Annotated in this window: 119 protein-coding genes and 2 pseudogenes; 63 read left to right on the top strand and 58 right to left on the bottom strand. The window is 58.6% G+C overall.

The genetic code is table 11. The features are described 5' to 3' along the window. Positions 1–111: 111 nt before the first annotated feature. From B9Z39_RS15355 to B9Z39_RS15335, 5 genes and pseudogenes are all read right to left on the bottom strand, one after another. Positions 112–1,203 (bottom strand): annotated as a pseudogene (locus B9Z39_RS15355) (DUF2075 domain-containing protein). A gap of 123 nt (positions 1,204–1,326) precedes the next feature. Next, on the bottom strand, positions 1,327–1,887 hold the full coding sequence (locus tag B9Z39_RS16935) for a hypothetical protein (protein ID WP_146183347.1): 561 nt from the start codon (positions 1,885–1,887) through the stop codon (positions 1,327–1,329). A gap of 52 nt (positions 1,888–1,939) precedes the next feature. Further along, positions 1,940–2,347, bottom strand: coding sequence for a type II toxin-antitoxin system VapC family toxin (locus B9Z39_RS15345; RefSeq protein WP_108302339.1), 408 nt, complete (start codon positions 2,345–2,347; stop codon positions 1,940–1,942). An 8-nt stretch (positions 2,348–2,355) separates the two neighbouring features. Beyond that, positions 2,356–2,640, bottom strand: coding sequence for an antitoxin (locus B9Z39_RS15340; RefSeq protein ID WP_100145616.1), 285 nt, complete (start codon positions 2,638–2,640; stop codon positions 2,356–2,358). A 54-nt stretch (positions 2,641–2,694) separates the two neighbouring features. Further along, on the bottom strand, positions 2,695–3,186 hold the full coding sequence (locus tag B9Z39_RS15335; RefSeq protein ID WP_108302337.1) for a YqaA family protein: 492 nt from the start codon (positions 3,184–3,186) through the stop codon (positions 2,695–2,697). Between the two features lie 143 nt (positions 3,187–3,329). On the opposite strand from B9Z39_RS15335, the gene dusB reads away from it, so the two are divergent. The 4 genes from dusB to B9Z39_RS15315 are packed head-to-tail and all read left to right on the top strand — an operon-like array spanning position 3,330 to position 7,461. Then, positions 3,330–4,367 carry a tRNA dihydrouridine synthase DusB gene (gene dusB, locus B9Z39_RS15330; RefSeq protein WP_108302335.1) on the top strand — a complete coding sequence of 346 codons (1,038 nt, stop codon included), beginning with the start codon at positions 3,330–3,332 and terminating at the stop codon, positions 4,365–4,367. Further along, the gene (locus tag B9Z39_RS15325; protein WP_100145622.1) at positions 4,364–4,600 is read left to right on the top strand and encodes a helix-turn-helix domain-containing protein; all 237 of its coding nucleotides are present in this window, start codon (positions 4,364–4,366) and stop codon (positions 4,598–4,600) included. Before dusB ends, B9Z39_RS15325 begins: the two co-directional genes overlap by 4 nt. An 8-nt stretch (positions 4,601–4,608) precedes the next feature. Then, positions 4,609–6,180: a bifunctional phosphoribosylaminoimidazolecarboxamide formyltransferase/IMP cyclohydrolase gene (purH, locus tag B9Z39_RS15320; RefSeq protein WP_108302333.1), complete on the top strand. Its 1,572-nt coding sequence runs from the start codon at positions 4,609–4,611 to the stop codon at positions 6,178–6,180. A 9-nt stretch (positions 6,181–6,189) separates the two neighbouring features. Further along, positions 6,190–7,461, top strand: a complete 1,272-nt coding sequence (locus tag B9Z39_RS15315) for a DEAD/DEAH box helicase (RefSeq protein WP_108302331.1) — start codon at positions 6,190–6,192, stop codon at positions 7,459–7,461. A 29-nt stretch (positions 7,462–7,490) separates the two neighbouring features. On the opposite strand, the gene B9Z39_RS15310 is transcribed toward B9Z39_RS15315, so the two are convergent. From B9Z39_RS15310 to B9Z39_RS15270, 9 genes are all read right to left on the bottom strand, one after another. Then, positions 7,491–7,826, bottom strand: a complete 336-nt coding sequence (locus B9Z39_RS15310) for a DUF6172 family protein (protein WP_108302329.1) — start codon at positions 7,824–7,826, stop codon at positions 7,491–7,493. Between the two features lie 113 nt (positions 7,827–7,939). Beyond that, positions 7,940–9,055, bottom strand: a complete 1,116-nt coding sequence (locus B9Z39_RS15305; protein ID WP_199221227.1) for an amidohydrolase family protein — start codon at positions 9,053–9,055, stop codon at positions 7,940–7,942. Between the two features lie 33 nt (positions 9,056–9,088). Further along, positions 9,089–10,036: a VOC family protein gene (locus tag B9Z39_RS15300; RefSeq protein WP_100145630.1), complete on the bottom strand. Its 948-nt coding sequence runs from the start codon at positions 10,034–10,036 to the stop codon at positions 9,089–9,091. Positions 10,037–10,054: 18 nt separating this feature from the next. Further along, positions 10,055–10,783 carry an ABC transporter ATP-binding protein gene (locus B9Z39_RS15295; protein WP_199172936.1) on the bottom strand — a complete coding sequence of 243 codons (729 nt, stop codon included), beginning with the start codon at positions 10,781–10,783 and terminating at the stop codon, positions 10,055–10,057. Then, the gene (locus tag B9Z39_RS15290) at positions 10,776–12,506 is read right to left on the bottom strand and encodes an ATP-binding cassette domain-containing protein (protein ID WP_108302327.1); all 1,731 of its coding nucleotides are present in this window, start codon (positions 12,504–12,506) and stop codon (positions 10,776–10,778) included. The genes B9Z39_RS15295 and B9Z39_RS15290 overlap by 8 nt, the downstream gene beginning before the upstream one ends. Continuing rightward, positions 12,507–13,364, bottom strand: coding sequence for a branched-chain amino acid ABC transporter permease (locus tag B9Z39_RS15285; RefSeq protein WP_100145714.1), 858 nt, complete (start codon positions 13,362–13,364; stop codon positions 12,507–12,509). Positions 13,365–13,378: 14 nt separating this feature from the next. Then, positions 13,379–14,602, bottom strand: coding sequence for an amino acid ABC transporter substrate-binding protein (locus tag B9Z39_RS15280; RefSeq protein WP_100145716.1), 1,224 nt, complete (start codon positions 14,600–14,602; stop codon positions 13,379–13,381). 110 nt (positions 14,603–14,712) lie between these two features. Continuing rightward, positions 14,713–16,023: a glutamate-1-semialdehyde 2,1-aminomutase gene (hemL, locus tag B9Z39_RS15275; RefSeq protein ID WP_100145718.1), complete on the bottom strand. Its 1,311-nt coding sequence runs from the start codon at positions 16,021–16,023 to the stop codon at positions 14,713–14,715. Between the two features lie 14 nt (positions 16,024–16,037). After that, positions 16,038–16,973 (bottom strand): bifunctional hydroxymethylpyrimidine kinase/phosphomethylpyrimidine kinase, encoded by a 936-nt coding sequence (locus tag B9Z39_RS15270; protein ID WP_108302325.1) that lies wholly within the window; start codon positions 16,971–16,973, stop codon positions 16,038–16,040. 65 nt (positions 16,974–17,038) lie between these two features. Here B9Z39_RS15270 and B9Z39_RS15265 point away from each other — a divergent pair, with 65 nt between their 5' ends. The 7 genes from B9Z39_RS15265 (at position 17,039) to B9Z39_RS15240 (ending at position 21,126) form a co-directional block, all read left to right on the top strand. Continuing rightward, the gene (locus B9Z39_RS15265) at positions 17,039–17,191 is read left to right on the top strand and encodes a rubredoxin (protein ID WP_233202528.1); all 153 of its coding nucleotides are present in this window, start codon (positions 17,039–17,041) and stop codon (positions 17,189–17,191) included. A gap of 8 nt (positions 17,192–17,199) precedes the next feature. Further along, a complete protein-coding gene (locus tag B9Z39_RS15260; protein WP_108302323.1) occupies positions 17,200–17,847 on the top strand; it encodes a hypothetical protein in 648 nt (215 codons plus the stop codon). 364 nt (positions 17,848–18,211) lie between these two features. After that, entirely contained in the window at positions 18,212–19,018 is an 807-nt protein-coding gene (locus tag B9Z39_RS15255; RefSeq protein ID WP_199221226.1) for a hypothetical protein, read from the top strand. A gap of 104 nt (positions 19,019–19,122) precedes the next feature. Next, a complete protein-coding gene (locus tag B9Z39_RS15250; protein WP_108302319.1) occupies positions 19,123–19,905 on the top strand; it encodes a hypothetical protein in 783 nt (260 codons plus the stop codon). Positions 19,906–20,016: 111 nt separating this feature from the next. Next, positions 20,017–20,589, top strand: coding sequence for a hypothetical protein (locus B9Z39_RS15245; RefSeq protein ID WP_146183346.1), 573 nt, complete (start codon positions 20,017–20,019; stop codon positions 20,587–20,589). 89 nt (positions 20,590–20,678) lie between these two features. Next, positions 20,679–20,810 carry a hypothetical protein gene (locus B9Z39_RS17225; protein ID WP_255416830.1) on the top strand — a complete coding sequence of 44 codons (132 nt, stop codon included), beginning with the start codon at positions 20,679–20,681 and terminating at the stop codon, positions 20,808–20,810. Positions 20,811–20,871: 61 nt separating this feature from the next. Next, positions 20,872–21,126: a DUF1272 domain-containing protein gene (locus B9Z39_RS15240; protein WP_108302315.1), complete on the top strand. Its 255-nt coding sequence runs from the start codon at positions 20,872–20,874 to the stop codon at positions 21,124–21,126. Positions 21,127–21,173: 47 nt separating this feature from the next. On the opposite strand, the gene B9Z39_RS15235 is transcribed toward B9Z39_RS15240, so the two are convergent. Both B9Z39_RS15235 and B9Z39_RS15230 read right to left on the bottom strand, forming a co-directional pair. Then, complete coding sequence (locus tag B9Z39_RS15235; RefSeq protein ID WP_108302313.1) at positions 21,174–21,779, bottom strand: pyridoxamine 5'-phosphate oxidase family protein; 606 nt, start codon at positions 21,777–21,779, stop codon at positions 21,174–21,176. After that, a complete protein-coding gene (locus B9Z39_RS15230) occupies positions 21,776–23,263 on the bottom strand; it encodes a deoxyribodipyrimidine photo-lyase (protein ID WP_108302311.1) in 1,488 nt (495 codons plus the stop codon). The genes B9Z39_RS15235 and B9Z39_RS15230 overlap by 4 nt, the downstream gene beginning before the upstream one ends. Before the next feature lie 21 nt (positions 23,264–23,284). Between B9Z39_RS15230 and B9Z39_RS15225 the strand changes: the two genes are divergently transcribed. From B9Z39_RS15225 to B9Z39_RS15195, 7 genes are all read left to right on the top strand, one after another. Then, a complete protein-coding gene (locus tag B9Z39_RS15225) occupies positions 23,285–23,923 on the top strand; it encodes a YqgE/AlgH family protein (RefSeq protein WP_108302309.1) in 639 nt (212 codons plus the stop codon). Next, positions 23,920–24,339 (top strand): Holliday junction resolvase RuvX, encoded by a 420-nt coding sequence (ruvX, locus tag B9Z39_RS15220; RefSeq protein WP_100145732.1) that lies wholly within the window; start codon positions 23,920–23,922, stop codon positions 24,337–24,339. The genes B9Z39_RS15225 and ruvX overlap by 4 nt, the downstream gene beginning before the upstream one ends. Continuing rightward, complete coding sequence (gene pyrR / locus B9Z39_RS15215) at positions 24,336–24,833, top strand: bifunctional pyr operon transcriptional regulator/uracil phosphoribosyltransferase PyrR (RefSeq protein ID WP_100145734.1); 498 nt, start codon at positions 24,336–24,338, stop codon at positions 24,831–24,833. Before ruvX ends, pyrR begins: the two co-directional genes overlap by 4 nt. Before the next feature lie 8 nt (positions 24,834–24,841). Continuing rightward, a complete protein-coding gene (locus B9Z39_RS15210) occupies positions 24,842–25,804 on the top strand; it encodes an aspartate carbamoyltransferase catalytic subunit (RefSeq protein WP_108302375.1) in 963 nt (320 codons plus the stop codon). Beyond that, positions 25,801–27,114 carry a dihydroorotase gene (locus tag B9Z39_RS15205; protein WP_108302307.1) on the top strand — a complete coding sequence of 438 codons (1,314 nt, stop codon included), beginning with the start codon at positions 25,801–25,803 and terminating at the stop codon, positions 27,112–27,114. The genes B9Z39_RS15210 and B9Z39_RS15205 overlap by 4 nt, the downstream gene beginning before the upstream one ends. 12 nt (positions 27,115–27,126) lie before the next feature. Continuing rightward, complete coding sequence (locus B9Z39_RS15200) at positions 27,127–27,858, top strand: 1-acyl-sn-glycerol-3-phosphate acyltransferase (protein WP_108302305.1); 732 nt, start codon at positions 27,127–27,129, stop codon at positions 27,856–27,858. Between the two features lie 119 nt (positions 27,859–27,977). After that, positions 27,978–28,301 (top strand): metalloregulator ArsR/SmtB family transcription factor, encoded by a 324-nt coding sequence (locus B9Z39_RS15195; protein ID WP_100145818.1) that lies wholly within the window; start codon positions 27,978–27,980, stop codon positions 28,299–28,301. On the opposite strand, the gene B9Z39_RS17300 is transcribed toward B9Z39_RS15195, so the two are convergent. The 6 genes from B9Z39_RS17300 to B9Z39_RS15170 all read right to left on the bottom strand — a co-directional run bounded on the left by B9Z39_RS17300 (position 28,298) and on the right by B9Z39_RS15170 (position 32,423). Then, a complete protein-coding gene (locus B9Z39_RS17300; RefSeq protein WP_100145740.1) occupies positions 28,298–28,579 on the bottom strand; it encodes a DUF6036 family nucleotidyltransferase in 282 nt (93 codons plus the stop codon). The genes B9Z39_RS15195 and B9Z39_RS17300 overlap by 4 nt on opposite strands. Beyond that, positions 28,506–28,817, bottom strand: coding sequence for a DUF6036 family nucleotidyltransferase (locus tag B9Z39_RS16930; protein ID WP_143474154.1), 312 nt, complete (start codon positions 28,815–28,817; stop codon positions 28,506–28,508). Before B9Z39_RS16930 ends, B9Z39_RS17300 begins: the two co-directional genes overlap by 74 nt. Positions 28,818–29,215: 398 nt before the next feature. Continuing rightward, a complete protein-coding gene (locus B9Z39_RS15185; protein WP_233202530.1) occupies positions 29,216–29,578 on the bottom strand; it encodes a DsrE family protein in 363 nt (120 codons plus the stop codon). Positions 29,579–29,660: 82 nt separating this feature from the next. Further along, complete coding sequence (locus B9Z39_RS15180; RefSeq protein ID WP_108302303.1) at positions 29,661–30,947, bottom strand: NAD(P)/FAD-dependent oxidoreductase; 1,287 nt, start codon at positions 30,945–30,947, stop codon at positions 29,661–29,663. Between the two features lie 14 nt (positions 30,948–30,961). Continuing rightward, positions 30,962–31,294, bottom strand: a complete 333-nt coding sequence (locus B9Z39_RS15175; protein WP_108302301.1) for a c-type cytochrome — start codon at positions 31,292–31,294, stop codon at positions 30,962–30,964. Between the two features lie 52 nt (positions 31,295–31,346). Further along, complete coding sequence (locus tag B9Z39_RS15170; RefSeq protein WP_108302299.1) at positions 31,347–32,423, bottom strand: YeeE/YedE family protein; 1,077 nt, start codon at positions 32,421–32,423, stop codon at positions 31,347–31,349. A 106-nt stretch (positions 32,424–32,529) separates the two neighbouring features. Here B9Z39_RS15170 and B9Z39_RS15165 point away from each other — a divergent pair, with 106 nt between their 5' ends. From B9Z39_RS15165 to soxB, 11 genes are all read left to right on the top strand, one after another. After that, entirely contained in the window at positions 32,530–33,504 is a 975-nt protein-coding gene (locus B9Z39_RS15165) for an MBL fold metallo-hydrolase (RefSeq protein WP_233249034.1), read from the top strand. Continuing rightward, the gene (locus B9Z39_RS17195) at positions 33,501–34,001 is read left to right on the top strand and encodes a thioredoxin fold domain-containing protein (protein WP_233249033.1); all 501 of its coding nucleotides are present in this window, start codon (positions 33,501–33,503) and stop codon (positions 33,999–34,001) included. The genes B9Z39_RS15165 and B9Z39_RS17195 overlap by 4 nt, the downstream gene beginning before the upstream one ends. Further along, the gene (locus B9Z39_RS15155; protein ID WP_108302297.1) at positions 33,998–34,699 is read left to right on the top strand and encodes a Crp/Fnr family transcriptional regulator; all 702 of its coding nucleotides are present in this window, start codon (positions 33,998–34,000) and stop codon (positions 34,697–34,699) included. Before B9Z39_RS17195 ends, B9Z39_RS15155 begins: the two co-directional genes overlap by 4 nt. Positions 34,700–34,721: 22 nt before the next feature. Then, on the top strand, positions 34,722–35,042 hold the full coding sequence (locus B9Z39_RS15150; protein ID WP_108302295.1) for a hypothetical protein: 321 nt from the start codon (positions 34,722–34,724) through the stop codon (positions 35,040–35,042). A 96-nt stretch (positions 35,043–35,138) separates the two neighbouring features. After that, a complete protein-coding gene (soxC, locus tag B9Z39_RS15145; protein ID WP_233249032.1) occupies positions 35,139–36,506 on the top strand; it encodes a sulfite dehydrogenase in 1,368 nt (455 codons plus the stop codon). Continuing rightward, a complete protein-coding gene (locus tag B9Z39_RS15140; protein WP_108302293.1) occupies positions 36,490–37,578 on the top strand; it encodes a c-type cytochrome in 1,089 nt (362 codons plus the stop codon). Before soxC ends, B9Z39_RS15140 begins: the two co-directional genes overlap by 17 nt. Before the next feature lie 25 nt (positions 37,579–37,603). Continuing rightward, the gene (gene soxY, locus B9Z39_RS15135) at positions 37,604–38,059 is read left to right on the top strand and encodes a thiosulfate oxidation carrier protein SoxY (protein ID WP_108302291.1); all 456 of its coding nucleotides are present in this window, start codon (positions 37,604–37,606) and stop codon (positions 38,057–38,059) included. 26 nt (positions 38,060–38,085) lie between these two features. Then, positions 38,086–38,397: a thiosulfate oxidation carrier complex protein SoxZ gene (gene soxZ / locus B9Z39_RS15130; RefSeq protein ID WP_100145754.1), complete on the top strand. Its 312-nt coding sequence runs from the start codon at positions 38,086–38,088 to the stop codon at positions 38,395–38,397. A gap of 104 nt (positions 38,398–38,501) precedes the next feature. Beyond that, on the top strand, positions 38,502–39,245 hold the full coding sequence (gene soxA, locus B9Z39_RS15125; RefSeq protein ID WP_100145828.1) for a sulfur oxidation c-type cytochrome SoxA: 744 nt from the start codon (positions 38,502–38,504) through the stop codon (positions 39,243–39,245). A 9-nt stretch (positions 39,246–39,254) separates the two neighbouring features. Further along, positions 39,255–39,908: a sulfur oxidation c-type cytochrome SoxX gene (gene soxX, locus B9Z39_RS15120; protein WP_108302289.1), complete on the top strand. Its 654-nt coding sequence runs from the start codon at positions 39,255–39,257 to the stop codon at positions 39,906–39,908. Between the two features lie 71 nt (positions 39,909–39,979). Continuing rightward, positions 39,980–41,713 carry a thiosulfohydrolase SoxB gene (gene soxB / locus B9Z39_RS15115; RefSeq protein WP_108302287.1) on the top strand — a complete coding sequence of 578 codons (1,734 nt, stop codon included), beginning with the start codon at positions 39,980–39,982 and terminating at the stop codon, positions 41,711–41,713. 70 nt (positions 41,714–41,783) lie between these two features. On the opposite strand, the gene B9Z39_RS15110 is transcribed toward soxB, so the two are convergent. Then, positions 41,784–42,341, bottom strand: coding sequence for a class I SAM-dependent methyltransferase (locus B9Z39_RS15110; protein WP_108302285.1), 558 nt, complete (start codon positions 42,339–42,341; stop codon positions 41,784–41,786). A 227-nt stretch (positions 42,342–42,568) separates the two neighbouring features. On the opposite strand from B9Z39_RS15110, the pseudogene katG reads away from it, so the two are divergent. Then, a pseudogene (gene katG, locus B9Z39_RS15105) lies at positions 42,569–44,772 on the top strand (catalase/peroxidase HPI). Here katG and B9Z39_RS15100 read toward each other — a convergent pair. Continuing rightward, positions 44,763–45,335: a DNA-3-methyladenine glycosylase I gene (locus B9Z39_RS15100; protein WP_108302284.1), complete on the bottom strand. Its 573-nt coding sequence runs from the start codon at positions 45,333–45,335 to the stop codon at positions 44,763–44,765. The pseudogene katG and the gene B9Z39_RS15100 overlap by 10 nt on opposite strands. 121 nt (positions 45,336–45,456) lie before the next feature. Here B9Z39_RS15100 and B9Z39_RS15095 point away from each other — a divergent pair, with 121 nt between their 5' ends. From B9Z39_RS15095 to B9Z39_RS15080, 4 genes are read left to right on the top strand one after another with little or no spacing between them, the layout of a single operon-like run. Then, positions 45,457–45,792, top strand: coding sequence for a helix-turn-helix transcriptional regulator (locus B9Z39_RS15095; protein ID WP_233249031.1), 336 nt, complete (start codon positions 45,457–45,459; stop codon positions 45,790–45,792). After that, the gene (locus B9Z39_RS15090) at positions 45,786–46,871 is read left to right on the top strand and encodes an efflux RND transporter periplasmic adaptor subunit (RefSeq protein ID WP_108302283.1); all 1,086 of its coding nucleotides are present in this window, start codon (positions 45,786–45,788) and stop codon (positions 46,869–46,871) included. The genes B9Z39_RS15095 and B9Z39_RS15090 overlap by 7 nt, the downstream gene beginning before the upstream one ends. A 9-nt stretch (positions 46,872–46,880) precedes the next feature. Further along, entirely contained in the window at positions 46,881–50,189 is a 3,309-nt protein-coding gene (locus tag B9Z39_RS15085; protein WP_108302282.1) for an efflux RND transporter permease subunit, read from the top strand. A gap of 20 nt (positions 50,190–50,209) precedes the next feature. After that, positions 50,210–50,455, top strand: a complete 246-nt coding sequence (locus tag B9Z39_RS15080; RefSeq protein ID WP_108302281.1) for a DUF2892 domain-containing protein — start codon at positions 50,210–50,212, stop codon at positions 50,453–50,455. A 32-nt stretch (positions 50,456–50,487) separates the two neighbouring features. Here B9Z39_RS15080 and menA read toward each other — a convergent pair whose 3' ends face one another. After that, positions 50,488–51,411 (bottom strand): 1,4-dihydroxy-2-naphthoate octaprenyltransferase, encoded by a 924-nt coding sequence (menA, locus tag B9Z39_RS15075; protein WP_233249030.1) that lies wholly within the window; start codon positions 51,409–51,411, stop codon positions 50,488–50,490. A 112-nt stretch (positions 51,412–51,523) separates the two neighbouring features. Here menA and B9Z39_RS15070 point away from each other — a divergent pair, with 112 nt between their 5' ends. From B9Z39_RS15070 to B9Z39_RS15035, 8 genes are all read left to right on the top strand, one after another. Further along, a complete protein-coding gene (locus tag B9Z39_RS15070) occupies positions 51,524–52,552 on the top strand; it encodes a sulfate ABC transporter substrate-binding protein (RefSeq protein WP_108302363.1) in 1,029 nt (342 codons plus the stop codon). Positions 52,553–52,562: 10 nt separating this feature from the next. Continuing rightward, positions 52,563–53,153: an NADPH-dependent FMN reductase gene (ssuE, locus tag B9Z39_RS15065; RefSeq protein ID WP_108302361.1), complete on the top strand. Its 591-nt coding sequence runs from the start codon at positions 52,563–52,565 to the stop codon at positions 53,151–53,153. A 114-nt stretch (positions 53,154–53,267) separates the two neighbouring features. Beyond that, positions 53,268–54,233, top strand: coding sequence for a sulfonate ABC transporter substrate-binding protein (locus B9Z39_RS15060; protein ID WP_108302280.1), 966 nt, complete (start codon positions 53,268–53,270; stop codon positions 54,231–54,233). A 28-nt stretch (positions 54,234–54,261) separates the two neighbouring features. Beyond that, complete coding sequence (locus tag B9Z39_RS15055) at positions 54,262–55,269, top strand: sulfonate ABC transporter substrate-binding protein (protein WP_108302279.1); 1,008 nt, start codon at positions 54,262–54,264, stop codon at positions 55,267–55,269. An 82-nt stretch (positions 55,270–55,351) separates the two neighbouring features. Beyond that, a complete protein-coding gene (ssuD, locus tag B9Z39_RS15050; protein ID WP_108302278.1) occupies positions 55,352–56,509 on the top strand; it encodes an FMNH2-dependent alkanesulfonate monooxygenase in 1,158 nt (385 codons plus the stop codon). A gap of 53 nt (positions 56,510–56,562) precedes the next feature. Further along, positions 56,563–57,405, top strand: coding sequence for an aliphatic sulfonate ABC transporter permease SsuC (gene ssuC, locus B9Z39_RS15045; RefSeq protein WP_108302357.1), 843 nt, complete (start codon positions 56,563–56,565; stop codon positions 57,403–57,405). A gap of 14 nt (positions 57,406–57,419) precedes the next feature. Continuing rightward, positions 57,420–58,265 (top strand): ATP-binding cassette domain-containing protein, encoded by an 846-nt coding sequence (locus B9Z39_RS15040; RefSeq protein ID WP_108302359.1) that lies wholly within the window; start codon positions 57,420–57,422, stop codon positions 58,263–58,265. 34 nt (positions 58,266–58,299) lie between these two features. Further along, a complete protein-coding gene (locus B9Z39_RS15035; protein WP_100147904.1) occupies positions 58,300–58,515 on the top strand; it encodes a molybdopterin-binding protein in 216 nt (71 codons plus the stop codon). A 42-nt stretch (positions 58,516–58,557) separates the two neighbouring features. On the opposite strand, the gene B9Z39_RS15030 is transcribed toward B9Z39_RS15035, so the two are convergent. The 5 genes from B9Z39_RS15030 to B9Z39_RS15010 form a co-directional block, all read right to left on the bottom strand. Further along, positions 58,558–59,298, bottom strand: a complete 741-nt coding sequence (locus tag B9Z39_RS15030; RefSeq protein WP_108302355.1) for an amino acid ABC transporter ATP-binding protein — start codon at positions 59,296–59,298, stop codon at positions 58,558–58,560. A gap of 17 nt (positions 59,299–59,315) precedes the next feature. Then, a complete protein-coding gene (locus tag B9Z39_RS15025; protein WP_108302277.1) occupies positions 59,316–60,425 on the bottom strand; it encodes an amino acid ABC transporter permease in 1,110 nt (369 codons plus the stop codon). Beyond that, complete coding sequence (locus B9Z39_RS15020; RefSeq protein ID WP_369908144.1) at positions 60,425–61,450, bottom strand: amino acid ABC transporter permease; 1,026 nt, start codon at positions 61,448–61,450, stop codon at positions 60,425–60,427. Before B9Z39_RS15020 ends, B9Z39_RS15025 begins: the two co-directional genes overlap by 1 nt. Before the next feature lie 84 nt (positions 61,451–61,534). Next, positions 61,535–62,152 (bottom strand): heme-binding protein, encoded by a 618-nt coding sequence (locus tag B9Z39_RS15015; protein ID WP_158269515.1) that lies wholly within the window; start codon positions 62,150–62,152, stop codon positions 61,535–61,537. Positions 62,153–62,193: 41 nt separating this feature from the next. Continuing rightward, positions 62,194–62,955, bottom strand: coding sequence for an SDR family NAD(P)-dependent oxidoreductase (locus tag B9Z39_RS15010; RefSeq protein WP_233249028.1), 762 nt, complete (start codon positions 62,953–62,955; stop codon positions 62,194–62,196). Positions 62,956–63,061: 106 nt separating this feature from the next. Here B9Z39_RS15010 and B9Z39_RS15005 point away from each other — a divergent pair, with 106 nt between their 5' ends. Both B9Z39_RS15005 and B9Z39_RS15000 read left to right on the top strand, forming a co-directional pair. Further along, entirely contained in the window at positions 63,062–64,678 is a 1,617-nt protein-coding gene (locus tag B9Z39_RS15005; RefSeq protein ID WP_108302353.1) for an acyl CoA:acetate/3-ketoacid CoA transferase, read from the top strand. Further along, positions 64,675–65,412, top strand: a complete 738-nt coding sequence (locus B9Z39_RS15000; protein WP_108302273.1) for an acetoacetate decarboxylase — start codon at positions 64,675–64,677, stop codon at positions 65,410–65,412. The genes B9Z39_RS15005 and B9Z39_RS15000 overlap by 4 nt, the downstream gene beginning before the upstream one ends. Before the next feature lie 47 nt (positions 65,413–65,459). On the opposite strand, the gene B9Z39_RS14995 is transcribed toward B9Z39_RS15000, so the two are convergent. Then, complete coding sequence (locus tag B9Z39_RS14995; protein ID WP_108302272.1) at positions 65,460–66,500, bottom strand: amino acid ABC transporter substrate-binding protein; 1,041 nt, start codon at positions 66,498–66,500, stop codon at positions 65,460–65,462. Between the two features lie 96 nt (positions 66,501–66,596). Next, positions 66,597–67,454, bottom strand: coding sequence for a slipin family protein (locus B9Z39_RS14990; RefSeq protein ID WP_108302271.1), 858 nt, complete (start codon positions 67,452–67,454; stop codon positions 66,597–66,599). Between the two features lie 185 nt (positions 67,455–67,639). Between B9Z39_RS14990 and B9Z39_RS14985 the strand changes: the two genes are divergently transcribed. Further along, on the top strand, positions 67,640–68,035 hold the full coding sequence (locus B9Z39_RS14985) for a translational machinery protein (RefSeq protein ID WP_108302270.1): 396 nt from the start codon (positions 67,640–67,642) through the stop codon (positions 68,033–68,035). Positions 68,036–68,038: 3 nt separating this feature from the next. Here B9Z39_RS14985 and B9Z39_RS14980 read toward each other — a convergent pair whose 3' ends face one another. Beyond that, the gene (locus B9Z39_RS14980; protein WP_108302269.1) at positions 68,039–68,878 is read right to left on the bottom strand and encodes a carbon-nitrogen hydrolase family protein; all 840 of its coding nucleotides are present in this window, start codon (positions 68,876–68,878) and stop codon (positions 68,039–68,041) included. Between the two features lie 106 nt (positions 68,879–68,984). On the opposite strand from B9Z39_RS14980, the gene B9Z39_RS14975 reads away from it, so the two are divergent. Genes B9Z39_RS14975 through B9Z39_RS14955 form a run of 5 tightly spaced genes read left to right on the top strand, consistent with a single transcriptional unit; the run spans position 68,985 to position 73,451 of the window. Next, positions 68,985–69,581 (top strand): alpha/beta hydrolase, encoded by a 597-nt coding sequence (locus tag B9Z39_RS14975; protein ID WP_108302351.1) that lies wholly within the window; start codon positions 68,985–68,987, stop codon positions 69,579–69,581. After that, complete coding sequence (locus B9Z39_RS14970; protein ID WP_108302268.1) at positions 69,578–70,570, top strand: sulfate ABC transporter substrate-binding protein; 993 nt, start codon at positions 69,578–69,580, stop codon at positions 70,568–70,570. Before B9Z39_RS14975 ends, B9Z39_RS14970 begins: the two co-directional genes overlap by 4 nt. A gap of 6 nt (positions 70,571–70,576) precedes the next feature. Continuing rightward, a complete protein-coding gene (cysT, locus tag B9Z39_RS14965) occupies positions 70,577–71,431 on the top strand; it encodes a sulfate ABC transporter permease subunit CysT (protein ID WP_108302267.1) in 855 nt (284 codons plus the stop codon). Further along, on the top strand, positions 71,428–72,366 hold the full coding sequence (cysW, locus tag B9Z39_RS14960; RefSeq protein ID WP_108302266.1) for a sulfate ABC transporter permease subunit CysW: 939 nt from the start codon (positions 71,428–71,430) through the stop codon (positions 72,364–72,366). Before cysT ends, cysW begins: the two co-directional genes overlap by 4 nt. After that, positions 72,363–73,451: a sulfate/molybdate ABC transporter ATP-binding protein gene (locus tag B9Z39_RS14955; RefSeq protein ID WP_108302265.1), complete on the top strand. Its 1,089-nt coding sequence runs from the start codon at positions 72,363–72,365 to the stop codon at positions 73,449–73,451. Before cysW ends, B9Z39_RS14955 begins: the two co-directional genes overlap by 4 nt. 5 nt (positions 73,452–73,456) lie before the next feature. On the opposite strand, the gene B9Z39_RS14950 is transcribed toward B9Z39_RS14955, so the two are convergent. The 4 genes from B9Z39_RS14950 to B9Z39_RS14935 are packed head-to-tail and all read right to left on the bottom strand — an operon-like array spanning position 73,457 to position 75,573. Beyond that, complete coding sequence (locus tag B9Z39_RS14950) at positions 73,457–74,362, bottom strand: dienelactone hydrolase family protein (RefSeq protein WP_108302264.1); 906 nt, start codon at positions 74,360–74,362, stop codon at positions 73,457–73,459. Further along, a complete protein-coding gene (locus B9Z39_RS14945; RefSeq protein ID WP_108302263.1) occupies positions 74,359–74,802 on the bottom strand; it encodes a YeeE/YedE family protein in 444 nt (147 codons plus the stop codon). The genes B9Z39_RS14950 and B9Z39_RS14945 overlap by 4 nt, the downstream gene beginning before the upstream one ends. Before the next feature lie 10 nt (positions 74,803–74,812). Continuing rightward, the gene (locus B9Z39_RS14940; protein WP_108302262.1) at positions 74,813–75,250 is read right to left on the bottom strand and encodes a YeeE/YedE family protein; all 438 of its coding nucleotides are present in this window, start codon (positions 75,248–75,250) and stop codon (positions 74,813–74,815) included. A gap of 11 nt (positions 75,251–75,261) precedes the next feature. Further along, a complete protein-coding gene (locus B9Z39_RS14935; protein WP_100147886.1) occupies positions 75,262–75,573 on the bottom strand; it encodes a helix-turn-helix transcriptional regulator in 312 nt (103 codons plus the stop codon). 91 nt (positions 75,574–75,664) lie between these two features. Here B9Z39_RS14935 and B9Z39_RS14930 point away from each other — a divergent pair, with 91 nt between their 5' ends. Genes B9Z39_RS14930 through B9Z39_RS14915 form a run of 4 tightly spaced genes read left to right on the top strand, consistent with a single transcriptional unit; the run spans position 75,665 to position 78,761 of the window. Then, positions 75,665–76,540 (top strand): MBL fold metallo-hydrolase, encoded by an 876-nt coding sequence (locus tag B9Z39_RS14930; protein WP_233249027.1) that lies wholly within the window; start codon positions 75,665–75,667, stop codon positions 76,538–76,540. Positions 76,541–76,557: 17 nt separating this feature from the next. Then, the gene (locus B9Z39_RS14925) at positions 76,558–76,920 is read left to right on the top strand and encodes a carboxymuconolactone decarboxylase family protein (protein WP_108302260.1); all 363 of its coding nucleotides are present in this window, start codon (positions 76,558–76,560) and stop codon (positions 76,918–76,920) included. 1 nt (position 76,921) lies between these two features. After that, entirely contained in the window at positions 76,922–77,551 is a 630-nt protein-coding gene (locus B9Z39_RS14920) for a bifunctional 2-polyprenyl-6-hydroxyphenol methylase/3-demethylubiquinol 3-O-methyltransferase UbiG (RefSeq protein ID WP_108302259.1), read from the top strand. Between the two features lie 28 nt (positions 77,552–77,579). After that, complete coding sequence (locus B9Z39_RS14915) at positions 77,580–78,761, top strand: MFS transporter (protein ID WP_108302258.1); 1,182 nt, start codon at positions 77,580–77,582, stop codon at positions 78,759–78,761. Between the two features lie 37 nt (positions 78,762–78,798). Here B9Z39_RS14915 and B9Z39_RS14910 read toward each other — a convergent pair whose 3' ends face one another. Next, a complete protein-coding gene (locus B9Z39_RS14910) occupies positions 78,799–79,002 on the bottom strand; it encodes a DUF2892 domain-containing protein (RefSeq protein WP_108302349.1) in 204 nt (67 codons plus the stop codon). 199 nt (positions 79,003–79,201) lie between these two features. Between B9Z39_RS14910 and B9Z39_RS14905 the strand changes: the two genes are divergently transcribed. Next, a complete protein-coding gene (locus B9Z39_RS14905) occupies positions 79,202–80,275 on the top strand; it encodes an amidohydrolase family protein (protein ID WP_158269514.1) in 1,074 nt (357 codons plus the stop codon). A gap of 52 nt (positions 80,276–80,327) precedes the next feature. Here the strand turns inward: B9Z39_RS14905 and B9Z39_RS14900 are convergent, their stop codons facing one another. The 9 genes from B9Z39_RS14900 to B9Z39_RS14860 all read right to left on the bottom strand — a co-directional run bounded on the left by B9Z39_RS14900 (position 80,328) and on the right by B9Z39_RS14860 (position 87,940). Then, entirely contained in the window at positions 80,328–81,383 is a 1,056-nt protein-coding gene (locus B9Z39_RS14900) for an isocitrate/isopropylmalate dehydrogenase family protein (protein WP_108302256.1), read from the bottom strand. Between the two features lie 67 nt (positions 81,384–81,450). Further along, the gene (locus B9Z39_RS14895) at positions 81,451–82,449 is read right to left on the bottom strand and encodes a tripartite tricarboxylate transporter substrate binding protein (protein WP_108302255.1); all 999 of its coding nucleotides are present in this window, start codon (positions 82,447–82,449) and stop codon (positions 81,451–81,453) included. A gap of 27 nt (positions 82,450–82,476) precedes the next feature. Continuing rightward, positions 82,477–83,436 (bottom strand): tripartite tricarboxylate transporter substrate binding protein, encoded by a 960-nt coding sequence (locus B9Z39_RS14890; RefSeq protein WP_146183345.1) that lies wholly within the window; start codon positions 83,434–83,436, stop codon positions 82,477–82,479. 31 nt (positions 83,437–83,467) lie between these two features. Further along, a complete protein-coding gene (locus B9Z39_RS14885; RefSeq protein WP_108302253.1) occupies positions 83,468–84,058 on the bottom strand; it encodes a carboxymuconolactone decarboxylase family protein in 591 nt (196 codons plus the stop codon). Between the two features lie 9 nt (positions 84,059–84,067). Further along, the gene (locus B9Z39_RS14880; protein ID WP_108302252.1) at positions 84,068–84,679 is read right to left on the bottom strand and encodes a hypothetical protein; all 612 of its coding nucleotides are present in this window, start codon (positions 84,677–84,679) and stop codon (positions 84,068–84,070) included. A gap of 1 nt (position 84,680) precedes the next feature. Continuing rightward, the gene (locus B9Z39_RS14875) at positions 84,681–85,205 is read right to left on the bottom strand and encodes a carboxymuconolactone decarboxylase family protein (RefSeq protein ID WP_108302251.1); all 525 of its coding nucleotides are present in this window, start codon (positions 85,203–85,205) and stop codon (positions 84,681–84,683) included. 29 nt (positions 85,206–85,234) lie between these two features. Then, positions 85,235–86,203, bottom strand: coding sequence for a tripartite tricarboxylate transporter substrate binding protein (locus B9Z39_RS14870; protein WP_108302250.1), 969 nt, complete (start codon positions 86,201–86,203; stop codon positions 85,235–85,237). A gap of 17 nt (positions 86,204–86,220) precedes the next feature. Then, positions 86,221–87,033 (bottom strand): SDR family NAD(P)-dependent oxidoreductase, encoded by an 813-nt coding sequence (locus tag B9Z39_RS14865; RefSeq protein ID WP_108302249.1) that lies wholly within the window; start codon positions 87,031–87,033, stop codon positions 86,221–86,223. 16 nt (positions 87,034–87,049) lie between these two features. Next, complete coding sequence (locus tag B9Z39_RS14860) at positions 87,050–87,940, bottom strand: amidohydrolase (protein ID WP_108302248.1); 891 nt, start codon at positions 87,938–87,940, stop codon at positions 87,050–87,052. 111 nt (positions 87,941–88,051) lie between these two features. Here B9Z39_RS14860 and B9Z39_RS14855 point away from each other — a divergent pair, with 111 nt between their 5' ends. Continuing rightward, positions 88,052–88,942 (top strand): LysR substrate-binding domain-containing protein, encoded by an 891-nt coding sequence (locus B9Z39_RS14855; protein WP_108302247.1) that lies wholly within the window; start codon positions 88,052–88,054, stop codon positions 88,940–88,942. On the opposite strand, the gene B9Z39_RS14850 is transcribed toward B9Z39_RS14855, so the two are convergent. Both B9Z39_RS14850 and B9Z39_RS14845 read right to left on the bottom strand, forming a co-directional pair. After that, a complete protein-coding gene (locus B9Z39_RS14850) occupies positions 88,939–90,009 on the bottom strand; it encodes an aromatic ring-hydroxylating dioxygenase subunit alpha (protein ID WP_108302246.1) in 1,071 nt (356 codons plus the stop codon). The two genes, B9Z39_RS14855 and B9Z39_RS14850, sit on opposite strands and share 4 nt — an antisense overlap. Positions 90,010–90,026: 17 nt before the next feature. Further along, entirely contained in the window at positions 90,027–91,196 is a 1,170-nt protein-coding gene (locus B9Z39_RS14845) for an ABC transporter substrate-binding protein (protein WP_108302245.1), read from the bottom strand. 101 nt (positions 91,197–91,297) lie between these two features. Between B9Z39_RS14845 and B9Z39_RS14840 the strand changes: the two genes are divergently transcribed. Next, positions 91,298–91,819: a MarR family winged helix-turn-helix transcriptional regulator gene (locus B9Z39_RS14840; RefSeq protein ID WP_108302244.1), complete on the top strand. Its 522-nt coding sequence runs from the start codon at positions 91,298–91,300 to the stop codon at positions 91,817–91,819. A gap of 26 nt (positions 91,820–91,845) precedes the next feature. On the opposite strand, the gene B9Z39_RS14835 is transcribed toward B9Z39_RS14840, so the two are convergent. The 4 genes from B9Z39_RS14835 to B9Z39_RS14820 all read right to left on the bottom strand — a co-directional run bounded on the left by B9Z39_RS14835 (position 91,846) and on the right by B9Z39_RS14820 (position 96,879). Next, the gene (locus tag B9Z39_RS14835) at positions 91,846–92,835 is read right to left on the bottom strand and encodes a tripartite tricarboxylate transporter substrate binding protein (RefSeq protein ID WP_108302243.1); all 990 of its coding nucleotides are present in this window, start codon (positions 92,833–92,835) and stop codon (positions 91,846–91,848) included. A gap of 10 nt (positions 92,836–92,845) precedes the next feature. Beyond that, positions 92,846–93,409: a c-type cytochrome gene (locus B9Z39_RS14830; protein WP_158269513.1), complete on the bottom strand. Its 564-nt coding sequence runs from the start codon at positions 93,407–93,409 to the stop codon at positions 92,846–92,848. 32 nt (positions 93,410–93,441) lie between these two features. Continuing rightward, the gene (locus B9Z39_RS14825; RefSeq protein ID WP_233249026.1) at positions 93,442–94,683 is read right to left on the bottom strand and encodes a sorbosone dehydrogenase family protein; all 1,242 of its coding nucleotides are present in this window, start codon (positions 94,681–94,683) and stop codon (positions 93,442–93,444) included. Between the two features lie 105 nt (positions 94,684–94,788). Then, positions 94,789–96,879 carry a TonB-dependent receptor gene (locus B9Z39_RS14820; RefSeq protein WP_158269512.1) on the bottom strand — a complete coding sequence of 697 codons (2,091 nt, stop codon included), beginning with the start codon at positions 96,877–96,879 and terminating at the stop codon, positions 94,789–94,791. A gap of 143 nt (positions 96,880–97,022) precedes the next feature. On the opposite strand from B9Z39_RS14820, the gene B9Z39_RS14815 reads away from it, so the two are divergent. From B9Z39_RS14815 to B9Z39_RS14800, 4 genes are read left to right on the top strand one after another with little or no spacing between them, the layout of a single operon-like run. Continuing rightward, positions 97,023–98,087 carry an alpha/beta fold hydrolase gene (locus B9Z39_RS14815; RefSeq protein WP_108302240.1) on the top strand — a complete coding sequence of 355 codons (1,065 nt, stop codon included), beginning with the start codon at positions 97,023–97,025 and terminating at the stop codon, positions 98,085–98,087. A gap of 24 nt (positions 98,088–98,111) precedes the next feature. Continuing rightward, a complete protein-coding gene (locus B9Z39_RS14810) occupies positions 98,112–100,301 on the top strand; it encodes a SulP family inorganic anion transporter (protein ID WP_108302239.1) in 2,190 nt (729 codons plus the stop codon). Positions 100,302–100,328: 27 nt separating this feature from the next. Next, positions 100,329–100,829, top strand: a complete 501-nt coding sequence (locus tag B9Z39_RS14805) for a (2Fe-2S)-binding protein (RefSeq protein WP_108302238.1) — start codon at positions 100,329–100,331, stop codon at positions 100,827–100,829. A gap of 11 nt (positions 100,830–100,840) precedes the next feature. Beyond that, the gene (locus B9Z39_RS14800) at positions 100,841–103,051 is read left to right on the top strand and encodes a molybdopterin cofactor-binding domain-containing protein (protein WP_108302237.1); all 2,211 of its coding nucleotides are present in this window, start codon (positions 100,841–100,843) and stop codon (positions 103,049–103,051) included. Between the two features lie 61 nt (positions 103,052–103,112). On the opposite strand, the gene soxA (B9Z39_RS14795) is transcribed toward B9Z39_RS14800, so the two are convergent. From soxA (B9Z39_RS14795) to B9Z39_RS14775, 5 genes are read right to left on the bottom strand one after another with little or no spacing between them, the layout of a single operon-like run. After that, positions 103,113–103,886 (bottom strand): sulfur oxidation c-type cytochrome SoxA, encoded by a 774-nt coding sequence (soxA, locus tag B9Z39_RS14795; protein WP_108302236.1) that lies wholly within the window; start codon positions 103,884–103,886, stop codon positions 103,113–103,115. A gap of 7 nt (positions 103,887–103,893) precedes the next feature. Further along, positions 103,894–104,232, bottom strand: a complete 339-nt coding sequence (locus B9Z39_RS14790; RefSeq protein WP_108302235.1) for a thiosulfate oxidation carrier complex protein SoxZ — start codon at positions 104,230–104,232, stop codon at positions 103,894–103,896. A 5-nt stretch (positions 104,233–104,237) separates the two neighbouring features. Next, positions 104,238–104,690 (bottom strand): thiosulfate oxidation carrier protein SoxY, encoded by a 453-nt coding sequence (locus tag B9Z39_RS14785; RefSeq protein ID WP_108302234.1) that lies wholly within the window; start codon positions 104,688–104,690, stop codon positions 104,238–104,240. Positions 104,691–104,701: 11 nt separating this feature from the next. Next, the gene (gene soxX, locus B9Z39_RS14780; protein ID WP_108302233.1) at positions 104,702–105,106 is read right to left on the bottom strand and encodes a sulfur oxidation c-type cytochrome SoxX; all 405 of its coding nucleotides are present in this window, start codon (positions 105,104–105,106) and stop codon (positions 104,702–104,704) included. After that, the gene (locus B9Z39_RS14775) at positions 105,103–105,987 is read right to left on the bottom strand and encodes a DMT family transporter (protein ID WP_108302232.1); all 885 of its coding nucleotides are present in this window, start codon (positions 105,985–105,987) and stop codon (positions 105,103–105,105) included. Before B9Z39_RS14775 ends, soxX (B9Z39_RS14780) begins: the two co-directional genes overlap by 4 nt. A 175-nt stretch (positions 105,988–106,162) precedes the next feature. Between B9Z39_RS14775 and B9Z39_RS14770 the strand changes: the two genes are divergently transcribed. Both B9Z39_RS14770 and B9Z39_RS14765 read left to right on the top strand, forming a co-directional pair. Continuing rightward, complete coding sequence (locus B9Z39_RS14770; RefSeq protein WP_100147854.1) at positions 106,163–106,930, top strand: helix-turn-helix transcriptional regulator; 768 nt, start codon at positions 106,163–106,165, stop codon at positions 106,928–106,930. A gap of 301 nt (positions 106,931–107,231) precedes the next feature. Further along, positions 107,232–108,173: a hypothetical protein gene (locus B9Z39_RS14765; RefSeq protein ID WP_108302231.1), complete on the top strand. Its 942-nt coding sequence runs from the start codon at positions 107,232–107,234 to the stop codon at positions 108,171–108,173. Positions 108,174–108,382 lie beyond the last annotated feature (209 nt).

Here is a 108,382-nt window from a genome sequence, read left to right as displayed (position 1 = left end):
CCGTTGAACGCTTGTGACCACCTCAACCCGATTGGGCCTTGCTGAAGACATAGTCATATCCATAGTCGTATTCCTAGTTGTTAGTTTAAGGAATACCAACGGGACTGTTTTTCAGGGGGCTAACTCATCAGCATCCCAAACAACACAAGCCCAGTCAAGTTCTAGTCCTTGAACGTGAAATTCGGTAGCAACATCTTCAAGGTAGTAGGACGAGCGGATATCGTCTTTGTCGTCCAAGAACCAATGAATGGGGTCCATCGGAGACCTGACATCAATGGCATGTGGTTTCAAACGTTGCGCTTGTGAAGACACCACCATGCCAAACCGCTCTGTACCACGCGCTTTCTCTCGTAGTCAACGTTTAGCTTTGTTCAAGTCTCGTGTGATAACGATAGGGTAACGCGCTTGCACTTGTTGGAAAACAGCGCGTGCATTTTCATTCTGACGATCTAGGAGATGCTTCACAAAGGTTGAAACATGCTCAGCGCGAAATGAGCGCATGGAAACAGCAAGGTGCAGATCTTCATTGAAGTGGATGTTCTGCCTGTCTTTCAATATCTCAAGTGTGTCCTCGGCGCCATATTCAGAGTCTTGCAGATGTGGAGAAATATGAACTTCCCAGTCGGGATAATGATCATTGATCGCGCGCAGCCATTCACCAATGCCGGCCTCCCCCGTGTTGATTTCTTGACCGCCGCCCACAAGACACACCACGACTGACCAGTCTGGGTGACGATCTAAGCATGAAATCAAAAAATCAGGCTCAGAACGGTTGAAGTCCGGTCGTCCCTTTTTCCTAGCCATGAATTGTGTGGTTTGTTCCAAGGTCCATGCGCGTTGTGCTTCGTCAAAAATAACCACATGGTCTACTGGCGGTTGTTCATCGGAGAGGTAGGCATCGCGAAAATGATGCACGTTTTGGATAAATGCATCTACTGCTTTGCGCGCTTCACCTTTGCGAAGCTTTTGACCAATCACTTTCTTGCGAGCCACCTCGTCCCGGGTCAAAGCTTCTCTCAAAATAGAAACCAGAGGCCCATTGCCGGACAGGTAAACACTGTGCAAATCACTTCCAGCGTCCATATGCTTGGTAGCGACATCTAACCCAACCAATGTTTTTCCCGCGCCGGGAACGCCTGTTACAAAACAAATAGCTTTTTTACGATTGGCTTGAGCTTCAGTAATGAGATGACCAATTGCCACGGACGTTTTGGCCAAATTCTTTTCCCCAGCTTCGCTGCGCGACAGCTCGGCCACCGAATGGTTGCCGTAGAGCGCTGAAGCGGCTTCGATGATCGTGGGCGTAGGGCGGTAGCGTCCACTCTCTCATACCGATGCGTCAATTCCAACTCCTGTGCTAAGTTGTAAAACTGTGTTGATCGTGTCTTTTAAAAACTCAGGCGATGTGTTGATTGGCTCAAGAACGCCATCGTTGTGGTGGCTTACAGACACAACGCCATTCACGTTCCTGGTATTTGTCGCAACCAACAGCGGCGCGATCATGCAGTGGTGACTCGTTTCATGAAAGTTCTTCAGATCGAGTGCATAGTCCCACACTTGATCAATTGCAGAACGATTGAAAATACTTTCTCCGACTTTGAACTCGATCACAAAAATGACGTGATCGATCAAAGCTAAAACGTCAATGCGTTTGCCAAGTCGGGGAACAGAAAACTCAAAGAACACCCAACCTCTGCCAGTAAATGACAAAAGCTCGTGTTGAAGAATGGTGATTTGCGAGCGCCACGCATCTCGTTGCGTTGTTTCGATGGAGAAGCCACTATTTTCAGTAATGCGACCAAGCACTAAGTTGTGTTCCGAATGAACGAAGTCAGCAATGCTTGCCCCATAAAAGGCACGCGATAGTTTGGCTGGTGACGTGGTCAAGAAGATTACCTGATGGGTGCAAATGATCGTAAATGGGCGAATAAGGGAAAGGTTAGTTGTGACTTGTCCAGTCTTCCACCAATAGATCAGTGGCTTGAGCAAAAGCTCTGTCATTGCTAACCAATATTGCATTCAGATGCAACGCATGCGCCGCAATCTGCATATCCAGTGCAGCCAGGGGCGTGCCTTGGCTTTGCAGATGCGCGCGCAGTGTGCCGTAGGTTTGTGCCACGGCTTCGTCCCATGGCATTACTTCCACTCGACGCAAAAACTCGTCCACGGCCGCCTTCAGTGCCACAGCTTCAGGACGTTTTGCCAGACCAAACGCCAGCTCACCTGCCGTGATCGCTGATATGCACACCTGATGCATCGGAACAGCCAACAAGCGTTGCGTGACTTGCGGGTGGCGTTTGATGAGGTGACTGACCGTGTTGGTGTCTAACAAATAAAGCGCTGTCATACGTTGGCTCAATGGCCTAAGTTTTCTGGCACAGATGCAAATGGATCGCGCTCTGGTTTGTCGCTGTGGCCTTGTGTCAGCCGCTCAGCGGTGCTCAGGAAATCCTTTGGCACTTGGACGTTCTCTGTTGCTGCCAAAAAGCCGCTCCAATCCTTGGGTCGGCGCGAGAGGATGACATCCCCAGTCACTGGGTCTTTGCGAATGAAGACTTCGGGGGTGTCAAACCTGTAGGCGGCTGGCAGCCTTACCGCTTGACTGCGGCCATTGACGAAAAGTTTGGCGGTTTGGGACATGGTGGACCTCCATTGGAAATGGTAGATACCAAAGTATATGCTGGAAGCGTGTTTTTAGCCTACCGCCCAATGCTGTGGAAACACCCACAGCAGGCCAGCGGTCATCACCAGATAGCGAAAAAATTTGCCGACGGCCATGTAGCCCACGCACGGCCAAAACGGCAGTCGCAACCAGCCTGCTACCGCACACAGCGGGTCGCCCACACCGGGCACCCAACTCAGCAAGCAGGCTTTAGGACCCAGCTTTTGTAGCCAACGCAAGGCACGTGCATCGTGGGTGCTGCTGTTGGGTTTGAGCTTGTCACGCACCTTGTGCGCACCACGCCCCATCCACCAACTGATGCAGCCGCCCACAGTGTTGCCTGCGGTGGCCACCAACACAGCCGGCCAAAACAAATCTGGATTGAGTTTGACCAGCCCAAACACCACGGGCTCTGAACCCATGGGCAACAAGGTGGCCGAGACCAAGCAGACCACAAACACCGTGCTCAAGCCGAATTCGGGCAAGGCCAAGGCGGCCAGCAAAGAGTGCATCCAAACTTCCATCGCACCAAGTGTATAGAGCCCTGCAAGCGGCAAAAACCCTGACAAAAATTGACGCTAAACTTTCAGTTGCTGAAATTTCAGGCAGCTACAATCGTGCCTCCTTTTTCGGCAATCCCCCCCCCTTCTTTCCCCCTCCCTCGCAAATGCACATTGGCCCTTATCCATTGGCAAACAATCTGTTTGTCGCGCCGATGGCTGGCGTCACCGACCGGCCCTTTCGCATGCTGTGCAAGCAGTTGGGGGCGGGCTATGCGGTGAGCGAGATGGTGACGTCTCGCAAAGATCTTTGGAAGACGCTCAAGACCTCGCGTCGTGCTGACCACACAGGCGAGAGCGGGCCGATTGCTGTGCAAATTGCAGGCACTGACGCGGCCATGATGGCCGAGGCTGCGACCTACAACATTGAGCGCGGGGCGCAAATCATTGACATCAACATGGGTTGCCCGGCCAAGAAGGTGTGCAACAAGTGGGCGGGCTCGGCCTTGATGCAAGACGAGCCGCTGGCGCTCTCGATCGTCGAGGCGGTGGTGGCTGCGGCACTTCCCCATGGCGTACCCGTGACCTTGAAGATGCGCACCGGTTGGTGCCAACAACACAAGAATGCCGTCAACCTGGCACGTGCGGCCGAGGGCGCAGGTGTGCAAATGCTCACGGTGCACGGGCGTACCCGCGAGCAAGGCTACAAAGGCTTGGCCGAGTACGACACCATTGCCGCAGTCAAGCAAGCGGTACATATTCCGGTAGTCGCCAATGGCGACATTGACTCGCCCGAAAAGGCGCAAGAAGTTTTGAAACTCACCGGCGCGGATGCCTTGATGGTGGGGCGTGCCGCCCAAGGGCGTCCTTGGATATTCCGTGAAATTGCGCACTACCTGGCCACGGGCGAGTACTTGGCCCCGCCCTTGGTGGCCGAGGTGCGTCGCCTCTTGCTGGCGCATCTGGACGAACACTACGTCTTGTATGGCGAGTACACCGGCGTGCGAACCGCACGCAAACACATTGCCTGGTACCTGCGCAGTCTGCCGGGTGGTGAGGCGTTTCGCCAGCGCATGAACAGCTTGGAAGACAGCGCGTCCCAGCATCATGCTGTGGCCGATTTTTTGGACGATTTGGCCGAGCGTCATGAACGTTTGCCGCAAGCGATGACCGACTCTTTGCCCCTGTTAGAAAGCGTTGCATGAGCAAAAAACACATTGAAGAGGTGGTACGTGCCAGCCTCGAAACTTATTTCACAGACTTGCGTGGCACTGAGCCCGACAACCTGCACGACATGGTGGTGCGGGTGGTGGAAAAACCTTTGCTTGAAGTGGTGATGCACCACGCCGAGCACAACCAATCGCGTGCCGCTGAATGGCTGGGCCTGAACCGCAACACGCTGCGTAAAAAACTTCTCGATCACAAACTTCTCAAATAAGCCTTCTCATGCAAGCACTCATTTCCGTCTCAGACAAAACCGGCATCGTCGACCTCGCGCGTGCCTTGCACGATTTGGGCATTGGCCTGATCTCTACCGGTGGCACCGCCAAGTTGTTGGCCGAACAAGGCTTGCCTGTGACCGAGGTGGCAGAAGTCACCGGGTTCCCCGAAATGCTGGATGGCCGTGTCAAAACCCTGCACCCCAAAGTGCACGGTGGTTTGCTGGCACGCCGTGACACGCCCGAGCACATGGCGGCTTTGAAGGCACACCACATCGACACCATCGACTTGTTGGTGGTCAACCTGTACCCGTTTGAAGCCACCGTGGCCAAGCCCGGTTGCACGCTGGAAGATGCGATTGAAAACATCGACATCGGCGGGCCTGCCATGGTGCGCAGTGCCGCCAAGAACTGGAAAGATGTGGCCGTATTGACCGACGCGTCGCAATACCCTGCGGTGCTGGCCGAGTTGAAAGCTTCGAAAAAGTTGTCAGACGCCACGCGCTTTGCCTTGTCTGTTGCTGCGTTCAACCGCATCAGCAACTACGACGGGGCCATTAGCAACTACCTCTCCAGCATCAATTTCCAAGAAGGTGCCAGCGTCCCTGAGCGCAACGCATACCCCGCCCAAAGCAACAGCCAGTTCGTCAAGCTGCAAGACTTGCGCTACGGTGAGAACCCGCACCAAACCGCAGCCTTTTACCGTGACCTGCACCCTGCGGCGGGCTCTTTGGTCACGGCCAAACAACTGCAAGGCAAAGAGCTGAGCTACAACAACATCGCCGATGCCGATGCGGCGTGGGAATGCGTCAAGAGTTTTGACGCTCCGGCCTGCGTCATCGTCAAGCACGCCAACCCCTGCGGCGTGGCTGTTGGCAAAGATGCGCTAGAGGCCTATAGCAAGGCCTTCCAAACCGACCCCACCTCCGCGTTTGGCGGCATCATTGCCTTCAACCGTCCGGTGGACAAAGCAGCGGCTGAAGCCGTGAGCAAACAGTTTGTCGAAGTGCTCATGGCACCCGGCTACAGCGCCGAGGCCTTGGAGATTTTCAAAGCCAAGGCCAATGTGCGCGTATTGGAAATTCCTTTGGCAGGTACCGATGCAGGCCGCAACACGCAAGACATCAAACGCATTGGTTCAGGCTTGCTGATCCAAAGTGCCGACAACCACGAGCTGGCCTTGAGTGACTTGAAAGTGGTGACAAAGCTTCAGCCCACCCCCCAGCAACTGCAAGACTTATTGTTCGCCTGGAAGGTCGGCAAATACGTCAAGAGCAACGCCATCGTGTTTTGCGCCAATGGCATGACCATGGGCGTGGGTGCAGGCCAAATGAGCCGCCTTGACTCAGCCCGCATTGCCAGCATCAAGGCCGAGCATGCCGGCTTGTCGCTCAAGGGCACGGCCGTGGCGAGTGATGCTTTCTTCCCGTTCCGCGATGGCCTCGACGTGGTGGTGGATGCAGGTGCCACCTGCGTCATCCAGCCCGGTGGCTCCATGCGCGACCAAGAGGTGATTGACGCGGCCAACGAACGTGGCGTGGCCATGGTGTTCAGCGGCGTGCGCCACTTCCGCCATTGATCGCCGCCAGTGAGTTTTGAACCCCTCGGTCTGAACGCTACGCTGTGCCAAGCCACAGCGACACAGGGCTTTGACCAGCCCACACCCATCCAGGCCGAGGCCATCCCATGCGTGCTGCAAGGCCGCGATGTGTTGGCCCAAGCCCAAACAGGCTCTGGCAAAACATTGGCCTATGTGTTGCCCGTGTTGCAACTCCTCATGACCACCGCCGCGTCGCGTGATGAAGCGCCCCAAAAACGCATCACCCAAGTGTTGGTGCTGGTGCCCACACGCGAACTGGCCACGCAAGTCAGCGAGGTGCTGCGCGACATAGCGCGACCCCTCACACAGTCCATCAAAGTAGGCACGGTGTTTGGTGGGGTGTCCATCAACCCCCAAATGATGAGTTTGCGCAGCGGTGCTGATGTGGTGGTGGCCACCCCCGGACGTTTGCTTGATCTGGTGGACCACAACGCATTGCACTTGGGTCAAGTCAAGCATCTGGTGCTCGACGAAGCCGACCGCTTGCTCGACCTGGGCTTTGCAGACGAACTCCAACGCGTGTTGGCACTGCTGCCCTCCCAGCGACAAAACCTGTTGTTCTCTGCCACGTTTGCGCCCGACGTGCAAAGCTTGGCAGAGGCTTTGTTGCATCAGCCTGCGCGCATCACCATCGCCACTACCGAAGAACACGCGCCCGACATTGCGCAACGTGCCGTTGCCGTGAACGAGAAAAAACGCACGCCCTTGCTGCGTCACCTGATCAAAGAGCACAGCTGGAGCCGCGTGCTGGTGTTTGTGGCCACCCGCTATGCCTGTGAGCATGTGGCCAACAAGCTCTACCAAGCGGGTGTGTTTGCCAGCGCGCTGCATGGCGAGATGAGCCAAGGCGCACGCCAAGAGGTGTTGGCTGAGTTCAAAGAAGAGCGCTGGGAGGTGCTGGTCACCACCGACTTGGCCTCACGCGGCATCGACATTGCCAACTTGCCCGTGGTGGTGAATTACGACTTGCCGCGCTCCGCTACCGACTACACCCACCGCATTGGCCGCACCGGCCGTGCCGGGGCCAGCGGCGTGGCGGTGAGTTTTGTCACCGCGTCATCGTTGGCGCATTGGCAGCTGATTCAAAAACGTGAGCGTATTCAACTGCCGCTCGAACACATCGAAGGTTTTGAACCCACCGATGCGCCTGTGCCCGTGCCTGTGTTGATCGATGGCAATGGGGGCATCAAAGGCAAGCGACCGAGCAAGAAAGACAAGCTCAGAGCCGCCGCCAAACAGGCTGGGCCTTCTGACGCCTGACGCAAGCGCGAAGAGCGCGCGGCGGCGCGTCAGTCGTTGTCTTCTTCGTGGGGTGTGTGGGGGGCCGCTTCATCGCCCACAGCGCGCGGCTTGCGCACCCCGTGTTTGGCCAAAATTTCCACATAGCACTGCGTGCCTTGGGCAAGGGCCACTTCGTCCATGCGCACGGTGATGTCGTTGAGATGCACCACCTCGGCGGTCTCTTGGGTGGCGCCAAACTTGCAATCGAAATCCCAAAAATCCACACCCTCGGGCAAGTCACGGCGACGCTCGCGTTTGACGTATTTGCGAATCTCGTGCTTGATGGCTTCCAGCAAGCGCTCAGGGTGCTTGCCTTCCACATGGAGTTGGAATGTTTTTTTCATGGGGGAACTTCTTGATAGACCGCACCTGTCACGCATGCGTGGTGCATGCGTGGGTGCTCACCGGTCACAGCCGGTTGGCTGTGTGTGGGTGCCCCTATTCTAGTTGGGGCGCCTCAGGGCCGTTTGAGCAGTCGCTCAGCGTTGAGGTGCTGAATCTCTTGCAGCACTTTGGGCTCCAGCCCCAGTTGCGTGAGCGCAGTGGCCTGGGTGTCCATCGCCACGTAGGGGTAGTCGCTGCCGTACACCACCTGCGACGAGGGCACCAGCTTGAGCAAACTCGCCATCGATGAGGGGTGTGTCGCGTTGGCGGTGTCGTAGTAGAGGCGTTTGAGTTCGGCCTCGATGCCGTTGGGCGCCACATCGGCAATGTTTTTGGCATTGCGGTGGAAGAAGTTGATGCGCCCTGCCAGCATGGGGATGGTGCCGCCGCCGTGCGAGAACAACCACTGGATGTCGCGGAACTTCACAAAGCTGCCGCTCAACAGCAGGTTGACCACGGCACGTGTGGTGTCATGCGGCACCTCAATCACCGCAGGGAAAGTGCCTGTGTTCAAGCGCCCACAGCAGTTGGCGGCCAAGGGGTGGAAATACACCAAGGCTTTGCGGCGGTTGAGTTCTTGAAAGATCGGCGCAAAGTCGGGGTGACCCGGCCATTTGTCGCCGTAGTTGGTTTGAATGCCCACGCCATCGGCTTTGAGCACGTCAAACGCATAGGCAATTTCTTTCAGTGTGCTCTCCACGTCCACCATGGTGAGTGCGGCAAACAAACCAAAGCGACCTGGGAAATCCTTCACCATTTGAGCGCCGTAGTCGTTGACAGTGCGCACCATCTGGTTGATCTCAGCAAGCGGCAAATCAAACCACACGCCTGGGGTAGAGGCCATGGAGAGCATGGCTTTTTTCACGCCGGCTTTGTCCATGTCTGCCACCGCACCTTCGCGTGTCCATTTCTCTTGCTGGGAGAAGTGTGGGATGTTGCGTTTGTCTTCCCAGTCAAACCAGGCCTTTTGGTAGGCCGGAGGATAGAAGTGGTGGTGGGTGTCGATCAAGCCCATGCTGCTTTGCGCGGCCACAGGCGCACCGGCCAAACCCAAGGAGCCAAACAGCCCCAAGCCCCCTAGGCCTTTGAGCAATTGGCGGCGGTCAGCGGCGTGCGCGTTAGCGCTGTTGGGCTGGCAGGCCATGCACGACCAGGCAGCATGCGCGCAAGAAGTTTGAGGCTTGAACATGGGCAATCCTTTGTGTGGGTAAAACCAAAAAACTCAGGGAATCGCGTGGGTGATGAAGGCGTGTGGCACGGCTTCGCCCCATTGCGAGTTCAAGCCATCCTCGGCCGCATGGCTTTGCGTGGCGTAGCTGTTGTTGAGCACATCGCTGTCGGTCCAGTGCTCATGCACGCGACCCCAGGGGTCTTTCCAGTAGTCGTACACCTGGCTGCCCAACACGTGGCGGCCAATGCCCCATACGTGCTCGTATTTGTTGGCCTTCACCAAGTGCTGGTGACCCAGCATGATGTCGTCAATGTCTTGGGCTTCAAACGACAAATGGTTCAGGCCGGTGGTGGGGCCGTCGATCAACAAAAAGATGTGGTGGTCGACATAGGTTTCGCCTTTGTCCACTCGGTTGAACGAGGCAATGATGTTGTCTTTGCTGCCCGCATACACCTCGTCCGAGCAGACCAAGCCCAACACGTCGCGGTACCACTGAATTTTGGAATTGGCGTTCGGCGTCATCAGCACCGCGTGCGCCGCACGTTTGACATGTGACGGGCCAGCCGGCAAGCGCATCAATTTGCCAGCTCGGTTGTACTTGTTGTCGCCCGTGTTGAGGATGGCTTTGCGCACCGGCAGTGCGTCGAGTTGCTGCATGCCGCAGATCAACTCGATCTGATACCCCAAGGGGTCGGTGAGGCGCACGCGTTGGCCGCCACCGGGTTCGTCCACATGCTCAATACCCGTCGCGCCAGAAATCTTGGTGAATTTCTTCAGCTCATCGATGTTGTCGACCAAAAAGGACAGGCCAATGAATTTGGAAGGCCCCAAGTGCGTCACATGCAAGTGGTGGTTAGGGTCGGTGCCCCGCATGTACAAAGCGTCTTTGGTGCGTTCAGCCCGGTGCAACCCAAAATTGGTCAGAAACTCTTCGGCCTGATCCAGGCTGGGGGACTGCAAGCGGCCAAAGGCCAGATCACTCACTTTGCCAAACGACATAGGAATCTCCTTCGTGGTTTATACGCTCTCACCCAAATACGCTTGACGGATATGGGGCTGGGTCATCAGATCTTGCGGGTCACCCGTGCTCACAATGCGCCCACCTTCGAGCACATAGGCCCGTTGTGCGACATTGAGAGCGAGGACGGCGTTTTGTTCGATCAACAAAATCGACACGCCACTGCGGTGGATGTCGGCAATGGCTTCAAACACCTGTTGCACCACAAGGGGTGACAAGCCCAGCGAGGGCTCGTCAATCAGCAGCAATTTGGGGTGTGCCATCAAGGCCCGGCCAAAGGCCACCATCTGTTGTTGGCCCCCTGACAGCGTGCCTGCCAGTTGTGTGCGGCGTTCCTTGAGGATGGGGAACATGTCATACACACGCGCCATGGTGTCGGCGCGCAAGGGACGTGCATAGGGACGGTAGCAGCCCATGTCGAGGTTTTCTTCCACCGTCATGCCGCCAAACAACAAACGGCCCTCGGGCACGATGGACACATCGCGGTTGCACATCTGGCTGGCGGTCAAGCCCGTCACGTCTTCGCCGCGAAACACCAGCTTGCCAGAGCGCACGGGTTGCAAGCGCATCACCGTGTTCATCAAGGTGGTTTTGCCTGCCCCGTTGGGGCCGACGATGGAGACCAGCTCGCCTTCGTTGACATGAAAGTCGACACCCCACAACGCAGGGGCATCGCCATACGACACGTGCAGTGCCTCGGCTTGCAGGATGGGTTGTGTCTCAAGCATGGGCAGTTCCCAGGTAAGCGTTCACCACAGCAGGCTGGACCATCACGTCACGTGGCAGGCCATTGCCAATCACCTGACCTTGGTTGAGCACGATCAAGCGGTCGCACAACTCCACCACAGCGCGCATATTGTGTTCAATGAAGATGATGGTCGAGCCGCGTTCGCGGATCTCACGCACCAAGCTGATAGCGTGGTTGATCTCAGACGGTGTCAAACCGGCCAGCACCTCGTCGAGCAACACCAAGCGGGGTGACGACGACAACGCACGTGCCAACTCCAAAAATTTGCGCTGGTGCAAATTGAGCTCAGACGGCAGCGCGCGTGCGCGGTCGGCCAGTCCCACAAATTCGAGCCAGTACATGGCTTGTGCCGCCGCCGCTTTGCGTGGCAACTGAGGCCCACCAAACATGCCGGCCAAGGTGGCGTTCTCTAGCACCGTGAGGTTGGCGAAGGGGCGCGGAATTTGGTAGGTGCGTGCAATACCGGCATGGGCCGCGCGGTACGAGGGCAAGGGGATCAGGTCTTCGCCTTGAAACACAATGCGACCTGCTTCGGGTTTGAACAGGCCACTGATCACGTTGACCATGGTCGATTTGCCGGAACCATTGGGGCCCACCAAACCCAAAATCTCCCCGCGCTTGACCGTCAAACTCACATCGGACAAGGCATGGATGCCGCTGAACGATTTGCACACGCCTTCGATACGCAACAAGTCGTCCCCAGCGGCCCCGCGTACCTCAATCATCGAAGGGGCGACAGCTGCTGGCAGCGGTGCGGGTTTGCGCGCGCGTTTGAAGCGCTTCAAGATCTGCCCCAAGATGCCATCGGGCATGAACAAAATCACCACAATCAAAATCACACCAATGGCACCACGGCCCAAGATGGCGTAGTCGCCAGCGGTGAAGGCGTATAGCAATGCGGTGATGACCGTGGCCCCAACTGCCGGACCAAACCAGTGGCGAGAGCCACCCAACACGCTCATCAACACCACGTTCAGGGGCACCAAGATGTTGAACACTTCACCGGCGGTGACATACGACAAAAAGATGGCATGAATGCCCCCCGCCACACCAGCCAAAGCGCATGACAGGCCGAGAGCCAACAACTTGTAGCGCAGGGTGGGAATGCCCTGCACTTCGGCCACGTCTTCGTCGTCATGGATGGCAAACAAGCCCGAGCCCAGACGTGCATAAAACACATAGCAAGCGATCCACAGCGTCGCCATCATCAAGGCCAAAGCCAACAGGTAGAAGGTGGCAGAGGGTGAGGGCCCAATCTCAGGCACCGGCACTGCCGACAGATACACACCAGGTCCGCCGTCGATGGGGGTGTTCAAGATGATGGTTGCCAACACAAAGGTCACGGCCAGCGTGAGCAAGCCAAACAGCTCGCCGCGCAAGCGCCGCAACCTGAACACCACCGCGCCCAAGCCCACACCAAACAGCGCAGGCACCAGTGCTGCAAACGGCAAGGTGTAGAGGAAGGGCCAATCGAGTTTGCCGCTCAACACCGCGGTGGTGTAGATGCCCAAACCAAAAAAGGCCCCATGGCCAAACGAAAAATAGCCCGAGTAGCCCGACAAAATATTCCATGAGGTGGCCAAGACCACCCAGTGAAAAATCAGGTACAGAAACGATTCATAAAACGCGGGCAGCTTGAGCAACGGCAAGGCCGCCAAACCCAAACCCACCAGCACAAAAGTCCAGATCAGCCGCTTGTTCATTCAAATCTTTCCGGGACGCAACAAGAGCACCAAGATCAACAACGAGAAAGACACCAAAGGTGCCCACGCGGGTGCCGTGATGGCCATGGTGGCGGCTTCCGACATGCCAATCACAATGCCTGCGACCAAGGGCCCCAAGGGGTTGCCCAAGCCGCCAATCATCACGGCAGAAAACACCACGCCAATCCATGCATAAATTTGCGAAGGGGCCAAGGTGTAGCTCAAAGCCAAACACGCGCCCGCCACACCCGCAAAGGCCGATGCTGCACCAGACAGCAGCAAGGCCAGCATGGGTTCGTTGACGCCAAAGGCAGCGGCCATCTTGGGGTTCTCCGACATGGCACGCATCGCCTTGCCCACCGAGGTGTAGCGCAGCACTGCCCAGGTGGCCAAAGCCAGGGCGACCGAGATCAACAAGGTCAACAATTCAGGCAGGGGGATGTACATCACACCGACCTTGAACTTGATGTCTGCGTAATGCGACTCCAGCTTGCGGTAGTCGGCGGTCCACAGCCACTGAATCACGCTCTCAATCACCACCGTGATGCCAAAGGTCACCAACAGGGAGTTAAAGGGCGTGACCTTGAAGCGTGCAAACACCCAGTGCATGGCCATGCCGACCACAAAGAACCCCGGTGCCACGATGACCAAGGTCACCAAGGGGTCGATGCCAAAGCTCACCGAGAGCTGGTACGTCAGGTAAGCCCCAAAGAACGACAAGGCAAAGTGCGCCAGGTTGATTTGCTTGAGCATGCCCCAGGACAAGCTCAAGCCCAACCCTAACAAACCGTACAAACCGCCGATGAACAGGCCGGACAGCAGAGACTGTCCGAGTAACTCAAAACTAGGAAACTGCATGCAGGGTTCAAGCCTCAAGGAGCCAACATCTTGACGCCAGGCTTGGCATAGGCCTTGGGCCACACCACGACCCATTCGCCGTTTTGCACTTGTTTGATCTTGCTCACGTCATCGCCGTAGTTGTTCACGCCGTCAAAGCGCATCGGGCCTTCGATGGTGTTGACGGTGTTCTTCTTGAGCCAAATGGCCAAGGTGCGGTCATCCAAGCTCTTGGTGGCGGTGACTGCTGCTTCAAGCACTTGCCAGGCGGCAAACGATGCAGCGGCTTGGGTGTCCACAAAGGTGTCGGGTAAACCTGCTTTGGCAGCGCGTTCGTTGAAGATCTTCGCGAACTCTGCGGCCCCAGTGTTGCTGGTCATCGGTGCGTGTTGTTCAAAGATGGTCATGGCCAATGCGTTCTTGGCATCGGGTGTTTTCAGCATCGGGCCGGGTGAGGGCAGGAAGTGGAACATCTGTGGTGCGGGGTAGTCGATCTTCTTCATCGCATCCAGCAGCAACACGCCTTCCAGCGCAATCACGCCACCCCAAATGAAGTCGGGCTTGGCTTCTTTCAAACGGCTGGCAATGGCGCCGAAGTCACGGTTGCCAAAATCCCATTCGAGGTAGAGCACTTCGGTGAGGCCACGCTTCTTGGCGATTTCACGTGCGCCCACCGACATGAAGTGCACCGAAGGAAACTTCGATGTCACGATGGCAATCGTCTTGGGTGGCTTGGGGCCAGCGGCCAGCGCATCGAACACCAGGTTGGGACCCGTGGTGGCGGGGTCCACGCCCGTGGCCCAAGTGGGGAACTGCATGTCGTACTTGGCCAAGCTTGGAATACCAAACGTGTGGTGAATCAAAATTTTGTTGTAGCGCTGCGCCACACCCATGGCCGACAAAATGTTGGCGGTGGCATAAGGGCCAATCAACAAGTCGGCTTTATCGACCGTGACGATTTGTTCGTACAAGGTACGTGCCAGGTCGGGTTTGGATTGGTCATCCTTGAGGACCCATTCCACGGGACGACCGAGCAAACCATTCTTTTTATTGAGTTGCTCAATGTAGATCTCGCCCACCAGCTTGTGCACCATGGCCGTGGCCGACAAGGGACCGGTCAAGGCCAGTGTGCCGCCCACCTTGATGGGAGGGCCCGATGGTGCGGCTTGCGCAGGAGCGCTCAGCAATTGCAGGCCCAGCAGCAGGCTGAGCGTGGTGGTCAACAGCGAGGCGAGTGGTTGGATGGCAAATTTTTTCATCGGTACTCCATGGCTTAAGTGCTGTGCAATGTATGCCATGAAGTGGTCACTGACCATCCGCGTAAACCTTAGCTTATCTGTGTCGCCAAGGTGCCAAGACGATGTCCGTCTCAGCGTGTGACGGACCCCAATCGTTGGAAGACTGCCGCTGCAGCGGCTACCGTTTCTGCAATATCAGCCTGCGTGTGGGCGGCACTCACGAAGCCCGCTTCGTACAACGCGGGTGCGATGTAGACACCACGGTCCAGCAAACCATGGAACAGCTGGTTGAACCGTGGGCTGTCGCTGGTCATCACCTTGGCGTAGTTCTGGGGCAACTCGGGCAACAAGAAGAAGCCAAACATGCCGCCTTCGCAGTCGGCGCTGAAGGGAACGCCGGCTTGTGCGGCAGCAGCGCTCAAGCCATCAACCAAGCTGCGCGTGCGCGCACTCAATGCATCCCAGAAACCAGGTTTAGAAATTTCTTTCAGCGTGGCCAGACCGCAGGCCGTGGCCACGGGGTTGCCACTCAAGGTGCCCGCTTGGTACACCGGGCCGGTAGGGGCGAGTTGTTCCATGATGGCGCGTGGGCCACCAAACGCAGCCAGCGGCATGCCCCCGCCGATGACCTTGCCCAACACCGTGATGTCGGGCTTGAAGCCAGGAATGCTTTTGGCGTAAACGCTTTGGGCGCTGCCCAAGGCCACGCGAAAACCAGTCATCACTTCGTCAAACACCAACAGCGCGCCGTACTGAGTGCACAGTTCGCGGCAACGCTGCATGAAAGGCACCGAGGCCCGCACAAAGTTCATGTTGCCTGCGATGGGCTCAATCATCAAACACGCCAACTCTTTGCCATGCAAGGCAAACGCTTCTTCCAATTGCGGGATGTTGTTGTACTCCAGCACCAAGGTGTGCTGCACCACCTCGGGTGGCACACCGGCGCTGGTGGGGTTGCCAAAGGTGGCCAGGCCCGAACCCGCTTTGACCAGCAAGGCATCGGCATGGCCGTGGTAGCAGCCTTCGAACTTGATGATCTTGCTGCGGCCGGTGGCGCCACGCGCCAGACGCAAGGCACTCATGCCCGCTTCGGTGCCCGAGCTGACCAAGCGCACCATCTCCATCGATGGCACTTGCGCGAGGATGGCTTCTGCCAACTCAATCTCACGCTCGGTGGGCGCGCCAAACGAGAAACCATCCAACGCTGCTTTTTGCACCGCTTCCAGCACCACGGGGTTGCCGTGACCCAAGATCATGGGGCCCCAAGAGCCGATGTAGTCGATGTATTTTTTGCCGTTGGCATCCCAGAAATACGCGCCTTGTGCGCGCTGCACAAAACGGGGTGTGCCGCCCACGGCACGGAATGCGCGCACAGGCGAGTTCACACCACCGGGAATCACACGGGCAGCACGGTCAAACAATTCTTGGTTGCGATCAGTCATGGTCAATCTTGCTTTCAATGTTTGGTTTCAAAGCGTGGCAGCGAGAAATCTTCTGCCGTGGCGGGGCGTTCTTCACCGTCGTCGTTGTCTTCGTCGTCGACCTCGGCCCAAAACAAACGGTCTGGTAACACATGGCCCATGCCAGGTCGAAAACCACTGTTGAGGCTTTGGTCAAGAAAGTGCAGGGCTTCGTGGGTGGCCGCTTCCAGGTCGGTGCCTGTGGCCAGCAACGCCGCCAAGGTGATGCTCAAGGTGTCACCGGCACCGGCGAACACTGCGTCAAAGCGTTCAAAGCGTTCGCTCACCATCACGGTGTGTGCCGTGGCCAACGCGTTCTCCACTTGCTGGTCGGGGTGGTTGATGCCGGTCACCAACACATAGGGCACGCCCATGTCGGCTGCGGCGCGCGCCAAGTCACGCGGGCCGGGGCTGCGTGTTTGGTCCCAGTCGGGCAGCAGCCAGCGCCACAAGGTGTTGTGGTTGCCCACCAGCACCGTGGTCTGCGGCAGGATGAGTTCACGAAATGCGTCTAAGTAAGCGTCGATGTGTTCGTCTTCCCACCACGACAAATTGGGCATGTAGGCCACCACGGGCACCTCGGCGTAGTCGGTGGTGATTTCTGCAATCGCACTCAGATTTTCTGGGTTGCCGCAAAAGCCCACCTTGATGACCTGTACGCTCACATCTTCGAGCACGCTTCGCGCTTGCTCGGTCACAGCCTCTTCGTCAAAGGCGATGTGGTCAAAAATTTCAGCCGTGTCACGCATGTAGGCACCGGTGACTACGGGCAGTGCGTGTGCCCCCACGGAGGCACTGGCCAAAACGTCGGCACTGAGGCCGCCCGCACCACAGGGGTCGTTGGCATTGAACACCAACACACAAGGTGGTGCGGTGGCGACTTCGTCGGAGAGCGTGACGTCGTGGGAGAGGGGGGTGTTTTCTGGCGTCATGGGGCGTCGATACAATGCATTTCATTCTATGCGTTGACGAAAGAAATGCTGTGTCGAAAACTTGGATGTGTCTGATTTGTGGCTGGATTTACGACGAAGAGGCTGGTGCGCCTGACCATGGCATCGCCCCCGGCACGCCATGGGAGCAAGTGCCCATGAATTGGACGTGTCCCGAGTGCGGTGCGCGCAAAGAAGACTTTGAAATGGTCCAGTTTTAAGAGGTTTTATGCAAGTGCGCGCAGCCTTTGAGCGTCACTTGCTGGCTTTGTTGCGTCGTCGCCCTGCCATTGACTTGCCAGCCGTCTACCAACTGGAGCAGTTGTGCAAGCAACAGCTCAGCAGCGAAGCGCTGGCGGACTGGCGAACATTCTGGTCCTTGGTCATTCATTTTTTCACCGCCTTGCGTGTTGCGCCAGGGCGTGAATTCACCGAATCAGAAGCCTGTGCGGCCAACCAAGTGTTGAGTGGCGTGCTGTTGCGCGGGCAGTTTGATGTCCACGACGCGCCGAGCGCCGATGACTTGCAAGTCATCAGTCATTTGTTGTTTCTCGAACAAGCCGACATCATCTCGCAGCGCTTGGTGCACGACTTGCATCATTGGTCGCAAACGCCAGACGCCGACATGCCGCATGACGTGCAAGCCGATGCGCAACACATGGCGCAACTGGCGCGTGATGTGTCTTTGAATGGCGTGCACCAAGTGGCCGACACGCTGGCCATGCAACTGGCACGCTTGCGCACACAACGCGTGGTGGCCGATATTCATGCCAGTGTGCAAGGGGCACAAGAAGTCAGCCGTCTGTTGCAGCAATTTGCTGTTGGCAATGTGCGTGCCCCCCAAGAGAACGTACTGGCGGCCTTGCGAGGCGATTAGGCTTAAGCACTCACGCGTGGGGCATGACAACTTCGAATTGAGCCGCGCACCGCCTTTTTTTTTAAATATAAAAATACAAAATATTGAGTCGAATGTAGATATAACTTCTACTTTTCGAAGCTATAGTTAAAGGCAACGAATACGCTCGCGCACCCATCAAGCAGGCACTGAAGGGCCAAAGGCGGCGCGACGACTTTCATGGTTTTTTACGCCTGTACACGTGTGCAGTATTCAGGGATAAGCCAATGATGTTGGATGATTTTTTGCCTACCGTGCGTTCACGTTATCCAGAAGTAGCCAGCCATTTTGGCTGATTTGTCGTCTACATCAAAGTTAGCCCACAACTCATATGTCTGAGCCCATCTTGGAACTCGATTTCAGCAACAAACTAGAAATCACCATCAACAACAAGAAGCCGGTCGTGCTAACTGACCTGACGCTTTCTCTTCTTGGCGTGGCGCAGCAGTTCGAGAAATTCGTTGAGAATGAAACGAACGAACAACATCAGATCGGGGCCGAGTTGTTCATCAAGGATGTTAGGTCCGGCTCGATCATCGTCGAGCTTGTTGCTCAAGCTGCTCCGGTTGTACCGCTTCTTTGGCAAGGTGGCTCGCTGAAAGAATGGGCAGACTATGCAAGATCAGTTGTTGAGTGGTTAGGCGGAAAAATTAGCACTCCTCCGCAAGATTTAACAAAACAAGATCTAAAACAATGGAACAACATCTTGGAGCCAGTTGCTAAGGATGGCGGTTCGCAGATGAATTTCACTGTCTCAAAAGGCGGCACCGTCATTAATCAGGTGTTCATTAACTCTGAGCAAGCCAACGCTGCACAAAACGGCATTCGTCGTCAGCTAGAGAAACTGGACGAACCCGATGATCATATTCAGCGAAAGAGAGTAATGATCTGGAGCCAAACAAAATTTACTGATGGGACTAGCACCGGAGATAGAGCCATTATCGAAAGCATCAGCTCGACTCCGATCAAAGTCATTTTTGAGAACCATGCCGTCAAGAAGGCAATGCTGGCGGGGGATGCTCGCTTCTCTAAACAATGGCACGAGTTGGCATATATCGTCGATGTGAAAGTTCAAACTGTTCGCGGCACGCCCAAGGTTTACACCATCATCAACTACTATGACGAAGACACCTTTGATCCTGATGAGGGCTAATAATTCCGTTAAGAAGGACAGTCTGCAAACTGCGGTTGCACACCCTCAAATACTCTGCGCCGCTTGGTAACTACGGCCCCCCTTTACGTCAAACTTTAGAGCGTATGAATACCGACGCATTTGAAGCAATTAGAGCCGCGCACCAGAAGGTCGTGGCGGATCACGACGCCCTTCGTTCCTCTGAACCATTCGCAGCCCAGACCAAGCGGCTTTGGCGGCTCACGGAGGGTGTCGCATTGGGCGCTCACACCATATGGACGATGTCGAGGCGGTCGTCTATCTATGACGAGTTCATGTCCTTTCGGTTCTTAGACGATGCTCTGCAATCTGTCGTGGCCGTTTGGTCTCTCGCAAAAGAAGGTCAGCTGACGGCGGCGAAGCGCGAATTGCGGTATCTGCTTGAGTCCATCTCGAAGCATGTTTACGCCGACTTAAAGCTGATGGGAAAGCCGCTGGCCGAGAAAGTCACATTCCTGGCTAACGAAATCCCCAGATCCTCAGTGTCCTTTGTGAATGATTTTCGCCTCTACAGTTTTTCAGATTCCGAGAACAAGGCATTCATGGACGAGGTTAAGGATCGATACTCGTCCTTGTGCAGGTACGTCCATCGCTCACCCGAGCAAGTGGAAGAGTCGTTGCTACTGCTCGCCCAAGGGATCTCCCCCGGGTTCGAAACGCCGAAGCAGTTGGAGTCTTTCGTCCGTGAACTTGAGCGTGTGTACGACATGCTGCTCGTTCTCATGTTCAATGCGCTCGGTCTCAGCTTGGCAGGGGATGTCTTTGTTCATGTGTTAGACGATCACCGCGCTTGGCCGTACCACAAGACACGGTTTACCAAGCTGTTTTCGAAAGAGTTCGATTACAAGGCGGAGCGGCGTGCGCCCTAACAGTTCGCTTGACGCATACACGCAGCGGCTAAGCACCGCAAGCCGAGCGCGGGAGCATACGTCTCGCGGCGCCTTGCCGGTGCGCGCCGGTCTACCCCAAAGTTAGCAGTTATGAATGCCACTACTTCATCCCCTGAGGTGATGCATATAGACGAAGAAACCTTCCTGTTGCTTGGGCTGGCCTTATATTGCGCGCAAAAATTTGAGTTCGGTCTGTATGGCATTGCATCTCATATGACTCATTTGCCAGAAGCAAAGAAAGACAAGCGATTCGCAAACTTAACGCCTAACGACTTCCTGTCATCCCATCCAGAAAAGAAAGTGCTTAGAAAAGCAACGCTTGGTCAAATTTGCACTTTGTTTGGAGAGCGGCTACTACTTTCAAGCGAAGAGCTTGAGCAGCTTGTAACTGACAGAAATTTAATTGTTCATGATTTCTGGCGCGAGCTGCGCCCAATGAGGGGTGTAGTTGGTATTCCAAATCCAAACGATTTTCTGCGGGGTTTTATTACAAATGTGGAACGACTCAACGCGGCAATCAAAGGGCTACTTTCCTACTTGATGGAAGCAGCAGCTCAAAAGGAAGATAGGTCAACAGAGATCGCTATAACCAATGCTGATCTTGAGAACCGCAAGATATTTGAATCAATTGTGGCCGCACGGCTAGCAAATCATTCAACCTGACCTGAGTGAAAAACCGCGCAGGCCGGTGGATTCGAAAGTTAAACGTCAAAAGCCCTTTATCGAAATTCCGATTCCTAGTTCACACCTTCATGCACGCCACTACCATCGCAGAACTCGCCCAATTGACCCTTGATGGCACGCTGCTTTTCCCGGAGATCCTGGGGCGACATGGCGATCAGCATGTCGAGTGGTTTCCGGGCGCGGCGCCCGCTGATGCTTGAAGCTTTCTTCAAACCAAGGCGCTATACGTTTCACAAACATTGAACCAAGGAGCATCCTGTTATGTTGGAACTCAGACCTGGCTGCGAATGCTGCGACAAGGACTTGCCACCCGATTCCACAGACGCACGCATTTGTTCGTTTGAATGCACCTTTTGCGCGTCTTGCGCAGAAACAGTGCTTGGCGGCTCATGTCCCAACTGCGGCGGCGAATTGCTGGCACGCCCTCGGCGTCCGGCCAACAAGCTCGCCAACAACCCGCCCTCAACCCAGCGCATCCACAACCCCGCTGGCTGCAAGAAAGCTGCACAGCCGTGAGCGCCGACTCAAAAAAACGTACTAGCAGCCCTGCGCGGCGATTAGATTCACAGCATGCTTTGGTAGCGTTGAACCATGGCCTCTTGGGTTTCCGCAGGCTCGTCCAACTGGGCGTGGTCTTTGATCATCTGCCCCATGGTGGGCAGCACCGAGCGTTCCACCTGGCTGCTGGCTTGCCATAACTTGGCACGCATCATGGCTTTGGCGCAGTGCAAATAAGCCTCGCGTACCGTCACCTCAATCACAGCTTTCGGCGCACGTGCTTCGTGTGAAAACTTGGCAAGCAAAGCCGGTGATGTGCTGACCGTGGCGTGGCCATTGACGCGCAAAGTTTCGTCCACACCCGGAATCAAAAACAGCAAACCAATTTGCCCGGTGGCGATGATGTTCTCCAGCGTGTCGAGCCGGTTGTTGCCCGAAGCATCGGGCAGCCACAGCGTGGTGTCGTTGCCGACCTTCACAAAACCCGGCGCACCGCCGCGTGGCGAGGCATCCATTTGCTGCGTGGCACTGCTGCTGGAGACCACCACAAACGGTGACAGGGCAATGAAGCGCTGGATGTGTGCGTCCAGGTGTGCGAGTTGTTTTTTCACGGCCCGTTCACCGGGCTGGGCATACACACGGCGCAAGGCGTCGACAGATTGGATGTTCATTTCTCTTTTTTCACCACGGCGTAACGTTGCAGGGTCAAGGCGCGTGCTTCGGCATGGTCGACGATGGGGGCGGGGTAGTCCTTGCCCAATTGAAAACCTGCGGCTTGCAGCTCCATGGGTTTGGCCAGCCAGGGCGCGTGAATCGCTGCTGTGGAGAGCTTCGCCAAGGCCGGCACGTAGCGGCGAATGAATTTGCCCTCGGGGTCAAACTTCTCGCTTTGGCTGATGGGGTTGAAGATGCGAAAGTACGGTTGCGCATCGCAGCCGCTGGAGCTGGCCCATTGCCAGCCACCGTTGTTGGCAGCCAAGTCAAAGTCGTTGAGGTGTTGCGCAAAGTAGCGCTCGCCCCAGCGCCAGTCAATCCCTAAATCTTTCACCAAAAAACTCGCCACCACCATGCGCAGTCGGTTGTGCATGTAGCCGGTTTGGTTGATCTGTGCCATGGCCGCATCCACCAGCGGGTAGCCGGTGCGGCCTTCGCACCAAGCCGCAAACAGATCTTTGGCGTGCTTGTTGTGCTCCCACTTGATGGCGTCGTACTCGGGCTTGAACGATGCGTTCACCACCCGGGGGTGGTGGTGCAAGATCTGGTGGTAAAAATCGCGCCAGATTAGCTCCGATAACCAAACCTCTGCCCCCTTGGAGCCCGCCAGCATGCGCTGGTAACCCGTGGACGCGAGCTGACGGATGGACACCGTGCCAAAACGCAAGTGCACGCCCAGGTAGCTGGGGCCTTTGACGGCTGGAAAGTTGCGCGTCTCGTCATAACGGTCCATGCGGTCAAAAAAATCTTCAAACAAGGCCAGGCCGCCGGGGCTGCCGGTGGGCACATGCAGACTGCTCAGATTGGTGGGCTCAAAGCCCAGCTCGGCCAGTGTGGGAACGGGCACCTGGTAGGCCTTGGGTCTGGGGGCCAAGGCCTTGACGTACTTGCCCACCGGGTAAGAGCGCAAATAGAAGTCGTTGACTTTTTGTAGCCAGGCGTTTTTGTACGGCGTGAACACGCCATAGGGCTTGCCCATTTGGGTCAACACTTCGCTGCGCTCGAAAATCACATGGTCTTTGTAGGTTTGAAAGCCAATGCCCTTGTCCGCCAGCGCACCGCGTACCTTGGCGTCGCGCACCAATGCGTCAGGCTCGTCGTCGTGGTTGGCAAACACCTCTTGCACTCCCAGGGCTTGGGCCAACTGGGGCACCTCGTCGGCGGCCACGGCGTGGCGCACGATCAAGCCGGCTTTGGCGTCTCCCGCCACAGCGCGCAGTTCTGCGTCCAAGGTCACCAGCGACTCGCGGATGAACTCCACCCGTCGATCAAGACGAGGCAAGCTGTCCAAAATGGCACGGTCAAACACAAACACACAGTGCACTTGGCGGCAGCTTTTGAGCGCGTGGTACAGCGCTGCGTTGTCGTAGGCGCGCAGGTCGCGGCGAAACCACATCAGCCCCGCAGGGACATGCGAGGTGTGGCGTGAGGAGCTTGGCATGTTCACCCTTAAAATTGGTCCATGACTGCCGATTCTGCCCCCATCAACCTGACGCATCACTTTTTGATCGCTATGCCAGGGCTGGAGGACGCCACATTCGCCAAAAGTGTGGTCTATTTGTGCGAACACAGCGAGCGTGGCGCGCTGGGCCTGGTGATCAACAAGGCCAGCGACTTGAGCATGCAGGGTCTGTTTGAAAAAGTTGACTTGCCCCTGCTGCGTGCCGATCTCATCAACGCCCCGGTTTTGCAAGGTGGTCCCGTCCACACCGAACGTGGGTTTGTGCTGCACGAAGCCATGCTGGCAGCGCCTGAACAGACCGAGCAAGATGCTTTGGCGGCCATTCAAACCGACGCGCCGCCAGACTCGATTTATGCCTCGACCATGGTCATCCCCGGTGGTTTGGAGATGACCACTTCCAAAGACGTGCTCGAAGCCTTGTCCACCGGCGCGGGCCCACGACGTGTGCTGATTTCTCTGGGCTACTCCGCTTGGGGCCAAGGTCAGTTGGAGTCTGAGCTGGCCGAGAACAGCTGGCTCACGGTCGGGGCCGATATGTCGGTGATTTTTGACACGCCGCTGGAGCAGCGCTACGAACGAGCCATGGGTTTGTTGGGCCTGGCGTCTTGGATGTTGTCTTCCGAGATCGGCCACGCATGAGCAGCCTGCCCGCGCGCGACGTGCCTGCCAACCTGCAGTCTTTTTTGGCGTTTGACTTTGGCGTCAAACGCACCGGCGTGGCCTATGGCAGCCGATTCTTGCGCGAAGCTCAACCCCATGCCACGGTCAACGCCGAAGGCAATGCACGCTGGCCCCTGATTACCCAACGCATTGCCGAGTGGCAGCCCGACGCCTTGGTGGTGGGCGTACCGTTTCACCCCGATGGTGCCGCGCACGACAACACTGCCAAAGCGCGTCAATTTGCACGCCAGTTGCATGGCCGTTTCCAGTTGCCCGTGTTTGAGGTGGACGAGCGCTACAGCACCACCGAGGCCTTGAGCCAAGGGGCCAAAGACGCCGATGCCGCATCCGCTTGCATCATCTTGAACCAATTTTTTCGAGAGCTTGCCCCATGAACGGAAACCTACTTTTAGATGCTGAGAGCTTGTATGTCGAGCTGCTCAAAGGCGTGCGCAGCTTGCTCACGCCTGGCACCCGTTTGGTGGGCATCACCTCTGGCGGCGCCTGGCTGGCGGCGCGTTTGCAAAAAGACCTGGGCTTAGAGGGCGAGGCGGGCAGCATCTCGTCGGCCATGCACCGTGACGACTTTGCCCAGCGCGGCCTGGCCGACGGCGGTCAAACCAAGTTGCCCTTTGAAATCAACGGCGCGCACCTGATCGTACTCGACGATGTGCTCTACACCGGACGCACCATCCGTGCGGTGCTCAACGAGTTGTTTGATTACGGTCGCCCCGCCAGCGTCAAGTTGGCGGTATTGGTGGACCGTGGTGGCCGCGAGTTGCCGGTGCAGGCCGACTTTGCAGCGGCGCGCGTGGCCTTACCCGCCAGCCAATCGCTGGCCTTGGCCAAAACCGAAGCTGGCGAATTTAATTTTTCTGTGAAAGCTTGAGCCGCGACATGCTCTACAAACGCAACCCCCAACTCAACAAAAATGGTGAGCTCATCCACTTGCTCTCCACCGAAGGCTTGTCGCGTGACATCCTCACGCACATCCTCGACACGGCGGCCAAGTTTGTGTCGGTCAACGACCGCGAAGTCAAAAAAGTGCCTCTGCTGCGCGGCAAAAGCGTGTTCAACCTGTTCTTTGAAAACAGCACCCGCACCCGCACCACCTTTGAGATCGCTGCCAAGCGCTTGTCGGCGGACGTGTTCAACCTGGACATCGCACGCTCTTCGGCCAGCAAAGGCGAGTCCTTGCTCGACACCATTGCCAACCTGAGCGCCATGGCCGCCGACATTTTTGTGGTGCGCCACAGCGAGTCGGGCGCGCCCTACCTGATTGCCGAACACGTGGCGCCGCATGTGCATGTGGTCAACGCCGGTGACGGACGTCATGCCCACCCGACCCAAGGTCTATTGGACATGTACACCATCCGACACTACAAAAAAGACTTCACCAACCTCACCGTGGCCATCGTGGGCGACGTGCTGCACTCGCGCGTGGCACGCTCCGACATCCACGCACTCACCACCCTGGGCTGTGCCGAGGTGCGGGTGGTCGGCCCCAAGACCTTGGTGCCGGGCGACTTGGCGCAAATGGGCGTCAAGGTGTTCAACAACCTCGAAGACGGCATCCGTGGCTGCGATGTGGTGATCACCTTGCGCTTGCAAAACGAACGCATGAGCGGCGCCTTGCTGCCTTCCAGCCAAGAATATTTCAAAGCCTTTGGCCTCACGCCAGAGAAACTCCAACTGGCCAAACCCGACGCCATCGTCATGCACCCAGGCCCGATCAACCGCGGCGTCGAGATCGACTCGGCGGTGGTCGACGGCCCGCAAAGCGTGATCTTGTCGCAAGTGACGTTTGGCATTGCCGTGCGCATGGCGGTCATGTCTATCGTGGCGGGGAATGAAGCATGAACATCCTGATTCAACACGGTCGCGTGATCGACCCAGCCTCTGGCCTCGACCAAACCGCTGATGTGGCGGTGGCGGGCGGCCGCATCGTGGCCATCGTCCAAGCGGGCGAGTCCTTGCCTGTAGGCTTCTCGCCCGAGCAACGCATCGACGCCACAGGCTGCATCGTGGCGCCTGGCTTGGTGGATTTACAAGTGCGCTTGCGCGAGCCTGGCTATGAGCACGAGGGCATGCTCGACTCCGAACTCAACGCTGCCGTGGCTGGTGGTGTGACCAGCTTGGTCTGCCCACCCGACACCGACCCGGTGCTCGACGAGCCCGGCTTGGTGGAAATGCTCACCTTCCGTGCTGACAAACTGCACCGTGCCCGTGTGTTCCCGCTTGGCGCTTTGACCCGTGGCCTGCAAGGCGATGTGTTGACCGAGATGGTCGAACTCACGCAAGCCGGTTGCGTGGGATTCAGCCAGGCCGAGGTGGCCCTGGCCAATACCCAGGTGCTGCAACGCGCACTGCAATATGCCGCCACGTATGGCTACACCGTCTGGTTGCGGCCTCAAGAATTGCATTTGGGCAAAGGCGTGGCCGCCAGTGGCGCACTGGCCACCCGTCTGGGCTTGAGTGGCGTGCCGGTGGCGGCTGAAACCATTGCCTTGCACACCATCTTTGCCCTCATGCGTGCCACCAAAGCGCGCGTGCACCTCTGTCGCATCTCCAGTGCCGAAGGCGTTGAGCTGGTGCGTGCGGCGAAGCTGGAAGGCTTGCGCGTGACCGCAGACGTCAGCATCAACTCCTTGCATCTGACCGACCATGACATGGGTTACTTTGACAGCCGCGCCCGTGTGACGCCCCCGCTGCGTCAGCAACGTGACCGCGATGCTTTGCGTGCCGCCTTGGCTGACGGCACCCTGGATGCCCTGGTGTCTGACCACACCCCCGTGGACGTGGATGCCAAAGCCTTGCCCTTTGCAGAAGCTGAGCCGGGCGCCACCGGGCTGGAGTTGTTGTTGAGCCTGGCCCTCAAGTGGGCGCAAGACTCAGGCGTGAGCCTGCTGCGCGCTCTGGATGTGCTCACGGCACAACCCGCCCGCGTGCTGGGTGACAGTGTGGTGGGCCATCCCAGCTTGGGGCAGTTGCGGGTGGGTGGCGTGGCCGATGTGGTGGTGTTTGACCCCGAGGCGCAGTGGCGCGTCACGCCCGACGCACTGCGTAGCCAAGGCAAGCACACCCCGTTTGCGTTTGACATGAGCGGCATGGCCTTGCCTGCCCGCGTCAAAGCCACCTTGGTGGATGGGCTCATCGCCTACCAGGTCTGATCTGGCCCGACCATGCGTGCCTTGCAAGCGCTGTACAAATTTGCACGCGTGCTGGGTTGGGTGGTTTATGGCTACTGGCGTGTGCGCACTTTTTCCCCCAAACTCAGTGACACACAACAAGCTCGCGCCGTCGAGGTGTGGGCTCGCGGCATGTTGGCCATCATGGGCATTGAGGTACGTGTCAAAGGCCATCCAAGCCCGGGCCCAGTGTTGATGGCGGCCAACCACATCTCGTGGTTGGACATCTTGGTCATGCATGCTGCTTGTCATTGCCGATTTGTGGCCAAGTCGGAAATTCGCAACTGGCCCCTGTTGGGGGTACTCACCACCGGCGGTGGCTCGCTCTACATTGAACGTTCCTCCAGCCGGGACGCCATGCGCTTGGTGCACCACATGGCCGATGCCTTGCGCCAAGGCGATGTGCTGGCCGTGTTTCCAGAGGGCGGCACGGGCGACGGCGTCACCCTGTTGCCCTTTCACGCCAACTTGCTGCAAGCCGCCATTTCTGCCCAGGTGCCTGTGCAACCGGTGGCTTTGCAGTTTGTCGAAGCGGCGACCCACCAGCGTAGCCTGGCACCGTGTTACCACGCGCACGACACCTTGATCAGTTCGTTGTGGCGCACCTTGTGTGCGCCGCCTTTGTTGGCTGTGGTGCACTACGGCAGCACACAAAACACGCGGGATCGCCACCGGCGCGATTGCGCGCAAGACGTGCAAACGGCTGTCGCCGATTTGTTGAAGTGATATCCTCTGCGCCCATGGCCACTTCCAAGTCTTCACCATCCGCTGTCAAAGCCAAATCGGCGAAAAAAGTGTTGCCTCTGGCCAAAGTGAAAGCCAAAGCCAAACCTGCGGCGAAGGCCATGCCTCAAGCCACCGATGCTTTGACCGATGACGATGCGGTGTTCAACATGGCCGCCGAAACCTTTCGCGTCATGTCGGCACCCATGCGCTTGAAGATCATCAGCAGCTTGTGCAACCAAGAAAAAAATGTGGGTCAGCTGCTGGAAGAAATCGACACCACCCAGCCCAATATGTCACAGCACCTGAACACCTTGTTCAAGGCCAAAATCTTGGGCCGTCGCCGTGAAGGGGTGCAGATTTATTACCGCATCATCAACGAAAGCGTTGTCACGGTATGCCGTGCGGTGTGCATGCAAATCGCCATCGACGATGTGACGATTTAAGACGCTGGGTCTTCCTTGAGAGATTTCAGCCAACGACGATGACGCTTGATCAGGACTCTAGCAGCCTCCAACTCACCAGGTAGTGCTATTGCTGTATGTACGACTCTATCAATGATGTCTAGATCAAGAAGTCCAATTCTCAATCCAGCCTTGATCCACCTCACATCGCGTTCTTCGCCGCGTATATATTTAGAAACGGCAACATCATTCGGATTGACGAAGAAAGCGTTGATTTCCCCAACCTTCAGGGAACGACGGTAAGCTTGGTGATACGGCATCTAAATAATAGCCCTCTTCAATTTCAAAAATGGACCCTTGGCCAAGATTTGGATGCAACTCGCTGGTTCGGCCTGGGTCGTGTTTGATATAGAGGTCTACATCAATGGATCGGATCATTGCTGGTGGTGGGTTCTTTGTAGCGCCAAGAATAGCCAAAGACCCAACGATCACGTAATCCGTGTGACCACTTCGAGCTCGCGCTTGGATCAACAAGCGTTCAATTTCATCAAGCCCCATTTTTAGTCTCAGAAATGAGGAATGAGAAGGGAGTGTTTTGCATCAACCCTAGAGCGTGTTTTGAATTGGGGTCAAGTATCAAAGATTTGAATTTATCAGTGGATTGCGAAGACAAAACCGCGGTCCAATGTCGGATGAAGTAACTGCTACAAAGTTTTCTTGTTTCCCACAGTCTGATTCTCTCTTGTGCTTTTCGCAGCAACTCTTGTCTGCGCTCACTTTCTAAGAGTTCACACACTTTGGCGTGGAAGTCACGTAACGCAAGATCTTGCGCTTGCTTTTGGCGTCGTGCTTCAAGGTGTGTGTTGATGTCCATAAGAATCCTGAGCTGTCATGCTAACTGGGAGAGCTTCAATTGCCAATTTCAGTGCCCTAACGCAGATACTTAGAAGAGAACGTCAAGGCTTCAAATACACATAGCCTTCTTTGGCTTGCAGTCGGGCCACTTCGGCCACACCTGAGGGCACGATTTTGGCTTCCATCAACACTTTGGAGGCGTCGATTTTGCGAACCTCCAAGGTGTTGTTGCAGACCCGAAACTGCACACCTTTGCTCGCCAGGTCTCCCACCACACCGCTGAACTCGCGGCCTTTGCTGTCTTTGGCACCTTCGAGCAAAAAGTCAATGCCAGGACCGTGGGTGACCACGGTAATTTGCGCCGTGGCGTCGGCGTTGAGGTGGTTGCGCACGTTGTTCAAAATGGCTGCCGTGGTTTCGATGCCGGTGTTGACGTGGTAGACCACCTTGACCGCTTGGGCCATGGTCAGTGTGCTGGCAGACACCAGCAGCACAGCGGTGATGAGCGTTTTGAGGTGTTGTAAAAATTTCATGGTTGTCTCACATTCACATTAAAGAGTCGGCCCAAATATTTTGGGCCCAGTTCAAAGCGTACAGACCTTCGAGTTCGCTGGGTGCGGGCGAAAGGCCGCCCGAGCCAGGCACAGTTTTGTAGGTGTTTTCTTTGCTGTCGTATTGGTGCATCGAAGCCACGTGTACTGCCACCTTGTCGTCCACAAAGCTGTAGCAAGTGTTGCTCAAGAACGGGGCCGGGTTGACCGCCATGTCTGACAGTTGCGCCACAACAGCCGCTGCCGCAACCTTGCCGTGCGAGTTGGCCATGTGGCCCGACTTGGGCATCAGTGGCGCAATCATGATCGAGTCGCCAATGATGTGGATGTCTTTGGCCTGTGTCGATTCAAAGGTCAAAAAGTTCACGCCACACCAGCGGCCATTGGCATTGGCCAAATGCGTTTGCACCGCAATGCTGCCTGCGCGCATGTTGGGCAACACATTGAGCACGTCGGCTTTGAGGTCGTTTTGAATTTCAAACTGCAAGGTGCGGTTCTTGGCGTCCACCCCAATGACTTTTTGTTGTGGCACGTACTCGAGAATGCCTTTGTAGTTATCGGCCCAGAATTTTTTGAACAACGGCCCTTTGGAGGTGACGTCTTGGTTGGCATCCAAGATCAACACCTTCGATTTAGGTTTGTGCTGCTTGAAATAATGCGCCACCTGGCTGGCGCGCTCATACGGGCCGGGTGGGCAACGGTAGGGTGCTTCTGGCACGCTGATGGCAAACACACCGCCATCGGGCATGGCTTCGAGTTGCTTGCGCAAGGCCAGTGTTTCGGGGCCTGCTTTCCAGGCGTGCAAGATTTGCCCCGACGCATTGGCGGCTTGCAGACCTTCGATGCTGTTGAACATCAGCTCGATGCCGGGCGACATGATGAGCTTGTCGTAGCGGATGCTGGGGCCGCTGGCCAGAGTGACGGTCTTTTTCTCGGGGTCAACGCGGCTCACGTAATCGCGCACCACGTTGACACCATGGTTGCCTGAGAGCTTGTCATAAGGCGTGGTGATATCGGCCATGGTTTTGCTGCCACCAATGACCAGGTTGGAGATGGGGCACGACACAAATGCGGCATCGGGCTCGACCATCACCACATCGATTTTGTAGTTGGAGAGCAAGCGCACGTACTTGGCCGCAGTGGCACCGCCGTAGCCGCCACCAATGACCACCACACGGGCTTTTTCAGGAACGCGTCCTGTGCTGGCACAACCTGACAAATGGGCCAAGCTGCCCAGTGAACCGAGTGCCAAAGAGGCTTGAACAAAGCTGCGACGTTTCATGTGAGGCTCCTGAATCAGCGTGGCACGGCAGCGTAGTAGCTGGCGATGGTGTTGACTTGTGCATCGGTCAGGCCTTTGCTGAGCTGGTGCATCACCGTGGCAGGGCGGGTGCCTTCTTTGAACGCTTTCAATTGCAAGACCATGTAGTCCTTGGGCATGCCTGCCAGCGAGGGAATCTTGGAGCCTTCCACGGTTTTGCCTTCGGTGCCATGGCAGTTGGCACACATGGCCACCGTGGCACGGGTATGCAGTGTTTCAGCAGATGGTTGCGCCTGGGCTGCGGCACTCAAGCCGCCAGCCAAGACGCAGGCGATCAAGCGTAGGGGTTGGACAGAACGTGTTGTCATGTGGACCTCGGTTGAAGCAAGTTGAATCAGTCAGTCCGCGTACTTTAACGGCTCACGGCTGAACCAGCATCGGGGCTGAACGCGGTGGTGCATCCAGCCACCGGTCCATGATGCCTGCGCCCATCCACATGCCGGCCAACGCCAGCCAGGCAGTGAGCGCAAAGATGGCACCGCCCGTCACACCCGCACCCACTGCGCAGCCTCCGGCCAGCATGGCGCCAAAGCCCATCAGCACGGCACCGCCAATGTAGCGGCGCATGCTGTAGCCGTCTTTGAACCCTTCCAGCGTCAGCTCATGGCCCCACCAAGCCGAGACAAAGGCACCCAAGAACACGCCAGGCAGCAAACCAAAATCGAAATTCAAACCCGGCGGGTTGGGTGCAATCACCCGCATCAGCCAATCTGCGGAAGGCCCGCTGAAAGTGATGCCTTGCAAGGGCACCACCTCAAACGAGGCGTGTGCCACTTGAAATGACCACCACCACGCCAGCGCCACACTCAAGCCGGTGCCAATGCCGCCCAGCCACATCCAAGCCCGTTGTGTGGTGCGGGTGGTGAAGTACAGCGCGGCCAGCAACCACAGCACACCAATCCACAGTCCGGTGGTGTGCGTCCAACCCAACAGGGCCAACACATCGCGGCTTGGCCCTGCGTCCACGGTCCACAACGCACTCAGGCGTTCACGCCAGGGGGCCAGCGCACCTGAGAGCGATGACTGTGCCGTCACCGCAAAAATCAAACCCGACAAGAGGGCTCGCAAATTGCCGGTGGCCGACAGCACCAGCAAACGGCTGGCGCAGCCACGCGTCATCACCATGCCTGCGCCAAACAACAACCCACCCATCAATGCACCCGACAAGCTGCCACGTGTGGCCAGTTGGCGGGCGCTGGACACATCCAGTGCGCCCACCACGATCAGTGATTGAATGGCAATCACGGCTGTGGCAAAGGTCAGCAACCACACGGACAGCTTCTCGCCGAATTGGCGGTGCCAAAACTCAATCACCGCGGCACGCAGGCAAAAGCGTGAGCGTTGCGCAAAAAAGCCAAACAAGCAGCCCACCACGCCGCCGCCCATTGCCAGCACCACGCTTTCACCGTAGGTGTCGTTGAGAAAGGTAAAGTTCATTTAATTTAGTCCGCGCTTATATTTGCGCTATGCTAAGTCCAACCAGAGGCGATGCTTTTGATCCGCATCAAAGTTGAATACCTCGAGGTCTGAGGAGAATGAAGACATGAAAACCTTGTTGCATCGTTTGCTGTGGATGACCTGCCTGGCGCTGGGTCTAGGTGCCAGTGCTTGGGCCGCAGATGCCTCGCTAGACAAGCCGCAGTCCAAGCCCTTGATGCAAGTGCGTCGCGTGGCTCCCAATGTGTATTACGTCCAAGGTCTGTCAGAGATGGGCTCATCGGCCAACCAAAACTTCATCTCCAATGCAGGCTTTGTCGTGACACCCCAAGGCGTGGTGGTGATCGATGCCTTGGGCTCGCCTGAGTTGGCACGCCGCTTGGTGGCTGAAATTGCCAAGGTCACGCGTCAGCCCATCCACACCGTCATCGTCACGCACTACCACGCGGACCACATTTACGGTCTGCAAGTGTTCAAAGACTTGGGGGCACGCATCGTGGCGCACGAGGCCGCACGCGACTACCTGACCTCCGACACGGCGCAATTGCGTCTGCAAGCCTCCCGGCAAGACCTGTGGCCGTGGGTAGACGAGAAAACCCGACTCGTGCCTGCGGATGAATGGCTGCATGGTGCGCAAGAATTGGTGGTGGGCGGGATGCGCATGGTGTTGCAACCCGTGGGGCCCTCGCACACGGCAGAAGACCTGGTGGTCTATTTGCCAAAGCAGAAAGTGTTGTTTGCGGGGGACTTGGTGTTTCGCAACCGCATTCCCTATGTGGGCCAGGCCGACAGCCAACACTGGATGGCGGCCATCGCCAATTTACAAAAATTCGACACCCGCTGGATGGTGCCCGGGCATGGGCCCATCTCGCAAGATCCCCAAGCCGACATGCGCTTGACGCTGGATTATTTGCACTACCTGCGCGACAGCATGGCCCGCGCGGCACGTGACATGGAACCCTTTGACGAGGCCTACCAAAACACCGACTGGCGCCGGTTTGAGAAAATACCGCTTTTCAAATCTGCCAACCGCATGAACGCCTACAACACCTACCTGCTCATGGAGCACGAGGCCAAGTGACCCAAGCCCACACACGCCTCATCACACGTCGCCAAACCTTGCATCACTTGGCTTGGGGCTTGAGTGCCTGGGCCTTGAGCACGGGCGTGGTGCAGGCGGCAGAAACCAGTCTGCCTGTCACGTCATCGCTGCCCGAGTCTTTGCAACAGGCCTTGCAGCGCAAGCAGCCCTTGGTGGTCATGGTCAGCTTGCACGGTTGCCCGTTTTGCAAGGTGGTGCGAGAGAACTACCTCATGCCCTTGCAACGCGAAGGTTTGCCTGTGGTGCAACTCAACATGCGCAGCACGCAAGCCATCACCGACTTGGATGGCAGCGCACAAACCCAAGACGGCTTGATTCGCAAGTGGGGTATCCAGCTCGCGCCCACGGTGCTGTTCTTGGGCCCTCAAGGCAAGGAAGTCGCGAGCCGACTCAAAGGGGCTTATTTGGCCGACTTTTACGGTGCGTACCTCGACGAACAATTGGCCCAGGCGCGCCAGGCCACGGCACGCCCATGATTCCCATCCAAACCGAGTCGGCGTGGCGTGGCACCTCGGACTGTCGCAGCTGTGGTATTCGCGCCATGGTCTTGTTTGCTGACTTGAACGAGGAAGACTTCAAACACATCCACGCCCCGATCGATGATTTGCACTACCAAGCGGGCCAGGTGTTGTACGACGAAGCGCATACAGCCTTGGGTGTCTTCACCATTCGCCAGGGCATGGTCAAGCTGGTGCGCGTGACCTCTGATGGGCGTGAGCGCATCGTGCGTGTGTTGTTGCCCGGGGACGTGGCGGGTCTGGAGGCTTTGGCCACTGGCCACTACGACAGCCAAGCGGTGGCACTGGCCCCCGTGTCGGTCTGTCGTATTCCCTTGGACGTGATACAACAACTCGGGGGCACCAGTCCACGTCTGCACCTCAAGCTGATGGAGAAATGGCACAACGCCCTCAAACAAGCGGACGACTGGTTGGCCGAACTCAACTTTGGCAGCGCGCGTCAGCGGGTGCGTAACTTTGTGCGCAAAATGCAGGCAGTGTCCGAAGACGGCACGGCCACCTTGTTTGCTCGAGAAGACATGGGGGCCATGATGGATCTGAAACTGGAGACTGTCAGCCGTGAAGTCAGCACTCTGGTGCGTGATGCGGTGATGGAGCCGCTCGACAAAGTGGGGCGGCACTACCGGGTGTTAAACCTCCAGGGCTTGTGTGATTGACGGGGTCTTGAGGAGCAACACGATGTACAAACTTTGGTTGATGGTGCTGGTTGGCGTGCTGGGGATGGGCGCTGCATTTGCACAACAGCACCCCATGTTTCAAGATGCCGATGTGGCCCTGGGTGAAAAACTCATCGCCGACAACCAATGCAATGCTTGCCACATTCGACGTGTGGCAGGCGACGGCAGCGCCATCTACAACCCCAAAGGCCGCATCAACTCGCCGGGGGCTTTGCGCGGCATGGTGGAGTACTGCAACACCGAGCTGAACTTGGGCTTTTTCCCCGAAGACACCCACGCCGTAGCGGCAGCGCTGAACCTGCGCCATTACAAATTTCGTTGATCATCCGCAGGGCTAGGCGTAAACCCTGCGTTCTTTAAATCATGAATAGCTTATATTAGTAGTTGTTAATGTATTGATTGTCTGAAAGGACTGTCTGTGACGCAATCTGTGGATTTGGCATCAGGGCGCATCCAAAAAGCCCCTGAGAATTTTTTAAGCCGTGACGGCATACGCACGGTGTTGACCGAGAGTAAAAACGGCCGTCGCAACTTCATTCGCAGCGCATTTGCTGCGGCAGCAGCAGGTGCGGTCACGCCACTGGCCCTGGCGCAAGGCAACCCGGTGCCTACCGAGGGGGGTGACCCGAACATCTTGAACCTGCCGGCACACAGCACAGGCTTGGGTCAAGGCGTGGCCACCGATGGCTATGGCAAGCCCTCGCAATTCGAAACCAATGTGCAACGCCGCCAAAGCCCGGGCTTGACGCAAACCACCCAGGCCTCGGTGTCGTTCGCGCCCTTGCAATCGTTGTTTGGCATCGTCACGCCCAGTGGTCTGCATTTTGAGCGCCACCATCAGGGTTGGTGGGACATCGACCCCTCCAAGCACCGCTTCATGGTCAACGGCATGGTCAAGTCGGCCAAGGTGTTCACCATGGACGAGATCATGCGTTTGCCCTCGGTCTCGCGTTTTCACTTCATTGAATGCGGTGCCAACACCGCGGTGGAGTGGGGCAATGTGGCGGTGCCCACCGTGCAATACACCCATGGCATGTTGTCGTGCAGCGAATTCACAGGGGTACCACTCATCACCTTGCTGGAGATCGCCGGTGCCGATTTGAAGAACGGCAAGTTTGTGTTGGCCGAAGGCGCAGATGGGTCATCCATGACGCGCACCATTCCCATGAGCCTCATCACCTCGGGCGAAGTGCTGGTGGCCTATGGTCAAAACGGTGAAATGCTGCGCCCCGAAAACGGCTACCCCTTGCGTTTGGTGGTGCCGGGTGTGCAGGGCGTGAGTTGGGTGAAGTACCTGCGCCGTGTGGAAGTGGGCGACATGCCGTATGCCGCCAAAGACGAGGCCGTGCATTACATGGACCTCATGCCCAATGGCCAGCACCGCCAGTACACCAACATCCAAGAATGCAAGAGCGTGGTGACCACCCCTTCCGGTGGTCAGGTGCTGCTCGACCAAGGCTTCTACAACATCACCGGCCTAGCCTGGTCGGGCCGCGGCAAGATTCAAAAAGTCGATGTCTCGGTGGACGGCGGGCGCAACTGGCGTACAGCCCGCTTGGAAACGCCGGTGCTCAGCAAAGCTCTCACGCGCTTCAACATCGACTGGGTGTGGGACGGTAAACCGGCCATCATCCAAAGCCGCGCCACCGACGAGACTGGTTTTGTGCAGCCCACCTACAAGCATTTGCGTGCGGCCCGTGGTACGCGCTCGATTTATCACAACAACGCCATTCAATCGTGGTTGGTGCAAGAAAACGGCGAGGTGAAAAATGTCCAAGTTTCTTAAGACGTTGGGACGCACTGCCTGTGCTGTTGCCCTGGTCTGGGTGGCCGGCAGTGCCTTGGCGCAAACCACGTCTTATCCCCATGTCGGGCGCAACGCCACACCCAAAGAAGTGGCCGCGTGGGACATCGATGTGCGCCCCGATTTCAAAGGCCTGCCCGCAGGTTCGGGTTCGGTTGAAAAAGGCCAAGACGTCTGGGAGGCCAAGTGCGCCCAATGCCACGGTGTGTTTGGCGAGTCCAACGAAGTGTTCAGCCCTCTGGTGGGTGGCACCACGGCCGAAGACGTCAAGACCGGCCATGTGGCCAACCTGATGCGCCCTGACTTTCCCGGTCGCACCACGATGATGAAAGTGGCCACGGTCTCGACCTTGTGGGACTACATCTACCGTGCCATGCCTTGGACCAGCCCCAAATCACTCAAACCCGACGAGGTGTATGCCGTCACGGCCTACTTGCTGAATCTGGCCTACGTGGTGCCCGACAACTTCACTTTGTCCAACACCAACATCGCGGATGTGCAGCAACGCATGCCCAACCGCAACGGCATGACCACGCAACATGCCTTGTGGCCCGGCCAAGAGTTCAGAGGCGCAACCAAGCCCGACACCGCCAACGTGGCCTGCATGAAAGACTGTATTCCCGAAGCCAAGGTGGCCTCCATGTTGCCCGACTATGCGCGCAATGCCCACGGCAATTTGGCCGATCAAAACCGCAGCATTGGCCAGCAAAAAGGGGCGGACACCTCACGCCCTGAGAGCAAGGCCATGACCAGTACCAGCAGCCCGGCAGCGTCCAACTCGGCAGTCAAACCCGCTGCCAAAGCCGCAGATCCCGCACTCGCCTTGCTGCAAAAAAACAATTGCCTGGCTTGCCATGCACACGATCGCAAAGTGGTGGGACCGAGCTTGAATGACATTGCTAAAAAGCATTCAGGCAAGGTCGACTACTTGACGGCAAAAATCAAATCTGGCGGATCCGGCGTCTGGGGCAGCATTCCCATGCCTGCCCAATCAGCCCCCGATGGGGACATCAAGACCATCGCCAACTGGCTCGCAGCCGGTGCGGCAAAATAAACCCAAACCCAATCAGGAGAAGTTCATGCAAACTCGTCGCGAGACCCTCAAGCACAGCGCTGCTGTGGCTGGCCTCTTGGCCTCTACAGGCCTGTTCCCTCAGTACGCGCAAGCGTTTGAAAAAGCGGCCTTTGACGCCAAGTCGGTTGCCGAAGCTGTCAAAGCCATGGGTGGTGCAGCCCCCGTTGAGAGCAAAGACGTGACCATCACCGGTCCCGACATTGCCGAGAACGGTGCCGTGGTGCCCTTGGGCGTCAGCACCTCGCTGCCCAATGTGAAGCGTGTCTTGTTGTTGGTCGAAAAAAACCCGTCCACGTTGGTGGCCATGTTCAACATGTCGCCTGACATTGAGCCCAGCTTCTCCACCCGCTCCAAGATGGGCCAATCCTCGGACGTCTACGCCGTGGCCATCACCAACGACGGCAAAGCCTTCTTTGCCAAGAAAGAAGTCAAAGTCACCCTCGGCGGCTGCGGCGGCTGATTCACACAGAATTTAGGAGAACACACATGGCAGATCCAATGCGCATTCGCGCCCAAGCATCCGGCGGCAACGCCACCATCCGCGTGCTCATGAGCCACGAAATGGAATCCGGTCAACGCAAAGACGGCAATGGCAAAACCATTCCCGCCTGGCACATCCAAGACGTCAGCGCCAGCCTCAATGGCAAGCCTGTGATGACCGCCGAGTGGGGCCCCGCAGTGTCTAAAAACCCGTTCTTGCAGTTCACCATCAAAGGTGCCAAGGCCGGTGACAAAGTGGCCATCACCTGGAAAGACAACAAGGGCGATAGCCGCACCGACGAAGCCACGGTGTCTTGATACACAACCACAACGAGGAGACAGCCATGACCCACCCCTTCGGTGTGAACGGCAGCATCAAGTTGGCACTGGCGGCCAGTCTGCTGGTGCTGACAGGCTCTGCCATGGCGCAAAAGTCATCGGCTGACAGCATTGCCGAGTACCGTGCCATGTTGCAAGACGGCAACCCTGCCGATTTGTTTGAAGCCAAAGGCGAAGACCTGTGGAAGCAGAAGCGTGGACCTAAAAATGCTTCGCTGGAGCAATGCGATTTGGGCAAAGGCCCAGGCGTTGTCAAAGGCGCGTGGGTCGAGTTGCCACGCTACTTTGCCGACACCGGCCGGGTGCAAGACCTGGAGTCACGTTTGCTCACTTGCATGCAAACTTTGCAGGGCTTCAACGCCGAGACCATTGCCAAAACACCGTTTGGCAAAGACGAGCAAAACAATGTCACGGCCATCGCCACCTGGATTTCTGCCGAGTCCAAAGGCATGACGTTCAATCTGTCGCAAAGCCACGTCGAAGAACGCAAGATGTACGAAGTGGGCAAGCGCCTGTTCTTCATGCGCGGCGGTTCACACGACTTTGCCTGTGCCACCTGCCACTCGCAAGACGACAAACGCATCCGTTTGCAAGACCTGCCCAACCTCACCAAACAACCCGGTGCTGGCAATGGCTTTGGGGCTTGGCCCGCTTACCGTGTGTCCAACGGACAGATGTGGGGCATGCAGCTTCGTTTGAACGACTGCTACCGCCAGCAACGCTTTCCCTACCCCCTGTTTGGCAGCGAAGCCACCATTGCCCTGGGCGTCTTCATGGGCGTCAACGGCAAAGGCGGTGAAGCCACTGCACCTGCCATCAAGCGATAAGGACACGTCATGAACCGCACATACGCTCTCATCGGTGCCGCTGTGGCCACGGCCTTGCTCACCGCATGCACCACCTCCATGCCGACCAGCGCCGAGTTAGACAAACTCACGCAAGACATCATCGCCCGTTCCTTTCGCGCCGAAGGCCAAGCCAAACTCGATCGCTTGAGTCCTGACGAAGACAACCGCTTGTGCGCCGAGTCTGACCAGACGGGTGTGGCCTTGGACCCCAAGGTGGCGCAAGCCATTGAGGCGCGCAACTTGGCCACCATCCAGCCGCCCACGGATGGCAAATTTTTGGGAGACTGGAAACAAGGCGAAGCCATTGCACAAAGTGGCGCTGGCAAAACTTGGACCGACAAAGAAGGCTCTGTGAATGGCGGCAATTGCTACAACTGCCACCAGATCAGCAAAGAAGAGTTGTCTTACGGCACCCTGGGCCCCAGCCTTTACAACTACGGCAAGATCCGTGGCGTGGTCAACCCGACCAGTGCTGACTCAAAGCCCATCGTGGAATACACCTGGGGCAAATTGCAAAATGCACGCGCTTACAACGCCTGTTCCAACATGCCGCGCTTTGGCCACAAAGGCATCTTGACCGAGGCGCAAATCAAACACGTCATGGCCTTGTTGCTCGACCCCGCGTCACCCATCAACAAGTAAGCTTTGAGCACCCGCAGCACGCGCAAATCGGCTGCGGGTTTTTTCTTGATTATTTATAAGTAGTTGCTGATATGAACCTCACCAAACGCGAATTTATGCAGGTCTTGGGCGCTGGCAGTATGGCGGGCCTCAACATGCAGGCCTTTGCCCAAGCCGACGTTGGACGCGCGGCCGATGGCCTGTACAACATTCCTCAATTTGGCCAGGTCTCTTTTCTGCACATGACCGACTGCCACGCGCAGCTCAAACCGATTTACTTTCGCGAGCCCAGTGTCAACTTAGGGGTGGGCAGCATGAAGGGGCAACTGCCGCATTTGGTGGGCGAGCATTTGCTCAAGACAGCGGGCGTGCGTCCCGGCAGTGCCGAGGCCTATGGCATGAGTTACCTCCACTTTGAAACGGCGGCACGTCGTTACGGCAAAGTGGGCGGCTTTGCGCACTTGGCCACCTTGGTCAAACGTCTCAAAGCCACGCGTCCTGGTGCGTTGCTGCTCGACGGCGGAGACACCTGGCAGGGCAGTGCCACGTCGCTGTGGACAAAAGGCCAGGACATGGTCGACGCTTGCAAATTGCTGGGCGTGGACGTGATGACGGGCCACTGGGAATTCACCTACGGCATGGAACGCGTGCAAGAAATTGTCGAGAAAGACTTTGCGGGCAAGGTCGACTTTGTGGCGCAAAACATCAAGACCCAAGACTTTGGCGATCCGGTGTTCAAGCCCTATGTGATGCGGGAAATGAATGGTGTGCCGTGCGCCATCATCGGCCAAGCCTTTCCCTACACCCCGATTGCCAACCCACGTTACATGGTGGCCGACTGGGCCTTTGGCATCCAAGACGAGAACATGCAAAAGATGGTCGACGAAGCCCGTGCCAAAGGTGCGCAGGTGGTGGTGGTGCTGTCGCACAACGGCATGGACGTGGACTTGAAAATGGCCAGCCGCGTGAGCGGCATCGACGCCATTTTGGGTGGTCACACCCACGACGGCATGCCCGTGGCCACCTTGGTCGCCAACAAAGGCGGCAAGACCATCGTCACCAATGCGGGCTCGAATGGCAAGTTTTTGGGGGTCCTGGACTTGGAGGTCAAAAACAAACACGTCACCGACTTCCGCTACAAGCTGTTGCCCGTGTTTGCCAACATGCTGCCCGCCGACCCCGAGATGGACGCGCTCATCACGCGTGTGCGCGCACCTTTTGAGGCCAAGCTCAACGAAAAATTGGCCATCACCGAAGGCACGCTGTACCGCCGTGGCAACTTCAACGGCACGGGCGACCAGCTGTTGCTCGACGCCTTGATGGACGTGCAAGGGGCCGACATTGCGTTCTCACCGGGCTTTCGTTGGGGCACCTCGCTGTTGCCAGGCCAAGCCATCACGCGTGAATGGTTGATGGACATGACCGCCACCACCTACTCGTATGCCACCGTGACCGAAATGACGGGCGAGACCTTGAAGACCATCTTGGAAGACGTGTGTGACAACCTCTTCAACCCTGACCCCTATTACCAGCAAGGTGGCGACATGGTGCGCGTCGGCGGGCTGGAATATGTGTGCCGACCCACCGCAGGCATGGGCCAGCGCATTCACAACATGCGCCTCAAAGGCAAAGCCATTGAGGCCAACAAAAAATACAAAGTGGCGGGCTGGGCCCCCGTGGCCGAAGAAGCCAAGAGCCAAAACCTGAAAATGGTTTGGGACGTGGCCGAGCAGTGGCTCAAAGCGCGTGGCGGCAAGGTGAGTCCACGCAAGCTCAACACACCCACCCTGGAAGGGGTGTTGCCCAATCCTGGGGTGGCGCTTTAAGAGCGTGGCTACGGAGTATCAAGCGCCTGAAGTGAAGAATGCCAAGGCGTTCGTGGGCGTGCTGCTTTGTTTACAGCCGAACAGTTAGTACTTGATTGTCAACTTGTGCAATGTTTCCGGTGATCACTCTTTGCCCGAGTTTTTCATTGGTGCCGACAATCGATTTTCTAATAACAATCAATGAATTTCTAAACTCGATGGACTCTATCCATCCCTCTTTGATAAAAGAGGGAGTTTTACCTAGAGGGAAAAAAGTTCTTAAGTAGACGTCGATGCTAAGTTCACTGTTCCAGAACTGAACATTGATCACATCCACGATTTTTTTAAAAAAATTGTAGGCACTGAATTCATTCAGGATGCCCCCGCCCCAGTGACTCGAATAAAGGGTGTGCGTATCTTCTATGACGTAAATCCCACCAGGCTTTAATAAATCAAAGTACCTTATGAAGCTATTCAAAATGTCATTTGACTGGTGAGAGCCGTCATCAATTATCAGATCAAACTTATCGCAAATACTTTTTATACGATTCATGGTGCTTTGCTGATTGGCATCGCCAACGATGACGTGGACTCGTGGATCGTCGTACTGAAGTACGCTGCACCGTTGATCGATATCGCAGCCAATCAAGCATTGGGCATATGTGAAAAAAGTTTTCCAAGTTTCGGTAATCCCCCCGTAAAACCCTCGTTGTCTGAATTCCCCATTGCTGACATCCAGCTCAATGGTTTGTTTAGTTTGGCACTAATGCTTGCACTAAGTACTGCCAAAGGGGTAGTCTATGGAGCTGGGGGCCGTCTTCATTCAAGTTGTTGATCGGTCCATGAGATCAGTCAAAACCTTGTGAGGAATTCAGCATGTCCCACGAAGCCAAGTGCCCATTCGTCGGAGGCGCACGCACGCACGCCGGGGCTGGTGCCCCGAGCAACGCCAACTGGTGGCCGCATCAGCTGAACTTGAAAATCTTGCACCAACACTCGGCACTGTCCAATCCCATGGCGTCGACATTCAACTACGCCCAGGCGTTCAAGAGCCTTGATTTGAACGTGGTCATTCAAGACCTGCATGTGTTGATGACAGACTCTCAAGACTGGTGGCCAGCTGATTACGGCCACTATGGCCCGTTCTTCATCCGCATGGCGTGGCACAGCGCGGGCACTTACCGCATTGGCGATGGTCGTGGCGGTGCTGGCTCAGGTGCACAGCGGTTTGCGCCGCTCAACAGTTGGCCCGACAACGTGAGCTTGGACAAGGCGCGGCGTTTGCTGTGGCCCATCAAACAAACCTATGGCGCCAAGCTCTCCTGGGCTGACTTGATCATTCTGGCGGGCAACGTTGCCTTGGAGTCCATGGGCTTTAAGACGCTCGGTTTTGCGGGTGGACGCGCAGACATCTGGGAACCTGAGGAAGAGATCGACTGGGGGCCTGAGCGCGAATGGCTCGGCGATCAACGCTACAGCGGCGAGCGACAACTTGACAACCCCCTTGCCGCTGTTCAGATGGGTTTGATCTACGTGAACCCAGAAGGCCCCAACGGACAACCCGACCCCGTGGCTTCAGCACGCGATATCCGCGAGACCTTTGCGCGCATGGCCATGAACGACGAAGAAACCGTTGCGCTGGTTGCGGGTGGCCACACCTTCGGCAAGTGCCATGGAGCTGCGGACCCACGCCAGTATGTGGGTCCAGAACCCGAAGGCGCAGGCATTGAAGCGCAGGGCTTGGGTTGGAAAAACACCTTTGGCAGTGGCAAAGGTGTTCACACCATCTCCAGCGGCATTGAAGGCGCGTGGACCACCCATCCCACCCGGTGGGACAACGATTACCTTGACATCTTGTTCAAATACGACTGGGAGCTTACCCACAGCCCCGCAGGTGCCCACCAGTGGACCCCCAAGAACGCCTCTGCCGCAGGCACCGTGCCTGATGCGCATGACCCTGCGAAGCGCCATGCCCCGATCATGACCACCGCAGATCTGGCCTTGAGGATGGACCCCATCTACGAAAAAATTTGCCGTCGCTTCTTGTCCAACCCTCAGCAATTTGCCGATGCATTTGCCCATGCTTGGTTCAAACTCACGCACCGCGACATGGGGCCTGTCTCTCGCTACCTGGGCCCGCTCGTGCCCACACAAGCTCAGCTGTGGCAAGACCCGATTCCCGTGGTCAACCACGTATTGGTTGACGCGTCAGATGTGGCAACCCTCAAAACCCAGCTCCTGGGGTGTGGGCTCTCCATTTCCCAACTCGTCAGCACAGCCTGGGCATCCGCCGCTAGCTTTCGCGGCAGTGACAAACGCGGGGGTGCCAACGGTGCCCGCATTCGCCTGTCACCGCAAAAGGACTGGCAAGTCAACCAACCTGCTGCATTGGCCAAGGTGCTTCACACCTTGGAGGGTGTCCAGAAAGACTTCAACCAGGCGCAGTCCGGTGGCAAGCGAATCTCGCTGGCAGACTTGATTGTTCTAGGCGGATGTGCCGCTGTGGAGGCCGCGGCCAAACAGGCGGGGCACGCGGTGAAGGTCCCGTTCTCGCCCGGACGTATGGACGCCTCGCAGGCGCAGACCGATGTGGATTCGTTTGCGGTGCTGGAGCCAATCGCTGACGGTTTTCGCAACTACGTGCGCCCAGGCTATGAGAAATCAGCAACAGAGCTGCTGGTGGATCGCGCCAATCTGCTGACACTGACGGCGCCAGAGATGACCGTCTTGATCGGGGGCCTGCGTGTGCTCAATGCCAACGTGGGAAATTCTCCACACGGAGTGTTCACCCAACGCCCCGAAGTACTGAGTAACGATTTCTTCGTCAACCTGTTGGACATGCGCACCCAATGGCAAAAATCCACCACCTCAGACGGCGTGTTGGAAGGACGCGGCCGCTCAACCGGCGAACTCAAGTGGGTGGGTACCGTGGTAGATTCGTTTTTGGTTCCAACGCCCAACTTCGCGCGCTGGCCGAAGTCTATGCAAGCAGCGATGCCCAGCCCGCTTTTGTGCATGACTTCGCGGCAGCCTGGGGCAAAGTGATGGATCTCGATCGCTACGATTTGCATCAAGCCTGATGCGCTTTGACAGCAGCATGTCGGTGACAACTCACCAAGTGGTCATTGACCATGCCTGAGGCTTGCATGAAGGCATAGCAAATGGTGCTGCCAACAAATTTAAAACCCGCCTTCAGCAGGGCACGACTCATGGCGTCTGAGGCGGGGGTTTTGGCCGGTACCTCACTCAGGCTTTGGCGCTGGTTCTGAATCGGCTGACCGTCGACAAACTGCCACACAAAGTCGCTGAAGGTTTGGCCACTGGCTTGAAGGGCCAGGTAGGCTTTGGCATTGCCGATGGTGGCCGCCACCTTCAACCGGTTGCGGATGATGCCTGGGTTAGCCAGCAGCTCAGCCACTTTCTGTGCGTCGTAGCGCGCTATTTTTTCTGCATCAAAGTGGTCAAACGCGAGGCGGTAGTTCTCGCGTTTCTTGAGCACCGTGGACCACGACAGGCCTGCTTGCGCGCCCTCCAAGTTGATCAGTTCAAACAGAGCTGCGTCATTGCGCAGGGGCACGCCCCACTCTGTGTCGTGGTAGTGGCGGTAGAGGTCAAAGCCCTCGCACCAGGGACAGCGTTGCATACAACTCCTTTGCTTGTTCATAGTCTAGGCGCTCGCGCGAGCTTGGCTGCGCCAGCGCTTAATTGACCAATAAACAATATATATTGTGATATATTATTAGTTGATGATTTAAATGTGACCTATGTCAACTCCTGCCACCATCGATTTGAGTGCCATGCGCGTCTCGGCCAACCAGGCGTGCCGCTTGTTGAAAACCTTGTCCAACGCCGACCGCTTGATGCTGTTGTGCCAGCTGGCACAGGGTGAGCACTGCGTGAGTGAGCTGGAAGCCTTGTTGGGCATCGTGCAGCCGACCTTGTCGCAACAACTCGGTGTGTTGCGCGATGAACAGTTGGTCAGCACCCGCCGTGAAGGCAAAAACATTTATTACCAAATCAACAGTGACATCGCTTTGCATGTCATGCAGGTTCTGTACGCACAGTTTTGCGGCATCAACGCCAAGGAGATCACATGTTGAACCCCTCATGGACCCACCGATGGTTTGTCACGTTGAGCTTGGCTGGCGCCTTAGCAAATGCCTGGGCCGCAGACCCTGTGCGTGTGCCGGTGGTCACCGCAGGCCCAAAGTCGGTGGCAACCGGTGTTGAGATCGACGGTGTGGTGGAACCCATCAAGCAAAGTTTGGTGTCAGCGCAAGTGTCAGGCCGTGTGTCGGCCTTGGTGGTCAAGGCGGGCGACTATGTCAAAGCGGGGCAACTGTTGGCCACGGTGGACGACCGCGAAACCCAAACCGGCGTACAACGCAGCCAGGCCCAGTGGGTGCAAAGCGACTCGGAGTTGCGCAACGCGCAATTGAATGTGTCGCGCACCCGTGATTTGCAAGCCAAGGGCTTTGTCAGCCAAGCGGCACTCGACACCGCAGAATTGCAGCTCAAAGCCGCCCAAGCTGGGCGTGACCAAGCCAGTGCGGGGGCGCGTCAGTCGGCCTTGTCGCAAGAGTTCACCCGTGTCACCGCGCCTTACGACGGCTATGTGTCGGACACCCTGGTGCAAGCGGGTGATTTGGCCGTGCCTGGCAAGCCGCTGCTGAGCATGTATGCGCCCACGGCCTACCGCGTGGTGGTGCGTGTGGGCGTCTCGCAACTGGCCAGCACACGTGCGGCCACACAGGTCGAGGTGCAACAACCCACGTCAAGTGGGGGCGAATGGGTCCAACCCATCGCCCAGCAGTTGCTGCCCGCCGCCGACGCCTTGTCGCAAACCCTGCAATGGCGCTTGGATGTGCCCAACATGCCCGGCGCAGCTTGGGTGCCGGGTCAGCAAGTGCGCGTGCGCTTTGTGGGTGGCGCCAGCCAGCGCATCACGCTGCCTGCAACGGCTGTGATGCGCCGTGGCGAACTCACTGCGGTGTATGTGGCCGGCGGCTCTGGTTTTGTCATGCGTGTGGTGCGTTTGGGCAGCAACTTAGGGCAAGGTCAAGTCGAGGTGTTGGCGGGTTTGCTGCCGCAAGACCGCGTGGCCGTGGACCCTGTGCAAGCGGGCTTGCTGGGCGCACAACCCGAAGCTACGGCTCCTGCCTCTAGCTCTAACAAATAAGGCCAGGCCATGCACCCACAGCCATCAAACGCTCAAACCCTCGGTGTGTCGGGTCGTATTGCAGCGGCTTTTCAGGCCAATGCGCTCACGCCTTTGCTGGCCTTGGTGGCGCTCTTGCTTGGCCTGTTTGCCGTGCTCGTCACGCCGCGTGAAGAAGAGCCGCAAATCAACGTCACCATGGCCAATGTGCTGATTCCCTTCCCAGGGGCGAGCAGCGTCAATGTGCAGAACATGGTGGCCAAACCGGCAGAGCAAGTGCTGAGCCAAATTGCCGGCGTAGAACATACCTACGCGGTGTCGCGCCCCGGCGTGGCGGTGCTGACGGTGCAGTTCAAAGTGGGTGTGCCACGCACCGAGGCCTTGGTGCGTTTGTACGACGTGCTCAATGCCAACCAAGACTGGTTGCCACGCGACCTGGGTACCTTGCCCCCCATCGTCAAACCCAAAGGCATTGACGATGTACCGGTGTTGGCACTGACCCTCTGGAGCCCTGACAGCGCCCCGGCTGTGGACTTGGCGTTGGTCGCACAAAGCTTGGAGACCGAACTCAAAGCGGTGCCTGGCACGCGCGAGGTGCAAACCATCGGGGGTCCGGGCCGTGCCATCCATGTCTGGCTGGACCCGGTGCGCTTGCGCGACCGAGGCTTGGATGTGTTGAGTTTGCAAGCCACTTTGCGCGCTGCCAACCTGGCCATGCCAGCGGGCAGTGTGATTGACACCCGCTCGGGAAATGGGTCGGGCAACGAATCGGCCAATGGACACATGCTGACCGTGCAAGCCGGTGAGTTTTTACGCACGGCCGACGACGTGGCCGACCTCGTGGTGGGCACCTCCCAAGGCAAGCCCATCTATCTGCGCGAAGTCGCGCGGGTGGAGGCGGGTGCGCAACTGCCCCAGCGCTATGTGTGGTTCACCCCCGGTGCGGCTGCGTTGGCAGCCAGCGACAGCGCATCAACTGCGTCAACCCAGGCGGCCACTGGGCAGGTCTATCCCGCCGTGACCCTGAGCGTCACCAAAAAGCCCGGTGAAAACGCGGTTGATGTGGCGCGTGCGGTGCGTGCCCGTGTCGACGCCTTGCGCAACACCCTCATCCCCGATGGCGTGCAGGTGTCGGTCACGCGCGACTACGGCGAGACCGCCGCCGAAAAAGCCAACAAGCTCATCCAAAAGTTGGCCTTTGCCACCGGCTCGGTCATCTTGCTGGTGGGCTTGGCGCTCGGTCGCCGCGAAGCGGTGATTGTGGGCAGCGCTGTCATCCTCACCCTCACCGCGACCTTGTTTGCCAGCTGGGCCTGGGGCTTCACGCTCAACCGCGTGTCGCTGTTTGCGCTCATCTTCTCGATTGGCATCTTGGTGGACGACGCCATCGTGGTGGTGGAAAACATCCACCGCCACCAAGGCCTGCATCCGAACAAACCACTGCACGAGATCATTCCTGTGGCGGTGGACGAAGTGGGCGGCCCTACCATCTTGGCCACGCTCACCGTCATTGCGGCCTTGCTGCCCATGGCGTTTGTCTCAGGCCTGATGGGTCCTTACATGAGCCCCATCCCCATCAATTCGAGCCTGGGCATGGCCATCTCCCTCGCCATTGCCTTCACGGTGACCCCTTGGTTGGCCTTGAAGCTGATGCGCAGCGCGCACAGCCACGCAACGCACGCAAATCAGCCTGCCACAGGCGGTGTTAAGCCTAAGCTCGATGCCTTGTTCAGCCGTGTGCTCACCCCGTTTTTACACAGCGCTAAAAAGCGTTGGCAGTTGTTGGCGGGCATCGTGGCGGCGCTCATGCTGTCGGTGGGGCTGACGGCGGTGCAGTGGGTGGTGCTCAAGATGCTGCCCTTTGACAACAAGAGCGAGTTTCAGGTGGTGGTCGACATGCCAGCGGGCATACCGCTGGAGAACACCGCTGCCGCCTTGCATGCCCTGGGGGCCCACTTGGCCCAACAGCGCGAGGTGCGCGACCTGCAAGGCTATGCCGGCACGGCCAGCCCCATCACTTTCAACGGCTTGGTGCGTCAGTACTACTTGCGTTCTGAGGTGGAGATGGGCGACTTGCAAGTCAACCTGGTGGACAAACACCACCGCAGCGAAAAAAGCCACGCCATCGCGCAGCGCCTGCGCCCCGCGCTTGAAGCCATTGCCAAAGCCCACGGCGCGCGCATCAAGCTGGTCGAAGTGCCGCCGGGCCCGCCGGTCATGAGCCCCTTGGTGGCCGAGGTCTATGGGCCCGACGAAGCCGGGCGTCAAGCCTTGGCGCGTCGCATCGCCACAGCCTTTGGCCAGACGGCTGACATCGTGGGCATCGACACCACCTTGAAAGAAGACGCCCCCCGTGCCCACTTGGTGGTGCTGCGCCAACGCGCCGAGACCTTGGGCGTGTCAGTGGCTTCTCTTGCGCAAACCGTGCAAGGTGCGCTCTCGGGTTTAGATGCAACGTATCTGCACGACGACCACAGCAAATACCCTGTGCCCGTGCGCTTGCAATTGCCGCGTGAATCGCAAGTGGGCTTGGACCACCTGCTGGCCTTGTCTGTGCGTGCCAGCAACGGGCGTTTGGTGCCCGTGTCTGAGCTGGTGCGCATCGAGCGCGACGTGATTGACAAGCCTCTGTTCAGCAAAGACCTCAAGGGTGTGAGCTATGTGCTGGGTGACATGGCGGGCACATTGGATTCACCGTTGTATGGCCTGTTTGCCATTCGCCCCCACCTGCGTGAAGCGGCTTTGCCTGGCACGGGTGAGTTGGCCGAGTACTGGATCCAAGCACCCACCGACACCTACCGCCAATACGCCATCAAGTGGGACGGGGAGTGGCAAATCACCTACGAGACCTTCCGCGACATGGGCGCTGCCTACGGCGTGGGCCTGATCTTGATTTACCTCTTGGTGGTGGCGCAGTTCAAGAGCTACCGCACGCCCTTGGTCATCATGGCGCCGATTCCCTTGACCCTTATTGGCGTCATGCCGGGCCACGCCTTGTTGGGTGCGCAGTTCACGGCCACGTCCATGATCGGCATGATCGCGCTGGCCGGCATCATCGTGCGCAACTCAATTTTGCTGGTCGACTTCATTGAACTTCAAGTGGCGCAGGGCATGCGCTTTGAGCAAGCCGTGGTGTCTGCCGCTGCAGTGCGCGCGCAACCCATTGCCTTGACGGGTTTGGCCGCCATGATCGGCGCCTTCTTCATCCTGGATGACCCCATCTTCAACGGCTTGGCCGTGTCCTTGATTTTCGGCATCTTGGTCTCCACCTTGCTCACCTTGGTGGTGATTCCGGTGCTGTATTACGCGCTGTACCGCAAGCGCCATGTCGCGGTGTGATTTTTTAAAAGGAGTCTGTCATGACTGTTGAGCGTTATATCCATGTGATCGCAGGTTTTTTCATCATGGCCTCGTTGGCCTTGGGGGTTGAACAAAGCCCACTCTTTGTGAGCCCTTGGTTCTTGGCCTTCACCGCGTTTGTGGGCTTGAACTTGTTTCAGTTCGGCTTCACCAACATGTGCCCGATGGGCTTTTTCTTGCGCAAGCTGGGCGTGCCCGACAGCAAAGCCTGCTGCGCACAAGGCACGGGCGGGGGCTGCTGCTGAGGGGCTTGACGGCAAGCGCGAGGTGAGGGTGTTCAAGCACTCAGCAGCTTGACGCCCACCAGCGCACCCGACAGCGCCGTGGCATACGCCAGCTCGGTGCGAAACACGCCAAACAACAAGGCGTTGAAGTCGGCACCCGAGGTGCAGCGGGGCAAGCGGCGCATGAGCCTCATGGCGTGAGGTAAACCCATCAGTGGCAACAGCAAGCCTGCGCGTTGGGTGATGGCCCACATCACGCCACACATCACAAACGGCAATAGCAGCCACAGGTGCAGCATGCGCGCAGACGCTGCCGCACCCAGCCACACCGCCAGGGTGTGGCGACCCACCAAGCGGTCGTGCGTCATGTCACGGTGGTTGTTCACGGCCAAGGCCGCCGCCGACACACTGCCCACTGCCGCCGCCGCGCATGCGCCCAGCACCGTCACTTGGTTGGACAGCAACCACTCGGTGCCCAGCACCGCCACCCAGCCAAAAAACACCCACACCGTCAACTCACCCCATGGGGTGTAGGCAATGGGTTTGGGCCCACCCATGTAGGCCAAGGCCGCCAGCAACGACGCCACGCCAATGGCCAGCACCACCCAACCGCGTTGCGTCACCAAGACCAGGCCCAAGCTGGTGGCCACCGCGCACAACACGCCAAGGACCCAGCGCACACGTCTCACGCTGATCCAACCCTGTGCGGTGGCGCGTGGCAAGCCCACATGCTGTCCCACCTCGGCGCAGCCGCGCGCAGTGAACCCGACATCGTTTTGCAAATTGGTGATGGCCTGCATCAGCAAGGCCGCCAGCAATGCCATTGCCGTCAGCCCTATTGGCAGTTCACCCGTGTGAAAAAAAGCCACCGCAGCACCCACCCACACCGGCCCGATGGCCAACACCAAGCTGGCCGGGCGCAAGGCCATGGACCAGGCCTGCCAGGCATGAGCGGGCTTGAACAACACGGTGTGCATGGGGCTTAGATGTTTGGGTAATTTAGAACTGAGAACTCTGTCGTTCCCTTTTCAAGCACGGGCTCACAGAATCCATCCATCGCAATTTTCGATGCATTCCAAAGAGATCCCCATGATTCAACGCAAACACTTTTTCTCCACCTTGGCAGCGCTTGGCTTATTGGCCGTGGCTGGCATCGCTTCGGCCCAAACATCTGCACAAACGCCTGCATCGGTGAGCTTGCTCAACGTGTCGTACGACCCCACCCGCGAGCTGTATGTCGAGTTCAATGCCGCTTTCGCCAAACACTGGAAAGCCCAGACCGGCCAAGACGTGAGCATCAAGCAGTCGCACGGTGGTTCGGGCAAACAAGCGCGTTCGGTGATCGACGGCATCGACGCCGACGTGGTCACGCTGGCGCTGGCGGGTGACATCGATGCCTTGGTCAAAAACGGCGGGCTCATTCCTGCCGACTGGCAAAAGCGCTTGCCCCACAACTCGTCGCCTTACACCTCCACCATCGTGTTGGTGGTGCGCCAGGGCAACCCCAAAGGCATCAAAGACTGGGACGACCTGGTCAAGCCCGGCATCAGCGTGATCACGCCCAATCCCAAAACCTCGGGCGGCGCACGCTGGAACTACTTGGCCGCGTGGGAATTTGCCAAACGCAAATACGGCGGTGACGCCAAAGCCAAAGACTTTGTGGCCCAGCTCTACAAAAACGTGCCCGTGCTCGACACTGGCGCACGCGGCTCGTCCATCACCTTTGCGCAACGCAACCAGGGCGATGTGTTCATCTCGTGGGAGAACGAAGCGCACCTGCTGGAAAAAGAATTTGGCAACAAGGTCGACATCGTCTATCCCTCCCTCAGCATCTTGGCTGAACCTCCCGTGACGGTGGTGGACAAAACCGTGGACCGCAAAGGCACACGCAAAGTGGCCGAGGCGTATGTGAACTACCTCTACACCGACGAAGGCCAAGACATTGCTGGCAAAAACTTTTACCGTCCCATCTCGTCCAAGGCCCAGGCGAAGTACGTCAAGCAGTTGCCCAAGCTGCCTTTGTTCACCATCGACCAAGCCTTTGGCGGCTGGACCAAAGCCGACAAAGACCACTTTGCCGATGGCGGCAGCTTCGATCAGATTTACCTCAAAAAGTAAGGTGCCCATCATGTCTGTGTTGTTGATTGCAGGCAGTCCGTCAGAGCGTTCGCGCACGGCGGCCTTGCTCAGAGCCGTGGGCGAGCGTTTGAGTCTGCGCGGTGCCCAGGTCAGTGAGTTGCGGGTCCGCGACTTGTCGCCCCAGGCGCTGCTGCTGGCCGACTTCAGCCACCCGTCGGTGCTACAAGCCACGGCCCAAGTGGCCGCAGCCGATGTGTTGGTGGTGGCTACGCCGGTGTACAAGGCGGCCTACAGTGGTGTGCTGAAAGTGTTTCTCGACGTGCTGCCGCAAGACGCCCTCAAAGGCAAAACCGTGTTGCCACTGGCCACCGGTGGCAGCCCACACCACATGCTGGCGCTCGACTACGCGCTGCGCCCGGTGTTGCAGTCGCTCGGTGCCAAAAACATCTTGCCCGGCATCTACGCCACCGATGCGCAGGTGGTGCTCAATCCTGAAGAGGGTTACACCATCGCCCCAGACATCTCTGCCCGTTTGGACGAGGCCGTCAACAGCCTGGTCGACGACAAGCTGTGGCGCACGTTCTCCAACGCCGGGCGATTCTCCCCGGTGCCTTTCTCGCAAGTGCGATGTAGTGTCTGACGCCCCCAGCTGGGCGCGCACCTAGCGCCCAGCACCTCTCACCTCATTTGATTTTTTGAAACCGCAGTGCAGCGGTCAGGGCGAAGCCTTGCCTGCACCGCTTGAAAGACACCCATGACATTTGCCAAACACCTCACCCGCCGCCAACTGTTGGCCGCCACAGCCGCCAGCGCCACCTTGACCAGCTCGCTGGCGGCCTGGGCCCAAAAAGCCCCTGTGCGCACCTTGCGCATCGGCCACCAAAAAGGTTGGCTCTCCATCCTCAAAGCACGCGGTACCTTGGAAAAACGCCTCACTCCTTTGGGCGTGGCCGTCACCTGGACCGAGTTCAACGCTGGCCCGGTGCAGCTCGAAGCCCTCAACGTGGGCGCGATTGACTTTGGCGATGTGGGCGAAGCCCCGCCCATCTTTGCCCAGGCCGCCGGTGCGCCGCTGGTCTATGCAGGTGCCACCGTGCCACGTCCGCGCCTGGAAGCCGTGATCGTGCCCAAGGGCTCGCCCATCCAGACCGTGGCCGACCTCAAAGGCAAACGCATCGCCTACAACAAAGGCTCCAACGTGCAGTACTTCCTGGTCAAGTTGCTGGAGAAGCATGGCCTCAAATACAGCGACGTGCAGTCGGTGTTTCTGCCCCCGCCCGACGCACGCGCCGCGTTTGAAAAAGGCGCGGTCGACGCCTGGATCATCTGGGACCCGTTCTTGGCTGCCGCCCAAAAAACGCTCGATGCCCAGTTGTTGGTAGACGCCACCGGCGTGGCCCACAACCGCCTGTACTACTTCAGCTCACGCGACTACGCCACGCACCACAGCGATGTGTTGCGCATCGCCATTGAAGAGGTGAACCACATCGACACCTGGATCGCCAACCACAAAGACACCGCCGCCACCGAGTTGGCGCAAGTGCTGGGTTTGGACAAGCGCATCACCGAGGTGTTTGTGGGCCGCGCGGCCTATGGCACTGCACCCGTGACGCAAGCCATCTTGAACGAGCAACAGGCCATTGCCGACACCTTCTTTGAGTTGAAGTTGATTCCTAAAAAGCTCAACCTCTTACACGCTGCCCCGGTGAATCTGGGCTGAAGCCGCACACCGCACAAGGAGCCACACCATGTCACATCCAACTTTTGCAGAGCCCCAGCGGCGACAACTCTTGCAGCTGCTGGCCGTGTCGGCCGCAGCCTGGGGGCTGACCGCGCCGTTTGCCATAGCGCCTGTGCACGCGCAAGCCAAGTCACAGCCCCTCAAAGCGCCTGAACAGTTGCGCATTGGGTACCAAAAATCAGCCGTCAACCTGGTGGTGCTCAAGCAGCAGGGCGTGCTGGAAAAACGCTTGCCCTACACCAAGGTGTCGTGGATCGAATTCCCCGCAGGGCCTCAGTTGCTCGAAGCCTTGTCGGTCGGTGCCTTGGAGTTTGGTTTGACGGGTGACTCGCCCCCCGTGTTCGCCCAAGCCGCAGGCAAAGAACTCTTTTATGTGGGGGCTGAGCCCGCAAAACCTGAAAGCTCCGCGATCTTGGTGTTGCAAGACGCACCCGTTCATTCCTTGGCCGATTTGAAGGGCAAGAAAGTGGCTTTGCAAAAAGGCTCCAGCGCGCACTACCTGCTGGTGCGTGCGGTGGAAAAAGCCGGTTTGCAGTGGCGCGACATCCAGCCCATCTACCTCACGCCTGCCGATGCGCGTGCCGCGTTTGAACGCAAGAGCGTGGATGCGTGGGCCATCTGGGACCCGTTCTATGCCGCCACCGAATTGGCGGTGCCCACACGCGTGCTCACCACGGGGCAGGGCTTGTCGAGCAATAACTCGTTCTACCTGTCGTCCACCGCATTGGCCACGCAGCACCCCGGTGTGGTGTCGCTGTTGTTTGAAGAGCTCAGCCGGGCCGACCGCTTTGTCCAAGAGCACCGCCCCGAAGCCATCAAACTCATTGCCGACTTCAGTGGCTTAGACGCCGGCGTGGTCAGCCTGTTTTTGAAGCGTCGCCCGCGCTCACCGGTGGGGCCCTTGAACGCGAGCACCGTGAGCGACCAACAAGCCGTGGCCGATGCCTTTGCCCGGCTGGCGCTGATTCCCAAACCCGTCCAGGTGGCCGACCTGGTGTGGCGCTTTGCGCATTAGGGCCACAGCGACTTGGGGCTTGGTTGACAAGTTGATTTCCTGATTCACCGATTCACTGTTTTATTTTTTTGGAGTACGTCACATGGATATTTTTTGGTTCATTCCCCTGCACGGCGATGGCCGCTACCTGGGCACCTCAGAGGGCGCACGCGCGGTCGACCACCACTACATGAAGCAAATTGCCCAAGCCGCCGACAAGCTGGGCTACGGCGGTGTGTTGCTGCCCACCGGGCGTTCGTGCGAAGACCCGTGGATTGCGGCGGCCAGTTTGATTCCCGTCACCCAGCGCCTGAAGTTCTTGGTGGCTTTGCGCCCCAGCATCATGTCGCCCACCGTGGCGGCACGCCAAGCTGCCACCTTTGACCGCTTGAGCGAAGGCCGCTTGTTGGTCAACTTGGTGGCCGGTGGCGACAGCAGCGACTTGGAAGCCGATGGCACCTTCCTGAGCCACGACGAACGCTACGAACATGCCCGCGAGTTTTTAGACATCTGGACCCGTGTGCTGGCCGGTGAGACGGTGGACTTTGAAGGCAAGCACGTGAAGGTCAAAGGCGCACGCCAACTGTTTCCCCCCGTGCAGCGCCCGCACCCGCCGATTTACTTTGGCGGCTCGTCCGACGCAGCGCACGACTTGGCGGCCGAAAAAACGCAGCTCTACCTCACCTGGGGTGAGCCACCGGCCGAGGTGGAGAAAAAGTTCAACGACATCCGCGAGCGCGCCGCCAAGCACGGGCGCACTGTCAAGCTCGGCGTGCGCCTGCATGTGATCCCGCGTGAAACCAATGACGAGGCCTGGGCCGCCGCCGACGATTTGATCAAGCACCTCGACGACGCCACCATTGCCAAAGCGCAAGCGGGCCTGGCCAGCATGGACTCGGAAGGCCAGCGCCGCATGCGCGCGCTGCACGGCGGCAACCGCAGCCAACTCGAAATCAGCCCCAACCTGTGGGCGGGCGTGGGCTTGGTGCGCGGTGGTGCGGGCACCGCCTTGGTGGGCGATGGCGAGACGATTGCACGTCGCCTCAAAGAGTACGAGGCCTTGGGTGCCGACACCTTTGTGCTCTCAGGCTACCCGCATCTGGAAGAGACTTACCGCTTCGCCGAGTTGGTGTTCCCACACCTGGACCTGAACCCTCAAACCAGCCCACACAGTGCGAGCCACGTCAACTTGGTCAGCCCGTTTGGTGAAGTCATGGCCAACCACCTCGTGCCCGCGCAGCAGCGCGTGGCGCAAAGTTGAAAGGGCGCGCGATGTCTGCCTCGCACGACCCCCAACTCGAAGCCCTGTGCCGCATGGAGTCGGGCCTGTTGCAAGCCAACTGGTACACAGGGCCTCAAGCACCCTGGCTCCCTTGGCAGCGTTTGCGCAACGTGGCCGCAGCGCTGGGGCAGCGCTTGCTGCCGTGGCTGGTGCCCGTGCTGTTGATCAGCCTGTGGCAACTCTCGTCGTTGCAGGGCTGGATCTCGGTGCGCGTGCTGCCCGCGCCGTGGGCGGTGTTGCAAGCCGCCTGGGGGCTGGCCGAGTCGGGCGAGTTGTGGACCCATGTGCAAATCAGCGCCGGGCGTGCCTTGCTGGGGCTCGCGGTGGGCGGTGGTTTGGGGTTGGCCGTGGGCTTGTTCACTGGCTCGGTGCGCTGGGGCGAAACCTTGTTGGACTCGACCATCCAGATGGTGCGCAACATCCCGGCGCTGGCCCTGATCCCGTTGGTCATCTTGTGGTTTGGCATCGACGAGACCGCCAAGCTGTTCTTGATTGCGGTGGCGGTGTTCTTTCCGATCTACATCAACACCTTCCACGGCATCCGCAATGTGGACCCGGGTTTGATTGAGATGGGCCGCACCTACGGCCTGTCGCGCTGGGGCCTGTACCGCCAGATTATCTTGCCCGGTGCCTTGTCGTCCATCTTGGTGGGCCTGCGGTTTTCGCTCGGGCTGATGTGGGTGATCTTGATCGTGGCCGAGACCATCTCGGCGCAAGCGGGCATTGGCTACCTGACCATGAATGCCCGCGAATTTTTACAAACCGATGTGGTGTTGGTGGGCATCTTGCTCTACGCCATCCTGGGCAAATTGGCGGACTTGTTTGCCAAAGGCCTGGAGCGCTATTGGCTGCGCTGGCACCCCGGTTACCAATGAACCCCGAGCTCAGCATGACACACACCACCTCCCTTCACACCCGCACGCACGCCAGCGGCGGCGTGCGCTTGAGCCTGCACAACGTGGGCAAGCGCTATGGCACACGCCAAGTGCTGCAACACACCGAACTCCACATTGAGCCCGGCGAGTTTGTCGCCGTGGTGGGCCGCAGCGGTTGCGGCAAGAGCACCTTGCTGCGTTTGATCGCCGGGCTCGAAGCACCCAGCCAGGGCGCGTTGCACATCGACGGCCATGCGGTGCAAGGCCTGCGTCAAGACACCCGCATCATGTTTCAAGAAGCTCGCTTGTTGCCCTGGCAGCGCGTGCAAGACAACGTGGCCTTGGGCCTGCCCGAGGCGCAGCGCGAGGCGGCCAGCCGCGTGCTGGCCCAGGTGGGCCTGGGCGAGCGCTTGCACGAGTGGCCAGCCAAGCTCTCAGGCGGGCAACGCCAACGCGTGGCCTTGGCACGCGCCTTGGTGCACCAGCCGCGCTTGCTGCTGCTGGACGAACCCCTGGGCGCGCTGGATGCGCTCACGCGCATTGAAATGCATGCCCTGATCGAGTCGCTGTGGCGCCAACACCGCTTCACCGCCTTGTTGGTGACGCACGATGTGCAAGAGGCGGTGGCCTTGGCCGACCGCGTGATCTTGATCGAAGACGGTGCCGTCGCGCTGGATGAACGCATCGACTTGCCGCGTCCGCGCTCACGCGGCGGCGCGCGCTTTGCGGCGTTGGAAAAACGCATCCTCGACCGCGTGCTGCAACACCCCGACACCGAAGCGGCTAACGAAGGCCACGCACCCAGCCCAGCCAACGACTGGCCGGGCCTGCCTGCGCAGCACGTGCGCTGGGCGATTTAAAACATTTTCAAAACGGACTTTCAAGGAGAAACCCATGTCCATTCAAGCCATCAACGTACGCAACCAATTCAAAGGCAAGGTGCGTGAAATCATCCGTGGGGATGTGGTCTCAGAGATCGATGTGGAGACCCCTTGGGGCATCGTCACCTCGGTCATCACCACGCGTTCGGTCGACGACCTGGCCTTGGTGGTCGGCTCAGAGGTGGTGGCCTTGGTCAAGTCGACCGAGGTGTCGATTGCCAAGCTGTAGGGCGAAGCTGCAAGGCCAAGCGGTTAGGCCAAAGGGTCAGGCTCAGTGCCCAATCACCTTGGCCAAAAACGCCTGGGTGCGCGGGTGCTGTGGTTGGTCAAAGAACACCGCAGGCGGGGCTTGCTCGACGATCTGGCCCTGGTCCATGAAGATCACGCGGTCGGCCACGGCCCGCGCAAAACCCATCTCGTGGGTGACGCACAGCATGGTGATGCCTTGTTCGGCCAAGCTCACCATCACGTCCAGCACCTCTTGCACCATCTCGGGGTCGAGGGCCGAGGTCGGTTCGTCAAACAACATGATTTGTGGCGTCAGGCACAGCGCGCGCGCAATCGCCACGCGTTGCTGTTGGCCGCCTGAGAGTTGCAGCGGAAACTTGTGCGCTTGCTCGGCAATGCGCACACGCTCAAGTTGCTGCATGGCACGCTCACGTGCTTGGGCGGGTGAGAGTTGGCCCACCCAGATGGGCGAGAGGGTCAGGTTGTCGAGCACGCTCAGGTGCGGAAACAGGTTGAACTGCTGAAACACCATGCCCACTTGGCGGCGCACTTGCTCGATGGCTTTGACGTCATCGCGCAGTTCAATGCCTGCCACTTCCAGTCGGCCTTCTTGGTGTTCTTCCAAACGGTTGATGCAACGGATCAGGGTCGACTTGCCCGAGCCGGATGGGCCGCAGATGACCACGCGTTCGCCGCGTGCAATCTCTAGGTTGATGTCGCGCAGCACATGAAAGTCGCCAAACCATTTGTTGACCTGGTCGAAACGGATGATGGGGTCGGCCACAGGGCACTCCTTGGGGGTCAACGGTGTGACACCTGGCGTTCAACCCACAGGCTGTAGCGCGACAGGCTCAAGCAAAACACAAAGTAAATCAGCGTGATGAACAGGTAGCCTTCGATCTTGAAAGGCCGCCAGTTCGGGTCGCCTTGCACCGCCAGCCCGAGTGAACCCGACAGCTCGTACAAGCTCACGATGGTCACCAGCGATGTGTCTTTGAAGATGGCGATGAAGTTGTTCATCAGGCCCGGCACCACATGCGCCAGGGCTTGCGGCAACACCACCAAGCGTTGCGTTTGCCAATAGCCCAGGCCCAGTGTGGCCGCGGCTTCCAGCTGCCCCCGTGGAATGGCTTGCAAGCCGCCGCGCACAATTTCAGCGGTGTACGCCCCCGAGAACAAGGTGATGCCCACCAACACCCGCAGCAGCACATCGGGTGAGGTGCCTGTGGGCATGAGCAGCGGAAACATGAAGCTGGCCATGAACAACACCGAGATCAGCGGCACGCCGCGTACCAACTCGATGTAGGTGATGCACACACTGCGAATGGCGGGCATCTGGCTTTGCCGCCCCAGCGCCACCAGCACCCCCAGCGGAAACGCCAGGCCGATGGACAAGCTGGCCAGCATCAAAGTCAGCGGCAGGCCGCCCCACTGGTCGGTCGACACGGCGCTCAAGCCCGTGGGCACGCCCCACCAATTGCCGCCACCCATCAAGCCAAAAAACAGCAGCCACACGCCGGCCCATGCCAGAGCCAAACCACGCTTCCAGCACGCCGGCACACAGCTGAGCACCAGCAACAACACCAAAGCCAGCGTGGCCAACACCGGGCGCCACTGTTCCTCAAACGGGTAGCGGCCCAACAGGATCAAGCGGTATTTTTCAGCCACCACGCCCCAGCAGGCGCCGCTGCCGCGCACGGCTTGGCAGCTGTCGGCATCGGGGCGAAACACCGCGTGCCACAGGCCCCACTCCATAGCGGGTGGCACGCACCACGCCAGCCAGGCGATCAGCACCACAGACACCACCGCGTTGCCGCGCGTGCCCCACAGGTGGCGCTGGCACCAGGCCCACAGGCCGCCGTGTCGGGCGGGCGGGGTGCGTGCGGCGATCAGTTCAGCAGGCTGCGCCATCACCGTTCTTTCAGCGCCACGCGGCGGTTGTAGGCGTTCATCAGCGCGGCGGTCAGCAGCGACAAGCTCAGGTACACCGCCATCACCAAGGCAATGCACTCCACGGCACGACCAGTCTGGTTGAGCGCGGTGTTGGAGATGTTCACCAAGTCGGGGTAGCCAATGGCCACGGCGAGCGACGAGTTTTTGATGAGGTTGAGGTACTGGTTGGTCATGGGCGGCACGATCAGGCGCATGGCCTGTGGCAGCACCACCAACCGCAAGGTCAGCCACGGCGACAGGCCCACACTGCGCGCGGCCTCGGTTTGCCCTTGGGGCACCGACAGCAGGCCTGCGCGCACCACCTCGGCCACGAAGGCTGAGGTGTACAAGGTCAGGCCCCAAGTCAGCGCTAAAAACTCGGGGCTCAGGCTGGCACCGCCCAGCACGTTGCCGTCTTGCCAGATGGGCAAGTCCCACAGCCAGCGGCCATCCAGGTGCACCAGCCAGGGCAGGGTCAGGCCGCTCTTGCTCAAAAACAGCAGGTCGGCCACATGCAGCGGTGTGTCACTGTCAGGCATCCATTCCACCAACAGCACGTACCACATGAAGAGTTGCAGCAACAAGGGGATGTTGCGAAACAGCTCGGTGTAGGCATAGCACAGGCCTCGCGCCAGGGCATTGCCAGACAAGCGTCCGATACCCAACAGCGTGCCCCACAGCGTGCAAGCGACGACGCCTATCAGCGACACGCGCAAGGTGTTGAGCAAGCCCACCACAAACGCCTGCCAGTAGGGCTGGGTGGCGTCAAAGGGAATCACCGACTCGCCAATGTCAAAGCCTGCGGTGTCCCACAAAAAATCAAACCCGCTTTGAATGCCACGCGCACGCATGTTGGTGAGCGTGTTGCTGAGCAACCAGCCCACCACACCCAGCAACACGGCAATGAGTGCGGCTTGGTAAATCAGGGCGCGGGTGCGGCGGCTGTTCCAGTGCATGGGGCGGGGTGAGAGGGGAGGTGGTTGCATGCGATGACGCTGCATGATAGTGGCGTTGCACGCCACCCTTGGCTGCCTCCCTTAGTCATGACACCCATGCCACCCTTATCCAACTTAGGCGCGGCCCAAATGTCAGGGATTAGAGACCTCAATCAGGATCGCATTGCTTCTCACCATGGGAAGCGTCCAGGGCAGATCACGGTTGGATGTTTGAGGTGTTGCGATGACTTTGAGTGATCGTTGCGTGGCCCATTGAATGGCCTCATTCGTTTTCTTTTCAAGTTCGGCTGAGTTTTTCAAGCCAGAGTGCTTGAGGACCACAAAGTACTTGCTTGGAACTTCTCTCAGGCTGACCGCCATGTCCTTGGGCTCAGGAATCGGGGGTGATGTGTATGGGCTGGAGATCACAAATTTGATGCGCCATTTGCTCGCACTCAGCACATGGGTTGTTGTTGTGAGGGGCTCCACGATCACCGGCACGGTCAAGGCAATTTTTGCTGCACGCTCCGATTCAGCCAGCGGGTTATTTTCAAAGATGAAGTCGGCGATCAGTCGAAAGCTTCGGTTGGAGGCTTCCACAATGTCGCCGTCCACCACCGTCTCTGCAATCAGGACGGGGGCGTAGCGCCGAACCTCGAAGGGGCCTTCTGCCGAAAGCACTTCGTAGCTCGGCTCTTCAATGGCTGTGGCAACTTGCCCCCATGACAGCCCGTGCAGCAGGCACAAAAGTAAAAGTATGCGTTTGTTCACAGAGGGTCCTTGTGGTGTGTTGCCCCTATCGCCGTGCGGCATCAGCGCGCCAGATAACCACCATCTACCGGGTAAAAAGCGCCGGTCACGAACGATGCCCGGTCAGAGGCCAACCAGGCCACCAGCTCAGCCACTTCTTGCGGGCGACCCAAGCGGCCCAAAGCGTGTGCGGCCAGCAACGCCGCATAGGCGGGTGGGTCGTTCTCCAGCGCCTCCAACATGGGGGTGTGGATGTAGCCCGGTCCCACCGCATTGATGCGCAAGCCCGAAGCGCCGTATTCCCACGCCGCCGTTTGGGTCAGTCCGATGACGCCATGCTTGGCCGCCACATAGGCCGGAGCGCGCGGCCCGCCTACGGCACCCAGCACCGAGGCGATGTTGATGATGGTGCCTTGGCCCCGAGGCAGCATGGCGGCAATCTGCGCTTGCATGCCATAGAAGACGCCGCTGAGGTTGGTCTGAATCACCCGATCCCAGCCGTCTAGCGGATAGTCGGCTGTCAATGCGCTCGGGCCACCAATGCCGGCGCAATTGCAGGCAATGTCGAGTTGGCCAAAGCGCGCCAGGGTGTCACGCACCAGTTGGTGGCAGGCGTGGGCAATGCCAGCATCGCTGGTCACCGCCCATGCCTCACCGCCTTGCGCCCGAATCAGCGTGGCAGTTTCTTCTGCAAGCGGCATGTTCAGGTCTGACACGACGATCTGGGCACCCTCGCGCGACAGCACCAAAGCAATGGCACGGCCAATGCCTGAGGACGCGCCGGTGACGAGGGCCACTTTGTTTTTGAGCATAGAAAAAGTCATGTGCTGATGATGCACGGCACAAACTTTTTCATCCGTTCGCCACCCCACAGACATGGCCATGCCGCGTCGCGATGATGTGCCCACACCCAGAAAGAGCCCCAACCTCATGCGACACGCCGATGCCAGAGTCCGCACCATCCCTGCCAGCAAAGTGGTGACGGCCGCAGAGGCGGTGCGCCTCATTCCCCACGGTGCCACCTTGGCCACCGGTGGTTTCATTGGCATTGGTTTTCCTGAAGGCTTGGCCATCGCGCTGGAGCAACGCTTTTTGGGGCAAGACCCCTTGTCGCCGCCCGGTAGTCCCCGTGGCCTGACCCTGGTGTATGCCGGTGGCCAGGGCGATGGCAAAGACCGTGGCCTGAACCACCTCGCGCATGCGGGGTTGTTGCAGTGCGTGATTGGCGGCCACTGGGGCTTGGCACCCAAGCTGCAACAGTTGGCGCTGACCAATCAGATCGAGGCCTACAACCTGCCGCAGGGTGTGATCAGCCAGTTGTTTCGCGACATCGCGGCGCACCGACCTGGGCTGATCACGCAGGTGGGCTTGGGCACTTTTGTCGACCCGCGCCAAGGCGGTGGCCGCGTCAATGCCTGTAGCCTGCGTGCGCTGGTCGATGTGCTGCACATCAATGGTTCGGAGTATTTGCACTACAAAACTTTTCCCATTCACGCCTGTTTGCTGCGTGGCACGTCTGCCGATGAGGATGGCAACACCAGCATGGAGCGAGAGGCGCTCACCCTGGACACTTTGGCCATTGCCATGGCCACGCACAACGCAGGCGGCATCGTCATCATGCAGGTGGAGCGGCTGGTCAAGGCCGGCTCTCTGCCGTCACGCCAGGTGCGCATTCCCGGTATTTTGGTGGACTATGTGGTGCTGGCAGAAAAGCCCGAGCACCACATGCAGACCTTTGCCGAGCCCTACAGCCCCGTGTATTCTGGCGAGCTGCTGGCGCCACCGATGGCCCATGTGGCAACGCCCTTGAACGTGCGCAAGATCATGGCCCGGCGCGCCGCGCTGGAGCTGCGCGCCCATGACATCGTCAATCTGGGGGTGGGCATTCCAGAGTGCCTGGCAGACATTGCGGCAGAAGAACACATGGTCGACCTGATGACCCTGACGGCAGAGCCCGGCGTGGTGGGTGGGCTGCCTGCCAGCGGTTTGAGTTTTGGTGCGGCCACCAACGCCCAGGCCGTGTTGGATCAACCCTACCAGTTTGATTTTTACGATGGCGGTGGACTCGATATTGCATTTCTCGGACTGGCACAAGTGGACGCCAAGGGCCATGTGAACGTGAGCCGATTCAACGGGCATCTGGCTGGCGCGGGTGGGTTCATCAGCATCAGCCAAAACACCCAGCGGGTGGTGTTTGTCGGCACCTTTGGCGCAGGGCATTTGGTGGCGCAGGTGGTGGGCGGCCAGTTGACGATCACACACGAAGCCGAGGTCAAAAAGTTTGTTACAGCCGTCGAGCAAATCACCTTCAACGGCAGCGATGCGGTGGCGCGTCAACAGTCGGTGTTGTATGTGACCGAGCGCTGTGTCTTTCGCTTGACGGCAGCCGGCCCCGAGTTGATCGAGATCGCGCCAGGCGTCGATTTGGAGCGCGACATCTTGGCCCGCATGGCGTTTCGACCCTGCATCTCGCCTGAACTCAAGCTCATGGACGCGCGCATTTTTAGCGAAGCTCCCATGGCGTTGCGCGAGGCCATGCTGTCATGAACATCCAAGACATCAAGGCCCATGCCTTTGCCATGCCGCTGACCAGCCCGGCCTTTCCGCGTGGCCCCTACCGCTTCACCCAACGGGAGTTTTTGGTCATCACCTACCGCACCGACATGGAAGCGCTGCGTGCGGTGGTGCCCGAACCCTTGGAAATCGAAGAACCCCTGGTGAAGTTTGAATTCATTCGCATGCCCGATTCGACTGGCTTTGGCCATTACACCGAAGCGGGCCAAGTGATTCCTGTGCGCTGGAACGGCACGCGCGGGTCTTACGCCCACGCCATGTACCTCAACGACCACCCACCCATTGCCGGTGGGCGCGAGCTGTGGGGCTTTCCTAAAAAGCTGGCCAGTCCCAAGCTGCATACCGAGATCGACACGCTGGTTGGCACCTTGGACTATGGCTTGGTGCGCATTGCGCAAGCCACCATGGGGTTCAAGCACCAAGAGGCGGATGCCGCCTCTGTGTTGGCCTCACTCGCAGCGCCTAATTTTTTGCTGAAGATCATTCCGCATGTCGACGGCACACCGCGCATTTGTGAACTGGTGCGCTACCACACCACCGAGGTCAGGTTGCACGGGGCTTGGAGCGGCCCCGGTTCACTGGCCTTGTATCCCCATGCCCTGGCACCAGTGTCTGAGCTGCCGGTGTTGCAGGTGGTGTCGAGTTTGCATTTTGTGGCAGACCTGACCTTGGCCTTGGGTGAGGTGGTGCACGACTACTTGGCCTGAGCCGGTCAACGCACCCAAGCCCCTAAGCCCCTAAGCCCTTCGTAGCCTCAACGAATCGGAATGGCGTATTGCAAGCCACCTTTGTTCCACTGGGCGTTGAGGCCGCGCTTCAAGGCGAGTGGCGTTTTTTCACCCAGGTGACGCTCGAACATCTCACCATAGTTGCCCACAGCGGTGATGGCACGCGCCAACCAGTCGCGGTCGAGCCCCAGCAGCTTGCCGGTGTCGTCGGACTTGCCGAGCAGGCGCAGCACCACCGGGTCGGTGCTCTCGGTTTTGAGACTCTCCAGGTTGGCGGTGGTGATGCCCACTTCTTCGGCTTCGATCAAGCCGTAGACGGTCCACTTCACAATCGCCAGCCATTCATCGTCACCGCGGCGCACCAAGGGGCCCAGCGGTTCTTTGGAAATCAGCTCCGGCAAGATCACATGGTCTTTGGGAGTCTTGGCTTCTTTGGCGCGGATTGCGGCCAGGCCCGAAGCATCGGTGGTGTAGGCCTTGCAGCGCCCCGCAAAGTAGGCCGCGTTGGCCGCGTCAAATTTTTCAAACACCACGGGTTTGAGGTCGAGCTTGTTGGCGCGCGAAAAGTCGCTCAGGTTTTTTTCGGTGGTGGTGCCTGATTGCACGCACACCGTGGCCCCTTTGAGTTGCTTGGCGCTCTTGAGGTTGGCTTTAGCAGGCACCATGAAGGCTTGGCCGTCGTAAAACGTCACGGCGGTTTGGTGCAGGCCCAGCGACGCATCGCGCGTGAGTGTGAAGCTGGTGTTGCGTGACAGCACATCCACCTCGCCCGATTGCAGAGCGGTGAAGCGCTGCGGGGCGGACAGGGGCACAAACCGCACTTTGTTGGCGTCAGCCAGCACCGCAGCGGCCACAGCGCGGCACACGTCCACGTCCATGCCACTCCACTTGCCTTGGCTGTCGGCGGCCCCAAAGCCCGCCAAGCCCGTGTTCACCCCGCACACCACTTGGCCGCGTTGTTTCACCGCGTCCAGTGTTTTGCCTGCCCAGGCTTGCGACAAGCACAGGCCCAGCGCAGCCATGGCCAGCCAGGTGCGCAAAGAGGTGTGAATCAGAGGGCGTGTCATGGATGCTCCAGCGTGAGAAAAGGACTGCGCATTGTCTGTCAAACCATGTCGTGCCAGAAAGTCTCAGGGGACCACGCGCAGATCCGTTGGGGCTATTTATTTTTCAGCTGTTGGCGCTTGACGGGCCAGGCCCATGGCCACTGCGGCGACGTCGGTGGGGTTCATGCTGTCAACCATGGCGCTGGGGATCAAGATGGTGGCTCCACGCTCTTTGGTGGTTTCGTAAATGATGTTCATCGCACGCAGTTGCATGGCACCGGGTTGCTCGGCGTAAATTTTGGCGGCCTCGACAAACTTGGCGGCGATTTCTGCCTCGGACGTGCCCAAGATGATGCGTGCTTGTTTTTCGCGCTCGGCCTGGGCTTGGCGCGACATGGCGTCTTGCAAGGCCTCAGGAATCGCAACATCGCGAATTTCAACCGCGCTCACGGTGATGCCCCATTCCTGGGTTTTTTGCCCAATCGTTTCACACAGGTGTTGGTCCGCTGTTTTTCTGTCAGACAAAAGCGCGGAGAGCATAGAGCTGCCAATCATTTCACGCAACGATGTTTGCGCCACACGGTCAATGGCTTGTTGGTAATCGGTGATGGCCAGGGCGGCGTATTCGGCATCGTGGACATGCCAAAAAATAATGGCATCGACATTCACCGGCACGGTGTCTTTGGTCAAAGCCTGCTCTGCGTTGAAGGCCGTGGTTTGAATGCGTTCATCGATGATGGCCACGATGTCGTCGATGAAAGGGATGATGAAAAACAAGCCAGGCCCTTTGACACCATGCAACTTACCGGCTCGAAGAACCACAAACTTTTCCCAGGTGTTGGCCATCTTGAGCGAAAGAAACACCAAACCCGCCAGGCCGAAAAAGAACAGTCCGATGTTGTGTTGACCCAAGGCCGTCAGCGCCAAGCCGATGCCCGCCAACACAACAGAGACAAAGAGGGTGATGGAATTCATGGCGGACCTTAAGGGTGAAACAGATGTCTTTCATCGTATACCCAAGCCTGTTCGTACTCAATGGATGGGCGTGCGCGAACGCACAGTGCAACACGTGGTTGTTGCAGATACTTGCGACTTGCTTGATATGACGCAACCACGTGGCAGTGAATTGGCAAGACACTCAAAACTCAACAGGAGAACTTATGTCGTTTAACCATGCCGTCGTTTGGATCGATCACCACGAAGCCCACATCATCCATTTCAATGCGGACAACAGCACGTTGGAAAAAATCAAAACCAACTCGAAAGAAGCGCACCTGCACCACCACCGGGGAACCTTGGGAAGCGGCAAAGCTGAAACCAGCCAGAGCTATTTGCATGAAGTGGTGACATGCATCGCAGAGGCCAAAGAGATATTGGTGGTGGGGCCGGGGTCTGCCAAGCTGGAACTCATCAAGCATGTGCACCACCATGACCCACATGTGGCCCAAAAAATCTTGGGCGTCGAGACGGTGGACCATCCCACCGATCCACAGCTGCTGGCCTATGCGAAAAAGTGCTTCTTGAGAATTGATGCCCTCAAAGGCGACGATTTTTGACCATCAAATCTCGATGGTTTTCAGTTGGTAGGGACGCGTGTGCTGCAAGCTAGGCAGCTTGTGGCGCGCTTGCTGGACTTGGGATAAATCGAGCTCTGCCATCAACACGCCCGTGCCTTCGGGTTTTTCGGCAATCACCTCACCCCACGGATTGACCACCAGCGAGTGACCATAGGTGGTGCGCCCATCTTCATGCTGGCCGTGCTGTGCCGGAGCCAGCACAAAACAACCTGTTTCGATGGCGCGTGCGCGCAGCAGCGTGTGCCAATGCGCCTGACCCGTGGGTACGGTGAAGGCAGAGGGCACGGCCAAGATGTCTGCGCCCGCAAGCGCCAGGTCGTGGTAGAGCTGTGGAAAGCGCAGGTCGTAGCACACCGTCATGCCCAACGCGTAGTCCGCGCCTTTGACCAGCACCGCTTCTTGGCCTGCCACAAAGCGCGCAGATTCTTGATAGCGCTCACCTTCGCCTAAGTTCACATCGAACAAGTGGATCTTGTCGTAGTGCGCCACCACGAGGCCTTCTTTGCTGATGAAAAAACTCCGATTCGCCAGTCGTTTCGCTTCGACTTGGATGGCCATGGAGCCAATCAACACATCCATCTGGTACTGACGCGCGAGGTTACAAAAAATTTTCAAAGAAGGGTCGTCTTCTTGCGTGTGAGCTTTCGCCAATAAGGCACCGGGACGGCGGTCGAGCGCCGACGTCATTTCTGGCGTGACCAACAAAGCGGCGTTGTCGCGCGCAGCTTGCTGAAAGCCCAATTGCACTGCCGCGATGTTGACCGCTACTTCTGTACTGGCGCGCATTTGCAAGAGAGCGACTTTGAGGGGATGGGGGTTCATGGTCTTGATTGGATGGGTGTGGCTGACTTTTATATACGAAGTTGGGCATAAGCAAACAACAATTGATTCGTTGTTGATCAGAGACTGGCCTCGCACAATGCAGGCCATGTCTTCTTCTCCCACACTCATCATCGTGCCCGGTTGGCGCGATTCAGGCCCCGGCCACTGGCAAAGCCTGTGGGCCGACGGCTTGACGCATGCTATTCGGGTACAGCAAGACGATTGGATGCAACCCACCCGCAGCGCCTGGGTGCGCAGCATTGCCCACACCGTGCTGGCACAAGCTGGCCCGGTGGTGTTGGTGGGGCACAGCCTGGGCTGCATTGCCATCACGCATTTGCCACCCGAGGTGACCTCACGTGTGCAAGGTGCTTTGCTGGTGGCCCCGGCTGATCCAGAGCGTCGTGCGCCCTTGGTGGACTTTGCCCCCGTGCCTTATCAGCCCTTGCCTTATCGCAGTGTGTTGGTGGCCAGCAGCAACGACCCGTATTGCTCGGTCCGCACAGCGGGCGCTTATGCCCGTTCGTGGGGCAGCGAATTCGTGCGTTTGCAAAACGCCGGCCACATCAACGTCGAGTCGGGTTTTGGCGACTGGCCGCTGGGGCTTGCGCTGTTGCAGTCCTTGGTGGGCAAGCCTTTGGCGTTGAATGCGCCGGGCAGTGTGAGCGCTTCTGTTTCTCCTCTTCACCTTCAAACCGTATGAAAAAACTGATTCGCACCACCTGTGCGCTGGCGCTGCTGACCCTCACGTCGTGGGCCTCAGCACAAACTTTGTTGAATGCCTCGTACGACGTAGCGCGCGAGTTTTACAAAGACTACAACGCGGCCTTTGTGGCCCATTACAAAAAGACCACCGGCAAAGACGTCAAGATCGACCAAGCCCATGGTGGCTCCAGCGCGCAAGCGCGTGCCGTCAACGATGGCCTCGACGCCGATGTGGTGACCATGAACACCACCACCGACATTGAGTTTTTGGCCAACAACGGTGTGGTGGCCAAAGACTGGGCCAAGCGCTTTTCCAACAACGCGTCGCCCACCACGTCCACCATGCTGTTTTTGACGCGTAACGGCAACCCCAAAGGCATCAAGGATTGGGACGATCTGATCAAACCGGGTGTGCAGGTGATCATCGTCAACCCCAAAACCGGCGGCAACGGCCGCATGGCGTATCTGGCGGCGTGGGCCTATGCACGCAAGAAGGGCGGCACCGATGCGCAGGCAGCGGAGTTTGTTGGCAAGCTGTTCAAAAACGTGCCGGTCTTGGCCAAAGGCGGACGCGATGCCACCACCATCTTCTTGCAACGCAACATCGGCGATGTGTTGGTGACGTTTGAATCTGAGGTGATCTCGGTTGACCGCGAGTTCGGCACGGGCAAGGTCGATGCTGTGCACCCCAGCGTGAGCATCGTGGCTGAGAACCCAGTGGCGGTGGTTGAACGCACTGTGGCCAAAAAGGGCACCGGTGAATTGGCCAAAGCTTATTTGGACTACCTCTACTCCGACGAAGCGCAAGAGATTGCGGCCAAGCATGCCCTGCGCCCACGCTCTGCGGCTTTGTTGAAGAAATATGCCGCCACCTTCAAGCCCATCCAGTTGGTGCCGGTGAGTGAGTATTTCGGCTCCTTGGCTGAGGCGCAGAAAGTGCACTTCAACGACGGTGGCCAGTTCGACAAAATTTACACGGTGAAGTAAGCAGGCATGGCACTCTTTTCTTTGCCACAGCGGCACCGCCCTGCGCGCGTGCTGCCGGGGTTCAACATCACCCTAGGGTTCACGATCACCTACCTCTGCTTGATCGTGCTGATTCCTTTGTCGGCCTTGATCTTCAAAACTTTCACGCTCACGTGGGAGCAGTTTTGGGCTGCTGTCACCGGCCCGCGTGTGATGGCTTCGTACCGCTTGACCTTTGGTGCGTCGCTGGTGGCGGCTTTGGTGAATGTGGTGTTTGGCTTGCTGGTGGCGTGGGTGCTGGTGCGTTACAACTTCTTTGGCAAGAAGGTGGTGGATGCTTTGGTGGACTTGCCGTTTGCACTGCCCACCGCGGTGGCGGGTATTTCGCTGACGGCTTTGCTGGCGGGCAACGGCTGGATCGGTCAGTACCTTGAACCGCTGGGCATTCAGTTGGCGTTCAACCCCAACGGGGTGGTGATTGCCTTGATCTTCATTGGCTTGCCGTTTGTGGTGCGCACGGTGCAGCCGGTGTTGGAAGATGCCGAAAAAGAACTGGAAGAAGCCGCCACGTGCCTGGGCGCCACGCGCTGGCAAATTTTCAGTCGGGTGATTTTTCCGTCCATCGCGCCGGCCTTGTTGACGGGCTTTGCCATGGCCTTTGCGCGCGCCATTGGCGAGTACGGCTCGGTCATTTTCATTGCGGGCAACATGCCCATGGTGTCGGAGATCACGCCACTCATCATCATCGGCAAGCTGGAACAGTACGACTACGCGGGTGCCACTGCGGTGGCGGTGGTGATGCTGGTGATCTCGTTTGTGTTGTTGCTGGTCATCAATGCCTTGCAAGCGTGGCAGCGCCGACACACCGGAGCACCCGCATGAGTGCCGTGTTGAACACGTCGGCCAACGCATTGACGGCCAAAGCCCAGCGTGCTGGCACCACCGAGCCCGCTTGGGTGCGCTGGAGTTTGATTGCCCTGGCGCTGTGCTTCATGTTTTTGTTCTTGGTCTTGCCCCTGGCGGCGGTGTTCACCGAAGCCTTGCGCAAGGGGGTGGACGTGTACTGGCAAGCGCTGCAAGAGCCCGATGCGTGGTCGGCCATCCGCTTGACCTTTCTCACCGCCTTGGTCGCCGTGCCTTTGAACTTGGTGTTTGGCGTGGCAGCGGCTTGGGCGATTGCCAAATACGAATTTCCGGGCAAGGCGTTTTTGACCACCTTGGTGGATTTGCCGTTCTCGGTGTCGCCGGTGGTGGCGGGTTTGATTTATGTCTTGATGTTTGGTGCCCAGGGTTGGTTTGGCCCTTGGTTGCAAGCGCATGACATCAAAATTATTTTTGCGGTGCCGGGCATTGTGTTGGCCACGGTGTTTGTGACTTTTCCGTTCATCGCGCGTGAGTTGATTCCGCTCATGCAAGCCCAAGGCAACGACGAAGAGCAAGCGGCCATCGTGCTCGGGGCCACTGGCTGGCAAACCTTTTGGCATGTGACGCTGCCCAACATCAAGTGGGGCCTGATTTACGGCGTCATCTTGTGCAACGCGCGGGCCATGGGCGAGTTTGGCGCGGTGTCGGTGGTGTCGGGCCATATCCGCGGGCAAACCAACACCATGCCCTTGCATGTGGAAATTTTGTACAACGAATACCAGTCGGCGGCGGCGTTTGCCGTGGCCTCGCTGTTGGCGCTGCTGGCCTTGGTGACCTTGGCCATCAAGTCGACGGTGGAGTGGCGTCATGCACGCGAGCTCAAAGCCTCGGCCGATTTGCCGCCTGAACGCCCCAGTGCGCTAGCCCCTTCTTCCAAGAGCACACAGCCATGAGCATTGAAATCAGAAACATCCACAAGCAGTTTGGCGACTTCCAAGCGCTGGGCGACGTCAGCCTGGACATTGGCTCGGGCGAGCTGATCGCCTTGCTCGGCCCCTCGGGCTGTGGCAAGACCACCTTGCTGCGCATCATTGCGGGTTTAGAGACGGCCGATCGCGGCACGATTTTGTTCAGTGGCGAAGACACCACCCACGTGCACGTGCGTGAGCGCCAAGTGGGGTTTGTGTTCCAGCACTACGCGCTGTTTCGCCACATGACGGTGTTTGAAAACGTGGCCTTTGGCCTGCGCGTCAAACCCCGCAGCGAGCGCCCAAGCGAGGCGCAGATCCAGCAAAAAGTGCACGACCTCTTGAGTCTGGTGCAACTCGATTGGTTGGCCGACCGCTACCCCTCGCAGCTCTCAGGCGGGCAGCGCCAACGCATTGCGCTGGCCCGCGCCTTGGCGGTGGAGCCCAAGGTGCTGCTGCTGGATGAACCCTTTGGCGCTTTGGATGCCAAGGTGCGCAAAGAGTTGCGCCGCTGGTTGCGCCGCTTGCACGACGACTTGAACGTCACCACCATCTTCGTCACCCATGACCAAGAAGAAGCGCTGGAAGTGGCCGACCGTGTGGTGGTGATGAACCGTGGCCAGGTGGAGCAGGTGGGCTCACCCCAACAGGTGTGGGAGCACCCGGCCAGCCCGTTTGTCTATGGCTTTTTGGGTGATGTGAATTTGTTTCATGGCCGTGCCCATGAAGGCGAGATGCACATTGGCATCGAAGGCCAGACGGTGCGTGTGGCCAGTCCCGAGCACCGCGATGTGCAAGACGCCAAAGCCTCGGTGTATGTGCGCCCACATGACCTGGATGTGCGCCGCTACACGCATGGTGACGAGGGCATCGTGGCGCAGCTCACACGCGCCATCGTGGTGGGGCCAACGGCTCGGCTGGAGTTGGTCGCCGTGGAAGGCGACAACCCGTCGCAAGAGCAGATCATTGAGGCGCAAATTCCAGCGTCGCAGTTTTACGACCAAGGCTTTGCCGAAGGCGACACCTTGGTGCTGACGCCGCGCAAGGCGCGGGTCTTTGTAGCGGCGTAGGCGGTTTACAGGTTCTTCGCGAACCACGCCACCGCGCGTTGCCAGCCATCGGTGGCGGGGCCTGCGCGGTAGCTGGCGCGGTAGTCGGCATGAAACGCGTGGGGGGTGTCTGGGTACACCACGAAGTCGCTGGCCTTGGCGGCGGCGTTGCCTTGTGCCCCGGCTTGGGCCAACGCGGCTTTCATGCGATCGACCGAGGCCACGGGAATGCCGGTGTCCGCCGCGCCATACAAACCCAGCACCGGGGCTTTGAGTTGGGTCGCTTGTTCAATGGGGTGGCTGGGGTTGATGGGGCTGGTTTGGCCTTCCAAGCGACCGTACCAAGCCACACCGGCTTTGACGCTGGGGTTGCGTTGTGCGTACAACCAGGTGATGCGACCGCCCCAGCAAAACCCAGTGATGCCAATGCGTTGCGTGTTGCCGCCTTGCCCACCGGCCCAGGCCACACAGGCGTCTAAGTCGCCCATCACTTGGGCATCGGGGACTTTGGCAATGACTTCGGCTTGCAGTTTGGCAATTTCGCCGTAGCTGCTGGCGTCACCCTGGCGGATGAACAACTCGGGGGCAATGGCCAGGTAGCCTTCTTTGGCCAGACGGCGGGTCACATCGGCGATGTATTCGTGCACGCCAAAAATTTCCGAAATCACCAGCACCACCGGCAGGTTGGTTTTGCCTGCTGGCGCCGAGCGGTAGGCCGGCATCTTGAACCCGTTGACGTCTATCACCACCTCGCCAGTCACCAAGCCTTCGCTGGAGGTTTTGATGGCGGTTTGTGCCATCAAGGGCATGGCCGCAGCGGCATAACCCAGCCCCAAAGCAGTCTGCAAGGCCAAGCGGCGTGTGGGCGCGATGGTGCTGGCGTCGGTGCTGTTGAGCAAGGCTTGGCTGTCTTGGATCAAGTTGGAATTCATGGCTGACTTTCTGTTGAAGAGGAGGGTGGATAGAAGCGCTGAATACTTTGGTACGCGATCATGCCAAAGATCATGGCAATCACAAATGCCACAGCCTTTTCTTGACCCGAAACCAAGGTTACCAACGCTGGCCCAGGGCAAAAACCAGCCAAACCCCAGCCCACCCCAAAGACCAGGCTGCCCACCACAACGCGGCGGTCTATCTTTTCGGACGCAGGCCACGCGAAGTGTTGACCCAGCACCGGATGGTTGCGCCGTTTGGCCCAGGCAAAGGCAAAGACGCCCACGCCGACGGCGCCTGCCATGACCAAGGCCAGCGAGGGGTCCCAGTGGCCCGCCAAATCCAAAAAGCCAATCACCTTGGAAGGGTCGGTCATGCCCGAGAGCATGAGCCCCACCCCAAACAACAGGCCTATCAAAAATTCACTGATGCGTTGCATGTGTTTCTCCTCACAGCCAGTGCCCGAGCACAAACACCACGGCAAACCCTGCCGCCATGAACACCCCCGTGGCCACCATGGAGCGTGGGGACAGACGTGACAAACCACACACGCCGTGTCCACTGGTGCAGCCCGATGCATAGCGGGTGCCCAGGCCCACCAACAGTCCCGCCACGATGACCATGCCTGTGCTGGCGTCAATACGCGGGCTTTTGATCCACTGCACGGGCGCCACCCGTTGCACCACCCAGGGTGCTGCCAGCAGCCCCAGTAAAAAGCTGATGCGCCAAGAGGTGTCACCACGCGTGGGTGGCAGCAGCCCGCCCACGATGCCGCTGATGCCCAAGATGCGTCCATTGAACAAAATGAACAGGGCCGAGGCCAAGCCCAGCAGCACGCCACCGGCCAGCGAGGTCCAGGGCGTGAAATGGTTCCAGTCGAGGGTCATGGTGTGGTCTTTCAGGGGGTGCAGAAGTTGGCATACAGCACGTGCATGACGGCCAATGCTTCTTGGCTGGTGATTTGGTAATAAATGTTTTTGCCTTCACGGCGCGTGCTCACCAAGCCCTCGTTGCGCAGCACCCCGAGTTGTTGCGAGAGGGTGGGTTGCACGATGCCCAACAGCTCTTCGAGTTCGCTGACGCATTTCTCGCCCTCGGTCAGTTGGCACAGCAGCAGCAAGCGGTCGGCATTGGACAGCACCTTCATCAACCGACAGGCTTGATCAGCCGATTGATGCATGCTGGCGAGATCAAAGGTTTTTTTCTTCATGACAAATTGAGGGCGACTAATTTTTTAGTATATTAAAAAACATATACAAAAAATGTATATTGATAGAAGGCTTTCCTCTAAGATCACCCGCATGCCAGCTCCGATGTTTCAGCCCCAAGTCCAAGGTTTCTTTGACCCAGTGACATGCACCGTGACTTACGTGGTGCATGAGGGGGCAGGATCGGCATGCGCCATCATCGACCCGGTGTTGGACTACGACCCCAAGTCAGGCCGCACCCACCACACCAGCGCAGACCGGGTGATCGACTTTGTGCGGCAGCACCAGTTGCAGGTGGTTTGGATATTGGAAACCCATGCCCATGCCGACCACCTGAGTGCCGCCGCCTACCTCAAGGCGCGCTTGGGCGGTCGCACCGCGATTGGGGCTCACATCACGACGGTCCAAAAGGTGTTCAAAAAATTGCTGCATTTGGAGCCGGGCTTGAAGGTGGATGGCTCGCAGTTTGACCACCTGCTCCAAGCCGGTGAGGCGATGGCCGTGGGCCGTGTGATGGGCACTGTCTTGAGCGTGCCCGGGCATACCCCGGCCTGTGTGGCCTACCAGTTTGGCGATGCGGTGTTTGTGGGCGACACCTTGTTCATGCCCGATGTGGGCACCGCGCGTTGCGACTTTCCGGGTGGCGATGCCAAGGCGCTGTACGCCTCGGTGCAACAGCTGCTGAGCTTGCCAGCCGACACGCGCTTGTTCATGTGCCATGACTACCCGCCCAACGATCGCCCTGTGGCATTTCAAACCACGGTCGCTGAACAGCGCGCCCACAACATCCATGTGCACGACGGCGTGACTGAGGCCGAGTTTGTGGCCATGCGCACACAACGCGATGCGGGTTTGGAGATGCCGGTGCTGATATGGCCAGCGGTGCAAGTCAACATCCGTGCCGGTGACATGCCGCCTGCCGAAGCCAATGGGCTGTCGTATTTGAAGATTCCTGTGAATGCTGTTTGATTTTTAAGGTTCTGACCATGAGTTCTTTTGACCACCCCACGTTGATTCAAAACATCAGCCAATCCATGGGCGCTTTGCGCAAAGCCCAACCCGAGGCCATGCAAGGCTTTGGGCAATTGGCCAAAGTGGCCATGGCGGTCGGTGCCATCAGCGAGAAGCACAAAGAGCTGATCGCCTTGGCGATTGGCATCACACAACACTGTTCGGGCTGCATTGGCTTTCATGTCAAAGCCTTGCGTCGTCTCGGCTGCACGCGCCAAGAGCTGGAGGAAATGTTGGCGGTCACGGTCTACATGGGCGGTGGCCCGGGCTTGATGTACGCGTCAGAAGCCCTGACCGCTTGGGACGCGTTTGCGCCTGCCACCGAGGCGCAGGCTTGATATGGCAACGTTCACCAACCCACTAGAGCGCTGGCAGCACCGTTTTGACATTGAGGGCTATTTGTTTGGCGAACAACCCAATGCGTATTTGGCGCGGCAACAGCGCTACCTCCAACCCGGCTCGGCCTTGTCGGTGGCCGATGGCGAGGGGCGCAACAGCGTCTGGTTGGCCAAGCAGGGCTTGCAGGTCGATGCGTTTGACTTCTCATCCAACGCTGTGATCAAGGCCCATCAATTGGCCCAAGCGCACCAGGTGCAGGTGAACTTTCAGTGCAGCGACTGGCAGTCGTTTGCGTGGCCGCCAGCGCGTTACGACAACGTGGTGGGCATCTTCTTTCAGTTTGCCGGTCCAGATCCACGTGCGCAGCTGTTCGCACGCATGGATGCCAGTTTGAAGCCCGGGGGAACTTTGGTGATTCAGGGCTACAGCACCGCGCAACTCAAGTTCAACACCGGTGGCCCGGGCGAACTCGACCACTTGTACGACGAGGCGCTGATGTGCGCATCGTTTCCAGGCTACGAGGTGCTGGATCTGCAAACGTACGAAGCCAACATTGCCGAGGGCACCGCCCACAACGGCATGTCGGGCTTGGTGGGCTTTGTCGCCAAGAAGCCTCTGCTGGGCATTTGAGTGCCCCAACTCAGCTATAACCTAGACCATGAACCGACATCTTTTATTGCTTGCCATCGCCCAGGGCTTGTTCCTGACCAACAACGTCACCTTCATTGCCATCAATGGCTTGGTCGGGTTGAGTCTGGCCCCGGTGGGCTGGATGGCCACCTTGCCTGTGATGGGCTATGTGGTGGGAAGTGCGCTGAGCACAGGTTTGGTGGCCAAGTCGCAACAACGCTTTGGTCGCAAGGGCTCGTTTCAACTGGGCTTGTTGGTGGCCCTGCTGTCGGCAGGTCTGGGGGCTTGGGCGGTGTTGATCCAGTCGTTTTGGTTGCTCGTGGCGACGACGTTTATTGCTGGGTATTACAGCGCCAACGCGCAGTTGTACCGTTTTGCCGCAGCTGAGTTGACCACGGTGGACTACCGTGAAAAGGCCGTGTCTTTGGTGATGGCGGGTGGCTTGATAGGGGCCATCGTGGGCCCCAATTTGGCGATGTACACCAAGAACTTGTTGGAGTTTCCGTTTGCCGGTGCCTATGTGGCGCTGGCCTTGGTGGCGGTTGTGTCGATGGTTGTGATGGCGTTTATCCAGTTTCCGCCTGCACCTGTGGCGTCCAGCAGCGACCAACCCGGTCGTCCTTTGGGCGTGATCATGCGTCAACCGGTGTTCTTGGTGGCGGTGCTTTGCGCGTCTTTAGGGTATGGCGTGATGAACTTGCTCATGGCCGCTACGCCTTTGGCCATGCAAGTGTGTGGCTTTGAATTTTCAGACACCGCTTGGGTGTTGCAGTGGCATGTGATTGGCATGTTTGCCCCCGGCTTTGTGACGGGGCATTTGATCAAACGCTTTGGCGTGTTGTCCGTGATGGGCGTGGGTGTGTTGTTGAACTTTGCCTGCATCGCCGTGGCCTTGTCGGGTGCCGACTTGCAACAGTTCCTGGTGGCCTTGTTCATGTTGGGCGTGGGCTGGAACTTCCTGTTCACGGGCAGCACCACCTTGTCGATGCTGGCCTACACCCCGCAAGAAAAAAACCGTGCCCAGGCCGCCATCAACTTCTGCGTGTTTGCCACCATGGCCGTCACATCGTTTGCGTCGGGGGCCTTGGTCACCACCCAAGGCTGGGCGTGGTTGAACTGGGGCTCACTGTTGCCCGTCGCCTTGGCTGGTTTGGGGCTGCTGTGGCTGCGTGGTTCTGGCCACCTGAAGCCCAAGCTGGCCTCTGCTTGATGCCTGCTTGGCGTGTCTGTGCCTGTGCTTGTGCTTGTTAGGCGGGGCGGTCGTCTTTCATCGGACAGGTATTGATGCCCAGCAAGGTGTACACCCCGCAAAAACTGAACACGCCCGTGGCCAGCACGATCAGGCCCAGATAGCCCCAAGCGCCGATGGTGTGGGTGAGTGCCAGTGCCACCAGCACAACACCCACGACGATACGCAAAACGCGGTCAATACCGCCAACATTTGATGTCATACATTTCTCCGATGAAGCGTTGAGCCAATACAAGCATTGGATTGGAACGCTTCATCATGCGCCATCCCTTGAGACATATCAAGAGATGCTTATATTTGAGTCAGTCGCCCGAGGGACTGGGCACTGGTGCCAACCCCATGGGCAAGCACGGGGTCTTCTGGCAAAGTTGCGCCAACTTTGTCAGACCCAGGAGACTTTCGTGGCCCAACGCTTCCACCCCCAAGACGGTTGCAACCAATGCACCCCACGCCGTGGCTTTTTAACCGGCCTGTTGGCCGCTGGTGCGGCTGCGGTGTTGCCATCGTGCGCCACCTCGTCCAAGGACGCGCCGCTGCCCAGCGTGGCCAAGCGCAGCTTGGTCGATGTGCACCACCATGTGTGGGCCCCCGCATTTTTGAAAGAACTCGAAACCCGCAAGCTGGCTGAGCCACCGGCTCGCAACTGGTCGCTCAACAAAACCTTGGACGATATGGCCCAAGCCGGTGTGACCTACTCCATCACCTCACCCACCACGCCAGCAGCCAGTTTTGGCGACGCCGCCACCATGCGCGCCATGGCCCGCGTGAGCAACGAATACGGTGCCCAGCTGGCGCGTGACTACCCAAGTCAATTTGGTTTCTTTGCCACCCTGCCCATGCTCGACGTAGATGGCGCTTTGGCCGAGATTGCCTACAGCGTGAACGTGCTCAAGGCCAACGGCATTGCCATGCTCACCAGCTACGACGGCAAATGGTTGGGCGACAAGGCGTTTGCGCCCATCATGGACGAGATCAACCGCCGCAAGCTGGTGGTCTACACCCACCCATCCAACCCCAAGTGCTGCGGCAACTTGCAAGAAGGTGTGCCGGGCTCGACCATCGAGTTCGCCACCGACACCACCCGCACCATTACCAGCCTGCTGTTCAGCGGCACGGCCACGCGCTGCAAAGACATCAAGTTCATCTTCTCGCACGCGGGGGGCACCATGCCATTCTTGGTGGAGCGCCTGACCATGCTGCCCAAGCTCAACGCCAACTTCGGTAAGATCTTGCCCAGCGACCAAGTGCTGCCTACTTTGCGCAGCTTCTACTACGACACGGCACAAGCCTCGCACCCCGGTGCGCTGTTGTCGCTCTTGAACCTGGTGGATGTGTCGCAGGTGGTGTTTGGCACCGACTTCCCTTACCGCACCTCACTCGACCACGTCAAAGGCCTGATGGCCATGGGTTTCAGCATGAACGACCTCACGGCCATTGAAAGCCGCAATGCCCAGCGTTTGCTGGGACGTGCCTGAACATCGCCTTTGAGGCCAGTCAAAACGCCACCCTTGGGTGGCGTTTTTGTTTTTAGCCCAAGCGTTTCACCACCGCCTGACCGGTGGCGTGGGTGCCCAATTTTCCGCCCACGTCGCGCGTGCATTCGCCATTGGCAATGCAGTCTTCCACCGCTTGATCGATGGCTTGTGCGGCCTGCAAGTAAGCGGCGTTACCTGAGCGCTGGGCGTGCCAGCTCAGCAACATGGAGGCCGACAACACCAGCGAGAACGGGTTGGCAATGTCTTGGCCCGCAATGTCGGGGGCCGAGCCATGTGCCGCTTGGCCCATGGCGTTGTTCAAGCCCGCGTTCAAAGAGCCGCCGAGCCCCAAGCTGCCTGAGAGTTCGGCTGTGAGGTCCGACAAGATGTCACCAAACATGTTGGTGGTCACGATCACGTCAAAGCGTGCCGGTGCGCGCACCACGTGGGCCATCATGGCGTCGACGATGAAGTCGTCCACCGTCACCTCGGGAAAATCTTTGGCCACGCGGTGACAGGCATCCAAAAACATGCCATCGGTGACTTTGAGCACATTGTGTTTGTGCACCAGGGTCAGGTGACGCTTGCGTTGCATGGCCAGTTCAAAGGCGCTGCGTGCGATGCGCTCGCAACACTCGCGGGTGATGCGACGCAGCGAGATGGCCACGTCGGGCGTGACCAAGATTTCGCTGTTGCCCGACTCCACGTTGCGGTCGGCATAAAAGCCCTCGGTGTTTTCGCGCACCACCACCAAGTCAAAGGCTGAGGTGATGGTTTTCACGCCCGGGTAGGTGCGTGCCGGGCGGATGTTGGCAAACAGGTCCAGGCTTTTGCGGAAAAACTTGGAGGGGTTGATTTCGCCTTTGGCTTCGTCTTTGAAGTCGTAGGTGGCCATGGGGCCGAGCATCAGGCCATCGGCGTTTTTGACTTTCTCCAACAGCGCAGTGGTCACGGTGGCACCGTGCTTTTGCAAACTGGCGTGGCCGGCGATGTCGTGCATCAACTCCAGGCCAAGGTTGAAGCGTTTGGAGGCGGCTTGCAGCACATCGACGGTGACCGCCATGGTTTCGGGGCCAATGCCATCGCCGGGTAAAACAACAATTTTCATAAACAACTTATCGGTGGGTCAAAAGGAAAGAGGAGGATGAACAAACAAGCGAGATCGCTTATGCGGGTCACTGTTCAAGTTTCAGGTCGGCATCTTTGATGAGCTTTTCAAACTTCACCGCTTCGCTGCGCACGTAGTCGGCAAATTCAGCAGGGGTGTTTTTGGGCACCGCCACGTTGTCGCTCTCCAGACGGCTGCGAATCTCAGGCATGGCCAGCACGCTGTTGACATCGCGGTTCAAGCGCTCAATCACCTCCGCAGGTGTGCCCGCTGGCGCAAACAAGCCACCCCACAAGGTGTAGCTAAAGCCTGGCAAGCCCGCCTCGGCCACGGTGGGCACATTGGGCAAAGAATTCATGCGGCGGGTGGTGGTCACGCCCAGTGCTTTGAGCTTGCCGCCTTTGATTTGGGGCATGGCCGCTGAAGCGCTGCTGAAGAAGGCTTGCAAGCGACCTGCCATCAGGTCGGACATCAAGGGGCCCACGCCTTTGTAGGGCACGTGGACCATGTTGAGCTTGGCCCCAAGGGCCAAGGCCACGGCGGACAGGTGACCCGGAGTGCCAGCACCCACCGAGCCGTAGCTGAACTCGCCGGGTTTGGCGCGTGCCATTTGGATGAATTCAGCCACGGTGTTGTAAGGGGCATCGGCGGGCGCCAGCATGACCAGGGGGGCGTTGCCAATCAACACCACAGGCACCAGTTCTTTCATGGGGTCGTAGCCCAGGTCTTTCATGAGCACGCGGTTGACGGTGATCTCACCGGTCTGACCCAGGAACAAGGTGTAGCCGTCGTTTTTGGATTTGGCCGCGATGCGTGTGCCCACCGTGCCCGAGACGCCAGGCTTGTTGTCGACCACCACGGCTTGTTTGTAGATCGTGGACAGCTTGTCGCTGACCAAGCGTGCAAACACATCGCCTTGGCCGCCAGGTGCGTAGGCCACGATGACAGTGACTGGTTTGTTGGGGTAGTCGTTGTCGGCCGCTTGTGCCGATGACAGGCCCAGCGTGGCCAGCAGTGCTGTGGCCCAAAGGCGCGTGAGCAGGTGGCGTTTAGGAACGTGGTTCATGTGTGTCTCTCAGGGTGTTGATACGGGTTATTCGGGTTTGATGTTGCCGTCTTTGACGACGCGGCTCCACAAGGCCAATTCCTGTTTGAGCAAGCTGTCGAGTTCACTGGTGCTAGAGCTGGCCGACTGCATGCCCAATTTGGCAAAGCGCTCGCGCACATCGGGCCGCTGCAAAATGGTTTTCAAATCTGCGTTCATTTTCTCCACCACCGCCGTGGGTGTTTTGGCGGGCAAAAAGAAGGCAATCCAGATGGTGGTCACGTAGCCGGGCACACCTTGTTCGCTGATGGTGGGCAGGTCAGGCAACTCGGGGTGACGTTTGGCGCTGGCAATGCCCAGCGCCTTGACGCGGCCTGCCTTGATGTTGGGTACTGCCGAGTTGAAGGCATCGAACATCAGCTGCAAATGGCCAGCCAATAAGTCTTGGGCTGCCGGCCCCTGGCCCTTGTAGGGCACATGCGAGAGCTGCGTCCTGGTCATGTGGGCAAACATCTCGGCACCCAGGTGGTAGGTGCTGCCAATGCCCGAGGAACCGTAAAACAGTTTGCCGGGGTTGTCTTTGGCGTAACGGATGAACTCTTGCACATTGTTGGCAGGCACCGAGGGGTGTACCACCAAGATGTTTTCAATGGTGGCAATCAGGCTCACCGGCGCAAAGTCGCGCACGGGGTCGAACGAGAGTTTGGGCATAAGCGCTGGGTTGGCCGCCATGATGCTGCTGGTGCCAAACAAAATCGTCTGGCCATCAGCAGGCGCACGCGCCACAAACTCGGCTCCAATGGCACCTGTGGCGCCCACGCGGTTGTCCACGATCACGGGCTTGCCCATGGCTTCGGACAGCAGCGGCGCAATCACCCGTGCCGCGATGTCGGTGGGGCCACCCGTGGCAAACGGCACCACCAAGCGCACGGTGTTGCTTTGTGCCCAAGCTTGGGCTGCACACAGCAACAGGCCCATCAAACTGATCTTCCAAGTCGGTTGGCGCATGACAAACTCCTGGTTGAACACGTGACAGAACTCAGCTCAGCAAACGTTGGCGAATGTCCAGCGGTGACATGACCTCCAAGGGCTCTGCGCCCCCGTTGGGAATGCCCACTTGGGTGGCGTTGAGCAGCATCGACACCATCACATAGGTGCCTGAGAGCACGGTGAGGTCGACCACCGCTTGCTCGCCCAGGCTGTGGATGGCACGTTGCCACAGCGCGTCGGGCACGCGGTGGTTCAGGCTGAGCTGGATGCAAAAGTCATACACCAAGGCCTCGTCGTCTTGCATGCCTTGCGGGCGTTGGCATTGACGCAGCTGTTCAATGATGGCGGGTGACAAACCTGCTTTTAGCGCAATCGGGTCGTGCGCCCACCACTCGTATTGCGCATTGGCAATGCGGGCCTGGATGAGGATGGCAAATTCGTTCAGCCGTTTGCTGACCGAGGTTTTGAAGCGCAGGTAATCCAGAAAGTCAAAACAGCGCCGCGCCATGTCGGGGCTGCGCAGCAAGGCGTTGTAGGGACCACCCAGTGCAGCGCTGGAGACTTTGAGGATGTCGTCGGCCAGTGGCTGGACCTCGGGGGCGAGGTCTTCGTAGCGCAGTTGCGAGAAGCGTTCGGTCATGGGCAGTCCTCAGGCGTTGGGGTTTTCAAACATGGTGCGCAGCGTGTTCACAAAGTGTGGGCGGCATTTGTCGCTCCACGCGGTGCCACGCACGGCCAGCCACGGGGGGGAGCCCAGAGTCTCCTTGCTCGCCAGGTCGTAACAAGCGAAAGAGTAGGGCGCGTGGTCGAGGTTGACCAAGCGGCGCGCCAAGATGCAGCCTGGCACGCGGGCCAGGCCGGGCATGTGTTCTTGGTCGTACCAGTTGAAGATCTCTGCTTGCCAGCCGTCGTCGGTGTCGGTTTCGACCACATAGTGCACGCCCGGCGTGTCGTCAAAGCTGGCGCCTTCACAGCGCAGCATTTCACGCAGGCGCGACACCTCGGCACTGTGGCCTGTCAGTGCATGCCAGCGTTTTTCAAACGCCACACAGTCGCTGCGGGCTAGCTCGGTGGCTTGGGGCAGGTGCAGGTAGATGTGGTGCATGGGCTGGCCGTTCTCGGCATTGGCCGTGGCCACACTTTGCACCCTGGCTTGTGCCAAGGGGGTGTCTGCCATGGTGTCGTGCCAGCGTGCCACGGTGCCTGGCGGGTACGGGTGGCTGGTTTTCAGCAGCAAGGCGTCACACAGTTGTGTTGGCATGTCAGTGCCCAATGTGCAACGCGACCAACACACGCGAGACCATGTTGTAGGCACCGATGGTGATGCACAAGTCGAGCAGCGCCTGGCCTTGGAAGTGTTCATGGATGCGGGCAAACAAGGGCTCGGGCACCTCGATGTCGCGGGTCATGGTGTCGGTGAGCTCGAGCACCAGTTGCTCCAGCTCGGTGAACTGTGACGAGATGGGTGTTTCTTTCACGGCCTCGACTTTGTGCGCAGCCATGCCTTCTTTCAAGGCGAAGGGCACATGGGCATCAAACTCGTAATGCGCACGGTTGAGCACGGCCACGCGCAAGATCACCAGCTCGCGCAAGTCGCCAGGCAAGCTGTTGCGCTGGCGTACGGCGCGGGTGAACTCTTCCCAACCTTGGGCCATGTCGGGGCTGTTGAGCAGGTATTGGTAGAGCGGCGTGACCTTGCCGCGTTTGGCCACGATCTTGGCTTCGAGTTCAGCCAGTTCAGGGCGTGCGCCAGGCGTGATGGGGGTGATGCGTGCAGTGTGTGTCATGGTGTGTGTGCGTGTGGATGTTGGAGGTGTCAGTCCGCGGTGATTTTCTTGAGGCGAATCACACGGCCCCACTTGGCCATGTCGTTTTTCAGCAGAGTGCTCAGCTCGGTTGGGCTGGTGGCGGCAGGCTCGGCGCCCGAGGCAATCAGCTTGCTGCGCACGCTCTCGCTCGCCAGGGTGCGACGCACGGCTTGGTTGAGGCGCTCCAGTTCTGCGGGTGGTGTGTTCTTGTGCGCGAACAAGGCATACCAGTTGTCCGAGTCCACGCCGGGCACGCCAATTTCCTGGAAGGTTTTGACATCGGGGAACAGGGGGTGACGGCGTGTGGCCGCAATCGCCACCGGCTTGAGCTTGCCGTTGCGCACTTGGCCCATGAGGCCCGGGATGTCGCCAAAGAAACCATCCACATGCCCTGCCATGACGTCGGTGATGGCGGGTGCTGCGCCTTTGTAGGGGATGTGAACCAAGTCGGTGTGCGTGGCGTCAGCCAACAGCTCCATGGCCAAGTGCGGCACGCTGCCGGTGCCAGATGACGCCATGGTCACGCGCTTGAGCTTGGCCGCTGCAATGAACTCTTGCGGGGTGTTGACCGGGTTGCTGGGGTTGACCACCAACATTTCCACGTTGTTGACCACCAACGACACGGGGGCGAAGTCGCGCACTGGGTCGTAGGCGAGGTTGGGGTAGAGCGAGGGGTTGATGGCCACTGCGCCCACACTGGTGAGCCACAAGGTTTGACCATCGGCGGGTGCTTTGAGCATGGTGTCGGCGGCAATCGCGCCGTTGGCCCCGGCCTTGTTTTCGACCATCACTTGGTGGCCCAGTTCTTTGCTCAGTTGATCGGTCAGTGTGCGGGCCACAAAGTCCACCGGACCGCCGGGCGGAAAGGCCACCAGGATGCGAGTGATCTTGGTTTGCGCACTGGCCCAGGTGGTCAGGCCTGCCAGCAAGCTCAGGGCCAGCAGTTGGTGCAGGCGTCGTTTGGTCAAGCGTGTCATGAGAGTTTCCTTAAGGTTTAGTCGCAACGCACGGACATGCCGCCGTCGACGATGATTTCGGTGCCGGTGATGAAGCGTGCCTCGTCGCTGGCCAAAAACAGCACGGCGTTGGCCGTGTCTTGGCCGTCGCCCATGAAGGGCAAGGGGATGCGTGATTGGCGCTGGGCCAGCAAGGCCTCGACATCGCCGCCCGCACGTTGTTTGGCCAAGCGGGTTTCCACCATCGGGGTGTGCAACTGACCCGGCACCACGGTGTTCACGCGCACGCCCTTTTTGGCGTACTGCACTGCGGTCACGCGGCCCATTTGAATCACGGCGGCTTTGGTGGCGGCATAGGCCACTTGGGCGGCACCCGTCCAGCGGATGCCCGAGGTCGAGGCCATGTTGACGATGGCACCAGACCCTTGTGCTTCCATGAGAGGCAGCACATGTTTGCAGGTCAAAAACACGCTGGTGAGGTTGTGGCCGATTTGTGCGTGCCACACCTCTTCGCTCATCTCCACCGGGCCACCGGGGGCCGAGCCGCCGACGTTGTTGATGAGTACATCGATGCGGCCAAATTTTTCGACGGTGGCGCGCACCGCTTGGGCGATGGAATCGCTGCTGGTGACATCACAGGTCATGGAGGAAATTTGGCCTTGGTTGACGCCTGTCACGGCTTGGGCGCGTGAGAGGGTTTCTTCCAGTCGCGCTTGTTCACGGTCAAGCGCCATCACGCGCGCGCCTTCTTGCACCATGCGCACCGAGATGGCCCGGCCATTGCCCCAGCCCGGGCCCACCGAGCCTGCGCCGGTGACCAGCACCACTTTGTCTTGCATACGTCCTGTCATGGGGTGTCCTTGTGTGTCAGTGTTCAAAGCGGTAGAGCGTTTGGGGGTTGTCCACCAACAGCGCTTGCACCAGGGCGGGCGTGGTGGCGATGCGCTGGATGGCGTCGGTCAGCACACCGTCGTCGGGCACGTGGGTGTGGTTGGGGTGAGGCCAGTCACTGCCCCACACGCATTGGGTGGGGAAGGTGTCGACCAAATACTTGGCCAGCGCCACACCGTGTGGGTAAGGCGGCGAGGCCAGGGGCACTTTCTCGTCGATGCGGTCGATGCCGCTGACTTTGACGTGGAACATCGGCTTGTCCAGCAAACGGCACAGCGCCTGGAAGTCGGCATGCTGTGCGCCCAGCGTGGCGTCGACACGGGCCATGTGGTCAATCACCACCGGCACGGCCGACTGTTTGAAGACGTCGCCCAAGGTGTGGATCAAGCTGCTTTCAAAATGCACCTGCAAGTGCATCTGGCAATCGGCCAAGCGGTGGGTGAGGGCAATCAGGGCCTGTGGATCAGCCCCTGCGCCCAAGTGTTTCATGAAGTTAAAGCGCACGCCACGAAAGCCCAGCCCTGCCAAGCGTTGCAACTCAGGCAGACCCACGTCCACAGGGACCAGGGCTACGCCGAGGTAACGACCGCCGCCGGCTTGCAAGGTTTCTTCCACCACGCGGTTGTCCATGCCGTGCACAGCGGACTGCACCACCACGCAGCGCGCAAAGCCCAGGCTCTGGTGCCAGGCAAACAAGGCTTCTTTGGGGGCATCTGCCGGAACTTTTTGCAGCCCAGGCACGTAGGGGAAACGGGCCGTGGGGCCGAACACATGCACATGTGCGTCGCACGCGTGGGCGGGCAGTTGCCAGCCCGGCTGAGACGGGGTGGTCATGTAGGTTTGAACGGGGGTGGGGGTGGGTGTCATGGTGGGTGCAATTTTGGGTGCAATTGCCGCCCTAGAATTGACCTTTTAAAAATATCAGCTATCAGCAAAACGGATAGCTGAGATGAATGACTGGAAGGGTTTGCGCACAGCATGAACTTGCAACGCTTGGAATACTTTGTGGCCGTCATCGATGCGGGCAGTTTGAGCCGAGCTGCGGCCATCTTGGACATGTCGCAACCTGCCTTGAGCCGACAGATCGCCTTGCTGGAAGAAGAAACCGGCCACCGCTTGTTGACCCGCCATGGCCGTGGCGTGGAGCCCACCGAAACCGGCTTGGCGTTATTGGGCCATGCACGTGGTTTGTTTGAGGGCGTGGCGCGTGCCGAGGCCGACATGCTTGAGCGCCACAAAAGCCCGCGTGGTCGTTTGACGATTGGCTTGCCTCCGCGTGTGGCACACACCATGACCACCGACTTGGTGCAGAGCTTTCGGCAACAGTTCCCCGACGCGTCCATCAGCATTGCCGAAGGCTTGAGCGTGCCTTTGCGCGAGTGGTTGATTGCTGGGCGTATTGATTTGGCGGTGTTGTTTGACCCGCCCCACTCACCCCAGTTGACGCTGGAGACCTTGGTGCGGGAAGACCTGGTGTTGATCTCATCACACGCGCTGCCTGCGCGCATCAAATTGGCCGATGTGGGGCAATACGAGTTGGTGTTGCCCAGCGGCCCACACGCTTTGCGCCAGTTGCTCGAAGACGCGGTGCAACCGCGTGGTGTGATGCTGCGGGTGGTGGCCGAGGTGGACTCGATCCAAACCGTGTTGCCTCTTGTGGCACGTGGCGTGGCCAACACCGTGCTGCCCGTGAGTGCCTTGAAGTCGTGGCCAAGCCACTTGCCACCGCATGTGGCGCAGATCACCTCACCGCAAATTCGCAACCGCTTCACGGTGGCGGTGCCCAAGGCGCGGCCCGCTACCCAGCTCACACGCTATGGCTTGGAGCTGCTGCGCCGTTTGGTGCAGCAGCATTACGGTGCGAACTAAGCCTTCGACTCTTGGGCCAGCAAGCGCTCGACCACGCGCTTGGCCCGATTGGGACCGACGTCGACGTGGATGTCGAGTTGCGGTGGATGGCCAAAGCGTTGCTGGTTTTGCCATTGCGCTTCGATGATGACTTTGTCTTCTAGGAAGGTGGCGGCGGTTTGTTGGACCACCAGATCGACGATGTTGTCTTTGTCGGGGTGCGGGTTGGTGGCAATGGTCCAGAAGTAATGCGTGGTGGTGTCGGTCTCTGGCGTCACGCCGTGCAAGCCGCGCATGTGAAAGCCTTCGCGGTTAGGGTCGTCGTAGCTGCCCGAGCCCACATCCATGGCACCGGTCCAGATCAGCTCATGCGTGACATGAAACGCCACCTCTTGCCAGCGGTCCACCCGACCTTTGAACGGCCAGGCTGCGGTGTAGGTCGGTGGTGGTTCTGAGTTGGGCATCAAGCGCGTGACCTTGACCACATCGCCTTCTTGGCTCACGGTCAGCTTCGCGTTCATGTGAATGGCCGGATTGCCACCAATGGTTTTGGTGTGCACATAGCCCAGGTGGCTCAAGTCCAGCAGGTTCTCGTGGATCAGCATGTAGGGTGCGTCGTAGTGGTAGCAGTCGCCGCCAAATTTGTACTTGGGGTCGCTGTGCACCGGGTAGGCGGGCGGCTCGTCCTGCGGCGTGGCATCGGGCGTGTCGCCCACCCACACCCACAAAATTTGGTCTTTCTCGCGCAAGGGGTAAGACACCACTTTGGCCTTGGCCGGAATTTTTTCTTGGCCCGGAATCTCTACACACGTGCCTTCGTGTGAGTACAACAGGCCGTGGTAGCCGCAGCGCAAGCCGCGCCCCTCGACCTTGCCGCACGACAGCGGCAAATCTTTGTGGCAGCAGCGGTCTTGCAGCGCCGCCACCTGCCCGTCGGGGGTGCGAAACAACACCATGGCCTGGCCCAGCAGGGTGCGTGCCACAGGCTGGTCTTTCAGCTCCCAAGAAAAACCAGCGATCCACCACCGGTTCAAGGGAAAGGTTCGGGTGTGTCGTGTCAGATGAACCGGTTGTGTGGGGGCATTCATGGTGTGTTCTCTCAAACTCAAGGGGTCACGGCTTTGACGGTGTCGATCTCGGTGTTCCAGAGTTGACCGTTTTTACGCTCAACTTTTCGGATGTACACGTCTTGCACGATGTCGCGTGTTTGTGCGCTGATTTGGATGGGCCCACGTGGGCTCTCAAAACTCAGGCCCTTCATGGCATCCACCAAGTCCATGCCTTTGCCCTGACCTTTGGTGGCCTTGAGCGCGGTGTAGATGGCATGCATGCCGTCGTAGCCGCCCACCGCCATGAAGTTGGGACGCATGCCGTTGTTGGCCTTGCCAAATGCAGCGACAAATTTTTTGTTCAAGGCCGAGTCATGCGATGCCGAGTAGTGGAACGAGGTCACCACACCCAGCGCGGCGTCACCCATGTCGTTCAAGGTGTCGTCGTCGGTCACCCCCCCATCGCCAATCAGCTTCACGCCTGCTTTGTCCAAGCCACGTTCCGTGAACTGCTTCATCAAACTCACCGCTGGGCCGGAGGGAATGAACACAAACAAGGCGTCGGGTTTTTCGTCGCGAATTTTTTGCAGATAGGGCGCGAAGTCGGGGTTGCGCATGGGCACGCGAATTTCGCCCACCACTTTGCCGCCATCACGTTCGACGTGTTCTTTGAAGGTTTTCTCCGCGTCAATGCCGGGGCCGTAGTCGGAGACCATGGTCATCACTCGGCCAATTTTTTGGCGTTTGACCCACTCGGCCATGGTGCCAGCGGACTGCGACAAGGTGTAACTGGTGCGCACCAGGTAGGGCGATGTGGCGACGATGCCGGTGGTGGCGGCGGCCATGATGACGGCTGGGGTTTTGCCTTGGGTGGCAATGGGACCTACGGCCAAGGCCGATGGCGTGATACCAAAGCCTGCCAGCACATCGACCTTGTCGTTGACCACCAGCTCTTGGGCGATGCGCTTGGATTGGTCGGGCACACCGCCATCGTCGCGCAAGATCACTTCAATTTTGCGTCCGGCCACGTCGCTGCCGTTGTCGGCCATGTAGAGCTTCACAGCGGCATCGATTTGGCGACCGGTGGATGCAAAAGGGCCCGTCATGGGCAGGATCAAACCCACCTTGAAGGCGGGCGCTTGTGCCAACGCCAAGCTGGGCAGGCAGGCAGCGGCACAGGCCAGTTGAACCAGGAGGGCGCGTTTGGAGAGTTGGCGGTGGGTCACGGAGGGTTTCCTTCAGTATGCTGAAGGTTTCATGTTATTTCATGGTCTTCTCAAACTGCGCACGGAAATACCCTAATGCCTTGCCCCAAAATACAGGTCTCATGAAAAAAACCACCCGTCCACGCCAGTCGGTGTCTGCCGATCTTTACGATCAGCCGGGGCACCTGATGCGTCGTGCGCATCAAATCACGGTGAGCTTGTTTCAAGAAGAGGTGGGAGAGGTGGTCAGCCCCAAAGAGTTCGCGATTTTGCGCATGATCCACGAAACGCCCGATGTGGACCAAGTGCGGCTGGCCCGACTGATTGGCATTGACACCTCGTCGGCCGCATTGACCGCGGCCAAGCTCGAAAAGCGGGGGCTGATTGCGCGCACTGTCTCCACCGTGGACCGACGCTTGCTGAGTTTGCGTTTGACCCCCGAGGGGGAGCAGCTGTTGGATGACACGGTCAGCGGCGTTTACCGCATGCGCGAAAAGTTGCTCTCGCCACTGACCGAGTCCGAACAAAAGGTGTTCATGCGCTTGTTGAGAAAGTTTGTTCACCTGCACAACGACGAGAGCCGTGCGCCACTGTGGACGCAGGTGGATGCAGCGCAGCCGGGCAAGCGTCAACCCAAGAGCTGACTTCCTGCGCGTGCGTCTGTGCCAGCTCAGTCGAGTTTTGCGCCTGACTTTTTCACCACGTCAGACCAGCGCGCCAACTCTGTGCCGAGGAATTTGGCAAAGTCGTCGGCACCCAAGAAGGCGGGGTCGGCACCTTGGTCGGTCATGCGGCTGCGCACCTCGGGTTGGGCGAGCATGGTTTTGAACGCCTCGCTGAGTTGCTGCACCACGTCTTTGGGCGTGCCCGCTGGCGCCAAGAAACCATAAAAGCCCACCACCTCAAAACCGGGCAAGCCGCTCTCGATCACGGTGGGTACCTCGGGCAGCGCCACGCTGCGTTCGCGGCTGGTCACGGCCAGGGCACGCACCTTGCCTTGGCGGTGGTAGTTGGCCGCTTGCGGAATGCTCTCGGCCATGAACTGCACTTGACCGGCCATCAAGTCGGTAAAGGCGGGCGCACTGCCACGGTAAGGGATGTGGACCATGAACAAACCCGTGGCGTTTTTGAACATCTCGGGCACCAAGTGGCTGATGCCGCCATTGCCTGCTGAGCCGTAGTTGATTTGCCCAGGGCGCGCCTTGGCATAGGCAATGAATTGCGGCAAGGTGGTGACGGGCAACTTGGGGTTGACCAACAAGGCCAGGGGTTGCATGGCGGTGCGCGCCACGGGCACAAAGTCGCACAGCGTGCCGTAGGGCAGTTTGGTGTAGAGCGCAGGGTTGATCACCATCACCCCGGTGTTGGCCAGCATCAAGGTGTGGCCATCGGGGGGCGACTTCATGACCTCTTGGGCACCCACGGTGCCGCCTGCACCGGATTTGTAGTCGATCAACACCGGTTGGCCCAACACGCTTTGCAGCTTGTCGGCCAGCAGGCGCGCATGCAAGTCCAAAGGACCGCCGGCCGGAAAGCCCACCACGATGCGAATCGGTTTGGTAGGGAAGGTGGCGGCGTGGGTCGTGGTGGCGAGGCCGAGAGCGAAAGCCAGAACCAGAGACGTCCACGCGCTGGTCAGAATGCGTCGTCTCTGGGTCATGGGGTCTCCTCTAAGGCAGGCTGGCAGCATACACCGCCATGGCGTCAATCTCTTCGTCGGTCAAACTGCGGGCGGCGCTGCCCATGGTGCCGTCCATGTCGGCGCGTGCGCCAGAGCGCAGGTTGCGCAACTGGGTGGTGAAGTACTCGCTGGCCTGACCCGACAGGCGTGGCACATGCTTTTGGCCTTGCAGCTTGGCACCGTGGCATGACGAGCAGTACTGCTGTTGGGCAATGACCTGGCCTTTGGCAATTTTGGCGGCGTCACCCCCTGCTTGTGCGGGAGGCGCTGGCAGTGCGGCGTAATGTGCCGCAATGTCGCGCATGTCTTGCTCGCTCAGGTTGGCGGCGATGGCCTCCATGCCACCGCCTTTGCGGCGTTGGTCACGGAATTGCAACAGTTGGTAGAACACCGACAGCGGGGGTTGCGCTGCCAGATGCGGCACGCCTGGTATGGCAGACACGCCCTGCTCGCCATGACATGCGGCACACAGCTGGGCTTTGGCTTTGCCAGCCACCGCATCGGGGGCAGACACCGCCAGCGTGCTGGTGAGTGCCAACGTAAAAAAGGCCATTCCTTGAATGGCCTTGGAGAGCTTTAAAAAGCTCATTTGGCGTAGGTCACGCGGAAGATCGCGCCCGCCACGTCGTCAGACACCAGCAACGAGCCGTCTTTCAAGACATGCACGTCAGCAGGGCGGCCAAAGTAGTCATCGCCATTGGCCCAGCCAGAGATGAAGACTTCTTTTTTGGTCACGTTGCCTTTGGCATCGAGCACCACGCGCACCACGTCGTAGCCAGTTTTCTTGGTGCGGTTCCAAGAGCCGTGCTCAGCGATGAAGATGTTGTTTTTGTACTCGGCAGGGAACTGCTTGCCGGTGTAGAAACGCATGCCCAAAGCGGCCACGTGGGGGCCAATCTTCAACACAGGCTTGTCGAACTCGTCGCAGGTACGGCCTTTGCCGTGATCGGGGTCGAGCAAGTCGCCTTGATGGCAGAAGGGGTAGCCAAAGTTCATGCCCTTGCGGGTGAGGCGGTGCAAGGTGTCGTTGGGCAGATCGTCGTTCACCCAGTCGCGGCCGTTGTTGGTGAACCAGAGTTCTTGGGTGACGGGGTGGAAGTCCATGCCCACGCTGTTACGCACGCCGTGTGCCATGGTCTCTAGCTTGTTGGTCTTGAGGTTCAAGCGCACGATGGTGGCGTGCGTGACGGGCTGGACCACGATGTTGGCGGGTGTGCCAATTTGGAAATACAGGTAGTTGCCATCTGGGCTCAACTTCATGAATTTCCAGCCATGGGCTTCGTCGTTGGGCAGCGCGTCAAACACGACCACGGGGGCCGGTGGGTTGTCCAGGTTGGCTTCGATGTTGTCGTAGCGAATGATGCGTGAGAGTTCGGCCACATACAGCGAGCCATCTTTGAAGGCCACGCCATTGGGGCGGTGCAGGCCTTTGGCAATGGTTTTGACTTCGCGCTTGTCGCCTTTGTCGATCACGGCATACACGTTGCCCGTGAATCGGGTGCCGACAAACAAGGTGCCGCTGGGGCTTTGCACCATGGAGCGTGCATTGGGCATGCCGGTGGCCCACAACTCAACTTTGAAGCCAGCGGGGGCTTTGAGGTTTTGGGTCGGGATGTCGCTCGCGGGCAGTGCGGTCATGCCGGGTGGGTTGGGCGTCAAATTCAGCGCCGCTTGTTCGGGCGTGCGGCCTTGGGCCCAGGTGGGCGGAATGGCGGCTGCGGCGGGCGCAGCGGGCGCTGCTTGTGCGAAGGCACCAGCGCTGGCCAGGCCCAGGCCCAGGGTGAGTGCTGCGTTTTGCAGCGTGCGGATGAAGCGTCGTTGTTGCACGGAGGTCTCCTTGTGTGAGGGGGTGGATTTAAATCGAAGTCCCCCCAAGGCCGAGTCGCAAAGGCGATTCGTGGTCTCTTTGTATGGGTAATTGCCAGCTGAGCGTCAGAGAGGGAGTCGGCTTTGCACGCCCAGCACCCACGACCGCGGCAGCCCGGGTTCGAAGTACTGGCTGCTGGCTTGGTTGACGATGACCGAGCCCACCGTGCTGCGGTTGCTCAGGTTGTCGATGCCCACAAACGCTTCTATCTGCGCGGTGCCCACCGCGTAGCGCTGACGCACGCGTGCGTTGAACACACCAAACCCTGCGGCACGGGCGGTGTTGTTGTCGTCGGCCCACAGCTGTGAACGCGCCATCCAATCCAGGGTGACCTCCGTGCCCAAGGCTGGTTTGCGCGCTGTGCCACTGAAACCCAGCTGCGACCATTGCAGCGAGCTAAACAGTTGTCGTTGCGGGATGCCAGGCAGTTGGCTGCCCGCCACGACCGTGTTGAAGCCTTGCGTGTAGCTGGCATTCATGAGCGTGGCAGAAGCCAGACCGCGCCAGTGTGGGTTGATGCGCTGACGCCAAGACAGTTCAAACCCGTCGCGCAAGGTTTGACTGGCGTTGGTGTACGCAGTTTTGCCGCCAGCAGACAGCGACGACACAATTTCGTTGTCGGTGGTGATGCGAAACCACGCGGCATCTAAGCGCGTGTCCACGGAGGGGGCCCACTTGCTGCCCACTTCCAGGTGCTGGCTGCGTGCGGCCAGCAAGTTGGGGTTGAACAAACCGACCACGGTGCTGCCGCTTTTGGTGTAAGCCGCTTCTGACAGCGTGGGTGTTTCAAAGCCCTTGCCTTGGTTGATGTAGAGGTTGAGGCTGTCGCTGGCATGCCAAGTCAGGCCCAGGATCGGGTTGGTGGCGGTGTAGGTGACGGCACCCGAACCGTCGCGGCCATCGCTGAGGTAGTCGTCACGGCTTTTGAGTTCGACATGGCTATGGCGCACACCGGTGACCACCGTCCAGCGCTCGCCCAAGTGCCAATTGACTTGGCCAAAGTAGTCCTGGTTGTCAGCCTCGTTCATTTCGTTGCGCGTGGCCGAGCCGGTTTGGCTGCCGAAGGCGGTGTTGCCGCCTTGGCGCTGTTCGCCGGAATGGTCTTTGTCCAAGCCCACCACCCAGTCGATGCGCGTGTCAGCCAGCACACGGCCTTTGCCATTGAGTTGTACCCCCAGCCCATCAAAGTGACGGTTCAAGCCCACCCACGTGCCCGCGTTGGGTATGGTGCTGGAGGCTTGGTATTGCAGGTTGTCGCGCATGCCGCTGTAGACGCGGGCTTGCAAGCGCAGATCGCTGTCGATGCGGTGCTCCAGCACGCCGCCCACTTGCTCTTGTTTCACCGTTTTACGCGCACCATTGCTGACGGCGTTGGTACCTGCGATGTCGGGTGTGCTGAGCTGCGCCGCAGTGAGCCCCAGCGGGTCTTTGGCGTACGGCATGTCGAACACGTTGACGATGAGCTTGAGGCGGGTGTCTGGCTTGGCGTCGAGCGTGATCACGCTGTTGAGCTGCTGGCGCCGAGCGTCGCTGTTGGCGCGGTAGCCGCTGATGCCGAACGTGCTGTAGTCGGCGACGATGCCGACCTGACCCAGGCGGTCACTCATTTGCCAGTCGGTGCGCGTCATGCCAAACGAGCCGATGAACAGCTGGTTTTGCAGCTCAGGCCCTGTGCCTGCTTCGCGGGTGAAGGTTTGAATCACGCCCCCCGAGGCGTTGCCGTACAGCTGAGCCAGCGGACCGGTTAGCACTTCGACGCGTTCGGTCGAGGTGAGGCTGACGGTGGAGGCTTGGCCCTGGCCATCAGGGATGGTGGCCGGTATGCCATCGGTGATGAGGCGAATGCCGCGCAAACCAAACGCAGCGCGTGCGCCAAAACCCCGGATTGAAATTTGCACATCTTGCGCGTAGTTGTTGCGGTTCAAGGCCACCACGCCGGGCACACGGTTGAGGACGTCTGACAGGTTGACCTGTGGACCGCTGCTGCGCAGGGTGTCGGCGTCGATGGTGTGGACCGATGCGGGGGCGTCGAACTGCTTTTGCGCCAGACGCCCGCTTTGCACCGTGACCTCGGGCAAGGTCTCGGTGGCAATTTGAGCCAGCACAGGCCCAGACACGGCGCACAAGGCGCTGGCAGCAAGCAGTCGGTTCAGCACACGCAACTTTCTAAATAAAACACAGGATGGTGGCGGATCTTAGGTGGCAGTTGCCCCGCATCAGTTGCATGGGCGACACCCGTCTGGCGGTAAATCAGTAGAGTGCCGCATGACCCCTGAAGCCTCAGGGTTGGAGCGTTGAGATGACATCTTTTTTGAAAACTCTGTTGGCGCTGTTCGGACTGTTGGGCGCTTGCATGGGGCATGCACAAAACTACCCTGCACCGCAGACGGGTGTGTGGGTGGCCAAAGATTTTCGCTTTCACACGGGCGAAGTGATGCCTGAGTTGCGTCTGGCGTACACCACGGTGGGCAATCCCCGTGGTGAACCGGTGGTGTTGCTGCATGGCACCACCAGCGCAGGGGGGAGTTTTCTGTCGCCCGATTTGGGCGGCGAGTTGTTTGGCCCAGGGCAAGCCTTGGACGCTCAAAAGTACTTCATCATCTTGCCCGATGCTCTGGGGGCCGGGCGTTCCGGCAAGCCCTCGGACGGTTTGCGCACGCAATTTCCGCGCTACAACTACGACGACATGGTGGCGGCGCAACACCGCTTGCTGACCGAAGGCTTAGGGCTGCGGCATGTGCGCATGATTCTGGGCAACTCCATGGGGGGCATGCACACCTGGGTGTGGGGCATCACGCACCCAGACTTCATGGACGTGTTGGTGCCCATGGCGTCTACGCCCAACCAAATGTCAGGTCGCAACTGGATGATGCGTCGCTTCATCATTGACTCCATCCGACAAGACCCGGCGTGGATGAATGGCCAATACACCAGCCAACCACCGAGCCTGCAATTTGCCAATGTGTTTTTTGCCACCGCGACCAGTGGGGGTGACCAAGGGCTGTACCGCAAAGCACCCACACGCGAACAAGCGGATCGCTTGTTGGACCAGAGCTTGAAAGCGCCGTCTACGGCCGATGCCAACAACCACCTGTACCTGTGGGAGGCCTCGCGCGACTACAACCCCAACCCCCATCTTGAAAAGATCAAGGCCACGGTGTTGGCCATCAACTCGGCTGACGACGAGCGCAACCCACCCAGTTTGGGCCTGATGGAAAAAGCTTTGCAGCGTATGCCTACAGCGCGCTTGTTTTTAATTCCAGCTTCCGAGCAAACCTCCGGCCATGGCACCACGGGTCAAGCCAAGTGGTGGAAAGAAGCGGTGTCCAGTGTGCTGGCCACAGCCCCGGTTCGCGGGAAATAACAGGCGCAGTGCTAGGCTAAGTGGATGAATAAAAATTTATCGGGCGATATCTGGGGTGGCTTTGCCGCCATGTTGGTGGCCTTGCCCTCGGCGATTGCGTTTGGCGTGACCATCTTCTCGCCCTTGGGGGCTGAGTTTGGTGCCAAAGGCGCATTGGCTGGCATGTTGGGCGTGGCGGCTTTGGGGCTGGTGGCCGCCTTGTTTGGTGGTACGCAGCGTTTGATATCGGCCCCTTGCGCGCCTGCGGCAGCGGTGCTGTCGGCGCTCACCATTCAAATGACACAGCAAGGCAGTGGTGTGGCCGTGGTGGTGATGACCTTGTTTTTGGTGGCCTTGCTCAGCAGCCTGGTGCAAATTGCATTCGGCTTGTTGCGCATTGGCGAGCTCATCAAGTTCATGCCGTTTCCCGTGGTCAGTGGCTACTTGAGTGGGGTGGGCTTGATCATTGTGATGAGCCAACTGCCCAAATGGCTGGCCTTGCCCAAAGGCGTGACCTGGTGGCAAGGCCTGCTGGCCCCTGAGCTGTGGCAAATGCCCAGCTTGGTGATTGGTGTCGTCACGGCTGGAATGATGTTGCTCGCGCCGCGTTTGTCGACTCGGGTGCCTGCGGTCATTCAAGGCTTGCTGGCGGGCATGGCCACGTATTGGTTGTTGGCTTTGACGGCATGGCCTGAGTTGCGTGCGCTGCATGACAACCCCTTGATCATTGGGCCCTTGGCCGTGGGCGGTGAAGGCCTGCTGGACACCCTCACGGGCCCTTGGAAGAGCTTGTCTGAATCGGGCTTGCCGCGCTGGGAGCACATTGTGTTTCCGGCCATGACGCTGGCGGTGCTGTTGTCGATCGACACGCTCAAGACCTGCGTGGTGCTGGACGCGTTGACGGGCTCGCGCCACAACTCGAACCAAGAGCTGATTGGGCAGGGCTTGGGCAATTTGGCCTCGGCATTGATTGGTGGGGCTCCCGGCGCTGGCACCATGGGGGCCACTTTGGTGAACAAGGCCAGTGGCGGTTCGACGTATTTGTCAGGCGTGTTTCAAGGGCTGTGGTCGTTGCTGGCCATTGTGTTGCTGACCTCGTTGATTGCCTGGGTCCCGGTGGCGGCTTTGGCTGCCTTGTTGATCGTCATTGGCTTCAAGATGATCGATTGGCATTCGTTCCAATTGGTGCGTTCACAAGACACGGTGCTGGATTTCTTGGTGATTGTGTTGGTGGTGATCGTGGCCAACACCGTGAGTTTGATCGCTGCGTCCGGTGTGGGTGTTGCGCTGGCCATTTTGTTGTTCTTGCGTGAGCAGATTCACACCACCACGATTCGTCGCAAGAGTTTTGGCAACAAGGTGTTTTCGTCTCGCGTGCGCAACCAGCACGAGTTGCAAGTGTTGGCCGAGAAGGGGCAACAGACGGTGATTTTCGAATTGCAAGGCAGCTTGTTTTTTGGCACCACCGACCAGCTCTATAGCGCGATTGAGCCTGAACTCAACAGCGCTCACTTTGTATTGCTCGACTTTTTGCGCGTGCAGTCGATGGACATGACGGCGGGTCACATGATTGAGCGCATTCGCAACATGCTGGCCGAAAAGCATGCACGACTGGTCCTCACACGGGTGCCAGAGCGTTTGCCCAACGGGCGTGACTTGCGCTCGTATGTTGACCACATTGGTCTGTTGTCCGACAACACTGCCAAAATTTTTGATGAATTCGACGAGGCGCTGGAGTGGATTGAAGACGAAACCCTCAAACAGGCAGGCCACGAGCATGTGTCCGGTGAAGGTTTGCCATTGGGTAAGTTTGAAATTTTCCACGGCCTCAATGACACGGAGTTGGCTGCGTTGGAGGCTTGCCAGGTGGTGCGTACTTACGCTGCCGGCGATGTGGTGTTTGCCGCAGACACGGTGGGCCATGAGCTGATGCTGATCAGCCGTGGTGAAGTCAAAGTCAGTCTGCCGATGGCAGATGGCAAAACCATCCACTTGGCCACGTTCAGCCGGGGGCAGTTTTTTGGCGAGATGTCGTTTTTGGATGGACGTGCCCACTCAGCCGATGTGCAGGCCACCCGAGAGACGGAGTTGATTGCCATCGACCGTCGTGCCTTTGCCAAGGTGGCGGTGGGCGACCCGGTGATGAGCATCAGTGTCATGCGAGCAGTCGCACTCGCCATTGCCGACCGATTGCGACATGCCAATGCAGAATTGCGCGAAATGCGCCAAACTTAAACCATTCAAATCACAAGGAGACAAAGCATGAAACTGAATGTCAATGGAACCGTCCGCACGGTAGATGCCGAACCGCAAATGCCGCTGTTATGGGCGCTGCGCGAAGTGCTCGGCTTGACCGGCACCAAATATGGCTGTGGTGTGGCGCAGTGCGGGGCCTGCACCGTGCATCTCAATGGCGAACCGGCACGCTCATGTTCTATTCCTGTCTCGGCTGTGGGGGAGATGAAAGTCATCACCATCGAAGGCTTGTCGAAAAACGCCACCCATGCGGTGCAGAAAGCCTGGGCCGAGTTGGATGTACCGCAGTGCGGTTATTGCCAGTCGGGCCAGGTGATGGCGGCCGCTGCTTTGCTGGCGCGCAAACCCAAACCCACCGATGCCGACATTGACGAAGCCATGAGCAATATTTGCCGCTGCGGCACTTACCAGCGCATCCGTGATGCCATCCATGTGGCCGCAGGCCAAATGAAACTCGGTGACGTGTTGGCGTCGTACGAGTCGGTTGACATCAACGCACAAGCTTGAGGAGACACACCATGACACACACCTCAACACCCAACACCTCATTCACTACATCACGCCGCCACTTTTTGGTCAGCTCTGCCGCCGTGGGCAGTGGCTTGGCTCTAGGCCTGAGCTTTGCACCCAATGTCATGGCACAGGCTGCCTACACCACGCTCACGCCCAATGAGATCAACATCTGGGTGGTGGTCAAACCCGATGACTCGGTGGTGATTCGCATTGCCCGTTCCGAAATGGGCCAAGGCACACGCACGGGCTTGGCCCAATTGGTGGCCGAAGAGCTCGATTGCGACTGGTCCAAAGTCACCACCGAAATGCCCACCCCTGGACAAAGCCTGGCACGCAAGCGTGCTTGGGGCGACATGTCGACCGGGGGCAGCCGAGGCATTCGCACCTCACACGACTACGTGCGTCGCGGCGGTGCTGCGGCACGCCTGATGCTGATGCAAGCTGCGGCCAACCGATGGAATGTGCCAGTGGCCGAAGTGATGGCCAAAGAAGGCGTGATCACCCACGCCATTTCAGGGCGCACCCTGAGCTACGGCAAAGTGGCGGACGACGCCGCGAAGTTGACCGCACCCGACCCCAAAAACATCGTCTTGAAAAAGCCCAGCCAATGGCGCATTGCGGGCAAGTCGATGCGTCGTCTGGACACTGCCGACAAGGTGGATGGTCGCAAGACTTTCAGCATTGACTTGCAATTGCCTGGCATGCTCAACGCGGCGGTGATGCAAAGCCCGGTGTTTGGTGGCAAGTTGGTGAGCTACGACGACAGCAAGATTGCCAAGATGCGTGGTGTCAAAGGTGTGGTCAAGATCAACGACAGCACCCTGGCTGTGGTGGCTGACACTTTCTGGCGTGCCAAGACAGCCTTGGCTGAATTGCCTGTGGTGTGGGATGACGGCGTGAACGGCAACACGTCAAGCGCCACCATCGACGCCATGCTGCGTGAAGGCCTGACGGCCAATGGCGACTTCTGGCAACGCAAAGAGGGCGATGCGCCAGCGGCCATTGCGCAAGCCGCCAAAAAAGTGGAAGCCACATACACCAGCCCGTTTCTGGCCCACGCCACGATGGAGCCGATGAACTGCACGGTGCGCATCACCGGTAACCGTGCCGAGGCCTGGGTGCCCACGCAAAGCGCCGAAGGCTCGTTGGCCGCGTTGGCCGAAGCCACTGGTTTTCCGCTGGCGCAGTGTGATGTGTACAAGATGGACTTGGGCGGCGGCCTAGGCCGACGTGGCGGCCACCAAGAGTATGTCGACCAAGCGGCACAGGTGGCGAAGAAGTTTCCGGGCAAACCCATCAAGCTGGTGTGGAGCCGTGAAGAAGACATGACGCACGACTTTTACCGCCCGATCTCGATGGCCAAGATGTCGGCAGGTATCGACGACAAAGGCAATATGACCGCGTTCCATGTGCGCGTGTCGGGCCAATCGCTCAACGCCTTGTTGTCGCCCATGTCGATCAAGAACAACAAAGACACGCGCCAGCTGCAGGGGTTTTGGGAGGAGCCAGGCGATGCCCAGCTGGGCTACACCTTCCCCAATTTGTTGACCGAGTACGTGATGCGCAACACCCATGTGCCGGTGGGCCCATGGCGTGGTGTGAACACCAACCAAAACGGCATTTACATGGAGTGCTTCATTGAAGAGTGCGCACGCGCTGCGGGCAAGGACTCGCTGGAGTTTCGCCGTGCTTTGATGAAGAACCACCCCAAGCATTTGGGCGTTCTCAACGCAGCAGCAGAAGCGGGCGATTGGGGCAAGCCTCTGCCACCGGGCGTGTTTCGTGGCATTGCGCAATTCATGGGTTACGCCAGCTACTCGGCGGCCACGGCTGAGGTGTCTGTGTCACCCAAGGGCGAGGTCAAGATTCACCGCATGGTGTTTGCCTTGAACTCGGGCCATGTGGTCAACCCGGCGCAAGTGCGCGCCCAAATTGAGGGCTCGGTGGTCATGGGCTTGTCGGGTGTGTTCTTGGGTGAAAACACGGTGGAGAAAGGACGCATGAAAGAGCGCAACTTTGACACTTACCCCTTGATGCGCTTGAAAGAAACGCCCAAGGTGGAAACCGTGTTGGTGCCTACCGGCGACTTCTGGGGTGGTGTGGGTGAGCCCACCATCTGCGTGGTGGGCCCTGCGGTGCTCAACGCGATTTATGCCGCCACAGGCAAACCACAGCGCGACTTGCCATTGCGCAAGCACGGGTTGACCTTGGTTTAAACGCTTTGGTTCAGAAGGCCCAACCGTTTACGGTTGGGCTTTTTCTTTTGGGCTAGGCCGATCAGCGCCGTATCGACGGACCATCCAAGGGCATGCCATCGGCGCGCACCTTGAGGTAGAGCTCCAACTGCCGCAAGGCTGGGCTGCCCGATGGGGGCAGTGTGGCTTGCACACCTGAGTAACACGCACGCAAGCGGCGGTCGATGGTGCCCAGGTTTTGCCAATTCAAACGGTAGACAGGAAAGCCGCTGGGGTGGCCCGGACTCACCACCTCGGCCCGCAAGGCTGCACCCACTTTGCCATCGTGACAATGCACACATGCCAGGTTGAGCCGCCCCAAGCGTGTGGCGTAAATCTGTGCGCCTTGCGCGAGTTCGGCTTGCCAGCGTTGTTGACCCGCTGCATCGGCAGGCGCTTGTACGTGCATGGCTTGGCCTTTGCCGATGCTGTGCAACAAGGCGCTGAGCGACAGGGTGTCGTCGTCTTCCACCCCTTTGGGGCTTTGGCCTGCACGCTGGCGACACAGGTTGATTTGGTCTTCCAGGTTGACGAGACGTGTCTGGCCATTGCGTGTGACCAGGCGAGGGTGTTGTGCGGCTGAGGTGTGCAAAGTGTCTGGGTTGTTGTGGCAACTTTGACAGCCGTTGCGCCACAAGGTTTGGCCTTTTTCAACCCACAGCGTGACCGGGTTGGCATCGGCGTCTTGCTGCATGGCTTGCAGCTGTGGCGTTAAAAACTGGTTGCCGCTGAGCAGGGCTTGTGCATTCACCAGCAGAGGCAGCCCCAAAGCTGCCAGCAGCCCTAGCGCACGTTGCCAGCGGGTGTCAACTTGCATATCGTGTTCAGCGGTAGACCAAGGGGCGACGCAGTTGGCCGGTGCGGCCTTTGTCGTCGGTCCAACTCACCACCATGTCGCCCGCTTGTGGGGGCAAGGTGCATGAAAAGAAGAACATCGGGTTGGCCGCCATGCCGGTGCCCAACTCGGCTTCAAAAACCAGCGCATCGCCCACATGCACTTTGACGAATTGCAGAATGTCTTTGGCCACTTGCTGTCCTGAGCTGTCGTGGCGAAAACCGGTTTCCATCACGTGCCCGAGCAACAAGCGCACCTCGACTTCGGCGTTGGGGCGCACAGGGCCAGCCAGCGACAAGCGAACAGGAAGCTCAAGGGTTTGCGCCATGGGGTTCAAGTCTCGTCAAAACATGCCGTAGCGGTGACCACCGTTTGGGTGGCACGACCCAAGGTGCTGCCATCGTTGAGATGTGCCAACACCCAGACCTCTTGGCTCATGGCCAGACGAATGCGGGTGTTGAATTTGAAGCGTGTTTGGCCCTGCCCCAGCGCGAGTTGCAAGATGACGCGGTTGGGGTTTTCTGGGGCGATGATGTCAAAGCCCACCAGTTGTTTGCCTGCCGGGGCCTGCAACGTGAATTGCAACGGAATGGCGTTGCTGTTGTCGGCCAGCGGCGGCAGGGTGACTTCAATGCCCGTGGCTGACAAGCCGCGGGCTTGCAACTCGGCTTGTGAATTGGTTTCTGTGGCTGCTCGTGCATAAGGTGTGCTGAGCACACCCGCAGCAACTGCCCCCAAACTTGCCAGGCAAGTGCGGCGGGCCAGCGTTGTGTGTGTGGGCAACATGGTTGCGCACTCTAGCGCAAAGTGGCCAAGGCTGCTGTCACCTTGTCTATCTCTTCTGGCGTGAGCATCGGGCGTGCCGGGTTGGCTTGTGTGGTGCCTTCTAGGGTGCCGAACGGAGGCATGAGGGTGTTGGGTTTGAGCAGGCGAGCGTCCATCACCCATTGGCGCAGTTGCGTGGCGTTGTAACGGGTGGCCACACCATCGAGCGAGGGGCCAAAGTCACCTTGCTTGCCGGCAGCACCGTCAATGCCTTTGGCGTCGCGCAGCACGCTCACTTGGTGGCAAGTGACGCAGTTGCCTTGCTGGCGGTTGGCCATGATGCGCAAACCTTGTTCGGCATCGCTCAAAGTTTGTGCTGTACCTGTGCTGGCCCACAGGCACAGCAGCATGGCTAGGCGCAAGTGTGTGCCACTCATCGCTTACGCAGCCCCAAAAAGATCACGGTGCCTACCACCACCAAACCACCCACCACCTGAACTGGCGCAATGGCCTGGCCCAGCAGCACCCAAGCCAACACCAAGGCAAAGATGGGCTCCACGTTCATGATGGCCGAATTGCCCACCACGCCCAAACGTGGCAACACGGTGAACATGATGGTGAAGGCCGTGCCATACAAAAACGTCAAGCCCGCCAAGCCCCACCAACCGGCTTCAGCCGTTGGCATGTGAAAACCACCTTGCGTAGCCACCGCGCTTAAGCCCAGCACCAACACACAGCTCATGGTGCTGAAGGTGCGCACACGGCCATCCACACCAGTGGTTTCGTGTTGGGTGAGCACCAGTGCCAACCCAAATGTGGCCGCAGCGGCCAGGGCAAACGCCAAGCCAATGCCGATCAATGACCATTGCGCTTGTGCGCCCAACCCTGAGGCGGCACCAAACACATCCAATGCCAAGGCCAAGCCAAGCAACATCACAGGCATGGCGCGCAGCATGACCGCTTCAGGACGATGGCGGTAAATCAAAAAAGCCCACAAGGTGGTCCACAACGGGTAGGTGTTGAACGCAAGTAACGCCAGCGCCACCGGGATGCGTGCCACAGAGGAATAAATGCACAAGCTCTGTACACCCACCAACACCCCTACGCCTAACAAGGCGCGCTTGTTTTGCCGCGTGAGAGAGATCTGCACTTTTTGTTGCCAGATGAGCAGCGCCAACACCAAGGCGGTGACACCGCTGCGCATGGTGACGGCGGTGGCTACATCGACACCGTTTTGAAATGCAAAGCGTGCGGCGACGTGGTTGGAGCCCATCATGAAGGCGATGAGAAGCAGGGTGGAGAAGGCTGATAAGGACACGTGATGACTTGGTGTGGGCTGAGAGTTAAGCGGTGCAGTTTGGCGCTGAGTTTTGCATAAAAGGGAGCAGGTTCTTACTTAAAAATTAATTTACTCACACCTTTGTTTTCAACTTGTTGGGTAAATTGATTGGCGACCTACACGCACCCGTGCATTTATCTAAGTAACGCCATCTATGTCTCGAATTTTCCTTTTTGATTCTTTGCGCGCCCATCTCAAGGCAAGGGGACTCACATATCGGCAACTTGCTGATGGCCTGGGTATTTCGGAGCCCACTATCAAGCGCATCTTTGCCAGCAGCGATTGCTCGATCGAGCGGTTGGATGAAATTTGTGAGTTTTTACAAATCGAGTTGAAGGACTTGATCAAACGAACGCCCAAAAAACGGCAACTGATAGAGCAACTGACGGAGCGACAAGAGGAGGAATTGGCAGCCAACAAAAAGCTGCTGATGGTTGCTGTGTGTGTGATGAGCTTGTGGCCGGTCAAAGACATGTTGTCGCATCTAACGCTGTCGCGATTGGAATGCACCAGCTTGTTGAACCGCCTCGATGAGATTGGTTTTATTGAGATGCAACCCAAGCATCAATACCGTTTGTTGGTGGCCAAAGATTTTTCATGGATCGTGGGCGGTCCCATCATGCGGCTGATCAAAACCGTGTCGAATGACTTCTTCGACCACCGTTTTGAAGCACCGGGCGAGGTGCTCAAAATCATCAACGTGCGTGTCTCGCCTGCTGTGCGCGAGTCGTTGAAGGCGCGCCTTGAGCGTATTGCACAAGAGTATGCCGACCAAGTTGTCGTTGACTCACACCTTCCTTTGGATGAGCGTCCACCGCTCTCTATTTGTATTGCTGTACGCACATGGGTCCCTGAATTTCTACGCGATTTGATGCGCCTTGAAGCAGACGCAAAGACCCTAGAGAGCGCTGAAAAAACATAAAAGTATCAAAAACACACTGTTTGCGTTCGTATTTTGATACTTCCAACAGAGCGCTTGCAAGACATTATTTTTTTGATCAAACTTCAGTGAGGTTAATCACAAAGTAGTCAAAAAAATGGATATGAAAAGTTATCTAGTCCTGAAATGCAACATAACTTGCGCTGGTCAAGCATTGTTGAAACGAGTGATTTTGAGGTGTTGCCGAGAACACGGTAGGCCATCTGAATTTCAAGGAAATGGCGAAACTGGAATTTCAATGCGTGGACATCTCAACGCATTGCCAGCTTGAAAGTCAGAAATCATGCACAAACTTATTTTTATGCATCATTTGGAGGCCGTGCAAGCTTGGGCACATACGTCAGGCGTACATGTGCATCTGGCCTCTGGCAATTTGACTTTGACTTTGTCACGAGGAGGTCAGCATTGGCTCTTGGTGCCTCGTTTCGTACAGCAAACGGGCGGAAAACTTAGCTATACACACCTGCGCCAAAAAGATACCACCTTCGTCGGTTGGGTCATGCCCGACACACCCAAAATCAATTTGGCACAAGACAGAAAGATTTTTAAAAAATTTGCAACCGATGCCGGGTTGCTTGTGCCATCAGATTGGAGTTCGGGAACAAACATAGGCGCAGATTTCGTCATTAAAAACAGAAAGAGTTCTTTGGGGGGCTCAATCAAAGGGCCATTCAAGACAAGCACTCCACCCCTCTCCTTGGCCGATGGGGAGTTTTATGAGCAGTTTGTGGTGGGACAACCCATGAGAGCCTGGTTTTGGTCTGACCAGGTGGTTGCGCTAGAGGTTGTTGATCAGCCTTACCTCTTGGGCGATGGCGTACGTACGGTGGCAGCACTTCTTCAACCCCGTGGATCGATAGATGTCCCCCTTCCGATCAAACAAGCCGAAGCCTATTTGAATTGGCAAGGGTTAGGCGTGAACACTGTATTGGCGGATCAGCAAAAAGCTTATTTGAGTTTTTCACACAGCAGCTCTTTCCACACCCCAAAAATTGTTGATGTCAACGTTTTGGGTAAGACGCATGAGAGTGTGCGCGCTCAGCTCACAAGAGCAGCTAAGCAAGTGATGCATCGGCTTTCATCTGTACATCAAAAAGATGTTTTGTACACCCTGGATGGTGTCTTAGATGCCAGAGCACGCATTTGGTTTTTGGAAATCAGCAACCACCCCATGGTACATCCCAGTGTTTATCCACACATGTTGAATTCATTGATTCTCAAATGAAGTGACCTTTTAATTTTCTTATTGAAGGATAGCCGTGTGATACATGAACTTGAACTCCTACAGTTGTATGCAAATTTGCACCGTGAGCGTCCGGTCTTCCCACCTATTTTGTGGGCGAGTGTTCACACGGTCGGACTTGCGGGCTTCCAGCAGTGCGGAAGTAACTCTTCGATGCGGGCATTTGGGTGGCTGTGGATGCGAGCCAACAC

The organism is Limnohabitans sp. JirII-29 (genome assembly GCF_003063395.1).
Taxonomy (GTDB): Bacteria; Pseudomonadota; Gammaproteobacteria; order Burkholderiales; family Burkholderiaceae_C; genus Limnohabitans.
This window is presented reverse-complemented; position numbering and strand designations above follow the sequence as displayed.

Bases quoted from the DNA above. Each gene is read 5' to 3' on its own strand.
- B9Z39_RS14880 (WP_108302252.1), bottom strand. From the start codon at position 84,679: ATGCCAACACAACTGTGTGACGCCTTGCTGCTGAAAACCAGCCACCCG.
- B9Z39_RS17300 (WP_100145740.1), bottom strand. From the start codon at position 28,579: ATGCCGTATCACCAAGCTTACCGTCGTTCCCTGAAGGTTGGGGAAATC.
- B9Z39_RS15155 (WP_108302297.1), top strand. From the start codon at position 33,998: ATGATTCCCATCCAAACCGAGTCGGCGTGGCGTGGCACCTCGGACTGT.
- B9Z39_RS15335 (WP_108302337.1), bottom strand. From the start codon at position 3,186: ATGGAAGTTTGGATGCACTCTTTGCTGGCCGCCTTGGCCTTGCCCGAA.
- B9Z39_RS15260 (WP_108302323.1), top strand. From the start codon at position 17,200: ATGCAAGTGCGCGCAGCCTTTGAGCGTCACTTGCTGGCTTTGTTGCGT.
- B9Z39_RS14935 (WP_100147886.1), bottom strand. From the start codon at position 75,573: ATGAAGAAAAAAACCTTTGATCTCGCCAGCATGCATCAATCGGCTGAT.
- B9Z39_RS15265 (WP_233202528.1), top strand. From the start codon at position 17,039: ATGTGTCTGATTTGTGGCTGGATTTACGACGAAGAGGCTGGTGCGCCT.
- B9Z39_RS14900 (WP_108302256.1), bottom strand. From the start codon at position 81,383: ATGAAAATTGTTGTTTTACCCGGCGATGGCATTGGCCCCGAAACCATG.
- B9Z39_RS15140 (WP_108302293.1), top strand. From the start codon at position 36,490: ATGTCCAAGTTTCTTAAGACGTTGGGACGCACTGCCTGTGCTGTTGCC.
- B9Z39_RS15235 (WP_108302313.1), bottom strand. From the start codon at position 21,779: ATGAACATCCAATCTGTCGACGCCTTGCGCCGTGTGTATGCCCAGCCC.
- B9Z39_RS15300 (WP_100145630.1), bottom strand. From the start codon at position 10,036: ATGTCGTTTGGCAAAGTGAGTGATCTGGCCTTTGGCCGCTTGCAGTCC.
- B9Z39_RS15180 (WP_108302303.1), bottom strand. From the start codon at position 30,947: ATGAAACGTCGCAGCTTTGTTCAAGCCTCTTTGGCACTCGGTTCACTG.
- B9Z39_RS15095 (WP_233249031.1), top strand. From the start codon at position 45,457: ATGTCAACTCCTGCCACCATCGATTTGAGTGCCATGCGCGTCTCGGCC.
- B9Z39_RS14975 (WP_108302351.1), top strand. From the start codon at position 68,985: ATGTCTTCTTCTCCCACACTCATCATCGTGCCCGGTTGGCGCGATTCA.
- B9Z39_RS14800 (WP_108302237.1), top strand. From the start codon at position 100,841: ATGACACACACCTCAACACCCAACACCTCATTCACTACATCACGCCGC.
- B9Z39_RS14985 (WP_108302270.1), top strand. From the start codon at position 67,640: ATGTCGTTTAACCATGCCGTCGTTTGGATCGATCACCACGAAGCCCAC.
- soxX (WP_108302233.1), bottom strand. From the start codon at position 105,106: ATGAGTGGCACACACTTGCGCCTAGCCATGCTGCTGTGCCTGTGGGCC.
- B9Z39_RS15250 (WP_108302319.1), top strand. From the start codon at position 19,123: ATGAATACCGACGCATTTGAAGCAATTAGAGCCGCGCACCAGAAGGTC.
- B9Z39_RS14790 (WP_108302235.1), bottom strand. From the start codon at position 104,232: ATGGCGCAAACCCTTGAGCTTCCTGTTCGCTTGTCGCTGGCTGGCCCT.
- B9Z39_RS14810 (WP_108302239.1), top strand. From the start codon at position 98,112: ATGAATAAAAATTTATCGGGCGATATCTGGGGTGGCTTTGCCGCCATG.
- B9Z39_RS15025 (WP_108302277.1), bottom strand. From the start codon at position 60,425: ATGGCGCAGCCTGCTGAACTGATCGCCGCACGCACCCCGCCCGCCCGA.
- B9Z39_RS14860 (WP_108302248.1), bottom strand. From the start codon at position 87,940: ATGACACCCACCCCCACCCCCGTTCAAACCTACATGACCACCCCGTCT.
- B9Z39_RS15245 (WP_146183346.1), top strand. From the start codon at position 20,017: ATGAATGCCACTACTTCATCCCCTGAGGTGATGCATATAGACGAAGAA.
- cysW (WP_108302266.1), top strand. From the start codon at position 71,428: ATGAGTGCCGTGTTGAACACGTCGGCCAACGCATTGACGGCCAAAGCC.
- B9Z39_RS14870 (WP_108302250.1), bottom strand. From the start codon at position 86,203: ATGACACGCTTGACCAAACGACGCCTGCACCAACTGCTGGCCCTGAGC.
- B9Z39_RS15000 (WP_108302273.1), top strand. From the start codon at position 64,675: ATGAACATCCAAGACATCAAGGCCCATGCCTTTGCCATGCCGCTGACC.
- B9Z39_RS14980 (WP_108302269.1), bottom strand. From the start codon at position 68,878: ATGAACCCCCATCCCCTCAAAGTCGCTCTCTTGCAAATGCGCGCCAGT.
- B9Z39_RS15010 (WP_233249028.1), bottom strand. From the start codon at position 62,955: ATGACTTTTTCTATGCTCAAAAACAAAGTGGCCCTCGTCACCGGCGCG.
- B9Z39_RS15205 (WP_108302307.1), top strand. From the start codon at position 25,801: ATGAACATCCTGATTCAACACGGTCGCGTGATCGACCCAGCCTCTGGC.
- B9Z39_RS14885 (WP_108302253.1), bottom strand. From the start codon at position 84,058: ATGACCGAACGCTTCTCGCAACTGCGCTACGAAGACCTCGCCCCCGAG.
- B9Z39_RS15200 (WP_108302305.1), top strand. From the start codon at position 27,127: ATGCGTGCCTTGCAAGCGCTGTACAAATTTGCACGCGTGCTGGGTTGG.
- B9Z39_RS15285 (WP_100145714.1), bottom strand. From the start codon at position 13,364: ATGCAGTTTCCTAGTTTTGAGTTACTCGGACAGTCTCTGCTGTCCGGC.
- ruvX (WP_100145732.1), top strand. From the start codon at position 23,920: ATGAGCAGCCTGCCCGCGCGCGACGTGCCTGCCAACCTGCAGTCTTTT.
- B9Z39_RS14890 (WP_146183345.1), bottom strand. From the start codon at position 83,436: ATGCGCCAACCGACTTGGAAGATCAGTTTGATGGGCCTGTTGCTGTGT.
- B9Z39_RS15080 (WP_108302281.1), top strand. From the start codon at position 50,210: ATGACTGTTGAGCGTTATATCCATGTGATCGCAGGTTTTTTCATCATG.
- B9Z39_RS15290 (WP_108302327.1), bottom strand. From the start codon at position 12,506: ATGAACAAGCGGCTGATCTGGACTTTTGTGCTGGTGGGTTTGGGTTTG.
- B9Z39_RS14915 (WP_108302258.1), top strand. From the start codon at position 77,580: ATGAACCGACATCTTTTATTGCTTGCCATCGCCCAGGGCTTGTTCCTG.
- B9Z39_RS14955 (WP_108302265.1), top strand. From the start codon at position 72,363: ATGAGCATTGAAATCAGAAACATCCACAAGCAGTTTGGCGACTTCCAA.
- B9Z39_RS15295 (WP_199172936.1), bottom strand. From the start codon at position 10,783: ATGCTTGAGACACAACCCATCCTGCAAGCCGAGGCACTGCACGTGTCG.
- B9Z39_RS15070 (WP_108302363.1), top strand. From the start codon at position 51,524: ATGATTCAACGCAAACACTTTTTCTCCACCTTGGCAGCGCTTGGCTTA.
- B9Z39_RS15055 (WP_108302279.1), top strand. From the start codon at position 54,262: ATGTCACATCCAACTTTTGCAGAGCCCCAGCGGCGACAACTCTTGCAG.
- B9Z39_RS14895 (WP_108302255.1), bottom strand. From the start codon at position 82,449: ATGAACCACGTTCCTAAACGCCACCTGCTCACGCGCCTTTGGGCCACA.
- B9Z39_RS14950 (WP_108302264.1), bottom strand. From the start codon at position 74,362: ATGAATTCCAACTTGATCCAAGACAGCCAAGCCTTGCTCAACAGCACC.
- B9Z39_RS15345 (WP_108302339.1), bottom strand. From the start codon at position 2,347: ATGACAGCGCTTTATTTGTTAGACACCAACACGGTCAGTCACCTCATC.
- ssuD (WP_108302278.1), top strand. From the start codon at position 55,352: ATGGATATTTTTTGGTTCATTCCCCTGCACGGCGATGGCCGCTACCTG.
- purH (WP_108302333.1), top strand. From the start codon at position 4,609: ATGCAAGCACTCATTTCCGTCTCAGACAAAACCGGCATCGTCGACCTC.
- B9Z39_RS15225 (WP_108302309.1), top strand. From the start codon at position 23,285: ATGACTGCCGATTCTGCCCCCATCAACCTGACGCATCACTTTTTGATC.
- B9Z39_RS14835 (WP_108302243.1), bottom strand. From the start codon at position 92,835: ATGACCCAGAGACGACGCATTCTGACCAGCGCGTGGACGTCTCTGGTT.
- B9Z39_RS14815 (WP_108302240.1), top strand. From the start codon at position 97,023: ATGACATCTTTTTTGAAAACTCTGTTGGCGCTGTTCGGACTGTTGGGC.
- B9Z39_RS15090 (WP_108302283.1), top strand. From the start codon at position 45,786: ATGTTGAACCCCTCATGGACCCACCGATGGTTTGTCACGTTGAGCTTG.
- B9Z39_RS14910 (WP_108302349.1), bottom strand. From the start codon at position 79,002: ATGACATCAAATGTTGGCGGTATTGACCGCGTTTTGCGTATCGTCGTG.
- B9Z39_RS15240 (WP_108302315.1), top strand. From the start codon at position 20,872: ATGTTGGAACTCAGACCTGGCTGCGAATGCTGCGACAAGGACTTGCCA.
- B9Z39_RS15005 (WP_108302353.1), top strand. From the start codon at position 63,062: ATGCGACACGCCGATGCCAGAGTCCGCACCATCCCTGCCAGCAAAGTG.
- B9Z39_RS15100 (WP_108302284.1), bottom strand. From the start codon at position 45,335: ATGCAACGCTGTCCCTGGTGCGAGGGCTTTGACCTCTACCGCCACTAC.
- B9Z39_RS15165 (WP_233249034.1), top strand. From the start codon at position 32,530: ATGAAAACCTTGTTGCATCGTTTGCTGTGGATGACCTGCCTGGCGCTG.
- B9Z39_RS16930 (WP_143474154.1), bottom strand. From the start codon at position 28,817: ATGGGGCTTGATGAAATTGAACGCTTGTTGATCCAAGCGCGAGCTCGA.
- B9Z39_RS15230 (WP_108302311.1), bottom strand. From the start codon at position 23,263: ATGCCAAGCTCCTCACGCCACACCTCGCATGTCCCTGCGGGGCTGATG.
- B9Z39_RS15210 (WP_108302375.1), top strand. From the start codon at position 24,842: ATGCTCTACAAACGCAACCCCCAACTCAACAAAAATGGTGAGCTCATC.
- B9Z39_RS14785 (WP_108302234.1), bottom strand. From the start codon at position 104,690: ATGTTGCCCACACACACAACGCTGGCCCGCCGCACTTGCCTGGCAAGT.
- B9Z39_RS14995 (WP_108302272.1), bottom strand. From the start codon at position 66,500: ATGACACGCCCTCTGATTCACACCTCTTTGCGCACCTGGCTGGCCATG.
- B9Z39_RS14850 (WP_108302246.1), bottom strand. From the start codon at position 90,009: ATGAATGCCCCCACACAACCGGTTCATCTGACACGACACACCCGAACC.
- B9Z39_RS17225 (WP_255416830.1), top strand. From the start codon at position 20,679: ATGCACGCCACTACCATCGCAGAACTCGCCCAATTGACCCTTGATGGC.
- B9Z39_RS14875 (WP_108302251.1), bottom strand. From the start codon at position 85,205: ATGACACACACTGCACGCATCACCCCCATCACGCCTGGCGCACGCCCT.
- B9Z39_RS14865 (WP_108302249.1), bottom strand. From the start codon at position 87,033: ATGACAGGACGTATGCAAGACAAAGTGGTGCTGGTCACCGGCGCAGGC.
- soxZ (WP_100145754.1), top strand. From the start codon at position 38,086: ATGGCAGATCCAATGCGCATTCGCGCCCAAGCATCCGGCGGCAACGCC.
- B9Z39_RS15325 (WP_100145622.1), top strand. From the start codon at position 4,364: ATGAGCAAAAAACACATTGAAGAGGTGGTACGTGCCAGCCTCGAAACT.
- soxB (WP_108302287.1), top strand. From the start codon at position 39,980: ATGAACCTCACCAAACGCGAATTTATGCAGGTCTTGGGCGCTGGCAGT.
- B9Z39_RS14770 (WP_100147854.1), top strand. From the start codon at position 106,163: ATGTCTCGAATTTTCCTTTTTGATTCTTTGCGCGCCCATCTCAAGGCA.
- B9Z39_RS14920 (WP_108302259.1), top strand. From the start codon at position 76,922: ATGGCAACGTTCACCAACCCACTAGAGCGCTGGCAGCACCGTTTTGAC.
- pyrR (WP_100145734.1), top strand. From the start codon at position 24,336: ATGAACGGAAACCTACTTTTAGATGCTGAGAGCTTGTATGTCGAGCTG.
- B9Z39_RS15060 (WP_108302280.1), top strand. From the start codon at position 53,268: ATGACATTTGCCAAACACCTCACCCGCCGCCAACTGTTGGCCGCCACA.
- B9Z39_RS15340 (WP_100145616.1), bottom strand. From the start codon at position 2,640: ATGTCCCAAACCGCCAAACTTTTCGTCAATGGCCGCAGTCAAGCGGTA.
- B9Z39_RS15305 (WP_199221227.1), bottom strand. From the start codon at position 9,055: ATGTTCAAGCCTCAAACTTCTTGCGCGCATGCTGCCTGGTCGTGCATG.
- B9Z39_RS14765 (WP_108302231.1), top strand. From the start codon at position 107,232: ATGCACAAACTTATTTTTATGCATCATTTGGAGGCCGTGCAAGCTTGG.
- soxY (WP_108302291.1), top strand. From the start codon at position 37,604: ATGCAAACTCGTCGCGAGACCCTCAAGCACAGCGCTGCTGTGGCTGGC.
- ssuE (WP_108302361.1), top strand. From the start codon at position 52,563: ATGTCTGTGTTGTTGATTGCAGGCAGTCCGTCAGAGCGTTCGCGCACG.
- B9Z39_RS15175 (WP_108302301.1), bottom strand. From the start codon at position 31,294: ATGACAACACGTTCTGTCCAACCCCTACGCTTGATCGCCTGCGTCTTG.
- soxA (WP_100145828.1), top strand. From the start codon at position 38,502: ATGGCGCAAAAGTCATCGGCTGACAGCATTGCCGAGTACCGTGCCATG.
- B9Z39_RS15185 (WP_233202530.1), bottom strand. From the start codon at position 29,578: ATGGCCCAAGCGGTCAAGGTGGTCTACCACGTCAACACCGGCATCGAA.
- B9Z39_RS14925 (WP_108302260.1), top strand. From the start codon at position 76,558: ATGAGTTCTTTTGACCACCCCACGTTGATTCAAAACATCAGCCAATCC.
- B9Z39_RS14840 (WP_108302244.1), top strand. From the start codon at position 91,298: ATGAAAAAAACCACCCGTCCACGCCAGTCGGTGTCTGCCGATCTTTAC.
- hemL (WP_100145718.1), bottom strand. From the start codon at position 16,023: ATGACTGATCGCAACCAAGAATTGTTTGACCGTGCTGCCCGTGTGATT.
- cysT (WP_108302267.1), top strand. From the start codon at position 70,577: ATGGCACTCTTTTCTTTGCCACAGCGGCACCGCCCTGCGCGCGTGCTG.
- B9Z39_RS14930 (WP_233249027.1), top strand. From the start codon at position 75,665: ATGCCAGCTCCGATGTTTCAGCCCCAAGTCCAAGGTTTCTTTGACCCA.
- B9Z39_RS15150 (WP_108302295.1), top strand. From the start codon at position 34,722: ATGTACAAACTTTGGTTGATGGTGCTGGTTGGCGTGCTGGGGATGGGC.
- B9Z39_RS15280 (WP_100145716.1), bottom strand. From the start codon at position 14,602: ATGAAAAAATTTGCCATCCAACCACTCGCCTCGCTGTTGACCACCACG.
- B9Z39_RS15040 (WP_108302359.1), top strand. From the start codon at position 57,420: ATGACACACACCACCTCCCTTCACACCCGCACGCACGCCAGCGGCGGC.
- B9Z39_RS15085 (WP_108302282.1), top strand. From the start codon at position 46,881: ATGCACCCACAGCCATCAAACGCTCAAACCCTCGGTGTGTCGGGTCGT.
- dusB (WP_108302335.1), top strand. From the start codon at position 3,330: ATGCACATTGGCCCTTATCCATTGGCAAACAATCTGTTTGTCGCGCCG.
- B9Z39_RS15035 (WP_100147904.1), top strand. From the start codon at position 58,300: ATGTCCATTCAAGCCATCAACGTACGCAACCAATTCAAAGGCAAGGTG.
- B9Z39_RS14970 (WP_108302268.1), top strand. From the start codon at position 69,578: ATGAAAAAACTGATTCGCACCACCTGTGCGCTGGCGCTGCTGACCCTC.
- soxX (WP_108302289.1), top strand. From the start codon at position 39,255: ATGAACCGCACATACGCTCTCATCGGTGCCGCTGTGGCCACGGCCTTG.
- soxA (WP_108302236.1), bottom strand. From the start codon at position 103,886: ATGCAAGTTGACACCCGCTGGCAACGTGCGCTAGGGCTGCTGGCAGCT.
- B9Z39_RS15310 (WP_108302329.1), bottom strand. From the start codon at position 7,826: ATGAAAAAAACATTCCAACTCCATGTGGAAGGCAAGCACCCTGAGCGC.
- B9Z39_RS15270 (WP_108302325.1), bottom strand. From the start codon at position 16,973: ATGACGCCAGAAAACACCCCCCTCTCCCACGACGTCACGCTCTCCGAC.
- B9Z39_RS15170 (WP_108302299.1), bottom strand. From the start codon at position 32,423: ATGAACTTTACCTTTCTCAACGACACCTACGGTGAAAGCGTGGTGCTG.
- B9Z39_RS14830 (WP_158269513.1), bottom strand. From the start codon at position 93,409: ATGGCCTTTTTTACGTTGGCACTCACCAGCACGCTGGCGGTGTCTGCC.
- B9Z39_RS14990 (WP_108302271.1), bottom strand. From the start codon at position 67,454: ATGAATTCCATCACCCTCTTTGTCTCTGTTGTGTTGGCGGGCATCGGC.
- B9Z39_RS14945 (WP_108302263.1), bottom strand. From the start codon at position 74,802: ATGCAACGCATCAGTGAATTTTTGATAGGCCTGTTGTTTGGGGTGGGG.
- B9Z39_RS15195 (WP_100145818.1), top strand. From the start codon at position 27,978: ATGCCTCAAGCCACCGATGCTTTGACCGATGACGATGCGGTGTTCAAC.
- B9Z39_RS14940 (WP_108302262.1), bottom strand. From the start codon at position 75,250: ATGACCCTCGACTGGAACCATTTCACGCCCTGGACCTCGCTGGCCGGT.
- menA (WP_233249030.1), bottom strand. From the start codon at position 51,411: ATGCACACCGTGTTGTTCAAGCCCGCTCATGCCTGGCAGGCCTGGTCC.
- B9Z39_RS14805 (WP_108302238.1), top strand. From the start codon at position 100,329: ATGAAACTGAATGTCAATGGAACCGTCCGCACGGTAGATGCCGAACCG.
- ssuC (WP_108302357.1), top strand. From the start codon at position 56,563: ATGGAGTCGGGCCTGTTGCAAGCCAACTGGTACACAGGGCCTCAAGCA.
- B9Z39_RS14855 (WP_108302247.1), top strand. From the start codon at position 88,052: ATGAACTTGCAACGCTTGGAATACTTTGTGGCCGTCATCGATGCGGGC.